Raw genomic sequence first — 115343 nt, forward strand, 5'->3', positions numbered from 1 at the left:
TGGTGTATATAACATAGCTAATATCTTAAATATAGTTAAATCGCTAATTATAGAGAACCTAGAATTATAATTCTAGGTTCTCTATTTGCCAATCAATTGGTTTTAAATTGTTTTCTTCTAAAAATTTATTTGTTCTTGAAAATGGTTTTGAACCAAAAAATCCTCTGTGTGCTGAAAAAGGTGATGGGTGAGGACTTTTTATTATTAAATGCATTGGATTTGTTAAATATACTTCTTTTGATTGAGCAAATTTACCCCATAAGATAAAAACCAATGGTTCATTTTTTTCATTTAATTTTTTTATTATATTATCAGTTAGTATAGACCATCCCAAATCCTTATGTGAATTAGCAAAACCAGCCCTAACAGTTAATACTGAATTTAATAATAAAACTCCTTGATCAGCCCACTTCTCTAAGTTTCCATGATTTGGTATATAAAGAGAAAGATCATCTGCTAACTCTTTATATATATTTAAAAGAGATGGTGGTATAGCTATACCTTTCCTAACAGAAAAAGAAAAACCATGAGCTTGACCTTTTCCATGATATGGGTCTTGACCTATTATAACAACTTTGCTATCCTCATATGATACCTTTTTTAAGGCATTAAATATATCATACATATTGGGATAAATGGTATAATTTTTGTATTCTTTTATAAGATTTTTTCTCAAATTTAAATAGTAATCCTTAGTCCATTCATCTTTCAATATTTCATCCCAATCATTTCCTAATACTACTGACATTTTTTTCACCATCCATTTCTCCAAAAATAATAAATACAATTAAAAGAAATGATCCCATTGTAACTAAAATATCAGCGATGTTAAATATTGGAAAATTAATAAATGAAAATTCAATAAAATCTACTACATATGAGTGTATCAATCTATCATAAAAATTTCCTATAGCTCCTGATATTATAAGTGATAAGGCAATATTTAATAATTTTGGATTTGTTTTTACATTTTTAATAAAATAATAAAGTAGATAAGTAACTACAACTAAGGTAAGAATTATAAAAAACATCCTCTTGTTTTGTAAAATACCAAAGGCAGCACCCTTATTTTCTAAATATATTAAATTTATAAGCTTAGTATAGACAGGATTTTCTATAAAAATATTTTTAGCATATACTTTAGTAATTCTGTCTAATAAAATTCCTAGTATTATAATTATTGTGTAAATCATTTGTACTTCCTATACTTTATTCGATAATTTCCCTTTTTACTTAATCCTTTAATTTCATCAAAGATAAATCTTCCATAAGACCTAATAGATATAAGACTACCCTCTTGAACTTCCTTTGATGGATTATCTATAGTTTGATAATCAATTTTAACTAACCTTCTGCTAATTATATTCTTAGCTTTAGCTCTTGAAAGATTAATTAGTTCGGAGATTATATTATCAAGTCTAAGCGAAGAAACAAATCCCATAAATTCATTATATTCAATATCTAAGTTTTGCATAGTATTATCTTCTTTAAATTTAAGATTTATACTTTCATCTTTTATTTTACTAAGATTAAATTTAACAAAATTTTTCTCTTTATTTAAAATTACAAATTCACAAATACCATATTCTATGAATATATCTCCTATATCATTTCTTTCAAGACCTAAATTCATAAGTGATCCTAAAACATCTGGATGTCTTATATCTTTGTGAGTAAATTCTAAGACACTGAAATAGTCCTTACTATTAAGATTTGAAGAGTAAGGATTTGCTATAAATATCTTTCTTTCACTTTTTATATTAGGAGAAAGAAATACTATATCAATACTATTTAATCGTGCTATATCTTTAATAATCTTAATTTCAAATGGATTCAAAAAAAAGCTAGAAACTTCTTTGTGTGTATAGAAAGATTTTTCTAAAACTGATATAGCTTTTTTTAAATTAGATTTAATATACTTATCTTCAACAAAATCTATATTATATTTTAATTTCATAATAAAAATTAAAGACCGACTTTAGCCGATCTATAATTGATTATAATTTCCTGTAGAAATTTGATCTTCAACATAATTATCTATATCAATCCCCTTAGGACATATTACAAATATACCTTTTGATACTTTTTCTACTTTACCATCTAGTGCATATACAGCCCCAGATACAAAGTCTAATATTTGTCTTTTTTTATCAACTTCTAGCATTTCTAAGTTAAGTACTACTACTTTTTTATCTAGTATATCATCAACTATTTTAGGACCATCTTCATCATAAGAAATTGGTTCTTGAATTGAAATTCTAAACCTAGAAGATGAACTTTGACTAAAGTTTTTATTAGAATCGTTCATACTAAGTATGTTATCTCCTCCCCTAGTTTTTCTTTGTTGATTATTTGAAGAGTAATTATTTGAATAAGAAGAATATACACTACTAGTATCACTTAGATTAGTACTTGTCTTATAGTCATATGTAGAACTAGGTGTATAAGTATTATCTATATTTTCTTCTTTTTTTTCTTCTTCTCTCATTTCATTATCATCTTCATAGTCATCGTATTCTTCATTAATACCTATAAAATCCTTAAATTTTTCAAACATTATTGTACATCCTTTTACCAAAAATTTTTGACCCTATTCTTACGATATTTGAACCTTCTTCAAGGGCTATCTTATAATCGTTAGTCATTCCCATTGAAAGATATATCATATCAATATTATTATAACTTAAATTGGATAATTTATCGAATGTTTTTTTAAGCTGTCTAAAACAGCTTCTAATTAGCTCTTTATTTTCTGTATCTGGAGCAATTGTCATTAAACCTTTTATATGAATAAAATCTAAATTTTTAGCCTCATTTATAAAGTTTTCAATTTCTTCTATATAAATACCAAACTTTGTCGCTTCTCTTGAAACATTTACTTGTATAAGGCAATCTTGGACTATGCCAAGATTTTTTGCTCTAGAATTAACCTTATCTAAAATTTTTAGTGAATCTATTGAGTGAATTAATTTAACCTTACCTACGATTTTATTTACTTTATTTGATTGTAGGTGACCGATTAAATGCCAATTTATATCCTTATTTAAAAGCTCTATTTTTCCAATAAGCTCTTGGACTTTATTTTCACCAAAATCTCTTAGACCACAGTCATAAGCTTCTTTGATTTTCTCTATGCCATGAGTTTTACTAACTGCTAAAAGCATAGCATCGTAATTTTTCAAATCATTTTCTATTGATTTTATATTATCCTTAATTGTCATAATACCACCTAATATTCACTTTTTTTATCCCTATTCATCAGATTTTTTACTGATATGCTAGGATCTTGACCTTCGTACAAAACTCTATAAATCTCAGTAGTTATTGGTAGATCCAAACCTTCCTTGTTTGATAGTTCATAAAGTGCCCTGGTAGTAGGTATTCCTTCTACAACCGTCTTTACTTCATTCATCGCTTCATCTAAGCTATAGCCTTTTCCGACTAAAATTCCACACCTATTATTTCTTGAATGATTACTTGTAGCAGTTACAATTAAATCACCAATACCACATAATCCATTAATAGTCTTACTAGAAGCTCCATGACTTATAGCGAATTTATTCATCTCAAAAATTCCTCTAGTCATTATAGCAGCCTTTGTATTATCGCCAAATTTTAATCCTGTTGCCATACCTATTCCAAAGGCTAAAACATTCTTAATAGCTCCACCAATTTCTACTCCTATCACATCATCCGAAGTATATACTCTTAAATAATCACAGGTAAATAAATCTTGTACATTTAAAGCGATTTTTTGATTTTTTGATGCACAAACCAAAGCTGTTGGCATTTTATCAATAACCTCTTCTGCATGAGATGGTCCACTTAATACCGCATACTGACACTTGCTATTTAATTCTTCAATAATTTCAGAAATTCTCTTATATGTTTTAATCTCTATCCCTTTAGAAAGATTTATTAATATTTTATTGCTTAGCTTTTCTTTAACCCCTTCTAAAACCTCTCTGATTGCTTGAGTTGGAATAGCATTAATTAAAATTTTATTTCTAAAAAGATCTTCAATATTATCAGTTGCCCTAATATTTTTGTTTAATAGTTTATTAGGAAAATATTTTTTATTAATATGCTTATTGTTTATATTGTTAACATCTTTTTCATTTCTAGCATACATTAAAACTTTGTTATTTTCAGCTAAAACACAAGCTATGGCACTAGCCCATGATCCTGCTCCTATTATTGAAATTTCCATATTTTTCCTCAAAACATTTTCTTTTCTTCATTATTTTTAATTCTTATTATATTACTCCTATGTTCTACTATTACAAATACTGCGACTATAAATATAACTATAGTAAAAGCGTGCATAGAATAGAAATAATAAGCTATAAAAGGTGCCAAAAATGCAGCTGTAAGAGATGCTTTTGATACTGTTCTTGTTATAAGAAAAACTACTACAAAAGCAAATAAAAGTATAAAAAATACTCTTAAATCATAAGCAAACAAAGCTCCTGCAGATGTTGCAACACCTTTTCCACCCTTAAATTTTAAAAATATTGAAAAAATATGACCAATTATAACAAATACTAGAGCAAGTAAAGCAAAACTATTCCCATAAAAGAACAAAGGAATGTACACAGCAACCAATCCCTTTGCTATATCTAAAAATAAGGTAAAGCATCCAGCCAAAGGACCAAAATTTCTAAATACATTTGTTGTTCCAGGATTTCCACTACCTAAGCTTCTTATATCTTTTTTAAAAAATATTTTTCCAATTATATATGAAAAAGGAATAGAGCCTATAAGATATGAAATTATAGCTATCAATATATATATCATTTTTCTTTCCTTTCTCTTACATCAAATATAAATGAAACTCCTTTTAGGCTATAATTTTGTCTAATTTGATTTTCCATATACCTAAGGTAAGAAAAATGCATAAGTTGCCTATCGTTAACATAAAGTAAGAATTTTGGTGGTGCCGTTTGAACTTGAGAGATGTAAAATATTTTCAACCTTTTTCCCTTATCTTGTGGTGTAGGATTCATCATAATTGCATCTTGTAATATTGTATTAAGTATTCCTGTTTTTATTCTTGTATGATAGTTATTGTCAACAATTTCAATCAAATTTAAAAGATCAGTGATCCTTTGTCCCTTTAATACCGATATAAATATTATAGGTGCATATAAAGCAAAAGATAATTTATTTCTTATATCCATTTCCATATTTTTCATGGTGTTAGTATCTTTTTTAACTATATCCCATTTATTTACAGCTATAATAATTGCCTTATTCCTATTGTGAGCATATCCCGCTATTTTAGCATCTTGTTCTGTAACACCTACTGTAGCATCTATCAAAAATAAACAAATTTCAGAACTATCAACAGCATCAAATGTTCTTTGGTTAGCATAATACTCTATATTATCGATTACCTTATTTTTCCTTCTAAGACCTGCGGTATCTATAAGGACATAATTTTTATTATTATATTGCCAATATGAATCAATAGCATCCCTAGTAGTTCCTGCAATATTTGTTACAATCATCCTGTCTTCATTAAGCAAATAGTTTACTAAAGATGATTTACCAGCATTAGGTTTACCTATAATAGCAATTCTTGTTGCGTCAAGATCTGTATCAAACTTTGAAAAATCTATAAAAGAAATTATCTTATCTAAAAGATCCCCTAAGTTTTTAGAACCTTCTGCAGAAATAGCTATAAGATCATCAAATCCAAATTTATAAAAATCATATAAGTGATCTGGAATTTTACCGCGATCTATTTTATTCGCAACAATTATTACCTTTTTATTATATTTTCTAATTTCATTTGCTATATCTGAATCATGAGGATTAATTCCTTCTCTTCCATCAACAACAAAAAGAATCAAATCTGATTCGAACAGAGCTTTTTCAACTTGTGATTTAACTTCTTGATTCATAATATCTTTATTTGATATATCAAGCCCACCTGTATCTGCAAGTATAAATTCATGACCAGTCCATTCTACTTTATCGTAGACCCTATCTCTTGTTACTCCGTTTACATCTTCAGTAATGGCCTTCCTTTTTCCAACTAATTTATTAAAAAGGGTAGATTTACCAACATTTGTTCTACCCACTAAGGTTACTATTGGTGCATTCATATTATCTCCATTTTATATCTAATTATATTTTTCTAATTTTAATTAAATTCTTATTCTTGTATCTTTTATCATAAACTCTTAAAATAATTAATGAAATTAGTAAGAATCCAACTATAAATAACAATGTTAGTAGATTTTCATCAAATCCTTTATTAGAAAATACAGTATTGGCTAAAATAGCTCCTATAGTCATCATTGAAACTGGAAACAAGTAAGTTAAATAACTTACTTTGTTTACAGTTTTTACATCACTATCAAGAAATACAAAATCTCCAGGATTTAGGTCATCATTAGTAAAAGTTGTGTAGTATGAAGGTTTAACTTCACAACCTCCACATGTCGAGCATGATCCACATCCTGAATCTCTTTGAATCATAACTTTAACATTACCATTATTATTTTCAACAACTATTCCTTTTTTACTAATAATTTCCATATAACCTCTTTCATTTTTTTATTTCTATATTTAATTCATTTAAGCTTTTATCATCTACAATACTTGGAGCATGTGTTAAAGGACATGTAGCAGACTGAGTTTTTGGAAATGCTATTATATCTTTAATATTATCTGTTTTTGCAAATAACATAACCATTCTATCAAGCCCATAAGCAAGTCCTGCATGTGGAGGTGTGCCATATTGTAGAGCTTCTATAAAAAATCCAAATTTTTCTTTAATGTCTTCATCTGACAACTTTAAAGCCTTAAATACTTTTTCTTGTAATTCTTGATTATTGATTCTAACAGAACCTCCACCCATTTCATCTCCATTAATTACTATATCATAAGCTTGGGTTCTTACTCTTTCAGGTTCTGTTAATAATAAATCTATATCTTCTTCATTAGGCATTGTAAAAGGATGATGTTGAGAAACATACCTATCTTCCTCTTCACTATATTCAAACATAGGAAAGTTTACTACCCAACAAAATGCATACTCTTTTTCGTATAAATTATTATCCTTTGCAACTTTTCTTCTTAAAGCACCGAGACCTTCAAGTACGTTTTTGTCTTTATCTGCAGCTATTAAAATTAAATCTCCATCTTTTATATCTAATTTCTCCTTCAGCTTTTTAACTATATCATTCGTTAAAAATTTCTTTATAGATGAATTAATATTATCGTCACTATTAAATTTAATATAACTTAATCCTTTTAGACCATAGTCTTTTACAAAGTCTGTTAGTTTATCTAGTTGTTTTCTAGAATAAGAATCAGATAAAGATGTAAAATTGATAGCTCTAACTGAATATCCTTCTTTTATATTATCTTTAAATACATTAAAATCGCTATCTTTAAATACTTCTGAAATATCATTAATTTTATAACCATATCTTAAATCAGGTTTATCTGAGCCATAAGAGTTCATCGCTTCACTATAATCCATTCTAGGAATAGGTAGCTGTAAGTTATAATCAGTAAATTGATCAAATAGTTTTTTGAGCAAGCCTTCATTTACACTTATTACATCATCTTGTGATGCAAAACTCATCTCTAAATCTAATTGTGTAAACTCTGGTTGCCTATTTGCTCTTAAATCTTCATCTCTAAAACATTTAACTATTTGGAAATATTTATCTAAAGAACCAATCATGAGCAATTGTTTCATTAATTGTGGAGATTGAGGCAGTGCATAAAATTTACCTTGATTAACTCTTGATGGTACTAAATAATCTCTTGCACCTTCTGGAGTAGGTTTAGTTAAAAATGGAGTTTCTACTTCTGTAAATCCCATATCATACATATATTCCCTCATACTTCTTACAATATCAGATCTTAGCTTAAGATTTCTTTGTACTGAAGGCTTTCTCATATCAAGATATCTATATTTTAATTTAAGATTCTCTGAAACATCATCATCATCTTTAATATAAATTGGAGGTGTTTTAGCCTTATCTAATATGTTTATTTTTTCTGCTACAATTTCTATATTTCCTGTTGGAATATCTGGATTTTTAGATTCTCTTTCACGAACTTTACCCTTAACTTCAAGGACATATTCTTGTGAAACATCTTTTAGAATTTGGTAATTATACTTATCTTCATCTCTAGTAACTATTTGTGTAATACCTGTCTTATCTCTAAGATCTATAAATACTAAAGAGCCAAGATTTCTTTTTTTGGCTACCCAACCCATTAAAACAACTTTTTCTCCAACATTTTCTATTCTTAATTGACCACACATATGGCTTCTTTTAAATTCCATATTACCTCCTAATTTAAAAATGGATTATTTCTTTTTTCATATCCGATTTTACTTTCTTCACCATGACCAGGATATATAATAACATCGTCATCATATATAAATAATTTATTAATAATAGATGAAATAAGATTATTGTAAGATCCACCTGGAAAATCACTTCTTCCTATTGATTGTTTAAAAAGAGTGTCTCCAGTGAAAATATTATTACCTAATTTATAAGACATGGAATCCAAGCTATGACCGGGTGTTTTTATTGCTCTAATATTATACTTTGAAAAAATCTCTCCGTCTTTAAGAAATCTATTTATTTCTATATCTAGGTCTCTAAATCCTCTTGACAGATTATAATCAGGGTCTTTAGCTATATCTTTACTATCCTCACTGGCATATACATCAACATTATACTTATTTTTGAAATATTTAAGACCTAATAAATGATCAAAATGAGTATGGGTTAATAAAATAAAGTCTATTTTTATATTATTAACTTCTATAAATTTTTCGATTTTACCTTTAGGGTATACTGGATCTATTAAAAAACCATTCTTCGACTCATCATATACAATATAGCAATTAGCCATCATTGGACCATCTTCAATTTTTTTGATATACATAAAATACCTTTCGCTAATATATTTTTTCACTATCTAATTGTATAGTTACGGGACCATCATTTATCAATGATACTTCCATATGTGATTGAAATCTACCAGTTTCAACCTTAAATCCGTCTATTTTTAATTCTTCTATTAGTATTTCATAATATTCTTTTGCCTTATCAGCACTAGACGAATTTATGAAAGAAGGTCTATTACCCTTACGAACATCTCCATATAATGTAAATTGACTAACTATTAAAATATCACCACCTACATCTTTAACAGATAGATTCATCTTACCTTCTTCATCTTCAAAAATCCTAAGTTTTTCTATTTTCTTTTTTATATAGTCTATGTCTTCTTTATTATCTCTATCAGTAACCGCAACAAAAACTAAAAAACCCTTGCTGATTTTTCCTACAAGTTCACCCGCTACTTCAACTTTTGCTTTTTTTACTTTCTGTACTATCGCTCTCATTAACTTTTCAACCTATAAATACTTTCTATTGTTTTAATTGTTTTAAGTTTCATAATCAATTCATTTAGTTTATCAGTGTTTGGAACTAAAACTGTTAGGTCAATTATTCCTTCATGTTTTTCATTACTTCTTACATTCATAGCTTCTATACTAACATTTTCAGTAGATATTAATTTTGTAATTTCAAAAATTATTCCAGTACCATCAATAGTAGTTATTTGGATCTTAACAGGAAATTCATCATCCTTTTTATTTTGCCAGTATACATCAATCAATCTCTCTGGAGTCTTAATATTTGTAATATTAGGACAAGTTCTTACATGCACACTTATGCCATTTCCTTTTGTTATAAAGCCAACTATCTTATCTCCTGGAACCGGATTGCAACATTTAGCAAACTTCACCTCAACTTCTTCATCTAAATCACTAACCCTAACTTCATTTGAAAAAGATTTTTTTGAAGAAGTCCTCTTAATATCTATTTTTGACTCGGTTTTAGGTATTTCATCTTTATGCTTTTTAATAAGTTTTTGTATTACTTGTTCAGTATTTGTCCTACCAAAGCCAATTGATGCATACATTTCGTCAGGAGTTGGAAAGCCTAAATCATTCGCAACTTCTTCAAGCCAAAAATCTTTGATATCTCTTTTGTAAATTTCGTTATTTTTTCTAAGCTCTCTAAATAAATTATCTTTACCTATTTCAATATTTTCTTCTTTACGATGTCTTTTAAAAAACTGTTTTATCTTACTTTTTGCTTGATTAGATTGGACTATGTTTAACCAGTCTCTAGAAGGTCCTTGAGAATTCTTACTAGTTAAAATCTCAACAACATCTCCAGTATTTAGTTTATGCGAAAAAGGAACAATTTTTCCATTAACTTTGGCTCCCACACACATATTTCCAACTTCTGTATGGATTCTATAAGCAAAATCAATAGCACAAGAGTTGACTGGTAATGAATAAATTTCTCCTTTTGGAGAGTAAATGTAGATTTCTTTCGAAAAAAAATCTCCCTTTAATGTATCTAAAAACTCCTTACTATCAACATCTTTACCACCTTCTTTTTGCCATTCCATAATTTGCCTTATGAATGTAAGCTTTTTATCAAATTCAGTTGATTTAGACTTATTTTCCTTATATTTCCAATGTGCAGCTATACCATACTCACATTCATAATGCATTTGTCTAGTTCTTATTTGAACTTCAAAAGGTTTCGAATCCTCACCAAAAACAGTTGTATGCAAAGACCTATAACCATTTGGCTTAGGTTGTCCTATATAATCTTTAATCCTATTTGGTATTGGACGCCAAATAGAGTGAACTTTTCCTAAAACTTCATAACATTCAGCAACAGTATCTACTAAGACTCTTACGGCAGTTAAATCATATATTTCATTAAATTCTATTTTATTACGAGTCATCTTTTTATATATAGAATAAAGTCCCTTGGGTCTTCCTGAAATTTCAAAATTTATATTTGATCCATCTAAAGATTTATCTAATGTCTGAATTATTTCATTAATATATTGTTCTCTCTCTCTTCTTTTAGTATGGACCATTTGAGCAAGCTCATAATATTCTTCTGGATTTTGATATCTAAAACATAAATCCTCAAGCTCCCATTTCATTGTATATATACCAAGCCTATGGGCCAGTGGAACATAAATTTCTAAAGTTTCCCTTGCAGTTTGTTTTTGCTTTTTCTCAGTCTTATATTCTAGTGTTCTCATATTATGTAGTCTATCAGCAAGTTTTATAAGGATAACCCTTATATCATTACTCATAGCTAGAACCATCTTTCTGATATTTTCTGCTTGTGTTTCTTCCTTAGTTTTATAGCTTAGATTTTTGAGCTTGGTTACTCCATCTACTAAAAATGTAATTTCTTCGCCAAACTTTTCTTTCATTTCATCTTCAGTTACTGTAGTATCTTCTAATACATCATGCATTAGTCCTGCACAAATAGTTTGATCATCAAGTTGCATATTTGAAATTGTTGTGGCAACAGCTATTGGATGGATAAAATAATCTTCTCCTGAATTTCTTTTTTGGCCCCTATGATAATATTCGGCAAAATCATATGCTCTTTTAATTAAATTTATATCTGCCTTTTTATTGTTTTTTAAAATAATCTCTTTAAATTTTATAAATTCTTTTTGAAAATCTTTTGCCATAGGTACCTACCTTATATCAATAAGCCTTAGTTGTAAGCTTTTTTTATTTCTAAATTCATTTATCTCTGGATAAAATACAGCGTCAATCTTTGAGCCAACTATATTTGAGCCAAATTTATCCACAAGATATTTATAATCTTCTACTGCACTAAATTTTATAGCATTTATATCTCTACCATTTTTACTTAGAATAAGCTTCAATATATCTTTATTTTTGCCAATTATATCTATTGATTTAATAGCTAAATCTTTGTCCGCAAATTTTGCTTTTGGATTATCTTTTCCATATGGTTCAAAATTATTTAAACTTTGGGCAAACTCCAATGATATTTTCTCTATAGGAATTCTAGCATCTATATTGATTATAGTTTCAAAATCGCATTCTTTTAATGGCGATTTATTATTAAGTTTTAACCTAAAATCATTTATTAAATCTTTCTTAATAGAAAGTCCACAAGCCATTGGATGACCTCCAAATGACTCTAACATACTACTTAAAACATATACTTGCTTATAAATATTATAAGCTTCAATACTTCTACCTGATCCCTTTAAAATTGACCTATCTTTACTTTCTGTAAAAACTATGGAAGGCTTGTTGTATTTTTCCTTAATCCTTCCAGCAATTATACCACAAATACTTTCTTCAATATTTGGAGTATGAACTATTATAATATCATCATTATATAATTTATAATCATTAATTATATCTAAAGTCTTTAGAAGACCTTCTTGTGTTAAATCTTTCCTCTCATTATTTAAGCTTACAAGTTTTCTAGCATATGTAATAATCTTTTCTGAATCTTGTTCTAACATTAAATCTACAGCAAGCTTTGCTGTAGAAAGTCTTCCACTTGCATTCATACATGGACCTATTACAAAACCTAGAGTATATGCAGTAACCTCTTTATTCCAAGAGTTTTCATCTAAAAGTGCTTTTATTGCTAATTTATCAGTATTATTAATCCTTTTTAAACCTTCTATAACAAAAATCCTATTTTCGTCTGTCAATGAAACTATATCACAAACTGTACCCATAGCTACATATTCCAACAAATCATATAGGTAATTTTCATCTGCATCAAGTCTCTTATATAGAGCCTGCATCAACTTAAAACTTATACCAGCCCCACATAAGTCATCAAAAGGATAAGTACTATCTAATCTTTTTGGATTAATTACTGCATTAGCGTCTGGCAAGATTTGTCTTAACCACTCACTATCACCTTCTTTTTTTACTTGATGATGGTCAGTTACAATAACATTTATGCCATTTTCTCTGAGTTTTTTTACTTGTTCTATTGCAGTAATACCATTATCGCAAGTAATAATTAGACTTACCCTTTCATCTATAGCCTCATCTATCATCCTGTCACTTATGCCATAACCATCCATTACCCTATCTGGTATATCATAGCTAATATCATCATAAAAATATAATAAACCATCTAGGAGGGTCATAACCGAACTAATTCCATCTTGATCATAATCACCAAATATTCTGATAGATTCACCCTTTTCCATAGTATCAACTATTAAATCAATTGCTTCTTTCATATCAGGTAATAAATAAGGGTCATGAAGTTTATCTAGGCTTGGATTTATAAAAGAATCCACAACTTTCGGATCTAAAATATCTCTATTGGCTAATATCAAAGCTTGAAGTTTACTTATATTTTTATTTTTTAGATTTTCTTTGTAATTGTTTTTTTTATTAAATATATACCACTTATTCATTATTACCTCTCTTGTTATTAAATTATACCATTTTTATAGTTAATATAAAGAAAGAGGCATTAAGCCTCAATTAAAGATTCTATGGAATTAAAATCTATAAGAATATATGAAATTTTATCGTCTTTTCCTGTTACTATCAAACACTCTGTGTTATCATATTCTATGACCTCACCAATAATCTTAGACTCTGTAATAACTCTTGAACCTATTTTTATATTTTTTTTGATAAACTTTTTATTTTCTTTACGCTTTTGATCTTCTCTAATGGTCGTGAAGTAAAATATCAAAGCTAAAATAATAAGTACTATATATTCTAATTTAGGAATCATAGCCGTATTTTGTATAAAACTCTTTTTTATATTCTAAGAACCTATCTTCCATAATTGCTTTCCTAATGTTTTCACACATTTTTAATAAAAAATATAGATTATGATAGGTTAGTAATCTTGCACCTAAAATTTCGTTTACATTAACTAAATGTCTAATATAAGCTCTTGAGTAATTCTTACATACATAACAATCACATTCATGGTCTAAAGGAGAAAAATCCTCTTTATATAATGCATTTCTTACAACAAGTCTTCCATGAGATGTTATAGCGGTTCCATTTCTTGCAATTCTAGTAGGTAGAACACAATCTGCCATATCTATACCGGTTTCAAATGACTCAAATAAAAAGTCTGGACTTCCAACACCCATATTATATCTAGGTTTATCTTCTGGTAAAAGTGGTGTAGTGTATCTAAGAAGTCTAATCATTTCTTCTTTTGGCTCTCCTACTGAAAGACCACCTATTGAATATCCATCAAAATCCATAGCACAGGTTTCTTCTACAGATATCTTTCTTAAATCTTCATACATACCACCTTGTATAATACCAAACAGAGACTGATCTTTGTGTGAATTAGACTTATGATAGTCTAAACCTCTTTTTGCCCACCTTATAGTTCTATATACAGATCTTTCTACATAATCATGATCAACTGGATATGGAATGCACTCATCAAAACTCATCATAATATCAGAATGAATATCATTTTGAATTTCTATTGATTTTTCTGGTGTAAATAAATGCTTAGATCCATCTATGTGAGACCTAAAAACAACTCCATCTTCAGATATATCTCTCATTTCTGATAAAGAAAAGACTTGAAATCCACCACTATCAGTAAGAATTGGACGATTCCAATTCATGAATTTATGAAGTCCACCAGCTTTTTTCATAATATCTATTCCTGGCTTTAGATAAAGATGGTATGTATTTCCTAAAATAATTTTAGCATCAATTTCCTTTAGTTCCTCTACAGTCATTGCCTTAACGCTTGCTTTGGTACCTACAGGCATAAAAATCGGCGTTGGAATATCTCCGTGTTCTGTGTGAATAATTCCTGTCCTTGCATTAGAGTACTTATCTTTTTTTATTAATTCATATTTTATCGGCATTTTTTCTCCTACTTTAAAAACATCGCATCTCCGAAACTGAAAAACCTATATTTTTTAGCTACAGCATCATTGTAAGCATCCAGTATTATATCTCTGCTTGCAAAAGCTGAAACTAGCATAATTAAAGTCGACTTAGGTAAATGAAAATTTGTTATCTGACAATCAATAACTTTAAAATCAAAACCTGGATAAATAAAAATATCTGTAAAATCAGAGTCTTCTTTTATACAATTGTTCTTTTTATATACTGATTCAAGTGTTCTTGTAGTTGTAGTTCCTGTTGATATTATCCTTTTATTGTTTTTTTTAGTTTTGTTAATCAAACAAGCTGTTTCTTTACTAATACTGTAATGTTCTGAATGCATTTTATGATTTTTTACATCATCTACTTTTACTGGCCTAAAAGTTCCAAGACCAACATTTAGGGTAATAAAGGCAATGTTAACACCCTTGTTCTTTATTTTTTCCAACAAATCTTTAGTAAAATGGAGTCCAGCTGTAGGAGCTGCTACAGAACCTGGTATTTTTGAATATACTGTTTGATATCTTTCTTTATCCTTTAATTTCTCTTTTATATATGGTGGTAAAGGCATATTTCCCAAACCATCTAGAATTTCTCTAAATATTCCACAATAATAAAATTCTACAATTCTATTACCGTCTTCTTTTATATCAATAACCTTTAATCTTAGTTTATCAGAGAAGATACACTCTGTTCCTATTTGCATTTTTTTACCAGGTCTTACTAAAACTTCCCAAAAATCATCTTTTATATTTTCTAGTAGAAAAACTTCAATCTTTTCTTCCTTATAAGGCCTATGCCCAAATAACCTTGCAGGAATAACTCTAGTATCATTCATTACAAGAAGGTCACCTTCATTTAGGTAATCTATAATATCATAAAAATGTTTATCTTCTCTTTTTCCTGTTTTTCTATCAACTACCATTAGTCTTGAATAATCTCTTTTTTCAGTTGGATGTTGAGCTATTAGTTCTTCAGGTAAATTGTAATCAAAATCATCTGTTTTCATTCTTATCCTCATATTTCAAATTATAGTGTCTATAAGCCTTTTTAGTAAGCATTCTACCCCTAGGAGTTCTTGTTAAAAATCCTATTTGAAGAAGATAAGGTTCATAAACATCTTCTATAGTGACATTTTCTATTCCTGTTGAAGCAGCTATTGTATCAATACCCACAGGTCCTCCAGAAAAATTTTCATACATTGTAAGTATAATTTTTTTATCCATACTATCAAGACCCATATTGTCAACTTCTAATAGCTCTAATCCTTCACAGGATGTCTCATAATCGATTATTTCATCTTTCTTGACTATTGCATAGTCTCTTACTCTTCTTAATAGTCTGTTGGCAATTCTAGGAGTTCCCCTACTCCTTCTTGCTATTTCATATGCTCCACTATCTTCTATAGATATATCTAATATACCAGCAGATCTTTTTACAATTCGAGTCAAATCTTCATTATTGTATAGATTTAACGATAAAAGAACACCAAACCTATCTCTTAAAGGCGCAGAAAGCATTCCTGCTCTTGTTGTCGCACCAACTAAAGTAAATTTCTCTAGATCAATCCTTATAGATTGGGCATTTGGTCCCTTACCTACTATAATATCCAAAGCAAAATCTTCCATAGCTGGATAAAGTATTTCTTCTACTGATCTATTTATCCTATGTATTTCATCAATAAATAAAACATCTCCCTTATCTAAATTTGTAAGAATACTTGCAAGATCCGATGGTCTTTCTATAGCAGGACCACTTGTAATTCTAATGTTTACACCTAATTCATTAGCTATTATATTAGAAAGAGTAGTTTTACCAAGTCCTGGGGGACCTTGTAACAAAACATGATCTAAAGATTCTCCTCTTTTCAGAGACGATTCTATAAATATTTTAAGTTTTTCCTTTGCTTTATCTTGTCCTATATAGTCTTTTAACCATTTAGGTCTAATAGATAGCTCCTTGTATGAATCATTCAACTGTTCATTACTGCCTACTATCCTATCATTATTATCATACATTAAATCACCCTAAATCATCTTTTTTAAGCTTTCCTTTATTATTTCTTCTAATGTAAGATCAGTATCCTTTAAGTCAAATAATACCTTATCTATACTATTTCTTTCATACCCAAGATTTAATAAAGCCTCTCTTGCTACATTAATCTCACTATTGGTTTTTGTAGTATTTATTTCATAATCATCAATATTGTTTATTGGCATCTTCTTAACCTTATCAACAAGCTCGAGTATAATTCTTGATGCTGTTTTTTTACCTATACCTTTAGCCTTAATTAGTGTATCTATATCGTTATTAATTATGGCAAATTTAATCTTATCTACATTTAAAGATGATAAAACTGCTATAGCATTTTTAGGTCCAATGGTTGATACACTAGTTAAAAGTTCAAACATTTCAAGCTCTTCTTTAGAAGAGAATCCAAATAAAGATATATCATCTTCTCTTACATTCATTTTAGTAAATATCTTATATTCACTGTTAATTTCAAGCTTACTAATAGTGTTTAATGAAGAATTTATCAAAAATCCAAGATTTTTATTTTCAATAATAAAACTATCTTCATTAATGTATTTTACCTCTCCAATTATATAACTTATCATTAATTCATCCTAAATTGTTCTTTAAATCTTTGACTAAATACTTGTGTTAGAGCAATTGCTAAAGCATCTGCAGCGTCATCTGGCTTTGGTATCTGACTCAAATTTAGCAAAGTAGTAACTGTCTTTTGCATCTGGGTTTTAGATGCTCTTCCAAATCCTGTAATAGCCTGTTTTATTTGAAGAGGAGTATATTCATAAATAGGCAAATTATAATTTTGTGCACATAAAATTTGAACTCCCCTAGCATGTCCAACAGTTATAGCAGTTTTTACATTTTGATTGAAAAATAACTCTTCAATTGCAAACTCATCTGGTTTAAATTCACAAATAATCTGCTCTAAATTATCATATAAATGTTTTAATCTTTCTGGTGTTTTACTTTTTGATGAAGTTGTAATAACTCCATTTTCTAAAACTCTTATTCTATTTCCTTTAGTTTCTAAAACACCATAACCCATGATTGCTATTCCTGGATCTATTCCTAATATAATCATTATCCACCTTCTTAACAATTAAAAAAGGGCTCCTGCCCTTTAATGATATCTATTTATTACTTCTTTGCAAAGCCCTTTCCAATAATACTCAGCATAAACTTCAACAGCTACATTGTATAAGTGATTTGTTAACTTATCATTAATTTCTTGTGCTTGTTTTAAAGTTATATCTTCAGTGTATATTAAATCCATATCAAATGCTAATTGCTTATTAGTGTTAACATCTATATTTAATACCTTAAATTTTAGATAAGTGTCAGAATATTTTTTCACATTTTTTCTAATATTTGCAATTAAATTCTTATCATTGAAAGTAATTTTTTTAAATTCATTTTTAATTAAAGAAATTTTTTCGTTTGTTTCAGTAAAAATCTCTTTTTCTTCAAATAAAAAAGATACCCCATAATATTCTATAGCAAGGTATTCTAACTTATCAATCAATTTCTTATTTTCAAAGGCCTTAAATTCACTTTTTAATGATAAAAGAAATTCAAACCTATTTAAATCATCACCTATTGTTTGATTTAAACTTCTTAAGACCTGATCAATATCTGATAAGTACCAAAAGTTTCTTTTAATATTTTTTAAAATGTATTTTCTTATTTGAAAATTAGACTTATCAAAATCAGAAAATTTGATATCATCGTATAAAGACATCAGTGTATTTAATGATGAGATGTCATCTTTTATTAAATAATTATATTCAAGTTTTTCAATTATTGGTTTTTTTTTCGCACTTGATGTCATTTGATATATCCCTCTTATTAGTCTGTAAATAAATTTTAACATAAAATCAAATAAAATTATTTATATATATTTGTTCATAAAATAAAATAGCTAAAAAATAAGTAAATATTATTCATAATGTAGTCATTATTGTATAATAAACTCAAAATTTAGCTAACAAAAAATTTGCAATTTAAAAATATTCATTTTTTATTTCAATTAAAATTTTTTAAATTCTACCATTAAATCTTTTAATGAGAATGTATAATTAACATCTTTTCTCTCAATATGGATTAAAGTTTTGTCTCTAATTTTATTTACCTCATTGAGATTGTGGATTAATTCATAACTTGGATTAATTGCATGAGCAAAGCCTACTTTTACAAACATTGAAAAATCACCATTTGTATCTCCATAAGCATGAGAATTATTAAGATCTATATCATACTTATCTTTTAAAAAATCTATTGATTTTTCCTTATTTTTTGAATCCCACATTGGATAAATTTCTCCTGTGAATTTTTTATCCTCATCAAAAATATATTTAGTTGCAATAGTATGATCAGCTCCATAAAGTTTTGCAAACTCTTTTACCAAAAAGTCAGGAGATCCTGATATAACAAAAACCTTATAGCCATTTTCTTTATGATATTTTATAGCATTTTTAGTAATTCTATAAATTTTACTTTTATTTATATCTATTGCTATCTTTGCATATTTGTCTATAGTTGATTTATCAAGACCTATTAAGTTTTTTTGATATAAAATTGATGCTTTATCTAGATAATCTTCATATGAGCCTTTCCTATCTTGATATTTTTGGTAAAGTGGTTTTATATATTCATACCAAGCCTTATTGTCTATGATATTGTTTTTTGTTAATAAGTAAAAATGCTCAATTAAAAGTGAATTTCTAAAAAGAGTACCATCGATATCAAAAAAAGCAGCTTTATTCTTTCCCATAACTTTTCCTTATTTATTATTATCTTTATATGTCAATTTTAGGCCATCAATTAAATTAATTATTACTGCTGTTATAATTCCAACTATAGAAGCTGTAGCTAATGATATAGATACAAAAGCAACATTAAGTCCTATATCCTTAGTAAAATTAATATATGAGAAAATAGCTAGCACTATAGAAACAATACCAAAAGCTATAGACGGATAAAATTTTGCACTTCTGCTTTCACTTGTTTTCGAAATAACAACTGTTATAGCTATAATTATCATTGTTAAAATTGGTAGAATTATTAAACTTGAAAAGTTATCTACCACTAAATTTATTAAACCTGTCATTTTATAAACCCTTAATTTATACAAATTTTCTTAATTTTAATATAATCATTTATCTCAATCATTGCCATACTCTTAATCATATCTCTAGGCAAGGATACTGAGCCTGGATTTAATAGAATTATATTAAAGTTTTCGTCATAATCTTCACAATAGGTGTGAGTATGGCCAAAAATCACCATCTCACACTCATTTTCTATCGCTTTATCTATTAATGAATTTTTAGAATAATACACATTTTCCTTATGTCCATGAACAAGTAATATCCTGTGATTATATATATTTATTATTCTTTGGTCAGGGCTAGTATTGTCCAAATAGTCGTTATTTCCCTTAACCCGAAGAGTTTTTATCCCTGATATACTTTTGATTTTCAATGCATCTTCACTAAAATCACCAGCATGTATTATGAGATTTACCTTGTTTGTATTTAAAAACTTAAGTACATCATCAACATATCCATGTGTATCACTAACTACTAATACTTTCATAATTATTTTTAATAAAATTTTTAAACTTATCCAAGGCTTTTGCCCTATGACTATATGAATTTTTTTCTTCTTCTTTCATTTCTCCAAAAGTTTTACTATTTACCCTAAATATTTGATCATAACCAAAATCCTTATCTCCATGTTCTCTATGACTTATTTCACCATTTATTCTTCCTTCAAAATAATAATCTTTGCCTCTAGAATCTATAAAACAAAGTACAGTCATAAAATATGCTTGTCTGTTGTCTTTATCTTTAAGTTCAGATAAAAGCTTATCTCTATTTTCTTTATAAGTTGGATTTTCATTTGCATACCTATGAGAATATACACCTGGTCTAAAATCAAGTGATTTTACAAATAGTCCTGTATCATCAGCGAGAGTTGGTAAATTTGTAATATCATATATAGCCTTCGCTTTTTTGTAGGCATTTTCTTTAAGTGTCTTTCCGTCTTCAACAACTTCAAAGCTATCAATATTTAAATCGCCAGGACTAAATATATTAATCTTGTCATCTAGAATTTTTTTTATTTCTCTTACCTTGTCTTTATTAGATGTTGCTAGAATAAGTTTCATATTTACCTCTTTATTAATATGTTATCAAATATCAATCTTTTAAGTCAATTAACTAATTAGTGTATTATAACATTGTTAGCATTGAATGAATCTTCCCATTTTTCAGCATATGATCCTAATCCTTGTTCAAACATTATTATTTGACTAGGATTTTGTAATTGAATAGAAAATTTGGGATTTGTGTCTATAAGACCATTTTTTATATGATAAAATAAAATCTCATCAGGACTTTGTACAACTACATATTGTCCGTTTACAAGTTCGAAATAGTCCTTGGCTTGGTAGTTTAAATTTTTGATTTGATCAACTGTTATTTCTTTATTATCTTGATCTATTAAATTCTCTCTTAAAGCAATATCAATAGGAAAAGATTTTTGTTCTATAGCTCCATCCCTTTCTAAATGATAAGATGACTGAAATTGCCATAAGCCAAGATTTCTTATCAAACCAAAATTAGTATAATCATAAGCCATTTTATCCTCATCTACAGAACCAAAATTACTATTAACTTGTTCATAAACAAGATTTTTAAACACCTGTTTGCTTTTTTCATCGCCAGCATACTCATTAATAGTCATAAATGTATTAGATTTTAATTCATCTGTCTTAACCATAGCATATTTATTAATTGGAGACTTATCTGAAACTAAATTATAATCAAATGATATATAATCTTCATTTACAAAATTAATCTTTAGGTCTAAATCTCTATTTATAAACTTGTATTTTTCTTGATTTTCTTTCTTACTTAATTCCTTTTCTAATTTTATAGGATAGGCTTTAAAGCTATCATATTTTTTACTTTGCGGATTCAACTCACATTTTAGTCTCCAAAATTCTTGTTTATTTGGAAAATAAATATGCTCTGCTTTTTCAACTCTAGCCATCCTGTTAGGGTCAATTCTTACGCAATAGGTATAGTAATAATAATTAGGAGATGATTCAGTATCTATTCTTTCTCTAACACCTATTAAAACACATATATCTCCTTCTACTTTTTTACCACTTTTTGTAGTGGTTCTTTCCTTAGATGCTCTTTTGGCATATTTTTCTACTATACTCCTGCTAACATTGTCATCAATTTTTTCAAAAACTATAATGGCATTATCTACTATCATAAAAATCTCTTGATTTGAAAGTTTTATAAAGTCCTTTGAATAAAGCTCACCTTGGCTTGCAGATAATACCTCTACATTATCTTTATCAAATATATTCTTATCTATACTTCTACTTTGTAAATATGAATTTAGGTCAACATATTTTGATGAAAACTTAGGAGGATATGCATAGTCATCATTTAATGCCACTAGGTCATTGTCAATATATAGAATATCTCCTTTTTTAATCTTATCCGAATTCTTGTTATTTGATGTACTCTTAATTTCCTTTACTTCCCAAGTTCCTTTAAGAATAGGATCTTCAATTTTAGGTGTTTCTATTAATTCAGTTACATCTTCTGGTCTTCCAAAGCTACAAGATGTTAATATAAAAATTAAAAACAATATAGAAATTTTCTTTATCTTATTCATATTAATCAATCCTTGGTAGTAATACTGTTACAGTAGTTCCTACAGTATATTTGCTCTTTATAATCAATTTTCCATCATGGGCTTTTATTATCTCTTCACATATTGAAAGTCCTAGTCCTGTTTGACTTTTTGAAGATGAGCCCTTATAAAATTTACTTGATACAAAAGCTATTTCATCTTCTTTTATACCTTCACCATTATCTTTAATATCAATACATACATTTGAATCTTCTTTTTTAATGATAACAGATATTTGTCCATCTTTTTCAGTAAATTTCATTGCATTATCAATAATATTTATAAAGACTTCTTTAAGCCTATTTTTATCTACGTGAGCAATTATTTCATCATACACAGATATAAAATCAAACTTAATTTTTTCATTTATAGACCTTGGATAAAGTTGAGTATATACCTCCTTGACAAGAGCCACTATATTTAAATCTTCTTTTTCATATTGGAAAGAACTTGATGATAGCCTTGAAAAATCCAGCAAATCTTCTACCATTAGTGATAGTCTTTCCCCTTCATTTTCTATAATAGTTAAGCCTTGATTAAGCATATCTTCATTACTTTGGATATCTTTAGATTGTAAAGTAATAGCCCAACCTTTTATTGATGTTAATGGTGTTCTGAGTTCATGTGATACTGAAGAAATAAATTCATTTTTCATATCTTCTCTTTTTATTATATTTTCACTCATAAAATTAAGAGTTTGACCTAATTCAGATATTTCATTTTTACCACTTTCATTGGCTTTCGCCTTAAAATCTCCTTGTGCTAATTTCTCTCCAACTACAGTTAATTTTTTTATTGGAACTGTCCATCTTTTAGATGCGTAATATGAAACTATAAGAGTTATTATTAAAGTTAATAGCCCAAAAAATAAATAAACTACCATTCGATTATTTACATTTTCTCTAACAATCTTAGTAGATGAAATTAATCTTAGTATACCTATTTGTTTTTCATTATCATTTAATGGATATGATAAGGCTATAACTTCTTCACCAGTTTTTGAATTTATAGTTTTTTGATATGAGTATTCTCCTTTATTCGCATTATTAACATCAGTCGAGTTGATTTTTTTCCCTATTTGACTTGACCCTAAAGAATCGAATAATACATTTGCTGAGTTATCTAATATTTGCACTTGACTTATATTATTTCTATAAAAAGAATTTTTATCTCCTATAATAATTTCAGATAAATCATATCTCGATAAATAATTTGAATAGAGAACTTGATTATATCTAGCTTGATTTAACATGGCTCCAACTAAGGCAGATTCATAATAGTTTTTTATAGATGAATATGAAAATATTTCAAAGCCTATAACAACAACTGTTACAAAAAGCATAATTATTTTCATAATACTAAAAATAATACTATTTAGATTTATATTAAAAATACCTAATTTTGATTTAGATTTCTTATTATCTAACTCCATCTATAACCCGTTCCCCATACAGTCTCAATATATTCTGGCTTGGCAGGATTTTCTTCAATCTTTGCCCTAATTCTTCTAATATTAACATCAACTATCTTAGTATCAGTGCTATAGTTATCTCCCCAAGTATCCTTCATAATCTCCATCCTACTCATAGCCTTACCCTTATTTAGAATGAAATTTTTAATTATTACAAACTCTGTAGGTGTAACATCAATCTCTTTATTGTTCTTATAAAAATTCCTAGAGTATAAATCTAGTTTAAATATCCCATCTACTAATATATCTTCATTTACTTTTTCTTTTTCATCATTTGTATAATTTACTCTTCTTACAAGTGACCTAACTCTTAAAATTAATTCCTGAGGATTGAAAGGCTTAATTATATAGTCATCACAACCTCTTTCAAGCCCTAGTATTTTATCTATATCTTGACTTTTTGCAGAAACCATTATTATTCCAGCTTTAGGATAATTCTTTCTTATACTTTCACATACTTCATAGCCACTTATACCTGGAAGCATTATATCTAAAATATAAACTTGAGGTTTTTCAATATCCGCAAGTTTAAGTGCCTCTTCTCCACTTCCAGCTTCAACTATATCAAATCCTGAATATTCAAGATTTATCTTCATAAACTGTCTTATATGATCTTCATCATCACAAATTAAGATTTTATCACTCATTTTCTAACCTTTCCATAGCAATTTTCCCAGCACCAATAATGCCAGCATCATTCAAAAACTTAGCAGGCTTTAGTTTTATTTTGCTAGCTAAATGGCAATGTTCATTAAATTTATAAATAAGCTTATCCCACCAAATTTTACTTGAATTAATAACTCCACCACCAATAATGATAATTTCTGGATCAAATATATTTCTAAGGCTAGTTAAATACCAAGATAAGTCATCAATAAATCTATTAACGACATTTTTTGCAATTTCGTCCTTTTCATATAGGTTGAAAATTTCTTCACCAGTTTTATCCTGTTGAGTTAATTGCTTATAATGTCTTCTAATTGCACTCCCAGAGCAATATGCCTCTGCACATCCACTTTGTCCACAAGTACAATACTCACCATTTGGATATAAAATTACATGACCTAATTCTGCACCTTGAAAATTTGCTCCTTCCAGAAGTCCCATCTTAGAGTTATAAACAGCTCCACCAAGTCCAGTTCCTAAAGTTATCATTACAACATCATCGTAGTTTTTAGCTGCTCCCAGCCATTTTTCACAAATCAAGGCAATATTTGCATCATTTTCTATAAAAGTTTTGATTCCAGATCTTTTTTCTATCTCTTTTTTTAAATTTAATCCAGTCCATCCATCAATATTTCCAGCAAAAGTTACAATTCCTTTTTCAGAATCTATGAAACCAGGAGTTCCAACTCCTATAGCTCTAATATCATCATCTTTTAACTCATTTATAATCTTTTCTATATTATATAATACTTTTTGAGCACCTTCTTTAGCACAGGTTTCTAATTTATATGTTTTAAGGATTTCTCCTCTTTCATTTATAACTGCACCATTTATCTTTGTGCCACCTATATCTAATCCAATTGTTTTAATCATTCTCATCTCCTATGAATTCTCTCAAAATTGAATCATCTGCAATAATCTTTGTATCTTCTATACTTTTGAAGTACGATAAGACCTTTCTAAGTTTTAGTGCCATATAATAATAATCACTGTCCTTTTTTATCTGATCAAGTGCATCTATTGCATAACTTTTTAGCGCATTAAACTCATATAACAATGATGAGTCAACATAAAAGTCTGCAGTATTTTGATATGGGAAAATATAGTTTTCTTCCCCTCTTCTTACATTAGACCAAACTTTAAGTGTTGCTTCAGTATCATAAGACCTAAATTTATTATCCCTTACTATTCTTCTTATTAGCCTATTTTCTGAGGATGAAATTCTAACATGAGGCTCAATATTTATTTGGCTAAGAACCGAAACATAGACTTTATATTTATTTTTTTCAGGTATTAATGATGTAAGACTTGGATTAAGGGCGTGAATTCCTTCAACTATTAAAACCGTCTTTTTGTCAAGTTTGATTTTTTTATCAGACATTTCCCTAATACCCTTAGTAAAATTATATGATGGCAGTTTCAATTCTTTACCTTCTATCAAATCTTGTAAGTCCCTATTAAAAGCCTTTAAATCAATTGCATTTAAACTCTCAAAATCCTTATTTCCATACTTATCCAAAGGTGTATTATCCCTGTCTAGAAAATAATCATCTGTAGAAATAACATAAGCATTTTTTCCATATACTGCCAATTGTATAGCTAGTTTTTTAGCAGTTGTAGTTTTTCCAGATGAAGAAGGACCTGCAAGCATTACTATGTTCATATCACTTCTAATTATATCATATGCACAATCTGCAAGTTGATTATTATAATAAGCTTCATTTACCTTTATCAAGGTAGATATTTTATTATCTATAACAAGTTTATTTAAATCGCTAGCATAATTAATATCAAGTAACTTTGTCCATTTTTTAGACTGTTCATAAACTCTTGTAAGTTTAACTTCTTCACTAAATTTATTTAAAATTCCATTAATCTTTTTAAAATTCAACATAATTCCTGGATAATATGATATAATTTCAAATTCTTCTATCCAAGATGTTTTAGCTAAAAGTAAGTTAGAAAAATTATAAAACCACCCATTGAATTCATATAAGTCTACTTTATTTTTATCAATAGATTTCATTAAATCTATTTTAGAATAATCTCCTTGCTTTCTAAAAATATCAATTGCTATTTCTTTTGTTACTGACTTTCTAACTATACTTATATCTTTATCAATATTATTTCTTATAATATTATATAATAATGAAATATATTCATGACTTATAGCTTTATCTTCTAACCTTACATAAAGACAATTACTCATAGAATATTCTACTACAACCGTTTGATTGTAAATACTTTTTAAAGCATCAATCAAAAGCATAGTTAATGTTGATTCATACACTGAATAAGCTAATGGCATATCCTTTTTTATTAATAAAATATCGTCATCTTGTCTTAACTTATAATTAAAATCAACAATTTTCTCATTTACTAAAGCTATAATATAATCTCTAAAACTTTTAGGAAATAACTCCTTAACTAATTCAAAAAGGTATATCTTGTTTGTATATATAGAATTATTATCTAGTATAACTTTCATTAAAAACTTTCTCCTTAAGTTTTAATAAATCCTTTGTTTGATTTGATTTAATCTCCTTATTGTTTAGATATGATAAAAACCCCTTGGTATTAAAGCTTAATTTATAAGCTAATAGAACTTGACTATCCAATCCATATTTCCTATAATCTATGCCTGATTTAAAGTACTTTCTATCACCTATTATAGGTGTATCATTTTTAAATAAAGAATATCTAATTTGATGAGTTCTACCTGTTATTAATTTACATTCAAGTAAGCTATATTTATCATTTATATCTAGAGGATGAAATTTAGTAATAATTCTCTTACCATCTTCATTTGACTTAACTATATTCTTATTTTCATTTTTTATAATATTTGTATCTATAGTAAAATCTTTGTCTACCTTTCCTTCAACAATAGTTAGGTAGTACTTATGTATTTGAGAATTTTTAATTGCTTTATTAAGCTCTCTTAAAGCCCTTGCATTTTTTGCACCTATTATAAGTCCTGCTGTATTTCTATCAAGCCTATTGACAATACTTGGTTTGAAGGTTAAATCTCTGCTGTCAACCTTATTTGTTTTATAAAGATATGAAGTCATTTGATCCACTATATTATTTCCATAGTCTTTTGGACTTGCAGCATGAGATAATACACCTTTTTTCTTATCTATAACAACAATATTGTCATCTTCATAAACTATATCTATATTAAAGTCACAATCCTTAAATTTTCTAGTATTTACCCACTTATTATAATCCTCATCCTTAATATACATCTTTACCAAATCACCCTCACAGATTAAATCATCTTTTTTTGCTCTTTTATCATTTATTTTAAAATTTTTTTTCCTTATATTTTTTTGGATTACCGATAAGGATGCATTCTTAAAATACTTTCTTAAAAATCTATCAAATCTTTGATTCGAATCATTTTTACCAATTTTAACTTCTATCATATCAATACGACTTATTAACATAGGAATCAATTTTAGACTCCTTAATTTCACTATCAAAACAGTTATTTTCAACTAATTTTCTAAGTAAACTTTTACTTTTTGAATGTAGAATAAGTTTATCATGATTTTTTAAAACTATTTCAAATATTTCACCCGTCAGTCTTTTTGACCTCAACTTAATATAATAGGCCTCTATACCACTATATTCTACAAGTTCAAGCAATCTTAAACTTGCTATATCTTTTAAATGGTAAAAGTTCTCTCTATTATTAATTAAATTTTTGTAATATTTTTTTTTCTTTGGATTGTTATGTATGTCAAAAGCCAAAGAATTAGATCTTTTTGCCATAATATTATAATATTGATAATTATAAATTGCCTCCATAACTGAAGAGATATTTGAAAATGGTTTTAAGTCAAGTTTCTTTAAATACTCATAATTTTTCTCTAAAAACTCATTTTTACCTATCCTTTTATTTGTTAGTAAGTCTATACTTTCCTTTCTCCAAGTGTTAAATGAAATTAATTTGTTTTTCTCTTCCATAATAATATCAAAAAACCGCCTCATTGAGACGGCTACTTAATTAATCTAGTAATTTAGTTTCGTGAACTTCTGCTTCGAGAGATTCAGGTATATCACTAGCCTTACAATCTAGTCCTAGATAAATATCGACGTTGCATTCATCTGATAACTTCTTTAAATCTTGTGAAATTTCTTCAATGTTATCTTTGTTAATATCTACAATATCATATATACCATCTATATATATCTTACCAATATCATAGTCTCTAGCTAAGATACCAGCAATAAAACCTCTAAATGATTCTATTGAATTAATAAAAAAGTCTGATGCATCAATAAGTCTTACAGAGTGATCTAATGAATAAATTTGATCATTATCACTATCTACAAAAACTATATTTTCATTTCCCTTTCCTTTTTCATCATTAGCTTGGTCTATTAACCATTTTGTTTTACCACTTCCTGATGGTCCTAATACTAAATAAATCATTTTTACTCTCCCTCTAATATATTATATTTCTTTTTTTGGCTCAAATCACCTTGTGAGAAACCATTTTCGTTCATATCAGCAATTATTTCATCTCTTATTACCCACCACGAACTATTCCAATTACAAAAAATTGTGTCTTCACTTGGTGCTCTTCCTACTAATCTTTGTATAGCAATATTTTTATTTAAATATCTTAAAAAGATAATAACATTATTCTTATAGTCTTCTTTTCTTGGCATTCTAAACTCATTGTTTTTATACATATTAGCTAATTTTGTATTCTTTACTATATATAAAGAATGTATTTTAACCTCATCAACAGCCAAAACATTTAATATACGTGCTGTTTCAATTATATCTATTTTCTCATCCCAAGGTAGGGATAATATTACATGAGTGCAAATATTAAAATTATATTTTTTTATTATATTGCAAGCTTTAATAAAATCAGCCAAATCTTCACACCTATTTAGGATTTTAAGACTTTTGTAATTTGCAGTTTGAAGACCAAGTTCTATTATTATATCTATTCCTGTATTTTTAGAAAAATCTTCTAAAAATTCTAGTTTTTTTTCTGTTATACAGTCACTTCTAGTAGAAATTGATATAGCTATAATATAATTCTTATTACAAGCACAAATAACTTCTTTAAATTTTTCATAGTCCATATATGTGTTTGAAAAATTTTGAAAATATGCAATGAACTTTTTTACTTTATATTTACTACCTATGTAATTCTTGTTGATTTCTAGCTGCTTTTCTACTGTAAAAAAGCTTGGTAAGTTTTCAAAACTTCCTCCAGACTCAGAACAGAATATACATCCTCCAAAACCAGCCTCTCCATCCCTGTTAGGACAGGTTAAAGACAACTTTATAGGTAGCTTATATACTTTTTGACCATATTTATTTTTATAATATTCTGAAATAGGATAATATGGTAGGATACTACTCATCCATATCCCTATCTTCTATATCTTCTATATACTCATTGATAATTCTATCTATCGAATCTTCATCCCAATAATGATTGAATAAATGATAAATTTCATCAAGCTTATCTTCATCTTCTAATGGATTTAATGTTATTTCACCACTTTCTTCATCTTCTAGTTTGTATTCTAATAAATACAATTCACTTGACTGACTATCAATCAAGGCTATATAATCTATTTCGTCAACAGAAAATATATCTAGAAGATAAGCTTCTATTGGATTATCATCAATATGAAGTTCTATAATAGCTTTTCCCTCATTTTTTTCAAATTCAACATTATGTCCATGAATTTCTAATTCTTTCGCCATATTTACTCCAAACTTTTTCTTAATTCTAACAATACTTCTTCAATTAAAGAATATGTTTTTAAAAGATCTTTATATTCAAATGTAGATTTTTCTATATCCACTTGTTTATATTTTACCCCAAGTGAAACCATATTAACATTAAATTTATGAAAAATTAAAATGCCATCTAAAGAATATTGTGTTTTAATTATCTTTAAACTTGTATTAAACAACTTCTCAAAGGCATTGGAAAATACATTTGTAAGCTTATTATTTTCATTTTGCCATGAAGGAATGGATAACCTTTCAACAATTTCTGCACCATTTATTTTTGCAGCTAATTTAATTTTTTCCATCATATCTTTTAAAGTATCTTCCGATAAAGACCTAAAGATTATAATAATATATAATTTATCATCAAAAGTCTTTGCTCTTGATAAAAGACAAGAAGATATTGCTAGTTTCGTATTACTATCTACTGAATAAATACCATTTATTGCAAGCTCTATAAAAGATGATATATGGTTATACGAATCTTCAGTCATTGGCGGATAAGAAATTTCTTCTATTTTTTCTATTTCAAATTTTAAATTTGGTTCTATCCTTAAATTTGCTCTTAAATATTCACTAGAATAAAGTTTAAATATATCTAAAAGATCATTTTCATATTTTTTATCAATAGCAATATCTACATAAGCATCTGTAGCAATTGAGTCATAAAGTCCCTTTCCATCAAAGCTAATCAAATCTATATCAACTTTGGATTTTAATTTTCTTAAGAAAGTATTAAGCATCTTAATTGTATTCTTTAGGATATTTTCTAGATTTAAAGTTGAGCTTTTTCCTAAAAGATTTTTTAAAGATATCCTATATACTAAATTATTATCCAAAAACTCTTTTTTATCAATATTTCTCCTAACAATAGGCAAATCTAAGGTAGAAAGGGTATAAGAAGCAAAACTTTCTGCAATGCAATCAGCTTCATTTAAGTTTAGATTTATTATATTGCTAGACCTAATATAAGACCTTAATGTCGTATAATCTCTATCATAATCATTAACATAATTATTTGTTAATAAAATATCAAAATTATTTATATCACTTTCTAGCAACATAATCAACAAAATCAATGATGACAGTTCAGCTACATCTAAATTAGTATTTACTACTATGTCATCATTTTCAACTACATCTATATATGAAAGTCTATTTATTTTATCACTGACATTTAAGTGAAGAACAGCCATTGCCTTGTCATTTTTGATGTAATAACAATCATTAATTAATAAAATTTTAAGACCCTTTTCCCTTGCTTTTGACAAGATGAACTTTATTAATGATTTCTCATCATCAATTACTTTTATATAATCGCCTAAGTCTTTGGCTATTGTTCTAAACTTATATTTATAATCTGAATTGTCCATAGCATTTGCTCTTAATAGTATTTTTTAACTTCTACTTTTTCTTTAATTTTCCCAACTTTTTCAAGATATTTTTCTTGTCTTTTAATCATTAGCAAAGTATCGTGTATTCTATCTTTAATCTCATCAAATTCTGGTAGAAATGATTCATGAACATGGTCTAGTTTAATAATGTGATAACCAAATTGGCTTTTTACAGGTTCAGATATTTCTCCTTCACTAAGTTTCTCTAAGGCATCTTCAAATTCTTTTACCATTGTTCCCTTTGGAAATTCACCCAAATCTCCACCCTTAGAACCCTTATCTATAGAATATTTATCTGCAGCATCTTCAAAAGATCTGCCTCCTTTAATTTCTTTTAAAATTTTATTAGCCATATTTTCATCTTCAACTAAAATATGACTAGCTTTATATGTCTTTGGTTTTTTTATTATTTCTTTATTGTTATCATAATATTCTCTTATTTCAACTTCATCAACTTTTATATCCTTAAATAGAAGATGCATAGCATAATTTTTAAGCATATTTGACTTTGTAATATCTAATTCTCTTAAAAACTCTTCATCTTCATCAAGTTTATTTTCTTTAGCATCAATATACATAAGTTCTTGATTAACCAATTCATCAGTAATTTGATTTATTCCTTGTGGATTTAGAAATTGATTTCCACCTTGCATTTTAGAAATAAAAGCTATTACGTCTTCTTGACTTATCTCTTTGTCATTTACACTTGCTAATATTTTTTTATTTTCTGTCATTTTATCTCCTCATTAACTCTATTTTATTAGAAAAAATTCTTATGTATTTTTCCTTATAAAGTCTACCTATAGCTCTTTTAAAGGAAGACTTTGAGAGTCCAAAAATCCTATATATTTTATCAGGGCTTGACTTATCTCCTAGATTTACTAAACCATCATTTTCATAAAGATAATCTAAAATTTTTTCACTATCTGAATCTATCTCTAGATAGGCTCTTTTTCTATTAGTAAGTTCTATTTTACCATCTTCTTTTACTTCTTTGACTCTTAGTTTTAGCAGTTCACCTTCTATATGAACTCCCTTAAGTTCATTTATTCTTAAAAGAGAATCATATTGATTATTTATAGCTACAAATGCTCCTATATGTTTATTAATAGAATATATCCTGCCTTCCACTATGTCATTTTCCTTAAAATTATGGTCAAGAGATAAAAACTCCCTAATCTTAGTAGTTAATATAAGCATATTATCCTTATCTAACATAACTCCAACTGGATAAGTCATATCTTTAAAAAGCTTGTAAGATTTTTGGTCCTTTGGCATTAATAATTTTATATTATTTCCAAACAAAAAATAGGCACCTTTTTTATCTATATCTATACATTTTAAACTATAGACTTTATGTTCTATGATACTTAAATTACAACTTGCCCTCAAAACATTATTAATGTCATAATATATATAAGCCTTTACTTTATCCCCTTTTTTATTATTGTACACTTGCTTGCTATCTATTAAAGCATCTCCAAAGCAAGTCTTAAGATATGCTTTATTTTTAGCAAATCTTTTTATAATTAAATTTTTAATTTTTTCACTCCTATCATTCAAATACATTGTATGTAAATCCTTCACCATAAACTTCTGATATAGTATGTGTAAATACAAATGCATTTTTATCAATATCTAATATATCATCTCTTATAGATGGAAATCTTCTAAATGGGACAACCGTAAGAATAATATCCCTTTTTTTATGAGAATAACCACCTTCAGATTTATATAAGGTAACACCTCTATCATATTTACTTAATAGCATCTTATTAATTTCTTCACTATAATCACTAATTACTGTGATAGCAATTTTTCTGCCTAAACCTTGAATGAAATAGTTAAATCCAACTGATTGTATTATAACTGTCATAACAGCATATAAAGCTTTTTCTATGCCAAATTCAGTAACTGCCATCATAACAACTAAAAAATCTATAGCAAACAAACATTTAGCTAAGGTTATTGAAAAATATTTATTTAAAACGGCAGCAATTATATCGGTTCCACCAGAAGAAGCATCATTGAAGAATATTCTACTTAAAGAATATGAAACTATTCCTGCACCGAAAAGCACATTTATAATAACATCATTGGTCAAAATAGTATCTGGAAATACTCTTTCAAAAAACATAATCCCTAATGAAACAATCGTTGCTGAAAGAATAGATTTTTTTCCAAAACTTTCCCCCATAAATACAAATGCTACAATAAATAAAATAATATTTAAAATTAAAGACCATTGTCCAACTGTTAAAAAACTAAACCATTTAGAAATTATTATAGAAATTCCAGTAACTCCACCAGAGGCTATACTATGTTGCACAAGAAAAAAATACATTCCAAATGAAAGCAATAATGAATTAAATATTATACTTATAATTTTATTAACTTTGTAATTCATTTTTCCCATCCTTATGTAAAATATCAATTAAATATTATCATATTATATATTATATTACAAAATAAACAATAATGAAAAAGGACTCTTGCTTTAAATATAGCAAAAATCCTTTAAATTTACACCCATGATGGTATTATAGTTGAAAAATTATCATACATTAAAATAATCTTCTCTATTTCCTCTTCGTTTAAGTAAGATTCTTTATTTTCTCTTATATTAACTAAGGATTCTAGTAAGTAATAAGCTTGGTATAGGCTTAATAGCCTAAAAAATTTCCTAGATACTTGTTCACCCTCATGGTAAGATTCTAAAACTCCTTTAGCAAAATCAGGACTCGTAATGGAAATCTTATTTATATTAACAAAATCCGATATTCCATCACCAACTTTCAAATCTTTAAGACCTCTTATGTCTATTTTATCATTATCATATATTCTTATATTTTTGTCATTTAAACCCTCATACAAAATATTTGATGAGGTATTTTTACATATATAAGAATTATTTTGTAGATAATCTATCAATATATAATCATTAACACCATTATTTTTGTTAAGTCCTTGCCTATATAAGAGCAAGTTTATCTTTGTTTCAATTTTTTTATGCCAATCGTAATCTAAATTGGAGTCAATTTTTTTCATATGGATTTTTTTTAAAATCTCTCCAAATTTAAGTCCAATATTATATACCTCTTTACTAGAATATTTACTTATATATTCTTTTAAAGATATTTCATTTCTAAATTCAAATACCTTGTATGACTTATCTAAGTCAGGCATAATTCCGATTTCATATAAGTCTAAAGGATTGACATCTATACTTCTAAGGTAATTATTAATTTCATTTTCTTTTTTTAAATTATCAAAATCTTCTATAGGATACAATCCAACCACATAGGTAATACCATTAAAATCAAATTTTAATTTATTTGATGAAATTTTGCTAAGCTTTTTTATATTATTTATGTCATTTTTAAAAATGTTAGTTCTTTTAATTATATCAAAAGCATTTTTATCCATATTATTACCATCAATTATGATTATCTACTGCCTCTTCTACTTTATTTACATCTTCTAAATCAAGTATTTTTTCAGCAAATTTCTTTTCTTCCTCATAAGAAGAATTTAAAATAATATCTTTGACTTGTGGCAACTTTGATGCTGAACCAGAAAATTCATCCAATCCTAGACCTAATAATAATTTAGTAGCTCTTGTATCTGAAGCAAATTGTCCACACATGCCTGTCCATTTACCTTCCTTATGACTTTCATCAATTACATGCTTAATTGACCTAATTACAGCAGGATTAAAGTTGTTGTACAAATCAGAAATATTTTCATTACCTCTATCACAGGCTAATGTATATTGTGTAAGATCGTTAGTTCCTATTGAAAAAAAGTCTGAATATTTAATAAGTTTATCTGCCATAATTACAGATGCAGAAGTTTCAACCATTATACCTAAATCTACATCCTTATTATAAGCAATACCTTCATTGTCTAAGTCTTTTTTAATATCTTCTAGTATATTACGAGTTTTCTTTATTTCATCAACAGATATTACATATGGAAGCATTATCTTTAAATTACCAAAAGCAGAAGCCCTTAATAATGCTCTTAATTGATCTCTAAATATATCTTCGTGATCTAAACAAAATCTTATTGCTCTATAACCTAAAAATGGGTTTTCTTCTTTAGGAAAATCATAATAATCAAGTCCCTTATCACCACCAATATCGAGCGTTCTTACAACTAAAGGTTTTTCACCAAGCATTTGTGTAGCCTCTTTATATACTTCAAATTGTTCTTCTTCAGTTGGAAAATGATCATTCTCCATATATAAAAACTCTGTTCTAAATAAACCTACACCATCACATCCATAGTCAATCGCAACTTTTAAATCTTCAATATTACCAATATTTGCTGAAACTTCACATGTTCTACCATCCTTAGTTTTTGCTTCTAAGTTTTTGACTTTTTCAAGTCTTTGTCTTTCAACTCTTTGCTCTTCAATAATTTTTGAATATTCTTCAATCTCAGCTTTACTTGGATTTATAATAAGCTCTCCATTATTACCATCAATTATAGCCATTTCTCCACCCTTAACTTTTGAAGAAATTCCTGTCATTCCAACTATAGCAGGAATATCTAAGTTTTGAGCTATAATTGAAACGTGAGATGTTTTACCACCTAAATCAGTAGCAAAACCCAAAACTTTGGCTTTGTTCATATTTGATGTATCTGATGGTGTTAGTTCCTTTGATATAATTATGAAATCCTCATCTAGTTTGGATAAATCTTTTGGTACAACACCCTTTATTTTACATAAAACTTGGAAACCGATGTCTTTATAATCGTCAGCTCTCTCTTTAAGGTATTCATCATCTAAAGAACTCATAACTTCAATCATTTGATCAACTGTTTCACTTGTAGCAAGTTCGGCATTCTTGTTATCATTAGAAATACTTTCTTTTATAGAGTCTAGAAAATAAGGATCTTGCAATAATTCCTTATGTGCTCTAACAATATTTAGCATTTCTTCATTCTCTTCACTAATTTCTTTTTTTTCAAGATTTTTAAAATATGAGCTTATAGCATCTTCAACCCTTTTTATTTCTTTATCTTTTTCTTTGTCTTCAATTAAAGATTTGTCAATGATTAATTCTTCCTTTGTAAAAAGAAATAGTTTTCCTATTGCGACACCGTTAGATGCTATAATGCCTTTATATCTTTCACTCATACACTAATATCCTTTCTGAAATTGTAAAAATATAGAGGTACTATTAAGTACCCCTAATATTAATTACTCTGATAAATTATCTATAAAATCAGTTAATTTGTCTGCAAATTCTTCTTCGTCTTCACCTTCAACAATGATACCAATTTCTGTACCTTTTGAAATTCCTAGACTCATAACATTAAATATACTCTTAGCATTTGCTTCTTTTCCATCTTTTACTAACTTAACATCTCCTGGATAATTTTTTACAAATTGCACCAAAGAAGCTGCTGGTCTTGCATGTAGACCTGTTTCATTAGTAACAACAATTTTTCTTTCTGCCATAATTGCCTCCTAAAATTTTATAATATTATTTTAACATTTAAATAAGTTACTTTCAACTATCGACTTTTTGTACTATCGCGAGATATAAGTTGTGCATCAAGAATCCAATTATTTTCTAGAATATCTTCCTCTCCCCTAATTCTTTTAATTAGAGCCCTTATACAAATGGCTCCAATATCATAATTAGGAATAGATACAGTTGTAAGTTTTGGTCTGTAGACTCTAGAAATTTCTGAATCACCAAATCCAACTACAGAAAAATCATCTGGCACTTTGATGCCATTATCATAGCAATAAGCTATAAATCCAACTGCAACTTGATCGTTTATAAAGCTTATAGCACTTAAATTTTTGCTTTTAACTTGTGAAATAACCTCTTCACCTATATTATACCCATCATCACTTGAATTTCCACGAGCTTCTATAATTATAGGTTCGAGATTTTTCTTCTCCATAAACTTTTTATAGCCTTCTATTTTTATATCAGAAAGATAGTCATGATCTTTCTTGGTTACATATGCAATATTTTCATGTCCTAATGAATTTAAATATTCAATTAACTTATACTGTTCATTGAGATAATCTATTTTTACAGTATTTAATTTCTTAAAGTCATGGAACTTATCAAGTAAAATGAAAGGAGTTTTATTATCTCTTAATTTTACTAGAACTTCTGCTGAAATATTTTCACTTATTACTACAATTCCTTCAACTTGTTTTGTAGACAAGAATTCTATAGCATTTTCAAGTGCGTTATCATCACCATATGTAGATGATAATATAATATCATACTTATACAAGTGACCTATTTCCTCAACACCTCTAATCAATTGAGCCATATATTCGATACCAATATCCTCTACAATTACTCCAATTAAATTAGACTTTTTCATTACTAGACTTCTTGCAAGTTCATTAGGTTTAAAATCTAGCTTGTTTATTGCATCTAGTACTTTTCTTCTTGCTTCAGGGCTTACTGGCTTTGAATCATTCATTACCCTAGAAACAGTAGAAATTGACACTCCAGCAAGTTTTGCAACATCTTTAATAGTAGGTTGTGCCATATAATCTCCCTTCATTTTTAATATAATAAAAGGTCATCTATTGATGACCTATCTTCCTGCTATAACATTTCTAACTATATCAACTACATCCATAATTAATGAGGCATAGTCATTTATTGACGCTATTCCTTCTCCAAAGGTATCTGTAGTATCGACCACACTTTCTCCAAAATAATTAACTGTATCTTTAACATCAACAGTTATATCGCTTACATTAGAGATAGCTAAATTAGCGTTAGAGATAGCCATCTTTAGATTAGGATCAGATACTAGTCCATTTACATTATCTACTAAAGTATTAGCTTGATCAACTAAAGTTGGTAATTTATCTATAACGTTGTCTAGGTTATCTTTATTTTTATCTACTATTTTTTGTATAGACTTTACTAAATTAATTGCATTTTTCAAAAATAAAGCAAGAAATATAATAGCAATAATGCCTACTAGTAATAAGATAATATCAGCCATTAATCTTATATTTATTGTAACCATTAATTACTCCTTACTTATTTCTTTTTTTATCTTCAGCTCTTCTTACTTCCCCAGCTTTTTTTTCTGTTTCTTTAACTACATCTTTGCTTTCTTCTATACCTTCTTTAACTTCTTCAGATGCTTCCTTTGCCCCTTTTTTGGCAGCATCCTTAACATTTTTCGCATCTTCCTTAATTACCTTAACTTCGTCTTTTACATCTTTGGTATTTTCTTTAACAATTTCTTTAAAATTTTCAGTAGTCTTTTTAACTGTATCAATACCTTCTTCTATACCTTCTTGTATAGGTTGTAATTCAGTATATGCCCTATCTTTAAAATCTATATAAGATTCTTTAGCATTTTCTACCATATCACTTGTGGAATCTTTTACAGTATTTACAGTAGAATCTATTGAATTTTTGATATCTTCTCTTAGTTTTTTACCTGATTTTGGAGCAAGTAATAATCCAGCTGCAACTCCTGCTAATGCACCAACTATTGCACCTTGAGTTCTCATTCTGCTATCATGGTTTCTTACTTTCCATATCTCATATTTAAGTTCTCTTTGTTTTTTTTGTGCTTTACTTTCAATATAATCAGCTATACTCATAGTATACTCTCCTTTAAATTATTTATTGTCTTATTTAAGTTAATACCCAACTTTAAGAAAAAAATAACATAAAATAAAAAATCCAAGGTGGTCCTTATATTTAATACCTTCGCGTATGTGAAGGTGGGTTTGCTATTTGAAATCTCTGACTTCCACTCAAAGGAGGCTTGCCATCAAAGTCAAAACTCCGCAATCCCTTATAAATGTTGTAGGTTTAAATTTGGACCTTGCTCCTTGGAATATATTTATTATATATCATGAAAAGCATAATTGCAAATATGTTTTTAAAGTACTAAATCCCTAAATTTAAGTATTTATCGAATTGTGGTCTTGATAGTATCGTTATCTTTTTATTATCTCTAAAACATGAAAATTCAAGTTTATAACTATGTAAAAGAAATCTATCTAGCTTATATTTGCTTCCATATAACTTATCTCCTAAAATAGGGTGACCTATACTTGATAAAGATAACCTTATTTGGTGAGTTTTACCAGTTAATAATTTAGATTCTACAAGTGAAAAATTGTTATATATTTTCATGCTCTTAAAATAAGTTCTTATCTCTTTTCCCTCAGGGTATAATTCCATTTTTTTTAAATTACTATTGTAATTTATATTTAATTTCAACTCTCTATCTATATTAAGTTTTCCATCAACCAATGAAATATAAAATTTATTAACATTGTTTTTTTCAATCTCACCTTGATAAAATGCTTGAGCATATTTATTTTTTGCAATTAGCATTATCCCCGAAGTATTCATATCTAGTCTGTTTATAAGTCTTATCTTTGACCTTATATTATTTTCTTTAAAATAATAAGCTATATAATTAGATAAACTTTCTTGATTTTTAGAATTTACAGTTAGGTTAGCCTCTTTATTTACAGCAATTATATCCTTATCTTCATATAATATATCTAATTTTTTGTAAATTGTTTTATAATCTAAATTTTCATCTTCAATTGAAATCTTAACAAGATTACCTTTATTTAGATTAATATTTCTTTCGGTTTTATTTCCATCTATAGTCAATAATCCATTATTTATTAATTTCTTATATGATCTTTTTGAAATAGACTTTTCTAATAAAAATTTTTTTAAGGAAATTTCCTTATCCACTTTAAATTTAATAGATTCCACAATGTGTCCTTTCATTAGTGTGTTATAATAATTATATATTAAGAAAGGTAAGTTACAATGACTAAAATTATTAACATTTTTAAAAATAAATCTAGATATAGTAAAAGTATATATAATAAAACTAAAGAAATATTAAAAGATTATGGTTATGAAGTATCGAATTCTTATAATTCTGATGCTTGTCTAAATTTAGTAATAGGTGGAGATGGCACATTTTTAAATGCTGTTAAAAACTCAAAATTTTCTACTATTCCTTTTATTGGTATAAATACTGGACATTTAGGATTTTACCAAGAAGTAGCAGCTGAAAATATCGAAGACTTTGTTAAAAGCTTTCACGAGAATAATTACAAAATAGAAAATTTGCCAATATTGGAATCAAGAGTAGGTAAGTCTGTATATTATTCTGTTAATGAAGTGGTAGTTAAAAGCAACAAAAATCAATTAATAAGATTAAGACTATTTATTGATGGTAATTTTATTGAAAATTTCTCAGGAGATGGCTTAATTATATCAACCCCACACGGTTCGACTGCTTATAACTTATCTGCAAATGGTGCTATATTACATCAATCTTTAGACGGTTTTCAACTTACTCCAATAGCTCCTGTTTTTTCATCTTTAAATAGGTCCTTAAAGGCTCCTATAGTATTACCTAAAAATGCAGAAGTTGAGATTAATGTAAGCAAAAGGGATAGTCACCATACTGTTTTCATATTTGATGGAAAAGAATTTAAAAGCAAAAGTTTTAAAATCAGAACAAAAATTGCTGATAAACAACTAAAAAAGCTTATTTTAAATAAAAATCACTATTGGACTAATATTAAAAATAAGCTATTATAATTAATCTAAATTTACATTATTTACTATAGAATTTACTAATTGCCCTGCTAAAGGAGCAGCTATTTCTCCACCTGTTGAACTTGTATTTTCTAATACAACTGCAAAGGCGATTTTTGGATCATAGGCTGGTGCAAAACCTACAAACCATGCATCAGTCGCTCCATCATCTCTATCTGCGGTTCCTGTTTTTCCAGCTATTTGTACAGATTGTATATAAGCTCCGGTACCTGTTCCTCTGTTTACAACATCTACCATATAGTCTCTTATAGTATTTGCGTTCTCCTCGCTAGTTGCTTGTGATAAAACTTCACTTTCACTTTTCTTTATTTCTTTACCATCCTTATCAACCACATTGTTAACAAGTCTAGGCTGCATCATCTTTCCATTATTTGCTATAGCAGATGCTATCATAGCCATATGCAAAGGTGTTACTTGAGTTTTTCCATATCCAAATCCTGTCATAGCTAAATCAACTTGGTTTAGTTCTTCATAAGGAATCTTTGAATTGATTTTTTCAAGATCAAACTTATAATCCCTATTAAACATATATCTTTCAGTAACTTCCTTATAAAAGTTTTTACCAAGCTCATCTGTCTTTGATGCAAAATAAGTATTTACAGAGTTTAAAAATGCACTTCTTAAGTTTATACTTCCATAGGAATATCCACCATAGTTTTTAATATCATAGCCTTGTATAGTTACCTTACCTGTATCATTAAAACTCGTGTCAATCTGACTATCCAAAATAGCATCAGCAGTTACTATCTTCATAGTTGAGCCTGGTCGATATATCCCTTGACTTGTTCTATTTAATAAAGGAGCGTTATTCGATTGTACTAGGTTTTCCCAGTCACCTTCTATAGTATTTGGATTATAAGATGGTTTTGATACCAAAGCTAAAACTTCTCCATTTCTTGGATCCATAACAACTATAGAACCAATATTATTTCCTAAAACTTCATAAGATATTTCTTGTATTCTTTGATCAATAGTTAAGTTTAAATTATTTCCAATACCAGATTGTTCGACCATGTCCCTAATTTTAGATGTAGCCTGATCAGATATATTTAATAATTCTTTGTTATAGGTTTTTTCAAGACCGCTTTTGCCATACTTTACAGAATTATAACCTGTAAATGTAGAATTTACAAATGGATTTGTATATATTCTCTGACTATTACCTTTTTCATCCCTTTCACTATAAACTAAAAGCTCACCATTTCTATCATAAATATTTCCTCTTTTAATCACATTTTCATTAATCCAAAGTCTTTTATTATGACTGTTATCAGCTACTGTTTGTGATCTAAATAGTTGAAAATAAACAAGATAAAGTACTATGGTTAAGAATAAGAATATAAATAAAATCATAACATATATTAATCTTTTATTCATAGTAGATTTTTCTAAAAAGTGATTTTCACTGTCTTCTTTTAGTCTTTGAGATTTTTCCATTTCCAAAATTTTTTTAAATAGGGATTTTTCTCTATCTTTGCTTTTTTTGTTTTTGTTTTTCTTTTTCATCATTATCACCATTTTCCATTTTTTGACCAGAAAATTGCAAACAAGCTAGAAGTATAAATCCTGCAATCATAGATGAGCCACCAGCAGATATAAATGGAAGTGTAACCCCTGTTAAAGGTATTAACTTTAATACTCCTCCCAATATTATGAAGGTCTGAAGAGCAAATAAACTTCCTATGCAAAAGGCAAGTATAGAAAAAAATTTATCTTCTTGTTGTAAGGATATTTTTATAGCCCTATATACTAAGATTAAAAATAATAATACCACAGCAATTCCCATAAATATTCCATACTCTTCACAAATTGCAGGAAATATAAAATCACTTTCTGCAACTGGTATATAATCCGGCCTACCAAGTCCAATTCCTGTACCAAATAGTCCACCGCTTGCAAGAGCAAATAGAGATTGGGTTATCTGATATCCCTTATCATCAATCACAGACCATGGATCTATCCATGTTTCTACCCTCACTTTTATATGTGAGAATAGAAAATATGCAAGAATTGAGCCAAGAACTATAAATATTATATTAAGAAGTATAAGTTTTCTATCCCTTTCATAAACAAATTGGGCTAAAATCATAGTTGCAAAAAATATTATTGCTGTTCCTAACTCTCTTTGTATAAAAAACATTAGAATAAATACATATATCCCTATATTTAAGTAATACTTTCCAAAAGCCATCTTCCTAAATTTATTATAGTTGGTATAGTAACTTGCAACAAAAAATACAAATGGAATCTTTATAAATTCTGAAGGTTGTAAGGAAAAGGGTCCTATATTAATCCAATTTTTTGCTCCACCAGAAGCAAAACCAAATATTAAAGTTGCAATAAATAAGAATATAGATATTAAAAAGTAAAATAGTATATGCTTATCCCAATTTCTCTTACTTTTTAATATAAAATAAGTAATAAAGAAAACAAATATGCCTATTATATAAAAAATCAGCTGTCTTTGCCCTATAGCAGGATTTAACCTATATATTATTGCAACTCCAATTGCAAAAAGCATATTTACAATTAATAGTAAAATATTATCAGTCTTAGTAATTTTTTTTACTAGAACTGATGAAGCCATAGTCAATATTAAAATAGACAGATAGGCATAAAAATCCTTATTGCTTATATTTTCTATATTATAGATCATAGAAAGACTAAGGGCTAAAAACTCAAATATAAATAAAAGAACTAAAGCATTCGTCTTATATTTTTTTTGTAGGATAATATTTTTATTTTCCTCAATCATTCTCATCACCATTAATAAATAAAAATTTCAATTCTCCAAATTTAATAATATCTTTACTTTTTAGCTCAATTGCATCAAAAATTCTTTCATCATTTAAATATGTTCCATTTGATGAGTTTAGATCCTCTAAAAAGTAAATTCCCTTATCTAATATAATCCTAGCATGAAAATTTGATAAAAATTGGTCTTTAATACATATAGTATTTCTATCATCTCTACCAATACTATTATCTTCACCTATGTAGTAGTATTCTTGTATTTTAAACTTATATTCATCATTTTTGCTAATTAGTTTAAGATAGGTATCAGATATTTTCTCTTTTCTAATAACGTATCTTACGTCATAATATATTATCTTTATTATGGAGTATATAAAATACAATACTATTACAACAAAAACATATTTTAAAATTGTTGACAATAGTTGATAAAGTGTCATATTTCCAAAAACATGGATCGAAAATACTCTATCTATAAAGTTAAAAAATAGATCCATAAAATCCTCCTTGAATTTCACTTTATTCATTTTATCAGATATTTCAAATACTTTAAAATAAACTTGTGAAAAACATATAAGTTAAAAAGGGCTAGTAACCTAGCCCTAGTCTTATTCTACTTTGTTAATTATTTTGTTAACCTCATCTTTTATCTTATCTTTTTTGCTTATTGCCTTATCTTTTGTTTCATCTATTACGTTTAAATATAATTTGATTTTTGGCTCAGTTCCTGAAGGTCTTAGAACAAACCAAGAGTCATCTTCAAGATAATATTTTAATACATTTGATTTTGATAAACCAGTTTTGTCATTTTGATAGTCTATAATGTTTTTAACTTTTAAATTACAAACTTCCTTAATAGGATTAGTTCTAATACTTTCCATTATTCTTTTTATCTTATTTGCTCCATCAAGTCCCTCAAGAACAATTGATTGAACTTCATTTGCATAGAAACCAAATTTTTCATATATTTCTTCTAATACATCTAGTAAGGATTTGCCTTTTTTCTTATAGTAGGCTGTCATTTCACTTATAAGCATAGCTGAATTTACAGCATCCTTATCTCTTACAAAATCTTTGTAGTTATAACCTATACTTTCTTCAAATCCGAATATAAAGGTTCCCTTACCGTTTCTTTCAAACTCATTTGCTATTTCATATATATTTTTAAATCCAGTTAAAACTTCATACACATCTACACCAAAGCTATTAGCTATAGGATTAACTAAATCTGTTGATACTATTGTTTTCACTATAGCTCCATCACTAGGTAATTCACTATTTTCTTTAAGTGCTGTAAGGATATAATTTGCTAAAAGAGAACCTATTTTATTACCTGTTAGAAATTCATACTCTCCCTTATTATTTCTTACTTCAACGGCACATCTATCTGAATCAGGATCTGTTGCTAAAAGTAATTCTGCTTCTTTTTTCTTACCCAACTCTTCAGAAAGTCTAAAAGCTTTAGGATCTTCTGGATTTGGATATCCAACTGTTGTAAAGTCAGGATCAGGATTTTCTTGTTCTTCTACTATATAAATATTTTTAAATCCTCTTTTTTCTAAAATTTTTCTAACTAATTTGTTTCCACATCCATTTAGTGGCGTATAAACTATTTTAACATTTTTATCTATATCTTCATTTATTGTACAATCTAGAACTTCTTTTATATAATCTTCAATAACCTTAGGGTCGACATACTTTATTATACCTTTTTCTACTCCATCATTAAATTCGATTCTTTTAATCTTAGAATAGTCATCATATTCTTTCATGTAATCTTGAATTTTTACAGCTGTAGCTTCTAATATTTGACTTCCATCAGAACCATAAGCCTTATATCCATTATACTCTCTTGGATTATGACTTGCTGTAATCATTACACCAGCATAAGAATTTAACTTTCTAATTGTATAAGAGCATACTGGAGTTGGTTGAATTTCATCATATATATATACTTTTATTCCATTAGCAGCAAAAACTCCAGCTGCAATTTTTGCAAAGTCCTCTGATTTATGTCTTACATCATAGCAGATTGTTACTCCCCTATCTCTTGCTTCATCTCCTCCTTCATTGATGGTATCAGCAAAAGCTTGACTTGCTTTAGCAACAGTATAATCATTCATCCTATTTGTGCCTACACCTAGTTTTCCTCTAAGACCTGCTGTACCAAAGGCTAATTCTTGATAAAACCTATCTTCGATTTCTTCTTCGTTATCTCTAATTAATCTAAGCTCTTCTCTTGTAGCTTCATCAAAAAAATCATTGTTTAGCCATTTTTCATAAGTTTCTTTATAGTTCATTTCCTTCTCCTCCAATATAAACATTTACTGATATTTTTTCAAAATTCTCAATATTTGATACATTAATCTTATTATTAATTTTACCCATTTTTGAAAAAACTTTTCTCACAATATCGTCTTTAGAAAAAATATTATCTCTTAAAGTTTTATTAAGTTTTACTTCACTGCTTGAAGCATTGAATACAACATAAATTCTTTTATTCTTATCTTCAATAGTATATGAAATTAAATTATCATCAAGTCCTTCTATAAATTTAAGTTTACTTTTTATTAATGAGCTTTTATAAATATTAAACACATTTAGTTCTTTTCTTAATTCTATCAATGATTTCACATAAGTATAAGTTGATAAATTATGTATCTTATCTTTCCAATCTATTCCGTTTATACTTAATCCTGCATTATAAGAATTTCTATTATTTTGTTTTGAATTATTAAATTCATTTCCTTCATATATAAATGGTGTTCCAAAAGATAGAAATATAAGCGCAAATCCGAGCCTAGATATTTCTTCTATATTTTTCTCACTTGTTAAAGATATTCTTAATTTATCATAGTATATAAGATTATCATGACAATTAAAGTAATTTATTACCTCTCTTGCATCATCTGCAAAACCCATTCTTTTACAATCATAATCAATGCTTCCAGCAATACCTATTTCTATTTGTGTTTTTAAAGAAAAATCTCCCTGTATATATCCTTTGGAATAACCATCATTATTACCTTTTATAGCATCTCTAAATCTATTGTTAAATACTGCAAATCCATTTGACCTTTGCCTACCTATCAAAATTTGCTTGTCTAATGCTAGGGATGAAGTACCTCCCATCCAAGGCTCACCATATATAATTATATTGGGATTGATTTCCTTAAGTTCTTTCAAGGCAATTTTAATGGTATCTATATCAATTAAAGCCATTAAGTCGAATCTAAATCCATCAATTTTATATTCTTTAGCCCAAAATTTTAAACAGTCAATTATAAGCTTTCTAACAAAAGGTTTTTCACTTGCAAGCTCATTACCAACACCTGAACCATTAGAATAAGTCCCATCTGGATTTTTCCTATAATAATATCCTGGAGCCAAGATTTCAAAATTGGAATCTTTAGTTTTGAAAGTATGATTAAAGACAACATCCATAACAACCCTAATTTTTTCTTTATGAATTGAGTCAACCATAGTTTTAAATTCCTCTATTCTAGCTTTAGGATTATATGGATTTGTAGAGTATGAACCCTCTATATTAAAATATAGCTCTGGATCATATCCCCAATTATAATTATCTTCATCAAAAAATTTATAATCCTCTTCAAATGTTGATATAAAATCATATACCGGTAAAAGCTGAACATGACTTATTCCTAATTCCTTAATATGGCCAAGTCCTGTTTTTACCCCTTCATAATATGAATTACTTTGACTTAAACCTAAAAACTTCCCTCTATATTCTACTGAAGAATTCTTATTAGCGGTAAAATCTTTAACATTAAGTTCATAAATAATAATATCATTTAGGTCAGATAGGCCATAATTAGATTTATACCTAGAATTAATCTCTTCCATATCAACAACTGCAGACATTATACTATTTATGGAAGAAGCTTTTGAATAAGGGTCAGTGACTTCATATTTATTTTCAACCAAGTATGAATAAAAATATCCATCCAAATCTCCATAATACCTATACTCAAAAACTCCATTTTTATTTTTCTTCATTGGATAAGAATTTTTTCTTACTTTCCTATAATCATCACATAAAAGTAAATTTATTTTATCTCTATTAGGTGAAAAAACCCTAAAGTCTGTATATTCTTTTTTATATATTGCTCCTAATTCTATATCCTTTATCTCTTCGTAACTAATACTCATAATCTCCTATTTCCCTGATTTCAGAATTTTTTATCCAGACTAAAATTATTTGCCCATATAATATTTCTTATTTCATTATTTATCCAAAGTTCTTTATCCAAGTAATCCTTAGACATCTTAAATCTTAATTTAGTGAGTTTATCTAAATCTTTAAATATAAAAAATGAGTCATTATATTTTATTAAATAATCATATATTATCTTAAAATTATATGGTAGTCTATAATAATCTTCATTAATTAGATTATCAACAATATATCTGATTATATCATCTTTATAGTAAAAGTCACGCGCATTATAATTTTTTTTCACATCATTAATTTCTATAAATTCATTACCAAACTTATAGATAGAGTTTTCTTTGGTAATGTTTTCTAATATCCCACCTTTAGTTGAACAAATATTGGAAAAATTGTGGGCTGAATTTAACATATTGAAACTTTCATTATCAAAATTTACCAAAGTTAAATTACTATATATATCACATGCAGGGTAAAGAATTTTCGATTTCTCAACATTTATATCCTCTATAAATATTATTTTTAGTTTATTTTTTATAAGAACATCAGAATCAATCATATGTTTTAAGGCAAGAATAAACTTAATAACTTCTTTCGCCATAAAATAGCCATCATTAGCAAAACCTGAAAAAATATAGCTTGTTGGAGAAAAGTTTATATTTGAATTATCTTTAAGTTTATAATAAATTGAAGCTATACTTAAGGCATTTAGAAGTTGTCTTTTTGCTTCATGAAAAACACTCAATTGCATATCAAATATAGAGTACGGGTTTATCCTATCATTTTCCAACCCCAATTTTTTAATTAAATTTTTTTTGTTTAATAGTTTACTCTCATCTAAATCATCAAATATTGTCTTATCCTCAAAATCATCTAATGCAAAACTTTCAATGTTATAAATATTATGATTAGATAAAACTTTATTAAAATATTCATTATTCGTATATGAATATAACTCCTTATCTATACCAAAATTTATATATGAAGAATTCTTACTACTATCTTCACTATTTTCTTGATATACCTTAGATAAATAGTAAAAATTTTTAGTAAAATACATATTAATCTTTTTATAGGATAAACTATTGTTTTCGAAAATTGAATCATTGTATTTATTTTTACAATATTCATTTAAAATATATAGAAACTCATAAAAATTACTATCTATTTTTTTTACCATATCCATTGAATAATATTCTTTTGACTCTGGAGTAAGTAATATAGCTATATGAGTAAATACTTTTCTTGCTAAATTTACGCTTTCTTCAAGTTCTATTCCATAACCTTGATAAAGGCTTCTAATAAACTCTATTATAGCTTGAGTAGGATGAATATCAGCAAGTATAATATTAACTTTTTCCCCTATAAACTTAATATCAGCTTCTTTTTTAAAATATCTCCTAAATATATCTTGTATACAACTAACACAATAAAAATATTCTTGTCTTAGCCTATAAAATTTTCCTTCATAATTAGAATTATCCAAATATAAAAATTGGGTTAGGGAGTTATCCTTTGCATAATCGCTATATACACTTTCTAAATCTCCGCTAGATAAGTTCATGTAATTAATTTTATTGATTGACTCAGATTTCCATAATCTCAAAGTATTAATAAATTTATTATTTCTATTTATTACTGGCATATCATAGGCTACAGATTTAAGATCTCTGTTTTCTATATTTAATATATAGGAGAAAGATTTTTTGTGTTCCCATTTGTTGCCCCTATATAGCCAATTATTAGGATTTACAAATTGTTTTCCTTCTCTAATTTCTTGTTTCATGCTGCCACTCTCATATCTAAGAGCATAAGCCATGGCCTTAATCTTCTTTTTTGAGAATTCTTTAATTAAATACCAAGCTGCTGTTCCAATATCTCCATTACCAAGACTGGGCTCTTTCTCATAATTTATTAAATCTTCGTATGAGAAATCAATATCTTTAATGAAATCATCTAATTGGTCTTTCAAATCCAATGATAAAACAACTTCTTCAAGAAATTTGCTAGGATTATATTCGAAAGACAAAAGATAGGTATCAATATCATTATTAATTTTATTAGACTCTACCCACCTAATCCCCAAATCTTGCATTAGGGCATTAACTAAAGCATCATAAACTTCTCCAATCCTTGCCTCTTTTAAATCTTTAGCATAAAAAGAATACAAAAAACTTTGTATTCTTTTTAATATGATATTATCTTTCATTTTAAGCCTTTATTTTTTTATATAATTCTATATATTTTTTAGATGATTCTTCCCAATCATTTTTTTCAGCCATGGCATTACTTATTAATTTATTAAAAGCTTTTTTATCATTTTTATATAAATCTAAAGCAGCCTTTGTTGCAAATAATAGCTCATGAGCATTTATATTTTCAAATGAAAATCCTGTTCCTTCCCCTGTATATTTATTATAAGGAGTAACTGTATCTTTCAATCCACCTGCTTCTCTTACTATAGGTAATGATCCATATCTCATTGCTATCAATTGGCTTATACCACAAGGTTCAGATATTGATGGCATCATATACAAATCACTTGCCGCATATAATTTATGACTTTCCTTGCTGTCATAGTAAATTCTTGCAGCAACCTTTTTTGGATATTTCCATTCAAAATACTTAAACATTTCTTCATACGTATAATCCCCTGTACCTAGAACAACAAGTTGGATGTCTTCTTGTAAAAGTTCATCTAAAATATACCTAATCAAATCAAAACCCTTCATAGATGTAAGTCTTGAACAAATTCCAATCATAGGTATATCTTTATTGACAGGAAGTCCATATTCTTTCTGAAGTTTTGTTTTATTAATTGTTTTTTTATCTATAGATTTAATATCATAGTTTTGATCTATATTATTATCTGTTTTTGGATTCCATATATCATAATCTATACCATTAACTATGCCAGAAAGTTTGTCTTGGTATTCCCTTATTACACCATCCAAACCTTCTCCATAAAATGGATATTTTATTTCTTCTGCATAATTTTCGCTTACTGTATTAAAAGCTGTAGAATGAACTATTCCACCTTTCATTAGATTTATAGCATCAAAATATTTTAAATCATGCTCATTGAAATAATAGCCATCTAGACCTGTTAATGTTAAATATCCAGAATCAAATACGCCTTGGTATTTTAGATTATGAATTGTAAATAGACATCTTATATCTTTATAAAATTCATCACCCTTCTTAAAATCATTTACATAAATATTTACAAGAGCTGTATGCCAATCGTTAGCATGAATTATGTCTGGCTTAAAATCAATTATTTTTGGAAGCTGAGTAAGAGCTTTAGAAAGATAAATAAATCTTTCAGCATCATCATCGTAGCCATAAGGATTTGGTCTATCGAAATACTCTAAATTGTCAATAAAGTAAAAAATAACACCATTCCATTTCAAGCTATATACACCTGCATATTGATGTTTCCAGTCTAGATCAACATAGAATTCTTTAATTTTTTTCATTTTTTTTCTATACACTTGACTTATTGTTGAATATAGCGGCATAGCCACTCTAATATCAATACCTTTTTTTGCTAATTCTTTAGGAAGTGAACCAGCTACATCAGCAAGCCCACCTGTCTTTATAAAAGGATCAGCTTCACTGGTCAAAAACAATACTTTCATATTAAACTCCTTAATTTACATGCTCCCCTTTTTCAGTAAGGAAAGGATGAGTCCTATTTCCAAATAGTTTTATATCGTTATGAATTTTTGTATCCTTATCAGTTATAACATGGTTTAGTATAACTCCTTCACCAATTTCAGAATTTTGGAAAATAATGGAATTTTTAATTACCGCACCTTTTTTTACAGTAACTCCTCTAAAAATTATAGAATTTTCAATCTCTCCTTCTATGAGTGCACCGTTAGCTACCAAAGAATTTCTTACTTTAGAACCTTTTAAGTATTCGGTTGATGGCTCATCTTTACTTTTTGTATACACCATTCCTTGCTTATAGAAAACTTCATCAAAGTAATCTCTATCAAGTAAAGCTAAACTAGTTTCAAAATAGGTTAAGGTATCCATTATTACCTTAAGGCTTTCTTTAGATTTATAAAGACCTATGGATTTATCTTTTGGATACTTAAATAAGGCATCTAAAATTGTAGTTGCATTGTTCTTCTCGATTGAATATCTTAATAAATCAATAAATAAATCTTTTTTGATTAGTAAAGAACCAGTAAATAGATTTATTTCTTCTTCAAGACCTAAATTTATACCAACACTTTTAGGTTTTTCTCCTTCAGTATTTATAATTCTTCTATTTAGATAATAACCATACTCATCATTCTTCTTTTGTGTGAAAATAAGAGCATCTCTACTTTCCTCAAGCATTTGCTGATACGCATCTGATATATCTACCTTGGTAATATACATTGGATTTGTGATATAAATATATTCTCTCTTTGTATCTATAAAATGCTTCATTGTATTATAATAAGTTTCTATTTCATTGCTTGCTCTTGACTTATTATAGATAGGTGGTGATATTGTAAGACCACCGCTTCTTCTATTTAATTCCCAATTTCTACCATCCCCTACATGATCAAGAGTTGATCTTAAAGGCTCTCCTCCATACAAAATTACACTTGATATATTATGATTAGTGATATTAGATAGGGTAAAATCAATCACTCTATACCTACATCCAAAAGGCAACATATAATCAGGTCTGTACTTACACAATGTATCGTAATTCTTCTCATCAAATTCTGAGCTATAAATTAAAGCAAGTATATTTTGCATTCTATTCCTCCTCTATACCATCTTTACTAACTAGGTAAACTGAAGTAGTATTTTTATCACCTATATTTTCAGTAATTTCCATATTTTCTGTTATTACAGCATTGTAAACTTTAATTCCTTCTTTTATAGTTGCTCCTGATAAGATTACAGAATTATTAACACTTGCATTTTCCTCTATTCTTACATTAGAAAATAATACTGAATTATTTACTTCACCATCTATAATACATCCCTCATTAATTAAAGCATCATTTAAAACACCATTTCTACCTATTCTATGAGGAGGAAGATTTAATGCAGTTGTATATATCTTCCAAGAATTATCTTGTATATTAAGTGGGTTTTTTGGATCTATCAAATCAAGATTTGCTTGCCAATATGATTTAACAGTTCCAACGTCTTTCCAATAACCATCAAATTTATAAACAAATAAATTCCTATGATTACTCAATAAATATGGAATTATATCTTTACCGAAGTCATTTGAAGATTCCTTATTTTTATGATCTTCGACTAGAGCTTGTCTTAAAATTTTCCAATTGAATATATATATACCCATAGACGCAAGGTTAGACTTTGGATTTTCAGGTTTTTCTTCAAATTCAATTATCCTTCCTTCATCATCTGTATTCATAATTCCAAATCTAGATGCCTCATCCCAATCTACTTCCATTACTGCTATTGTTGCATCTGCTCCCTTTTCTAGATGCTTATCTAATAGCTTAGTATAATCCATTTTATATATATGATCTCCTGAAAGAATTAGTACATATTCTGGATTTATACTATCTAAGTAATTAATATTTACAAAAATTGCTCCAGCTGTTCCTTCAAACCACTTTCCACCTTCTTCAGTGTAATATGGTGTAAGAATCCTTAGTCCTCCAAAGTTTCTATCATAATCCCATGCAGCACCTATACCCAAATGCTTGTTTAATAATTGAGGTTTATATTGGGTAAGAACACCAATATCTCTAATTTCTGAATTTGTAGCATTTGATAAAGCGAAATCTATAATTTTATATTTTCCACCAAAGGGTACGACTGGCTTTGCCATATCTTTTGTTAAAGCTTTTAACCTGGTACCTTGACCTCCTGCAAGAAGCATAGCAGCTATTTTATTTGAGTTTCTCATATTTCCTCCTATCTATAATAGAATAATAAATTTTATTACTTAATAATATGATACCCAAATTTATAAAAAATAATTAATAATATAAAACCTTTTCTCAAATGTTTTTTTGACAATTATTTCTATATTGGTATAATAATCATTACATTATATAAGGGGATGTTTTGGTTTCGACGTGCTTGTTAAGACTTAAGTTGCAGGTCGTTTATCAATTCGTAAAATTGAAAATTAAATATAAATGCAAACAACAATAGCGAAAGACAATTCGCACTAGCTGCCTAGTTTTAGGCAAGCAGCAAATAAATAGCTTGGTCACAGGAGCTTTTATTTGTTTCATACTTTATGTGGCAACTAATATACAAAGCTTTGAGTATATTAGTATTTATGAAGCTAGTCTAGTAAGTTATTTGTAAGTATATGAGTACTAGATGAAAAATAAATACTTACTAAACTTGTAGATACTTTTGTTAAAGCTTGTACGGACACGAGTTCGAATCTCGTCATCTCCACCAAACTTATTTTAGACCTTGATTTTTCAAGGTTTTATTTTTATAAGTGGCAACATTTTGGCAACAAAAATCAAAAAAATAAAAAAACACTATAAAAAACTGTAATTTGATAAAAATCTGTTTTATAGTGCCTAATTAGAGTATATAAGAAAACTATATTGATAATAAAATAAAATCGCTTAAAGCTCAATATAGAACCTTAAAAAATCTTATATTTTTATAATTTTAATTAAATACAGATATTTTTATAATAATCTTTGAAATAATTTGATAGAGTCCGTATAATTGTGTAAAAAGAAAAAGGTCATTTTGATATGTACCCTCTTTACTGGACAAACCAATAAGGAGGGTATTTTTATGAAATATAGCTATGAGTTTAAAAAGAACTGTATAGAATTATACAAACAAGGTAAATGGGCTGATACACCTAGAGGTATCAACAAATATTACTTCCGTAACTACATAAGAAGATGGAATAATTTAGTAGAAACACATGGAATTGAGATATTAAAGCATAAATCTCATAACAATAGTTTTTCAGTAGAGGATAAATATAATAGTGTATTAGAAGTTGTTAAAGGAAAATCTACTTATCAAGTTTCTATTGAATTAGGAATCAGTGAAGGTAATATTCAAAACTGGATTAACAATTACAAAATTTACGGATATAATGGTCTTGTAAATAAAAAGAAAGGTCGTAAATCTAAAAATACAACTATGAAAAAAACAAATATCCATAAACCAAAAAAACTTAATGAATCTGAACGAGAAGAGCTAATAAGACTTAGAGCTGAAAATGAATATATAAAGGCTGAAAACGAAATAATAAAAAAAGAAATCGCCTTGAGAGAAAAGAATTACGCTGCACAACTCAAGGCGAAAAAGCAGCGATTGTCAAAAAACTCAAAGAAAAAGGCTACAGACTAAAATATCTTTTAATAGCTATCGATTTGCCGAAGTCAACATACTACTTTGAAATTAATAAAGTTGATGTGGTTAAGATTAGAAATAAAAATATAGAAAATAAAATATCTGAGATATTCAACAATCATAAAGGAAGATATGGTGTAAGAAGAGTATATAGAGAATTATTGAATCAAGGATATAAAATAAATCATAAAAAAGTTCAGAGAATAATGCATGAATTAAAACTATTTGGTAAAAGGCCTAGAGAAAAATATCATTCATACAAATGGAAAGTAGGAAAGATTGCTGACAATATAATAGACAGAAATTTTAAAGCTGATAAGCCATTACAAAAATGGAGTACTGATATATCTCAATTTAACTTTTCATGGGGTAAATGCTACATCTCTCCGATACTTGACATGTATACAAATGAAATAATTTCTTATGACTTATCATTAAGTCCTAATTTAAAGCAAATATCTAATATGTTAATGAAAGCATTTAACAAATTTCCAAAACTAAACAGCTTAATATTACATTCAGATCAAGGTTGGCAATACCAACATAAATATTATATAAATGAACTTAAGAAACATGGTATAGTTCAATCAATGTCAAGAAAAGGTAATTGTTATGATAACTCAATTATGGAAACATTTTTTAGAAGATTAAAGAATGAAGTTTATTATGGTTACGAAAAGAGCTATAGCTCTTTTGAAGAATTTTCGAAAGCAATAGAAAAATATATTTATTATTACAATAACGAGAGAATTCAGGAGAAAACAAAATGGATGCCACCTACAAGATATAGGTTAGCATCCACTACAACTAATTAATTAAATATTATGTCCAGTTTTATGGGTACACTTCAAAAAAGGTAATGGTTGATACACAAAACTATTTACAGACCTTTCTATTTTACTAATAAAACCAAATCTTATGATTAACTTTCGTCTTCTTCATATTTTAATATCTCACCTACAAGATAAAGGGATCCGCACCATAGAACTAAGTCATTTTCTCTAGCAATTTTTTTAGAATAATCATAAGCCTTTTTTCTATCTTCTATAGGCTTTATATCATTAAATTTTTTTCTAATTTCATTTTCTAGATCTTCTATAGAAAATGCCCTAGGATTATCTATTTTAGTTATAATAATTTTTGAAGCTAATTTACTTAATTTATCAATAATATATGAATAGTCTTTATCTTTTAAAACGGAGAATCCAATTATTAATCTTTCATATTTAAAGAGCTTTAAAGATTTTATCAAGTAATCTATTGATTCTTTATTGTGACTTCCATCTATGAGAACTCTTGGATTTTTACAAATCATTTCTAATCGTCCAGGGTTTGCACTTAAATATATTCCTTTTTTAATAAGTTCATTATCTAAGCTAAAATCTTCTTTAAAATAATCTAATAAATTAATAGCATTCGTTGCATTATATACTTGATGTTCGCCTATTAGTTTAGTTTTAATATTTTTATACTCTCTGTAGTCAAATAAATTATATCTATTATTCATATCCTTTATTTTTATATCATCAAAATTAAAAGTAATTATCTGTGAATTTTTTTCCAAAACCTTATCCCTTATAACTTCAAAAGCTCTCCTTTTTTGTGGATATAAAAATAATGGAGTTTTTTCTTTTATAATTCCTGCTTTATTTATTGATATCTCTTCTATTGTGTTTCCTAAAATATTAGTATGATCCATTGATATAGTTGTAATAAGGGTAGCAATAGGTTTTTTTACAATATTTGTAGAATCTAATAATCCACCCAAGCCTGCTTCAACTACAGCCACATCAACTTTTTTATCATAAAAATACTTATACATTATAGTAGTTAATGTTTCAAAGTATGTATTTTTATATCCTTTTACATCAAGGTTTTCACATATTGGTTTAACCATATCTATATATTTAAAAAAATCATCATCACTAATAGCTTTACCATTAATTGTGATTTCTTCATTTATTTCCTTCATATAAGGAGATGTAAATAATCCACACTTTACTTTCAATGAAAGGGTGCTAGCAATAAAGTTTGCAGTCGAACCTTTCCCATTTGTTCCTGCTATATGAATTACTTTTATTTTATCTTGAGGATCCCCTAGTTTTTTTAATAATTCTTTTATAGCATCTAGGTTTCTTTTTTTACCAGCTGAATTTCCCCTATTATATATCCAATCTAAATAATAATCTTTATCCTTTTTCACTTTTTATCCCTCTCTAATCTGATATAAGTATTATATAATAAAGAAAAAAAATTTTAAATGCTATCATTTTGGGTAATTATTTAAAGTAAGTAACTTAATGGAAAGGAAAAGACCAAATGAAAAAAATTGGAGTTTTAATAGAAAATTATTTTGATGAAAAGGAATTAATATATCCTTATTTTAGATTACAAGAAGACTTTAAGGTAGACTTAATAGGAACTGAAAAGAATGTTGAGTATACTGGTAAATCAGGAAGTTTTAAAATGAAATCAAACATTAGCTCAAAAGAAGCTAATCCTGATGATTATGAAGCTATATATATACCAGGTGGTTTTTCACCAGATGGTATGAGAGGATGTGAAGATACTATTGAATTTATAAATAAAATTCACGAACAAAATAAACCTATAGCAGCAATATGCCACGGGCCATGGGCTTTAGCTGATGCTATTGACTTAAAGGGTATAAAAATGACCTCTGTTCCAAAGATAAAAAATGACTTTATTCATGCAGGATGTGAATGGATTGATGAAGCAGTAGTAATTGATAAAAATATAATCACTTCAAGAACACCTTCCGATATTTCAAAACAAGTTCCTAAATTTGTTGAAATGATTAAAAATAAGTGAAAAGAATATATAACTTAGATAAATTTAGAGGATTTACTATTATATCTATGGTCTTATTTCATTTATGCTATGACATAAATTTATATATAGACCTTGGATATTATAATAATATCCTAATTAATAAGATATGGCAGTTATCTATTGCTGTATCTTTTTTCCTTGTTTCAGGTATCAGTTCTAATTTTTTATCTAGTTGTGATAATATTGTTAGAGGTATAAAAACTTCTATACTTGGTTTTTTAGTAACTACTATAACTTATATTTTTGTAAAAGACCAATTAATTATATTTGGTGTTCTAAATGGTCTTGGAATTTCTATGATTATAACAGGAATTATTAAAAAATATATAAATTTAGATAAAAAATTTTGGTGGGTTTTTATAATATTATTTATATTAACCTATTCTGTACCACATAAAAGAATTTTAAGCCTTACTCTGCCTAGTTCAATTTATGAAATGAATTTATTTTTTTTGGGTTTTCCATCTAATTCATTTTATTCAACAGATTATTTTCCTATAATTCCATGGGTTTTTATCTTTATTAGTGGATATTTAATGGGGAAAATTTTAATTCAAAAAAACTTTTATAACTTATATGGGAAAGACAATCTATTAGCTAAAATAGGTCAACATTCCATACAAATATATTTATTCCATCAACCAATTTTATATATTTTAGTTTACTTATTCTTTAAATTAAAAAAATAAAAGCAGTTGCAAAAATTATGCAACTGCTTATTATTTGTCCTTTTTAGATAAACATGTGGGACATTCCCCACGAATTGTTATATCCACACTATTAATTGAGTAACCTTCCAGCTCGTCTAATTTTAGATTGTCGATACCAACATTCAAATCAAGAATGTCACCACAGTCTACACAAATAAAGTGTGAATGATGTTTATTATAAAAATCATATCTTTTTCTAGATTCGTTAAAATCTAATTCACTTACAATATTATTTTCTACAAATAAGTTTAATGTATTGTAAACTGTAGCTTGAGAAAGTATAGGGTCTTTAGATTTTAGATCTTTATAAATATCATCTGCTGTAGGATGTTTCATATTATTTACCAAATAGTCTAAAACCATTAGTCTTTGATGACTAACTCTAATGCCATGTTCCTTTAAGATACCTTTTTCTCTTATATATCTTTCTTCAGCTTCAACATTGACAAGAGAATCTATAATTTCCTTCATATTATCCTCTTTCCAAAATTAGAACCCTTCAATTTTAATATACATTATATTGAGCAATGTGTCAATAGCAATAAATACACAATAAAAAGGCCCGAAAGGGCCTTTAATGAATTGTACTAAAAACTATGCTAATTCTACTTCTGCGCCAGCTTCTTCTAGCTTAGATTTGATTTCTTCAGCTTCATCTTTAGCTACACCTTCTTTAACAGGCTTTGGAGCTCCATCAACTAAAGCTTTAGCTTCTTTAAGTCCGAGACCTGTAATTTCTTTAACTACTTTGATTACATTAATCTTTGAAGATCCTGCTGAATTTAACATTACATCAAATTCAGTTTTTTCAGCTGCACCAGCATCTGCTGCACCAGCTGCTACTGGAGCTGCTGCTACTGTAGCTTGAGCTGTTACATCAAATTCTTCTTCTAATGCTTTTACTAATTCTGATAGTTCTAATACTGTAAGTTCTTTAATTTCTTCTAATAAGTTTGTTACTTTTTCTGACATTTTAAATCCTCCGATATTTATTTTAATATACTTTTAAATTAAGCTGCTTCGTTTTCTTTTTTATCTCTAATTGCATCAAGTGCATAAACAAGTTTAGCATTGATTTGTGATAAGTCACCTGCAAGTTTTCTAATAGGTGCTTGAAGTGTGTTAACAAGCATGGATGCAAGTTCTTGTTGTCCAGGTAATTTAGCGATAGCTAACATTTCTTCTGGATTTTGGTAGTTTCCGTCAACTACACCTGATTTTATAACAAGCTTTTCTTTGTTTGCATCATCTTGATCAATAAATTTACTTGCAACCTTAGGTCCATCTATAATTTCATCATTTGAGAAAATTAAAGCATTAGAACCTGTTAGCTCATCTTTGAATTGTTCAAAACCAAGTTTTTCAAACGCAAATCTCATCATAGTATTTTTATATACTTTATATTCTGTATTTGCATCTCTGAAGTTATTACGTAATTCTGTTACTTCTTTTACGTCCATACCATTAAACTCTACAAGAGTTACTGATTTAGCGTCTTCAATTTTTTTAACTATTTCATTAACAACTTCTTGTTTCTTTTGAATTGCTTTTTCAGACATATTTCACCTCCTATGGCTTTCCAAGTAGGTATATAAAAATCCCCACAACTAGACGTAATTAACGTCTACATCGGTGGGGATGTAGCTTCTTATTCTCCCACCTATACGGAATAATTAAACTAAGAGTCTCCGTAGTCTTTGGTAGCCTATTTATTTGACTATGATATTATATCACCATAGTTTTAGCTTGTCAATTTTTTTATTTTTCAACCAAGTCCATAGCTCTAGCTGGTGATAGCTTAATTCCAGGACCCATTGTTGATGTTATAGTAATAGATCTTAAATATTTTCCTTTAGCTGAAGCAGGTTTTGCTTTTACTATAGCTGTAAGTAAAGCTCTTAAGTTATCTTCTAATTTTTCTTTTCCAAACGATACTTTTCCACTTGGTACATGAACAAGGTTGTTTTTATCTGTCCTATATTCTACTTTACCTGCTTTTACTTCTTTGATAGCATTTGCTATATCATTAGTTACAGTACCTGATTTTGGGTTAGGCATTAAACCTTGAGGTCCTAATACCCTACCTAATCTACCTACTTGACCCATCATATCAGGGCTTGTTACTATAACATCGAAGTCTAACCAATTTTCTTTTTGAATCTTATCAGTGTATTCGTCACTACCTGCATAGTCTGCACCTGCATTTAAAGCTTCTTCAACTCTATCTTCTTTAACAATAGCAAGTACTTTAACATCCTTACCTGTTCCATGTGGTAAAATTACTGTTCCTCTAACTTGTTGGTCAGCATGTCTTGAATCTACACCCAATCTTACATGTAATTCAACTGTTTCATCAAACTTAGCCTTTGCTGTTTGTTCTACTAAATCTAACGCTTCACTTAGCTCATATTCTTTTTGAGCATCAACTAATTTCTTTGATTCTATATATCTTTTTCCTCTTTTAGCCATTGTTGCCTCCTTGTGGTATAGCGAGTTTCCTCTTCCACTAATCCTCTACGGTAATACCCATGCTTCTGCATGTACCTTTGATCATACTCATTGCAGCTTCTAGACTTGCAGCATTTAAATCTTGCATTTTTGTTTCTGCTATTTCTTTAATTTGGTCAAGCTTAATTGAACCTACTTTCTTTTTGTTTGGTTCTCCACTAGCTTTATCAAGTCCAATAGCTTTTTTAATTAATACTGGTGCTGGTGGTGTTTTTGTGATAAATTCAAAAGATCTATCCGTATAAATTGTCATTTCAACCGGTATTATCATTCCAGCTTGATCAGCTGTTTTTGCATTAAATGCTTGTACGAAATCCATTATATTGATTCCGTGAGGTCCAAGTGCTGTACCTACTGGAGGTGCTGGAGTAGCCTTTCCTGCTGGCACTTGTAATTTTACTTTTGCTTGTACTTCTTTTCCTTTTGCTGGCATATTAAAATCCTCCTTTGTGGTTTATGGCGGGTTTTCCCCTCCCACTTACTTTACGTAAGCCAGTTAAATTTTCTCAATATCTTCAAAACCTAAGTCTATTATAGTATCTCTTCCAAACATTTCTATAAACGCTTTTATAGTTTGCTTTTCTAAATCTACTTCCTTAACTTCTGCTACTGAATCCTCAAAAGGTCCTTGAATAATATTAACATTATCTCCAACCTTTATATCAATATTTACTACAGGCTTATCTTCTTTTATTCCAAATTTCATAACCTCTCTTTTGGTTAGAGGAACTGGTTTTGAATCTGGTCCAACAAATCCTGTTACCCCTTGGGTATTTCTGATTATATACCAAGACCTATTTGTAATGTTCATTTTTACCATTACATATCCGGGGAATAATTTTCTAGTCTTAAGTTTTTTTGATTCATTTTTTACTTCAACATACTCTTCTTCCGGCACTGTTACATCGATGATATCAGGATTTTGTTCATTATCAATCATCATTTGGATTTTATCTTTAACCCTATTTTCGTATCCGGTATATGTGTGAACTACATACCATTTAGGTTGTTTTTCTGAATCTTTAGAATCAATTTTTTCGGTATTGTCTATTTCATTTGAATTATTAATTGAAGTATCTGTCATAGTATACCTACATCATTAATCCAAGTATGTTTCCAAAGACTATGTCTAATAACCAAATGAGAAGTCCTGTAATCACACTGACTATAATAACAAGTAATGAGTAATTTAAAGTTTCATTTTTTGTTGGCCATGTGATTTTTTTAAATTCTCTCTTTGTTGATTTAAGAAATCCATCGTTTTTCTTAGCCATTTAAAAACTCCTTACTATTTTGTTTCTTTATGAACAGTGTGTTTTTTACAGAAAGGACAATACTTTTTAAGCTCAAGTCTTTCTTGAGTGTTCTTTTTGTTTTTAGTAGTATCGTAATTTCTGTTCTTGCATTCTGTGCATTCTAGTTTTACTTTATCTGCCATTAAAACACCTCCTAATTTATATGGATAGTTCCATACAAGCATATATATTACCATGAATTCAGCCATGTGTCAATATTATTTTGATTTTTTTCAAAGCTTTTGTAAAAATCTTCTCTTCTTTTTATAAGAAATTTTCTTAAATCATCTAAATCATGATTTGAAAAACATGTATCTTCATATGATAGTAAAATATCTTCTATATCATCTAATTCAAAAATACCTTTTTCATACATTTTTCCTAAAAGATTGTGATGCTTGTCATAATAAACTTTTGGTGGAAACCCCTCGAGTTTTCTTGTGTCCACTGCTATATAAGACTCACTAGCATAAAATCTATCATGGACAACTAAGACTTTCTCCTTTATATTTATATCTCTTTTAGTAAGGTAATCTTTCATATTATAGTCCAGATTCTTTTATAACTTTTACTACCCTGTCAACTGATTGCTCTGCAATCTCTTTTGTTTCTGCTTCAGCCATTACTCTAATCAATGGTTCAGTACCACTTTCTCTAACTAGGATTCTTCCTGAATCTTTTAAATTTTCGCTCTCTTTTTCTATAATATTTTTTATTTTTGAGTTACTTAATACAGATTTTTTGTCTTTAACCCTTATATTTTTAAGCATTTGTGGGTATATTTTTAAATCTCTTCTTAACTTTGAGAATGTAGACTTACTATCTATCATAACCTCCATTAATCTTAAGCTTGTTAGTATACCATCTCCAGTGTTTGCATATTTTGAAAAAATGATATGGCCAGATTGTTCTCCACCCAATTCATATCCATGCTCACTCATTTCAAGATGAACATACTTATCACCAACTGCTGTTTTACTATAGTTTATGCCTATTTTATCAAAAGCCTTATATAAGCCAATATTTGACATAATTGTAGTTACAACGGTGTTTGATTCTAGGGCTCCTTCGTCTTTCATATATTTTCCACATATATAGAGAATGACATCTCCATCCATTACATCTCCATTTTCATCAATAGCTATACACCTATCGGCATCTCCATCAAAGGCAAAACCACAGTCAAGTTTATTTTCTTTTACAAATTTTTGCAAAACTTCTATATGTGTTGAACCACAGTCTACATTTATATTAAAGCCGTTTGGTTTATTGTTTATTACATAAGTTTCAGCACCCAAAGCATCATAAACCGATTTCACTATTGATGATGCTGCTCCATTTGCACAATCAAGACCAACTTTTTTGCCCTTAAATGACTTGATTACAGTTTGAATAAGATAAGCAATATATCTATTTCTTCCTCCTATATAATCTTGAGTCCTTCCTATATCTTCTCCAGTTTTTAAATCAATATCTTTTATATCAGAGTCAATGTAGGCTTCAAGCTTTTCTAGAAACTCATCATCAATCTTCTCTCCATTTGAGTTTATAATCTTTATACCATTATCATTATAAGGATTATGACTTGCAGTAATCATGACACCACAGTCAAAATCTTCACTTCTTACTATATATGAAACGGAAGGGGTTGTTGTTACATGTAAAAGATAAGCATCAGAGCCAGATGATGTAATACCACAAGATAAAGCATCTTCAAACATATATGATGACCTTCTAGTATCCTTACCTATTACAATTTTCCCCTTACCATTATTATTCTTATTAAAATAATCTCCTAAAAATCTTCCTATTTTTATAGCATGATATAGGGATAAATCCTTGTTTGCATTTCCCCTAAAACCATCTGTTCCAAAATATTTCATAAATACCTCCTACTCGTATATTATATATTATAAATTACTATATTATAACAATCAAGTAAGTTTAATTAAAGACATATTAGGGTAGAAAAATCATGAGGTGATAAGATGAAAAACGAATTATTATATATAAATGGAGAATATATAAAATCATCAAGTCATGATTTTATAGATGTTTTAAATCCTGCAACTGAAGAAGTTATATCTAAAGTTGCCATGGCAAATGAATATGATATTAATCAGGCAGTAAAAGCTGCAAGTAAATCTTTCAAGGCTTGGTCGAAGACAAGTCTTTCTAAAAGAATAGAATATATAGAAAAATTTAAAGAATGGGCTTTAAGTAACGAAGAACGTTTTATTAATACAATGACTGCTGAACTTGGTGTACCTTATAATTTTTCTAAGGAAACTCAATTTATGAAACAAATAAAGAGAATAGAAAATTTTATTAAACAAGTTCAAAGTATAAAATTTAAAATAAAAATGAAAAATGGTTTTGTAAGATATGAACCAATCGGGGTTATCGCAGCGATTACACCTTGGAACTATCCTTTAGGTCAAATTGTTCAAAAAGTAATACCTGCTCTTCTTACAGGAAATACTGTAGTATTAAAACCAGCAAGCATCACTCCACTTACAGCCCATCTATTTGTTGAAGGTTTTGATGAAATAAATCTTCCAAAAGGTGTTTTAAACTTAATTACAGGAGATGGCAGTGAAGTAGGAAATATTTTAAACAAGCATAAGGATATCAGTAAGGTGTCATTTACAGGATCTACCAAAGCAGGAAAAATAGTCGCAAAAGATGCACTAGACTCTGTGAAAAATATTACCTTAGAACTTGGAGGAAAATCTCCTGCAATATTTATTGATGAAAGTCATATTAAAAATGGAGTCAAAACTGTATTAGACAGTATTTTCTTAAATACTGGACAAACTTGTTCAGCCCTGTCAAGAGTAGTTGTACTAAAAAATATTAAGAAAAATTTGATAAAGGAGATATTAAAAGAGGCTAAAAATTATAAGGTTGGAGATCCTAAACTTAAGGAAACAGATATAGGACCTATGTCTTCAAAAGAACAGTATGATAAGGTAATCTCTTATATAAATAAAGGTGTTGAAGAGGGAGCCAAAATAATATTTGGTGAACTCAAAAAAAAATATTCTAAAGGATACTTTATTAATCCTTTAATCTTTGATAATGTAACAAAAGATATGGCAATTCACAAAGACGAAATATTTGGTCCAGTCCTTGTGATAGAGGAAGCAAATAATATTGAAGAAGCAATTGAAATTGCAAATGATGTAGAATATGGACTATCAGCAGCAGTTTTTGGAGAAGAGAATAAGGCACTTGATATAGCCGATGAAATTAAATCAGGACAAGTTATAATAAATTCATCAAATGGTGATATTAATTTACCTTTTGGAGGCTATAAGCAATCTGGACTAGGTAGAGAGGGAGGAATTTTTGGTTTGATGGAATATTTAGAAGTTAAATCAATTCACCTAGAATAAGTATTTTAAGTTAAGAGTTATTGCGTTGTGTAATAACTCTTTTTTGATTAATTTACATATTATTATATAATCAAACTATGGATAAATTAGATTATATACCAAGAACAAAATTAAAGATGAAACATGTGGATAAATCTTATTCGTTTGGAATAGATTCTATAATCTTATCAGATTTTTCTAAAATGAAAAAAGATAAGACTTTAATTGATATTGGCTCAGGAAGTGGGATTTTATCTCTAGCATGTCTATATTACTATAAGCTTAAGAAAGTTTATTCAATAGAAATACAAGATGAAAAAGCTAATCTTTTGAAGTATAACTTAGAAATTAATAAAATAGATAGAATAAAAGTTATCAATGAAGACTTAAATATGCTAGATTTTAAAGAAAATTATGTAGATTATATAATAACAAATCCTCCTTATTACAAAATTGACGCTAATATAAATAACAAAAAAGATGAATTTTTAATATCAAGGCAAGAAATTAAAATGAACCTTGATGATATTTTTTACTTTTCTAATAAAGTTTTGAAAGACAGGGGGAAACTTTTCATGATACACAAACCAGAAAGGCTTGTCGATATTATAAAAAAAAGTAGAAACCTTAAGCTAAAAAGAATTAAATTTGTCCAATCCAAAGCTGAATTAAAGCCTGTTTTTGTCTTATTAGAATTTGTAAAAAATGCTAATGATGGACTTTTATTTGAAGACCCTCTTATCATTTATGATGCAGATGGTAATTACACTGAAAACATGAGGAAAATAAATGGATTATAGTATATATTTTGTACCAACACCTATAGGGAATTTAGAAGATATAACAATTAGAGCTATAAATGTCTTAAAAGGGGTTGATATTATAGCTTGTGAAGACACAAGAGAAAGTAAAAAACTTTTAAATCATTATGATATAAATAAAAAGCTAACTTCATATCATAAGTTTAACGAGAAACAAAAATCCGAAGAAATAATAACAAATGCTAAAGCTGGAATAAAATATGCCATAATAACAGATCAGGGTATGCCCGGGATTTCTGACCCTGGTCATATCCTAATTAAAGAATGTATAAGAAAAAATGTACCTTATACTATACTTCCAGGTGCAAGTTCTATACTTACAGGTCTTATTGCAAGTGGATTTGATAACGAAAGATTTTCTTACTATGGATTTATACCTAAAAAAAAGCAAGATAAAAATAAACTTTACGAAAATTTAAGCAAGGAAAATAAAACATCAATACTTTTAGACACTCCACACAATATTTTAGAAACTATAGAGGACTTTAAGAATATATTCCCAGAAAGAAGGCTTGCCATAACTAGAGAACTTACTAAAAAGTTTGAAGAATATAAGATTTATAGGATTTCTGAAATCAAAGACTCAGACTTAACTTTAAAAGGTGAATTTGTTTTAATACTTGAAAAATCACTTGATAAAAAATCAGATTCCATTAAAAATTATAAGAATGAAATATTTGACATGAAAAAATCCGGTAAATCAACTAAGGATATAGTAAAATCTCTTAGAAAATCTACAGGATTTTCCAAAAATGAAATATATGATTATATCATAAGTTTAGACTAAATTTTACTTTTTGGATAAGACTCAAGATAAGATTTAATTTCTTCTAAAGTTTGCCCAGCTGATGCATTAACTGCAACTTGAACACTTGTTTCAACCAGTGGTGTACCAGCAAGGTAAACTTTTTCTTTTTTAGCTTCATCAAGCATATCTAATGCCATTTGACAATTAAGCATAGAAGAGCCTAAATCAAAAAATACAACTAGTCCATCATCATGTATATTTTCATTCATGAGCTTATAAATCTCATCGAAATTCGATCCAATATTTCCCTCCTTATCTCCTCCACTTATTACTATATTAACATCTGATGTCATTTGCTTTAATATATCTTTTAGTCCCTCAACTAATTTTCTACTATGACTTGTAAGCAATATATTAACCATCTAAGTCTCCCATCAAAGTTTCAATCATTAAGTAAGATGAACATGCTCCTGGATCTATATGGCCTATAGACCTATCTCCAAGATAAGATGCTCTGCCCTTTCGTGCTTTCATCTCCTTTGTATCTTCCATTTTCTCCTTAGCTAATTTTACTATTTCGCTATATGGCTTATCTTCACATAAAGCTTTTGAAACAGGCTCTAGTACATCAACCATAGTTTTATCATTAATTTGTGCTTTTCCCCTCATGATAACTCCGTCTAGTCCTTTGCTAAAAGCATCTGCAAATTGTTTTTTATTAATGTTGTCACTATCATCTAATCCTTGGGCAAATTTCATAAAAAAACTTCCATATAGAGGACCACTTGCACCACCTACATTTGATATAAGAGTCATAGCAATTTTGTTTATTAACTCTTTCACACTTTCAAAGTCATCCTCTAAGATGATTTTTACAGCTGTAAACCCCTTTGCCATGTTATAACCATGATCTGCATCCCCTATTTGTCTATCAAGCTCTGTTAAATATTCTTTATTTTCAATTATAGTATCTGACATATCAGATATTTTCTTCTTTATATTTTCTATATCCATATTAACTCCTAACTACATCAACATCTTCATCTAGTAGACTTAAAATTTCGTCATCAACTTTAAATAGACTGATAGAAAATCCTGCCATATCCATACTAGTCATATAGTTTCCTACATAAGTTCTTAATACTTTGATATTTTTTTCTTTCAAATAATCTGACAAGTAATTATTTACTATAAATAGTTCCATTTCAGTAGTTTGTCCCATACCATTAACCATTACTACAAAATCACCATCTATATTGTCATAATCCCTTAATATGGTATCAATCAATTCTTTAGTAATTTCATCAGCACTTTTAATCTTTTCTTTTCTGATGCCAGGCTCACCATGGATTCCTATTCCTATCTCCATTTCTTCGTCAGAAAGATTAAAACTCTCATTTCCAGACATTGGATTTATACAAGCTTTTATGGCCATACCCATAGATTTTATATTATTTACTATTTTATTTGCCATAGATTTTATATCTTTAAGATTTTTACCATTTTTAGCCATAGCACCTAGTACCTTATGAACAAAAATTGTACCTGCTATACCTCTTCTACCAGTAGTAAAACTAGAATCTTCTACAGCAACATCATCATCTACAATTATATAATCAACATCTATCCCTTCCATCTCTGCCATATCTTTTGCCATCTCAAAATTCATTACATCACCAGTATAATTTTTTACAACCATAAAAACTCCTTCTCCAGAGTCGGCTTTCTTAATAGCCTTTAATATTTGGTCTGGTGTTGGTGAAGTAAAAATATCTCCACAGACGGCACAATCAAGCATCCCATCTCCTACATATCCAGCATGAGCTGGTTCATGACCACTTCCACCTCCTGAGATGAGTCCTACTTTTCCTTTTATAGGCAAGTCTTTTCTACATATAACATGACTATCTTCAATTAACTCAACCTTATTTGGATTAGCCTTTACTAAACCTTGTAACATTTGATCAATAATTAAATTTGGGTTATTAATAATTTTTTTCATATCTAATCCTTTCTATTACTTCTATACCCAAAAAAAGATTAGATAAAAGGTGTATAATAAATAAGAGTGATATTATGAAGATAAAATTTGATGAAAAATCTAAAAAATATATTAAGAAAAATAAAATAAAAAATATTGTAATTCAAGTTGATAGAAATTCTAAACAAGCATGTTGTGGACTTGGATCCATTGATTTTGAAGTTTTTATAAATTCTAAGCATAAGGTTAAAAATTTTAAGCATATTAATAAAAATGATTTGGAAATTTATTATGAACCAAGCCTTGAGTTTTACTTTAAAGATGATGACGAAATTCTAATAAAAATTATAGGATTCTTAAATTTTAAAAAATTATATGTGGCAAACGAAATAAACGTTCTTAAATAATTTAATATTCTAAGACTTTAGATATAATTTTATATATATTTTTTTATTTAAGTGCCTATTTCTAATATTTTTATACGATAATTATCAGTAAATTTTATATATTTTATTATAATATTTAAAAAACTTCTTGACAAATATAAAATTGACGTGTATTATAGAGCTAGATATTGATATAGGTTATCAATATCAAATAATTAATAACACTCAAGGAGTACACAATGAAAAAAGTTGCAGTAGTTTATTGGTCAGGAACTGGTAATACAGAAGCTATGGCCGAAGAAATATCAAATGAATTAAAATCAAAAGATATTGAAGTAGAATTACTTGGACCAAGTTCATTTACTAAAGATGATATTGAAAAGTACAATGGAATTGCTTTCGGATGCCCTGCTATGGGAAGTGAAGAATTAGAAGAAACTGAATTTGAACCAATGTTTGCTGATATTGAAAGTTCACTTTCAAATAAGCCTGTGCTTTTATTTGGTTCATATCAATGGGCTGATGGTGAATGGATGCAAACATGGCAAGAAAGATGTGAAGCTTTAAATGTAAATCTTGTAAGAGACGGACTTATTGCTTATGATTATCCAGATGATGATGCATTAGAAGAATGTAGGCAAGCTGCTGATAAATTAGCGGAGTCTATCTAGGGGCTATAAATGAATGAAGAATTGTTAATTAATTATGCATCACCTACTCTTGCTAATAAGAAAATAGCAAACTTGTTCACCTTTAAGAATACCAAAAACTTAGATATAGAAGAAATGGTAGCTGAATGGAACAAGGTACTTAATGAAAAGAACGTGTATGTGGAAATACTTAAAAAATCTAGTTCTTCTGCTCAAATCTATACATATAGACCTTCAAAGCTTAAATACGTATTAAATGAATCAAAAACAAGAACTCTCCTTAATCGCTTGGGATACAATACAAGTGATATGAACTTATGTATAGAATACCTAAAAGTTAGAATTAAGAAAATTGATTTTCCACATGAAATTGGTATCTTTTTAGGATATCCTTATGAAGATGTAACAGGCTTTATCAACAATAAAGGTAGTAAATTTTTAGCTAATGGCTATTGGAAAGTTTACGAAAAGAAAGAGCAAAAACTTAAAATCTTTAATAATTACAACAAAATCAAAAAATCTTATAAAATTCTTTTTAATCGATATAAGGATATAAGAACTTTATGCATATCTTAACAATTCTTACTAAAAATTATAAGTCTTGCAACAATTTATTCCCCAAAGTCAAAAGTCCTAAGCTATAAGCTAAGGACTTTTATTTTTAATATATCTTCAATTTTTTCTATTTTATAATCTGAAAGCTCTCCTTCATTTTCTTTGGAATAGCCGTAATTTGCAAAAATGGATATTTGATTGTTTTTAAAGCCAGCCATTATATCTGATAGCCTGTCTCCTATCATAATAAAATCATCATTAATACTTTCATATAAAATTTGGTACTTTTCCTTATAAGAGAAATCTTCTCCTACTAGATAGCTTTCAATGTATCTATCCAAATTATAGATCTCCCTGGCAATATTGATATAAGCTTTAGTACAAGAAGAACATATAAAGATACTATATTTTTTGTTTAGGATTTTTAAAACATCTTCTGTATTTTCAAAAAGCTTACCATACTTAGGCATTAAGCTGATCATATTATTTCCAGTTTCTTTCATAAGCTTTTCTTTATCATAAGAATTATCTAAAAATTCATCCCATATTTTTCGTGGAGGATCACCTAAATATAATAACGGATTTAAAGAAGGACTTTTTATATTGTTATCATTTAAAGTCTTATAAAAAGCTCTTTTGTAAATCTCATCACTTTGATGAAGGGTTTCATCAAAGTCAAATACTAAAATCATATAAGACTTACTAAATTTGCCATCTCTATTGCAGATATTGCAGCTTCACTTCCCTTGTTTCCAGCCTTAACTCCTGCTCTTTGAATAGCTTGCTCTATAGTATCTGCAGTAACTATACCAAATATAACTGGCTTACTAGATTCTAAGGATACATTTGCAATTCCCTTAGAAACTTCACTACATACATAATCAAAGTGTGGTGTTTCTCCTCTTATCACTGCTGCTAAACATATGATAGCATCATAATCTTTTTTTGTCAGAAGTTTTGCAACAAGAGGAATTTCAAATGCGCCTGGAACCTTTATAAGTTCAACTTCCTCATCTTTTACATCATGTCTTTTAAGACTATCAACGCATCCTTCTACAAGCCTATCAGTAATAAAGTGATTAAATCTTGCTACTATAATTGCATATTTTTTTCCACTTGATATTAAATTTGCACTAAACTCTTTCATTTACTTCTCCTTTAAATTCTAATAATTCATGCCCCATTCTTACAACTTTTGTTTTTAAATATGCTCTATCTACATGATTTGAAAGAATTTCGATAGGAATTCTTTTATTAACTCTTATTCCGTACTTTTCAACTTGCTTAATCTTATCTGGATTATTAGTCAATAAGTTTATAGATTTTACACCCAACTCATTTAAAATTCGACTTGCTATTTTATAGTCTCTTAAATCTGGCGAAAAACCTAACTCTACATTAGCATCTACTGTATCAAATCCATTTTCTTGCAAATGGTAAGCCTTAATTTTGTTAAATAAACCAATACCTCTGCCTTCTTGTCTAAGATATATGATTATTCCGCTCTTATTTTTATCTATCATTTCCATAGCCTTATGAAGTTGTTTTCCACAATCACATCTATTTGAAGCAAAAACATCTCCTGTAAGACATTCTGAATGGATTCTAGTTAGGACATTATTTGTACTTATGTCTCCTTTAATTAAGGCTAAATGTTCTTTATTCTCACCTTTATCTATAAAAGATATAGCCTTAAAATCTCCATATTCTGTTGGAAGACTTATAATCTTAGTTTTTTCTAAAGGAAATTCTTCTTTTTTCCTTAAATCAATCTCATTTTCTTTTATATAATTTTTTATAGCTTCAACACTTGTCATCCTAATATTTAATTTTTCGGCAAGCTTTACTACATCCTTACCCTTTAACATATTCCCATCCTCTGCCATTATTTCACAACATAAACCAATTTCTCTAAGATTTGCAATCTTCATTAAGTCTACTGTAGCTTCTGTATGGCCATCCCTAACTAAGACTCCACCATCTCTTGCAATTAGCGGAAATACATGGCCTGGTCTTCTAAAATCACCTGTTTTTGACTCTCTATCTGCCAAGGCTCTAATTGTATACGCTCTTTCAAAAGCTGATATACCTGTAGTAGTATCTACATGATCAACTGATACTGTAAAGGCAGTTTCATGATTATCAGTATTATTTTCTACCATCACATTTAAGTTTAGTTTTTTAGCAATTGATGATGATATGGGAGTACAAATTAATCCTCTTGCATACTTTGCCATAATATTTACCATCTCTCCTGTGACATTTTCGCCTGCACAAATCATATCAGCTTCATTTTCCCTGTCTTCATCATCCGTTACTATTATTATTTCATTATTTTTTAATGCTTTAATTATTTCTTCCATCTTCTTTAAAAACCATTTTCTAATAAAAAGTTTTTATCCAACCTTTCTTTTTTTGTAATAGATTTTTGTATAAATCTTTGAATTATGTCAGTTTCTATATTAATTTTGTCTCCAACTTTCTTATATTTAAAATTGGTCTTATAAAAAGTTTCAGGTATTAATGATACTGAAAAATTATTGAAATTATCGCCAGATACTGTTAAGGATATTCCATCAAGAGAAATCGAACCTTTTTTTACTACAAGATTTTGGATATAATCATTACATTCTATAGTAAATACATTCTCTACAATTTTTTTGATTTTTCCTACTCCATCTACATGACCTTGGACTATATGGCCATCCAGCCTATCTGAAAGTCTCATAGCTCTTTCTAAATTAACTTTTTTGTTTAGAATTGAGATATCAAACTTTGTCATTTTTAAACTTTCTTCCATTATGTCAGCTTTATAGGAGTTATCGTTAATTTCTTTAACTGTAAGACACACACCATCAGTCATTATAGAATCACCAATTTTTGTATTCTCTAAAACTTTTTCACATTCTATTTCGATTTCAACATGTCTTCCCATGTTTTTAAAAGATATTACCTTACCTAATTCTTCAGATATTCCAGTAAACATTTTTTGCCCCAATCATTATATCCGTATCAAATCTTTTAATATCTTCAATCTCAAACTTATATCCATACTTAATATTATCTACTCCCCTACCACTAAAAGCAGATTTAGATCTGTCTCCTGCAATAATTATTGGAGAAATAAATTCATAAATCCTATCTACAAGATTTTCTTTTAAGAAACTATAATTTATAGTAGAACCTCCCTCTACCAAAATTGATCCTAAATTCATCGCATATAATTTATTAACAAGATCATTTAAATCTATCCTATTATTTTTTGATTCACACCTAATAATATTTAAATTCTTATTTGTTGAATATTTACAAGTTGCTATAAATGTTTTTTTATCACTTTCTAAATCAAATATTTTAAAATCTTTGATTTTTTTTTCAATACTTAAATTAGAATCAAGAATAACTCTTACAGGATCAATTCCTCCGTCAATTCTTGAATTAAGCGAAGGATTATCTTTTAAAATAGTTTCCTTACCTACAATAATTGCATCATAATCATTTCTAAGTTTGTGGACATATTCTCTTGAAAACTTATTGCTAATCCATTTAGAATCTCCTGTGTTTGATGAGATCTTTCCATCAAGAGTTTGAGCATATTTTAAAGCTATAAGAGGTCTATTATATTTAATATTAAAGAAAAACTTTTCATTTAATTTAAGACCCTCATCTTCTAAAATTCCAGTTACAACATCTATACCATTATCTAGAAGTTCTTTTATTCCTGAAACCTTAGGATTTGTATCAAGGTTTGAAATAACAACTTTTTTTATACCTCTTTTTATAATCTCTTTTGTACATGGTCCTTGCTTTCCATAGTGAGAACATGGTTCAAGATTTACATAAAGACTTGCACCTTTAGGATCTTCTTTTAGATTATTAAAACAATCTACCTCAGCATGTATCATACCGTAGCCATGATGGTAGCCTTCTGATATGATTTTTCCATCTTTAATTAAAACCGCTCCTACTAATGGATTTCTCAATACTCTTCCTTTTGCTTTTAAAGCTAAATCAAAACATTTTTTCATATAATATTTATCATTCATTTTGCCTCCTCCACAATTCTAGGCAATAAAAAAGATCCCTTTTCAGGGACCTTAAAATTAGATTTCAAAATAAAAACATATTGTAATCTTCTACCATCCAGACTATAACTGTCGGTATAGGAATTTCACCTATTCAGCAAAAAGCTCGCGGACTTTACCGCCGGTGGGGACTTACACCCCGCCCTGAAGAATTGTGTTATTTTATTTACACCTCTATTATAATACATTTTTATAACTTGTCAACGTTATCATAAAAACTATAAAGTTTTGATTCTGAGCATATATATGATATAGTATATTTTTTCATATCCATAGAACAAAATTGAAATTTAATTGAACATTTGATATGATATTAAAGAATATAATTAATCGGAGGACTTATGAAGCTCGATTTAAACAATGATAAACAAGTAAAAAAATATAAAAAATTTCTATATAAACATCCTAGAACCAGCATCTTCCAAGACTTTGCTTGGGCTGATGTTAAAGATTCTTGGGATAGCAATTGTTTCTATATAGAAAAAAACGGTGAAATCAAAGCTGCAGCTCAAGTATTATCTATTTATAATAATAAAGCAGATAAGAAATTGTTTTACTGTCCTAGAGGTCCTGTTTGTGACCTAAATGATATTAATACAACAAAAGAAATTATTGATGAAATAAGAGATTTTGCAAGTAATAATGATGGTTTTTTAGTAAAGTTTGATCCTAACTATGAATTTAGTAAGGAACTTGTTGAAAAATATGAAGACAATGGAATAAAATTTTCTTATGAAATGTATACTTATATACAATTTCCTTATTCTATGATGCTTGATATAGATGGAAGAAACTTTGAAGATGTTATTCAATCTTATTCAAAAAACGGAAGAAAGCAAGTTAGAAAATCTTATAGACAAGGCTTTGAACTTTATATTGGAAATAGAGAAGATATAGAAATATTTTATAATATTACAAAGGAAATGAGTGAAAGAAAGGGAATAAATCATAGACCAAAAGATTATTATTATAAGCTCTATGATGCATTTAAAGATAATTCTAGAATAAGTTTCGTAAAATATAAAGGTGAATTCTTATCATGTTCTTTCCTTATTACTTTTAGAAATTATTCTATAGCACTATATGGAGCTGATAATTTAAAAGAAGATCTTGGTCAATCATATTTTCTAGATGCTGAAGAAATTAGATACTGCTGTGAAAATAATATAAGATATTATGATTTAGGTGGAGTAAAATCTCTAGATATAAGTGATGGTTTATATAACTTCAAAAGAAAACTAACTAACAATAATATAGTAAAATGGATTGGCAATATTGACTGTATTATAGACAAGAATTGTTATAACAAATTTATAGAAGGCAAAGAAAAAACTAATTTCGATCCAAGACTTAATAACTAAAAATATGGGGCTATTGCAGAATGAATTATTCGTTCCAAAATCATTACAAGCTCCTCCTCGACAATTTGGCCTCCCTGAAATGCAGGTTATTCTCAAATTGTCTATGAATTACTTGTAATGATTCAACGTTAGAAATTCATAATTTTCTGTAATAGCTCCATTTTTTATATTTCTTAATTAATAATAAAAAAAGACCCATATGGGTCTTAAATTACTATTTTTTTCTTTTTTTTCTTTTTGCAGCCTCAGATTTCTTTTTTCTCTTGAGGCTTGGCTTTTCGTAGTGTTCTCTTTTTCTATATTCTGTAAGAACACCGGATCTTGCGCATTGTCTTTTGAATCTTTTAATTGCACTGTCAATTGATTCATTTTCTCCAACTCTGATCTCTGTCATCTCTATCCCCCCTCTCGTAGAACACATTTTAATTATCAGCCTGGTGGCCATTGTAGGGATCTTTGAGCTAGTACATGAAAATGCATGTGTTTAACTGTTTGTCCCCCATCAACTCCTGTGTTATTGACTATTCTATAGCCATCTTCTGCTAAGTTTAAATCTTCAGTTATTTTTTTTATAACCATGAAGATATATGATATCAAATCTTTATCTTCGTCTTCAAGCTTAGCCAAACTTTCAATGTGTTTTTTTGGTATAACAAGAAAATGGATAGGTGCCTGTGGATCTTGATCATTAAATGCAATTACTTTTTCATCCTCGTAGATTATATCTGATGGAATTTGACCATCAGCAATCTTACAAAATACACAGTCCATACTTCACCCCCATTAATAAATATAATATCATATTTTTATTAAAAGGTAAAATTTTTTTATAATTTCTACATATTATTACTTCTAATATTTTCTCTATTTAATCTTAGTAAAATAATTCCTACAATAAATCCAATAATAGCAGGTACTAGCCAACCAAATCCTATACTAAATCCAGGTAAGATTCCATCAATAAAAGATAAAATGTTTCTAACTATATTTGAACCTGATATTGGCTTTGGAAGAGCCTTTAAAAAGTCAAATATAGAAAAAACAGCCGTAAAAAGTATTGTAGTTTTAAATATTTTTTTATTTTTACCTATGATTGGAGTCATCAACGATAATACAATAAGTACTATAGCCAAAGGATATAGGTACATTAAAACTGGTATGGATAAGCTAATTATATTTGCAAGTCCTAGATTTGCTATTAAAAATGATACTACTGTAAATAATATTGCATAAGTTTTATAAGACAGAGAATTTGGATACATTTCTACAAACATCTCAGAACATGATATTATTAAACCTATAGCAGTTTTTATACAAGCTATAATTACCATGGCTGCTAGCAGATACTTTCCAAGATCTCCTAAATAATGTTTTGAAATTTTCGATAAAATTCTTCCACCATTATTTCCTAAATCCATTATGGCAACTGATGAAGATGCCATAAATGAAAGTGATACATAGACCAAGCTCATGGCTATCAAGCAAATCACACCACTTTTAAGAGTTTCAATAGCAATTCTATTAGGATTATTAACTCCCAATTTTCTAATACTAGATATAATTATTATGGCAAAAGCTAATGATGCTAATGCATCCATTGTATTATATCCATCTAATATTCCTTTTAATAAAGGATTATCTTGATATGTATCAATTGGCTTATTTGTTCCTAATTCACCCATAGGCTTAACTATAGCAAATATAACCAATATAGAAAGTAATACCAAAAAAGCTGGTGTTAATATTTTTCCTATATTATCCATAACCTTTCCAGGTTTTAAAGAAAAAATAAGTACTATTGCAAAAAATATTAATGAAAATATGAGTAAATACATTCTTATTTTTTCTTCAGCTACAGATGATGCTATACCAACTTCAAAAGCTACTGTTGAAGTTCTAGGAATTGCAAAAAATGGACCTATTGTTAAATAAAGAGCTGATGTAAAAACATAGGCAAATTTATTACCCGCAGTTTGCCCCATTTCAAATAAAGAATCACTTTTTGATATGGCACTAGCAACAACTCCTAACAAAGGAATTCCTACACCGCTTATTATAAATCCAAGTGTAACTAAATATAAGTTAGAACCCGAATTTTGTCCTATCTCGATAGGAAATATAAGATTTCCTGCTCCAAAATATAGACCAAAAAGTAAAGATCCAATCAAGAGAGTTTGGCTAAAATTTAATTTCTTTTTCATTATACTCCTCTAAATATTTATATTTATATAATTATTATGAAAATTATACATATATATTTAATATTAAAATTATAACATATTATAAAGTTTTATTAAAGGTGAATTTAGTAAATAGCTTTTATAAGAACTTATAATTATTTTGCATATTTTTATAGATATAAAAAGGTAGTTTAGCTATCAATAAATTTTAATTTTACTTAATAAAAGACAAACTTAAATATTATTGTTGATTTAAACTTAAATTTTGATATATCATTATATGTCATTCAAATAGAAAAGATGCCTAATAATTTCAACTAAGCATCTTTCTTTTTATTATTATATCTAATAGTGATTCATATATAGGTTCATTTTTTGTAAGTTCTGAAACTATATATGCCATAAGGGTAACTATAACTATAGGTAATAGAAAATCTATCTTACCACCCGTCATCTCCAATATGAGAAAGATTCCTGTTAAAGGTGCCCTAACAATAGAGCCAAAGTGTGCAGCCATAGAGAGCATTGAAAATATAATTATTTCATTTTCTCCTACAAACCCCATTTTAAAAAGTATAGAACCATAAATATTTCCAACTAAAGCTCCCAATGCTAAGAGTGGAAAAAAAATCCCTCCTGGTATACCAGAACAAAAAGCTACAAATAATAATAAAAGCTTACCTACATAAAAATATATCAGTACTTTTATATCTTCATTTCCATTTTGAGCAAGTCCAATAAAATTTTCTCCTGAGCCTAGCATTCTCTTATCTAAAAGTAAGACTATAGATGTAATAAAAAAAGGAATTATATATTTTATTTTTTGACTAATGGCTAATTTATTATATAGATATTTTCCATATAATATTCCCTTATTAAATATCAAAGATGATAAGCCTACAAGAATAGCTAAAAATAAAAGATATGACCAATACTTACTTGATAAATCCAATGAATTATTTATTTTTATTACTGGACTATTGCCAATAAGAAAACTAGTAACAAGACTTGCTGAAATCACAGTCAAAGTAATATATATAAAGCCTATTCTTTTACTTTTTTTCATAAGTTCTTCTATGGAAAAAGCAATGGCTGATATGGGTGCAGTAAATGCAGATGTAATTCCTGAAGACGATGATGCTACAATCATTATATCCTTATCATTTTGAGAAAGTTTAAATATATCGGAAATTATTTCACCGATAGAACCTGCTATTTGAACAGATGGACCTTCTCTTCCAAGACTTAAACCTGAACCAATTGATAATGTTCCACCAATTAATTTATATATTAAACAAGTTAGTGGATTATAAGATAATTTCTTATTAAGCTTTCCAGATATTTGTGGAATACCAGAGCCTCCTATCATAGGTTCCTTATCAACACATATTGCCACTATATAGCCAATTAACAAAAACATAGCTATAAAGATTAAAGATTCTAATAAACCTTTTTGTCCAAATTCTATAAGTATGGCAATCAAATAAATTAGTTTTGGGATAACTATTCTAAATAAAGACACTACTAGACCTGAAATAAACCCTATAATAATTGATATAAATATTAATTTGTACGATATTTTTTCTTCCATCATTTCTCCTAATATAATAGCCATATATTTGCAATTTCATCTTTTAACTGATTAAAAGTCCAAGTTTTTTCAGAATTTTTTATGGAATTTGGATCATTTACTATAAACTTACCATTTTTATAAGAATCAATGACTAATATATGACCACTTAAAGTAAAATAACCCTTATTTACTGATATTAAAAGTGGATATTGCTTTAATATTTCAATCATCTTATCTTCATCAAGATCTATAGTTTTTATATTAAAACCATATTTATTAGCGGCAAAAGTAAAAAATGACCAGTCTATACCATTATCTGTCATATAATTTTCTGCATCTGAAGATAATATGGCTGGATTTAAATCTAAATTCGGATTTAGCCTATTCAAAATCATGGATATAGATGTTGGACCACAACCAGCATAACCTATTACACTAGAACCTAGCCTATTATATGCCCATCTATTGTCCCACTGTATATAATATGGGGTTAACCTATTAAATGATACAGATTCACCATCATAATTTTCAAAATCATATATTCCGTTGTTATAATTATACACAAATTCACTTAAGTCCAAGTCATTCCCAACTAGATTTATATCTGTTTCACTAAGATTATCAAAGTTATTATAAATCCAGTTTATTTTATCATTCTTATCTTTGTTTTTCTCTATATTTTTATATAAGATATCTCTATCATCAGTCTTCTTTTTCCTAAAGATAGATTCCATATCTTCAAAAAAATAAGTAACTTTTTCAAAGATGCTTATATTTGAATCATCACTTTTAAATGAACAGGATGAAAAGATAAATAAAAATATTATTATCAATAAATTAAATTTTGTTTTCATATAATCACCAAAACTATTATATCATAGAAAAAAGATATAAAAAGGGTTATTGCAAAATGAATTAATTGTTCCAAAATCATTACAAGTTCCTCCACAACAATTTGGCTTCCATAAGTCAGCAGGATATTCTCAAATTATCTATGAGTAACTTGTAATGATAAAACATTAGAAATTCATAATTTTGCAACAACCCCTTTAAAACATTAAAAATCTTTTAACTCTTCTATTGAATCTATATCAATATAAGCTGGTACTACAAAACCAATCCTAGCATTCACTAAATTTGATCCTAAATCATCTATCAAATCTCCATACTTATCCATATAATTTTTATGTGTTTGTGGAAGCCAAGCTGAAGGTGTAACATCTGCAGACCCATAAGCAATCGCCGCAAATAAAGGTCCTATCTCAACAGCCATCATTCTTACCTCAAAACCATAATCTTCAAGTATATACTTTAATACATTTGCAGACGCAAGTTCACTATCCCATGTTGCATGAGCAAGATTTATAAGCTCTCCATTAGATACCTTTACTCCTTCATACATCTTTTGGACCCTATCATGGTTATTATTTACCCATTTTCTAGATGCCTCTTTTATATCCATGCCATCATTTAAATCTATTAAAACTTCTTGCATATCATCTACAGTCCATTCAAAATTATCAAGAAGTTTATAGGCATTTGGCTTATCTTTTTTTAAATCTTTTCTTGCAAGTGTATGAATTTCTTCTGGCTTGCCAAATGATTCCTTTGGATCATTAAGAAATTTTAGGTCATATTTTGCAAATTTCCAGTGAGGAGTCCATCCGGTAACTACAATAGGAGCTTTTTTTCTTATGGCATCTCCTAACATTTGAGTCATTACAGCAGATGAACCTGTAGTAAGTGTTTGATGGAGTCCATAATCATCCATGGCTCTTTTTGCTGCTTGCATAGTACCTGAACCAGCTTCTATGCCGATAATATATTCATTAGGTGCATAATCAAAATTTACTTTTTCACCATCTTTATTAGTATCACTGCATCCTGTAAGAATAATTATAATAGCTAAGGTTGAAAATATTTTTTTAATGTGCATATTATAACCTACTTTAACCTATTATTCTTTTTACTAAAAGCTTGAGTAAGTCTATCAAGTATTACAGCAAGTATTACTACAGCTATACCTGATGCGAAACCTACACCAACATCATTTCTTGAAACCGAAGTATAAATTACATTTCCAAGTCCTGGTGCACCTATCATTGATGCAACTACTACCATAGATAAGGTTAGCATAAGTGTTTGATTAATTCCAGCCATAATTGATGGCTTTGCCATTGGTAATTCTAACTCAAATAATTTTTGCCTAGGAGTTGATCCAAAAGAATCAGCTGCCTCTACCAAATCATTTGGCACTTCTCTAATACCTAAATTAGTCATCCTAACAGCTGGAGGCATAGCAAAAATTACTGAAGATATAACTCCAGGAGCCATGCCTATACCAAAAAATGATACAGCTGGTATAAGGTATACAAAAGCTGGCATTGTCTGCATAAAATCAAGAAGTGGCATAATAATTTTTTCTGCAACTTTTGACTTTGATACAAGAATACCTAAAGGTATACCTATTATTATTGCAATTAAGGCTGATGTTATTACAATAGATAATGTAATTATCATATCTTCCCAATATCCCAAATTCCATATTAGGGTAAGTGAAATAGGTGCAAAGATAGTAACTCCTTTAACCTTCTTAGTTAAAAAAAGGCTAATACAATAATTAATAAAATAAATACTAGTGGTGGAAATATGTTAAATACCCTAATAAAAAGTTCGACAATAAAATTTATAAAATCTCTAATTGGATTGAAAACAAAAGAAACATTAATTCTTAACCAATTAACAAGCTTATCTATCCAATCAACTAAGGGTAATGTTGGTATATTATTCATCATTTCTCACCTCATCTTTTGATAAAGCCGCAAGTACTGTCCCTTTAATTATAATTCCTTTAAGAACTTTCCCATCTATAACAGATATTGGTATCTTAGCATCTTGGATATCTGCTACTATATCTTCTAATGGGTAATCCATGTCAATAGTCATCATGTCTTTTTTTATTATACAATCAAGACTTTTTTGACCATTTGCATAAGCATTTGATGCATCTTCTGCAAGTACATAACCTAGAAGTTCTCTTTTATTATTTACAACAAAAATACTTGAATTTCCACTTCTTAGCATTTTTGAAAGAGCTGCTTTTGGCCCATGTCTATTAATATTAATAGTATCTGGTCTAATCATAATATTTGATGCAGTAAGAACTTTTGTTCTATCAACATCTTGAACAAACTCTCTAATAAAATCATTTTTAGGATTTGATAGAAGTTGTTCAGGACTATCGATTTGAAGTATTGAACCATCCTTCATTACAGCAATTTTATCGCCTATTTTTAAAGCCTCATTTAAGTCATGAGTTATAAATAAGACTGTTTTTTTCATCTCACTTTGTAGATAAACAAGTTCATCTTGCATTTCTTTTCTTATAAGAGGGTCAAGTGCTGAGAAAGCTTCATCCATAATAAGAATATCTGTATCTGTTGCTAGTGCCCTTGCAAGTCCAACTCTTTGTTGCATACCCCCTGATAATTGGTCAGGATATTGGTTTTCATATCCTTCAAGACCAACAAGCTTTAACGCTTCCTTGGCCTTTTTATTAACATTCTTGTTTTTTCCATTTTTTATAGAAAGACCATATGCTGCATTTTCTAAGATTGTATAGTGAGGAAATAGGGCAAAGTTTTGAAAAACCATGCTCATTTTTTCACGCCTTGCTTTTCTTAAGCCAACTTCATCAAGTTCTGATATATTTTCATTATCTATAAATATATCACCATAAGTAGGTTCAATCATTCTATTTATCAGTCTAATAAGTGTTGACTTTCCAGAACCTGAAAGACCCATTATTACAAATAGTTCCCCATCTTCTACATCAAAAGAACACCTATTTACACCTACAGTAAGTCCTGTCTTATCTAACATTTCTTTTTTAGACAAACCATCTTTTAGCAAAGGAATTGCTTTTTTGGGATTTTGTCCAAAAATTTTTGTTAATTCTCTAACTCTTATTTTTTCTGACAAATTACCTCCTAACATTTTTAATTTGCTCAAATTTAAAGTACAAAATTTGTTATACTTGATATAATTAAATATTTCAAGATATATATCTTATATTAATATTATTGAATACTTGTATTTGGCAGATATATTTCTATATGTTTTTCTAAAATTTCAATATCACATGGAAGTTTACCATTTATATCTCCATCCATATCAAGTTCAACTTCTTTGCCGTCAAGTTCTTTAATTGATAATTTTTTACAAGTAAAAGATTCTATATTATCATTTTCATCTAACTTTCCAAATAACATATCCTTTGCAGCATCAATTTTTGATAATAATCCTTCTTCAGTCATTATAAAAACTATAAGAAGTCCATCGTTTATGTCACTGTTTTCTTTAGAAAATTCTAAGTTTACAATTTTATTAATTGTCATAACATAAAGTAAAGATGCCTTTGTTTTAAAAGTTTTAAAATCTGATTTTATTTCAATATTTACACTTTCATCATTTGGTATGGTTTTTAATACATTTTTAACGTAAGCAAAACTTCCTAATTTTTCTTTTTCTTCAGAACTTGTTGAGGTAGTGGCATCTATAAGTTTTCCAAAGCAAACATAATATGAAAAATACTTATCATTACACTTTCCAATATCAACTTTTTTAGTTTTTTCGAAAGAAACTTGTTCAATTGCTTTATCTAGCTCATTTGAACCTCCAATTAATTGCATATAGGTATTGTTAGTTCCTCCTGGAAGAAGTCCTAATTTTGGTCTGTATTCCATCATAGATATACCATTAACGGCCTCATTAAATGTACCATCACCACCAACAACAAATATAGAATCATATTTATTTTCACATGCTTTAATGGCAAATTTTTTAGCATCATCTTCTTTTTCTGTCCTTTTATGGATAACTTCATCAAATCCTTCTTCTAATTTTTCTATTATCCTATCAATATATTGATTATTATTTTGCTTACCAGAATTAGGATTTTCAATTAATAAGCATTTTTTCATATTCTTCTCCTTGAATTTAAAAAAGGAGCTGTTGCAGAATGAATTAATCGTTCAAAAATCATTACAAGCTCCTCAAGACAATTTATCCTTCATAAGCCAGCAGGCTGTTTTCAAATTGTCTATGAGTAAATTGTAATGATTGAACTTTGGAAATTCATAATTTTGCAACAGCGCCCTTTTATAATTAATATCTTAAACCATGTCCTAGTTTATATATATTTCCATCGCTATCTTCATAAGCATAAGTTAGCCCATCAGGCATATACTTGTCCTTGTCATAACCTGGTACATCATTTGGTGATATGCATCTTCCATTTTCATCAACAGCTATAACATCTTCTGACTTAGGAAATGTAAATGGAAGTTTTCCACAAGGTTCTACCCTTCCTACTAAAACATCTAATTGTGCTTTTATAAAAGTTTCAAAATGTGATAATAATGCATCAGATAAAGGCTCTACAGAATCAAGCAACCATGGCATAGTTGAATTAACACTAACTATCAATTTCTTATTATTCTTATCCATTATATCTCTAAGCTCTTTTACTCTCTTGATGTTTGCTACTGTAGTTTCCTTATATTCAGTATTATCCATAGACTTATTTATTTTGTCTTCACATAAAGAAAGTTCTAGAAGCCCTGGAGTTGCAGAAAAATAATTACCTGATTTAGGAGTTATAAAACAAATTGCATAATCTGCTTCATTAGGATTATCTACTATGCTAATTTCTTCAAATCCTTTTGCATCTTCTATAGCCTCTTTTTTGTATTCCTCTGCCTTATCAAGCTCCTTGTGTAGGTATTCTATATAAACTTTTGAACCACTCTTAATAGGAAGTGTTTTTTCAGAATTCTTAAGTAATACCAAAGATTTTTGATGAGCTCTATAGGCCTTTTTCTTGTTTTCTTCGTTTTCTACAATTTCTTTTGCCTTATTTTCATCTACATATGTTTTATCATCAAATAAGCCCAGTTTAAACATTTCTGTAAGTAGTCTTTCATTAGCCTCGTTGATTCTTTCTTCTTTTATTAATCCTTCTTCACAAGCTTTTATTATCCATTTAACTTCGTTAGTATCAGAGATTAAATCTACTCCGTTATTTATGGCAAAGGCCGCTCTTTCTTCTTTTGGAAGATGAAGAACTCCCCAAGCCATATTGTCTAAAATACCAGAATCAGAATTTATATATCCCTTGAATCCTAACTTATCTCTTAAGATATTTTGAATAAAATATTCGTTAAAAGCAAATCCGACAGGTTCAAAAGGTATTCTTTTTCCTTCAAAATATTGAACTGCACTTTTTTCGTGACTAGGTATAGAATAATAAGGCATTATTGATGATGCTTTTTCTTCACATGCAACCTTAAATGGTGGAAGATGATATTTTTCTAAAGAACCCTTTGTTTTATAAACATTGAATTTACCCTCTTCATAGTGAGGATCAAAACCGTTTTCTCTTGCCCCACCTCCTGGGAAATGTTTCATGGTTAAAGCTACGCTATCTTTTCCTAAATCTTCACCTTGGAATGAATTTAAAAGTCTCTTGCAAGCATTTGATATAAGGTCTGTATCTTCTCCAAATGTACCATAAAATCTTTGCCATCTTGGATCAGTTGCAGTATCAATCATATACATATAACCTTTTCTAAGACCAGAGTATCTCCATTCATCCCTAGCAATTTCTCCAAATTCAGAAAATATAGAATAATCTCCTCCGTTTGCCCTATCTCCTAAAGCAATAGCAGCAAGACCCAGAGTTGAAGGATATGTCGTAAATACACCTACTGCATCATTCATACCAAATGTTCTCTCAGCATTTTCATTTCTTGAGTTTGATGCTATTATTGCAGGAATACCTAATCTTGTTGATTCACATACTTCATTAATTGTATTGACCCATTTAGCTATTTCAACTTCATTGAAATTATCTCTAAGTATAAAATGTCTTAGATGAAGGTCTTTAATGTGTCCTGTTGTACCATAGTTTTTTTGACCTATAAATATAGTTTGGTCATAAAAAACCTCTTCATCTAAGATACCATCATGACTTGTTTTTGATTTATCTTCTTGACTTAGGCCCATTTTTTGAGATTTAATCATCATATTTCCACACTTCTCTTCAAGTGTCATTCTCTTAACTAAATCTTTTGCTCTTTCTTCTGGACTTAGTCTCCAATCTTCATAGGGATCAAGTCTACCATTGTCATTTAGGTCCTTAAACTCTAGACCTTCTTCTTTGATAATATTTTTGACTTTTGTTATTAGTTTTGGTTGGCTCATATAATCCTCCTTCTTTGTAATTAAATATACCCAAATATAGATTTTTAAATAAAAAAACTGTTAAAGAAAATATTTCCTTTAACAGTTTATCCTAAATATTATTTTTTAATTCCTCTATTGTACACCTTAACTCTTCTAATTTATCTATAGAAGATTTAATCTTGTTCTGGATATATATATCAGAGAAAATATTATCAAAACCTATATCCAAAAATTTATCCAAGTTTGAAATTTCATCTAACTTAAAATCCTCTAGATATTTTATTTCACTTTTTAAGAGCTTCAAATCTTCATTTAGTTTAGAAAACATACTATTAGCCTTATTAATTTTATTGTGCTTAACTAAAGATGCAATAAGTCCTCCTCCGATCATATCAAAAATACCCCAGTTTTTAGAAGATTTATATTCTTTAAGCATAAAATCAATGTTCTCTATAATCTTATCGCATAAATTTTTTAATTCAAACTTTTCCATTTTTTGTGTCTAAAATAAGGTATATAGGTGTATGATCTTGCCTATCTCCAGAATCTATCATATCCGACTCTACTACCAAATCTTTTATCCTTTCTGAAACTAAGAAATAATCTATTCTCCAACCTGAATTATTTATTTTACTTGTCTTAACTCTTTGAGCCCACCATGTATATTTCCCCTCTACATCTCCATGTATATACCTAAATGTATCTACAAACCCTTTATTTAATATATTTGTAAAACCATTTCTTTCTTCATCTGTAAAACCTGCAGACTTATGATTATTTTCAGGATGTTTTAGGTCTATTTCTTTATGAGCTACATTAAAATCTCCACAAGCTATGACAGGTTTTTCTTTATCTAAACGCTCTAAATAATTTGCATATTTTATATCCCAAACTTCTCTTAGATCAAGTCTATTTAGGTTATTTCCAGCATTTGGAGTATAAACTTGTGTTATATAAAAGTCTTCAAATTCTAATGTAATAATTCTAGCTTCAAAATCCATAGTATCTGGTGCTTCCAGTTTAGGATATGAAACTATAGGTTCATAATTATTTTTATAAAAAGTTAAGACGCCAGCATATGATTTTCTTGCTGGTTCTTGGCTTGTAATATATGCATATTTATAATCCGGAAAATATTTTTCTAATAATTCTTTATGTTTTTTACTTGGACCTGTTCTGGGTAACTTAGTTTCTTGAATAGCAATTATATCTGCTTCTTCATTTGCAATTTTTTTTAAAACATCCCTACTCAAGATAGCCCTATTTGAATCACTTATTAAGGCTGCATTAAGTGAATCTATATTCCACGAAATAAATTTCATTAAATCTCCTTTTTAATCTTATTTTACTTAGATTTTATCAAATATTAGGAATAAATTCCACTTTTAATATTCTTTAAGTAAAAATATATAAATTTAGGAAAATTTTTCTAAAATCTTATATGAAATAATATAAATCTTTTTTATGATGATTATTTATCTTAATTTTAATAATTATATTACTCTCTTTTTAAGACTCTTGCTAATTGATGGTATAAAAACAAATTAAAGACAAGATGATATTAGACATAAAAATAATACCTATAATAGGATATGAAGAATAAAAATTTTAATTAAGCAAAATTTGATTATGCTTCAATATTTTTCGAAAAACAAAATCAACTTATAATAGTTCAATAAAAATATTTTTTATAATAAAATTTTGTTATTTTATCACAAAGCTAGAGTCCAGAACAAGAATTTTTAAAATATTATTTTAATTACAATCATATCTAGGTAAAGCTGTATTATGATTATTTTGTTTAAACCCATACCTAATTCTAAAAATAATTTCTTGTTGTTAAGTAAGGAAAAATATCCTATTTGATTGGACTAAATATTAAGTATAAAACATTTCTCAATATCTTTGATAATTTTAAATATAGATATTAAACCTTAGTTAAAAATAAGGTTCTCACTTATTCAGTTTTATAAATTTATAGCATTTTTAGTTGTTTCTAGCAGAAATTTACTTAATTTATTATCCTTAGCCTTATAAAACATCTCCTTACCCATTCTTTTAGACTCAATAAGATTTGCAAGTTTTAAAATTCTTAAATGATGACTTACAGCAGGAGATGACATATCCATAATAGCTGCAATATTTAATACACATTCCTCTCTATGACATAAAAACCAAAATATTTGAAGTCTTTTGGGATCTCCTAACTGCTTCATAGCTTTGGATATTTTTTCTGCTTGATTTTCATCCAATAAGTCAACTTTATTTTTATATGATCCATGTTCATGTGGTAATTTCATTTAATATCTCCTTTTTTATTAATTTTACCTTAATTTTTAAAAAACAATTAAACATATGTTTAATTGTTGACAAAGTAAAATAAATAGTGTACTATAAACCTATAAAGACAAAATAAATATTATTTAACAAGTTTAAAGGAGAAAATTATGAAAAAAACATATAAAATTAAAGTAGACTGTGCTGCATGTGCAAATAAAATGGAAGAAGCTTGTAAAAAAACAGAAGGTGTAAAAGACTGCAATATTAACTTTATGATGCTTAAAATGAAAATTGAATTTGAAGATGGAGTTGATAAGGATGAAGTCATGAAAGAAGTCCTTAAAAATTGCAAAAAGGTAGAAAATGATTGTGAGATATACATATAATAAGAGGCAATTATGAATAATAAACAAAGAAAAATTTTGACAAGAATAATAATATCTGCCCTACTTCTTATTATTCTTCATTTTATACCTGTGGAAGGAATTTTGAAGTTTACTCTCTATATGATAATTTATCTTATAGTCGGATATGATATATTAATCAAAGCCTTTAATGGAATTAAAAATAAACAAGCCTTTGACGAATCATTACTCATGACAATAGCTACAATAGGAGCAATAATTCTTGCCATATATAGCGGCTCTTACGATTATATTGAAGCCATTGCTGTTATGCTATTTTATCAGATAGGTGAATTTTTCCAATCATATGCAGTTGATAAAAGTAGAAAATCAATTGCTGAGTTAATGGATATAGCACCAGAATATGCAAATATTGAAGATGAAAATGGAAATCTTATAAAAGTTGATCCGGATGATGTTGAAATAGGTAAAACTATTATAGTAAAAGCAGGAGAGAAAATCCCTATAGATGGAGTGGTTATTGAAGGAAACTCATCATTAGATACTAAGGCTTTAACAGGGGAATCTCTGCCAATAGATATAGGTGTAAATAGTAAGGTATTTTCAGGTTCTATTAATCTTCAAGGTCTTATAAAAGTAAAAACTAAAAAGGAGTTTGGAGAATCTACTGCAACTAAGGTCTTAGAACTTATTGAGGAAGCTTCAAGTAGAAAGTCTAAGTCAGAAAACTTTATTTCAAAATTTGCAAGGGTTTATACACCTATAGTAGTTTATCTTGCTCTAGCCTTAGCAATCATACCACCTATTTTTTCAATTATAATAGGTAATAATCCCTTATGGTCACAGTGGATATATAGATCACTAACTTTTCTTATAATATCCTGCCCTTGCGCTTTAGTTATTTCAATTCCTCTATCTTTTTTTGCAGGAATTGGTGGTGCTAGTAAAGAGGGTATACTTATCAAAGGTTCAAACTTTATGGAAGTTTTATCTAAAACAGACCAAGTAGTATTTGATAAAACTGGAACCCTAACACAAGGATCTTTTGATGTAAGTTGTGTCCATCCTGAATATAAAAGTGAAACAGAACTTCTTCATATAGCAAGTCATGTTGAAAGATATTCAAATCACCCTATAGCAGATTCATTGAGAAAGGCTTATCCTGATGAAAATGATGGCTGTGAAGTGAAAGATATTACAGAAATTCCAGGCTGTGGAATAAAGGCCTTAGTTAATGGTAACTTAGTATATGTTGGAAATACCAAAATGATGGATAAGTTCAATATAAAATGGAAGGAATGTGAAAAAGTGGGGACAACTGTTCACATAGCTATTAACGGAGTTTATGAGGGACATATTGTAATAAGCGATAGTTTAAAGGAAAATTCTAAAGCGAGCATAAAATCACTTAAAAAAAATAAGATAAGTAAGACAATAATGCTTACAGGTGATAGCAAAGAAGTTGCTCAAGATGTAGCTAGAAAACTTAACTTAGATGAATATTACGCAGAACTTTTACCACAAGATAAGGTAAGTAAACTTGAAGAGATTTTAAATAATAATAAAAATGAAAATAAAAAAATTGCTTTTGTAGGAGATGGCATAAATGATGCACCAGTTCTTACTCGTTCTGATATTGGAATAGCTATGGGTGCTATGGGATCAGATGCAGCCATAGAAGCAGCAGATGTAATATTAATGGATGACGATCCATTCAAGATATCAACTGCTATTAGCTTATCAAAAAAATGTTTAAGAATAGTAAAAGAAAATATATATTTCTCGATTGGTGTTAAAGTTCTAGTCTTAATTCTTGGTGTTTTTGGTTTTGCATCAATGTGGGCCGCAATATTTGCTGATGTAGGTGTTACAATTATAGCGATATTAAATGCTATAAGATGTATGTATATGAAACATGAAAATCCAAAAGATTATATATAAAGTAGTTGTTTAGAATTAATTAGGCATTGTATCATTTCAAGTTATTTAAAAATAATTTGAAATGATACAATGCTAAAACACATATATAATACTTTTTTCTTAATTTCTCAATACTATAATAAGTTTCATATGTAATAAAATCTATTGTTTCTAATTTTTACACTCAATTTATCTATATATTATTCTTTTTGAAAAGTAACTACAAAATGATTAATTAATAATTTAAAAGTTTTATTTTTATATTTATAATAAAGTTTTGTTTTTCTTATACTAAACTTACTTCTTGTATAATCTTAAATTTCTAAAGAAATACATACTATTTGACAGTATTTGTTAAAGTTCTTATAATTTATATTAAATAGAAAGGTAATATATGAAAATGGTAATACTAATTGATATAGATGATACTATTTTTGATTTTTCAAGATGCTCATTTGAAGCATTTTCTAATTCTTTAATTGACTTAAATGTAAAGTTTGAAAAATCTCTTTATGAGTATTTTATATATAGATAATAAATTGCGGAAACTTCAAAAAGAAGGGCTTTTAGATGTAGAAAGTGTTTTATATAAAAGATCTGAACTTATTACAAAACACTTAAATTTAAATCAATCTCCAGAAATTTTTATGAATTATTTCTCGAATAATTTTGGAAAAACTGCTATAGAAATTAATGGAGCTAGAAATCTTATAAAATATTTAAGTCAAAAATATTTACTTTGTGCTACAAGTAATGGAATCTTTTCTATACAAAAAATAGACTTAAAATTGCAAAACTAGATGAATTTTTTTTTCGTTTCTACATATCAGATAAAATAGGTTATGAAAAGCCTAATCAGAGATTTTTTACCTACATCTTAAATGATTTAAATCTTAATAAACAAGATATAATTATGCTAGGAGACAGCCTACAATCTGAGATAAAAGGTGCTTTTAATTTTGGAATTGATTCAATTTACTTTAACAAAAACAATCTAAAGACAAACAAAAAATTTTTCACTTTTGAAGTTAATAAACTAAATGATATTTTTAATATATTATAATTACAAGGAGGATAAATGAAAAAATTTATTAATGCAAACATCTATAAAAGTAATGCAAAAGAAATAATTGTTGCTGATGGAAAATTTCTAGAAATAGGAAACAATCTAAGAGTTTGTGATAATACTATAGACTTGAAAAACAAATTAGTACTTCCACCATATGTAGATCCTCATCTTCATCTTGACTATGTCTATTCCCTATCAGAAGGATTGGGAGCAAAAAGTGGAACATTGTTTGAAGCCATAGCTCTTTGGCCAAAGTTTAAGAAGAATCTAAAAGCTAGCGAAGTAAGAGAAAGAGCTATAAAAGGTATTTATGATGAAGTAAGTCAAGGTGTTCAATATATTAGAACTCACATTGATGTGACAGACCCAAACTTTACTGCTCTTAAGGTTATGCTCGACTTAAAAGAAGAGTTAAAGGATAAACTTGATATTCAAATAATAGCCTTTCCTCAAGAAGGAATGTATACATATAAGGGTGGACGCGATTTAGTAGAAGAAGCATTAAAAATGGGTGCTGATGTAGTTGGAGGTATTCCTCATTTTGAACTAGCAAGAGAATTTGGAGAAAAATCTATACACGATATAGTAAATCTTTCCATTAAATATAATAAGCTCATTGATGTACACTGTGACGAGACAGATGATCCCAATTCAAGATTTTTAGAACTTCTAAATGCTCTTGTTCTTATGGAAGGTATAGGAGAGATGACTACTGCTTCTCACACCTGCTCTTTTGGTTCAGCTGATAATTCTTATGCTTATAGGATGTTCGATTTATTTAAAAGATCTAAAATGAATTTTATATCATGCCCTACTGAAAATATATATCTTCAAGGAAGACAAGATTCATATCCTAAAAGACGTGGACTTACTAGGGTTAAAGAATTTTTAGAAGAAGGCATAAATATTGCCTTTGCTCAAGACTCAATAAATGATCCATGGTATCCTTTAGGTAATGGGAATATGATGAATATTTTGGACAATGGAATACACCTTGCACAAATAATGAGTCCTAATGAAATTGAAAATGACTTTGATTTAATAACTTATAATGGAGCAAAATGCATGATGCTAGACCAATATGGATTTAAGATTGGTAACCCTGCAAACTTTATAGTATTAGATGAGAATAATGTTTTTGATGCAATAAGAAAAAGAGTAAATGTAATTGCTTCAATTAGAAATGGTGAATATCTATTTAAAAGAGAAACAAAATATGATATAAAACTTGATTTATAAAAATGATTTTAGTTAATATCATTATTTTAAAGCTAAATATTTTGTATATCAGCTCTACTGAATTAGGTTGAGCTGATATTTTTATTATTGAAATTATTGTTTATTTATATGTAAATCCTTGTAATATATCACTATATTTCTTGTAATTTAAATACTTCCATCTATCTCTTCTTACATTAATTTTTACTTTTTCATAAAAAGAACTTGCTGTTCTTCTCTAATTATATTTCTTTATATTGTAATCTAATTTTACTTTAATATTTCTTTTAAAATATCAGTTATAGAACAAAAACTTACTAGATAAAAATTATAGATATGAGAAATATCATTTACTTTATTTTAGATTTTTATAGAATTTATATTTACAATAAGAAATATAGCTTCCTAATAAAAAAGCATCGACAATACCAATAATTGGTGATTAGTCGACGCTAAAAAGCACTATATATATTCTAATTCCAATAGTCTAAATTTTCTGTCATCCCTATATTTTTAGATTTAAACTTAGGATCTTTTCCTTCCGTTTTTTGTTTTTCATAGTCTTTTAAGCAAGCTATGGCTTTCTTTGATAAAAATAATATAGAAGGCAAGTTTATAAGAGCCATTATTCCCATAAGTAAATCTGATATATCCCATGCAAGTTTTACCTCACTCATAGCTCCAAGTAATATTACAAAAACTGCAAAAATCCTAAAAATTAACATAAATTTATCTGATGGTTTCTTTTTATTATTTATATAGAAAAGATTACTATCTACATAAAATAAGTTACCTATAAGTGTAGTAAAAGTAAATAAAACCAAGGAAAGTGAAATAAAATAATTTCCAAAAGAACCAAAAAATGTAGATAAAGATTCTTGGACATAAGGTGCACCACTTAAAGCTTCTGTAGGTTCTATTCCTGATGAAAGACACATAAAGGCAGTTGCAGTACAAATGATGAGAGTATCAATAAATACTGAAAGCATTTGAACTAAACCTTGTTTAACAGGATGAGAAATATTAGCACTTGCTGCAGCATTTGGTGCAGATCCGATACCTGCTTCATTTGAATAAAGTCCCCTTTTTATTCCATACATCATTGATGATGATGCTAAAGCTCCAAATATTGCTCTAAAATTAAATGCATCTTCAAAAATGTTTTTAAATACAGTTGGTATATAAGAAATATTTACAACCATCATTATTAAGGCTACTATTATATAAATTACCCCCATAAAAGGTACAAGAGTTGATGTAAACTTTATTATTCTTTTACCACCACCAAATATACAAATAGAAGTAACTAAAGCTAAAGTTAATCCAATAATAAATGGTGTTTTTTTTGGGTTATAGAAATCATAAGTCATAAAGCTTGTTTGGAGGTTGAAAGATGCAAGCATATTAAAACCTATAGCATAAGTTAAAATTAAGCTAACAGCAAAGATTACACCAAGCTTTCTAGACTTTAAACCTTCTTCAATGTAGTAAGCGGGACCACCATAGGAAGTTCCATCTTTATCTTTTTTCTTATATATTTGAGCTAAAGTTGACTCAATAAATGCAGATGCTCCGCCTATAATAGCTACAATCCACATCCAAAAAACTGCACCATAACCTCCAAGACATATAGCCGTAGAAATACCAACTATATTACCAGAGCCTACTCTTGAAGCAGTTGAAACCATTAATGCTTCAAATGATGAAACTGCACCTTCTTCTTGAGGTTTTTCTAAAACTACTGATATAGATTCTTTAAGAAATCTTATTTGTATAAATTTAGTCTTAAATGTAAAATATAAGCCTATACATAATAATAAAATTATTAGCAAGGGATAATATAATACAGTATTAATAGACTCTAAAAATTCTGTTAATTTTTCAAACATATTTACTCCTTCTAATTCATCACTTTAATACTAAACCATGATAATGTTTAGCTATACATTAAAATTATATCATAAAGATTATATACAATAAAACTTAATCGTTAATTAAGTGTATGAATTCTAGTATGTAAATATATATTAATAAATATTTTTGCCACTTTAAAACACCATACTATATTTAGTTAACATTTTTATTTTAATCATGATTTTTATAACAAAGCTTCTGACTATTGAATATAAACTTTATCTACAATCAATATTATATAATAATTTATAAATTTTCTATGTTATCCTTTAAATTTTTTATTTGGACTTTTACAGCCTTTTTAGCTGGTCCTCCATATACATCTCTCTTATTAAGAGAATTTTCGAGGTCTATAAAGTCATATAGGCTATCATCAAAAATATCAGAAAACTTCTTATAGATTTCTAAGTCTATCTCATCTAAAGCTTCATCCACTTTTATTGCGTAATTTACAACATCTCCTACTATCTTATAAGCTTCCCTAAAAGGAATATTTTTATTGACAAGGTAATCTGCAAGATCTGTTGCGTTCAAATATCCCTTATGGGCAGATTTCAACATATTTTTTTTATTGATTTTTAAACTTAATAACATTGGTTTCATAATCTTCAAACAATTATATACTGTATTAATAGAATCAAATAATGGCTCTTTGTCTTCTTGAAAGTCCTTATTATATGAAAGTGGCGATGCTTTCATAATTACGAGTAAGGTGTTTAAATCTCCATAAACCCTACCAGTTTTTCCTCTTATTAGCTCTGCCATATCCGGATTTTTCTTTTGTGGCATTATACTTGAACCAGTTGAGAATTTGTCAGAAAACTTCACATAAGAGTATTCACTACTTGAATAATAAATAAGCTCCTCACAAAGTCTTGACAAATGCATCATAATTAAAGAATTATTAAATAATATTTCTAATACATAATCTCTATCTGATACTGAATCCATAGAATTTTCTGTAGGCTTTGAAAATCCTAATTCTTGACTTGTCATGAATCTATCAATATTAAAACTTGTTGTAGCAAGTGCACAAGAACCTAGTGGATTTTCATTAAGTCTTTCAAAAGTAGATTCCAATCTTAATAAGTCCCTATAAAACATTTGACCATATGCCATTATATAGTGAGAAAAAGTAGTAACTTGGGCATGTTGCATATGGGTAAAGCCAGGCATTAATACATCTAGATTATCTTCAGAAATTTCTATTATAGCTTTAATTAAATCTAATAATTTATCTTTTATTAGATTTAAGGATTTTTTAGAATAAAGCCTTAAATCTAGAGCACACTGGTCATTTCTTGACCTTGCTGTATGAAGTTTTTTTCCAAGTTTTCCTATCCTTTTTGTAAGTTCATTTTCTATAAAAGAATGGATGTCTTCTTCATTTAAATCTATATCTAATTTTTTATCCTTTATATCTAAAAGTATTTGTCTAAGGTTCTCTCTTATAATCTTTCCTTCCTCTTCACTTAAGATATTGACCTTGGCCAACATATTAACATGTGCTATAGAACCTCTTATATCTTCTTGAAAAAGAACCTTATCAAAGTCTATTGACTTATTAAACTCATGTGTAAATTCAGATAATCCTCCTAAGTGACCTCCCCATAAATACATATTAATCTCCTTTTTTTACTTTTGCTTCTACAAGGGTTGATAAGGAATATAACTTAATAAAACCTTCTGCATCTTTATGTGAATATAGGTCTTTTCCTTCATCACCAAATGAAGCAAGTTTTTTACTATATAAAGAATTATTTGAACTTACACCTGCTGGAATTATATTTCCCTTATAAAGCACTAATTTAACCTTACCACTTACATTTTCTGTAATCTTATCCATAAATTTAAGAAGGGCTTGTAGAGAATTTGAATACCACTTGCCATCATAAACTAACTCACCAAATTTTATTGCCAAATGTTCTTTTAGATGTGATGAGTCCTTATCCATAGTAATTGACTCTAGGATTTCTAAAGCCTTATATAAAATTGCTCCACCTGCATTTTCATAAACTCCACGACTTTTCATCCCAACTAGACGATTTTCGACTATATCATCAATCCCTATTCCTGCTTGTCCACCAATCTTATTAAGGTATGAAAGAATCTCACTTGCCTTCATTTTTTTACCATTAATAGCAATTGCTTTAGCTTTTTCAAAATCTATTTCTATCTCGATTTTTTCATCTTTTGCCTTAAAAGGTGAAACAGATAGTTCTAAAATTTTATCATAGTCTGGCATATTTTGAGGATCTTCTAAGTCAAGTCCTTCATGCGATAAATGCATGATATTTAAGTCTTTTGAGTAATTTGTTTCCCTACTTATTTTTAGTGGAATATTATGACTTTCTGCATAATCTATTTCTTCTTCCCTAGACTCAATATCCCATATCCTCCAAGGTGCTATAATTGGCATATATGGTGCAAAATGTTTAATGGCCATTTCAAATCTTATTTGATCATTGCCCTTACCAGTGCAACCATGACAAATTGCATCACAATTTTCTTTTATTGCAATATCAACCAAAGCTTTAGCAATTAAAGGTCTAGCAGTAGCAGTACCTAGAAGATAATTTTTTTCATATTTTGCACCAGCTTTAAGAGTTGGAAATACGAAATCTTCCACATATTCATCTACTAAATCCTCGATATATATCTTAGATGCTCCTGTCTTTATTGCTTTTTCCTTTAAACCTTCAAGTTCTTTAGTTTGTCCAACATTTCCAACAACCGCTATAACTTCACAGCCATAATTTTCCTTAAGCCAAGGAATAATTATAGATGTATCTAAACCACCTGAATAAGCAAGAGCTACTTTCTTAAATTTATTATTTTTCATCTTTATCTCCTTTTTAAATATATTACTAAGGTTTAAAAATAAATAAAAAATTCGTCCCTAAAAGGGACGAAAGCCGTGGTACCACCCAAATTCATATATTTCTATACCTCTTACTATAACGCATAACCGTACAAATCTAAATATCGAAATGTAAGCTCCAAGTTCCTTTTCTACCTATCCTCCCTATCTTCTTACACCACACGAAGACTCTCTTAAAGTATCAGATAAGTATACTCACTTTTCATAGCCTTTATTTGAATGTATTCTACCAAGTATGAAAATTTTTGTCAAGATAAAATTAATTGATTTTTTTATATATAATGTTTTTATCATATATTTCAATACTTTAATAAAATTTATATTAGTAAATCCACTCTATTTCGTATATTGTTTTTTTCTGATAAAATTAATATTGAAAGGATGGACTATGTATATTTTAAGAAATATAAAAATTCCCTATGATGGCAATGAATTAGATTTGAAAAATGCTATAGAAAATAAGATTGATAGAAAAATTAATTCTTATAAAATATATAAAAAATCTATTGATGCTAGACGTGGTATTTTTTATGTGTATCAAGTTTTAATTGATACAGTAATAGATAAAAAAACTATAAAAAGATTAAGAAATGATATTGCAGAATTTAGTGAGGAAGAACTTAATATAGAAAATAAAAATAAAGTTAAGAATGCTGTAGTTGTCGGGTCGGGACCTGCAGGCTTATTTTGTTCCTATACTTTAGCCAAACATGGAGTAAAGGTTAATTTAATTGAAAGAGGAGAAAAAATAGAAGATAGGGTTAAATCAATAGATAAGTTTATAAAAACACAAACTCTTAATCCAGAATCAAATATTCAATTTGGAGAAGGTGGAGCCGGAACTTTTTCTGATGGTAAACTTACATCAAGGTCTAAAGATAAGAGATCTGTTGAAATTTTTAGAATTTTGGTAGAAAATGGAGCACCCGAAGATATCATCTATACACAAATGCCCCATATTGGAACAGATCTTTTAAGGAAAGTTATAATTAATATTAGAAAAAAAATAATAGAAATGGGTGGAGAGTTTCATTTTAATGAAAAATTCGTTGACTTAAATATTCATAATAAAAAAATAAAATCTTTACTTACTGATAAAAATGAATATAAGGCAGATGAATATATACTTGCTTTAGGAAACTCATCAAGAGATACTTTCATAATGCTGGATAAGTATATAGATATAAGTCAAAAAAACTTTGCTGTAGGTTTCAGAATAGAGCACTTACAAGAGGATATAAATCTTAGTCAATATAAAATTAAGGACGAAAGACTTCCTCAAGCATCCTATGCACTAAAATTTTTCGATAAAAAAAATGATATATCTGTCTATACATTTTGTATGTGCCCAGGAGGTTTCGTAGTAGCCGCATCTAGTGAGGAAAATAAACTTTGTGTAAATGGAATGAGCTATCATGATAGAAGTAATTCAAATGCAAATTCTGCCATAGTTTGTACTATAGGAGAAGATATTTTGGGTAATGGTAATCTTTCTGGAATTAAATTTCAAAGAGAAATTGAAGAGAAAGCATATAGACTTGGTGGAGGAAATTATTCTGCTCCAGTTCAAAGAGTAGATGATTATCTTAATGGAAAAGTTACTAGTAAAATAGGAAAAATCAAACCATCTTATAGTCCAAGTTTCAAGTTTTCTGACCTAAATAAAATCTACCCTAAAAAAATAAATGATTCTATAAAACTTGCCTTAAAAAACTTTTCTAAAAAGATTGATGCCTTTTCCCAAGCTGATGCAATTCTTACTGGGGTTGAAACAAGAACTTCATCTCCTATAAGAATAGAAAGAAAAAACGACTACAGAACTTTAAAATATAATAATTTAAGACCAATTGGAGAAGGAGCAGGATATGCTGGTGGGATAATATCATCTGCTCTTGATGGACTTAAGTGTGCTATAGCAATACTTGAGGATTGATTTAAAGGTACTGTTGCAAATGGATTAATAATTGAAAAATAATTACAAGTTCCTCCACGACAATTTGACATCCCAAAGCAGCAGGCTATTCTCAAATTGTAAATAAGTAACTTGTAACTATAGAGCATTAGAAATTCACAATTTTGTAACATTACCTTTTTTAATTGACCAAATACAATTAAATTGATATTATTATAATTAACAACCAATGAAAGGAGAAAAAAATGAATTATTATAATACACACAGATTGAGGTTTGCTACTAAAAAAATGTAAGTAAGGAAAATCTCCTTGACTTACTAATACAAGGAGGATGCCAGTTATTGGCTTTATATGAAAGAGATTAAGTATTTATTTAAGAAAATGGCCCAGTTTGAGCCATCTATGTTTGTTTTAACATTACTTTATGCCATATTTATAGGTCTAAAACCTTTCTTATGGATTATTTCACCTGCCTATATAATAAAAAATTACAAGTCTAATCCAAAGTTTTTAGTAATTTTCTTTATAGGTTTAATTTTTATTTCAACTTTAGTTTCATTTTTTGATTCATTTGTTATGGGTAACTACCGTATGAAAATGAATAATGTTCGCTATAAGTTAATGAACATGGTTACTGAATATTCCCTATACCTGCCTTATGCTTTAAAAAAAGATAAAGAAGAATCTGAAAAAATAAATAACGCTACAAAGGCTGTAGAAAGTCCATTCAATGGTGCTGGTGGCCTTATGATGACCCTTCCTGAATTCTTAGCTCAAATGATTTCTTTGACAGGTTTTATATGGATATTTCTAAGAATGGATTTTTTAGTTGTAATGACAACTTTAATCTTGACCATTATTACAAGTTTTATCCTAAGTAAGGTTCCAAAAATATATGGCTCATATTGGACTTCTAATTCAGCAAATTGGAATAGATTCGCAAAAGTTAATAATGAGATGAGATCTCCCCTATCTAAACAGGATATATTAATTTTTGATATTACAAAATTATTTAGCTCATATTATATGAATACACACTATAATAGGATAGATGATTATGCACGAACCAATAAAAAGGCTACAACAGTTTTTTCTTTAGCTAAATTTATAAACCTTATTAGAGATGCAATTATCATATATTGGCTTTCTACAAGTTTAATTAGGGGAACAATTGATATAGGTGATTTTTATGTATATTTTACAGCAGTATTTGCCTTTATAAATTTTAACACAATGTCTATGTGGATTTTCTCAGATCTTTCTTATAGCTATAGTATCTTTAAACCATTCTTTGAAATAATAAAGGTTGAGAAGGAAAAGGGAGAAGAATTTTACCCAGAAAAGCTAGAGATAAGATTTGATAGTGTATATTTTAAGTATCCCGAATCTGATGATTACATACTTAAAAATTTAAATCTTACAATAAAAAACAATGAATCCATAGCTCTTGTAGGAGAAAATGGCGCTGGAAAATCAACTCTTGCTATGCTTTTGGCAGGATTTTATAAACCAAGTAAAGGTAGAATTTTATTTAATGGTAAAAATTTGCAAGATCTTGATATTAACTATAACAAACTAATATCATCAGTTTTTCAAGACTCTAGTCTTTTTCCTTTTTCCATAAGAGAAAATATTTTACTCAAAGATTCAAATAAAAATCTAGATGCAATTTATAAAATGACTCATCTAGATGAAATCATTGATACTTATAAGCAAGGAGAAAATCAAACACTTTTAAGAATACTAGATGACAATGGAGTAGATTTATCTGGTGGTCAAAAGCAAAGATTGTTTCTGGCAAGAGCTATAGCAAAGGAGAAAACAAAAATCTTAATATTAGATGAACCTACAGCCCAACTTGATGCCTTAAATGAAAGAGAATTGTATCAGCTCTACCATACTTTAGTAAAAAATAAATCTTCTATTTTTATATCTCATAGACTAGCTTCTACAAAGTTTTGTAACAGAATAATCTATATGAAAGATGGAGAAATACTTGCAAGTGGAAGTCATGAAGAACTTATGCAAAAAAATGACGAATATAGAGATTTATATAATCTTCAAGCAAAAAATTATAAGGAGGTCTTATAATGAAAAATATTATAAAATTATTTAAAGAAATAGATAAGATATATCCTCATTTTAGCTTAAGGATTATGTTACTGAATATAATTTTGGGTTTAATCCCACTCTTATATATTATCGCACCAAAACTTATTATAGAAGAATTAATGGGAAATAAAAGATTATCCTATATACTCTTTATAGGTGGACTAGTCTTAGTATCTGACTTTTTTAAACAAATTATATCAAGAATATTAACAAATACAGTCTCATTAATTTTTGAAGGTACTATTGATGTATTGCTATTTAAGTTAAGTGAAAAGTCACTTAGACTACCTATAGAAAAGTCCGATTCTAAAAATGTTCAAGACATGATGGAGAAGGCTCACTATGCTATATTTGAGATGTATGAATTTTATGACTTTTTAGTAATAATCTTATCTGCTACTATAACTGGTATATTTTCTTTATTTGTTTTGCTAAGCCTAAATCCATTTGTAGCTTTAATAATTGTATTTTTGTATTTTATTAATAAAAATATAGTAGAAAAAATAAAGGCAAATGAATTGAAATATCAAGAAAATAATGCTCCTCAAATAAGAGCATATAGATTTTTTCTAAATTTTTCATCTGATCATAGGTATTTTAAAGATGTAGAAACATACGAAGCACAAGAATTAGTTTTGAAAAAAGCAGGTAAATTCCAAGATGGAATGGTAAGAACATCAACTGAATACTTTAATAAAAATGGTATATATACAGGGATTATGAATATCTTCTCTAACCTTTCTATAGTATCTACTTTAATTTATATGACTTATAAATTAGTATCAGATGCTATTAGTCTTGCTAATTTCACTCTTTATTTCAACTCTCTTGTTCAAATGATAAATGCAGTCAACTTAATATTACAAAAATATGCTAAAATTATATCTTTAAATAGCCAACTTAAAACTTACTTTGATTTTTTAGACTTAGAAGAAGGACTCCTTGATAAGGGAGATGTTAAAGATATAGACTTATCTCAAGTCAAAATAAGCTTTGATGATGTTTCTTTCAAATATCCAAAAAGTGAAAATTATGTTCTAAGACATACATCGTTTGAAATTGATAATGGTGAGACTGTTGCCTTAGTTGGAAAAAATGGAGCAGGTAAGTCTACCATTGTAAAACTTCTATGTAAGTTTTATGAACCCACAGATGGTGCTATATACCTAAATGATATCAATATTAAGGATATAGATACACAAACCTACTATAAGATATTATCCCCTACATTTCAAGATTTTAGGCTATTTCCTTTTAGGATTAGTGAAAATATAAACTCTAAACTCTTAGATAATATTGACAAAAACGAAAGAGCTAAGATGGATAAATCTTTTAAATTAATAAATATTGATAAGTGGATAGATAAACAAGTTGAAGGTTCAGACACCTACCTTACCTACCTTTTTTCAGATAAGTCAGTGGAACCATCTGGAGGTATAGGACAAAAACTTGCTTTATCTAGGTCAATGGTTCATGAAGGAAAATTTTTTATAATGGATGAGCCAACGAGTGCCTTAGATCCAAGAAGCGAAGAGGAAATTTTTAAAAAAATGCTTCAAATATCAAAGGGTCAAACTTCACTTTTTATATCTCATAGGCTATCTTCAACCAAGTATGCTGATAGAATAATAGTATGTGATGATAAAAAAATAGTTGAAAGTGGAAGCCATAAAGATCTTATTAATAACAAGGGTCTTTATGAAAAAATGTTTAAAACTCAAGCTGATTTATATAAATAGAAAAAGCTGTCAAATTTTTAATGGACAATAATAGCAGACTTAGTTTATTACTATCTTTGCTACTATTGTCCGTTTTGCTTATAGTAAAAATAATCCTAGGATATACTCTCTTTTTTAAATTTACTACTCTTTTTAAATATTAAAAAACTGACCTTATTAGTTTGATTTTTAAGTCCAACTTCTATGGTCAGTTCGTTTATAATCTAGTATTCTTTTTATATCTTTTTTAAGATATTTGTGGCACCTTGCCTTCACTTCTTTGTTTATTTAATTGACTTATTGCATATTCTTCTACTTCTTTTGGAGCTTGTGCCTTCTTTTTCATCTTAGTCTTTCCAAATATATTAGTATAAGATCCATCAGCCCAAAATATATTTCTTTTAAAATAAGCTGTTAATAATGCATATATTGGTGATAGAAGATTTACAAAGGCAAATGGGAAAAAGTATATTGGATTAATTCCTAGTGTTTTCATTTGATAAGCTCCACATGCAGTCCAAGGAAACATTACAGCCCATAAGGTACCAGCATCTTCAAGAGTTCTAGACATCATATTCCTTCCTAGTCCTAGCTCGTCATATTTGTCTTCATAAAGTGGTGCAGGTATTCCTATTCCTAAAAATTGATCACACATTGTAGCATCACAAAATATTGATGTTGCCATAGTAGTAAATACAAGACCTGCTACAGAATTTATCTTCTCTTTTAAGTGAGCAAATAATTTTTCAATTATTCCTGCCTTTTCTAAAGCTCCACCAAATGATACTGCTAGTAAAATTAAGTTTATAGTCCACATTTGATTATCCATTCCACCTTTTGAAAGAGCTGCATCAACATATTCATTACCTGTAGCAATATCAGGACCATAGTGGAGTATAGCAAATATTTCTGCTAAAGATCTTTGTTGTTGAAAAATCTGAGCAAATACAAGTCCCACAAAAACTGTAATCATAACCCCTGCAAGTCCTTCTATTCTTAACACACATACTAAAATAATTATAAGAATCGGTAATAAAACTAAAGGATTTAAATTAAAATTATTTTGAAGTGATATCTTTATACCATCAGCTATGCTAGGATCATAATTTTCTAAATTAGCGTTAAATCCTAAGAAAGTATAAAGAATAAGGGATATAACGAATACAGGACCTGTTGTTGACACCATTGCACTAACATGATCAAACAAGCCTGTCTTACTTACTCCAGCAGCAAGATTTGTAGTATCTGATAAAGGAGAGAATTTATCTCCGATATAAGCACCTGATATAACCATTCCAGCTGTTATAGCAGGATTTATTCCAAGTCCCCTTCCTATAGTCATAAAGGCTATACCAATAGTTGCTGTAGCTGTCCATGAAGATCCACAACATAAACTTACAATAGCTGTAATAATACAACCTATAGGTAAAAACAATACAGGATTTAAAAGCTCAAGTCCATAATAAATAAGGGCTGGTATAGTTCCTGATATCATAAATGATGAAATCAATAAACCTACTGTAAGTAAAATCAATATAGCATCAAGAGTAGTGTTAATTCTTGCAATCATTCCTGAAAGCATATCTTTAAATGAATTACCACAAAATATGCCCACAAAACAAGCAACTATAATTCCACATATTAGAGGCATATGAGCACCATCATAAATTTGCTTTAAATCTCCATCTACATTCTCTTTAGCAAAAACAAAGACATAAATCATAAGTCCTACCATTGTTATGATAGGTAATAGTGCTTCAAAAAAATTTGGTAATCTTTTTTCATTCGTTTTAATATTTTCCATTTATTTCTCCTTTTATCTTAATAAAGTAATAAATTAATATGATGTTTTTAATTTTAGCTTATTATTTTATCTTTGTCAAATATATTTTTATTTATTTTATTATATTATCTAGATAAATCAATATATCAATTTAAAACTCAACTAAGACTAGCTTAATTGAGTTTTATAAATTAATTATTCTCATTTAAAAATTCGATAGCATATTGAGCATACATTCCTGCTCCATTAGCTAGAACATTTTCATCTACATTAAATCTCTCATTATGGTGTGGATAATCTGCTCCTATTTCAGGATTTCTACATCCTATAAATCCAAAACAACCTGGTTTATCTTGGAGGTAAAAACAAAAATCTTCTCCACCTGTTGTCTTTTGCATTTTTTGATTTGCCTCTTCTCCTACCACTTTCTTTAACGCCCTTTCAGCAATCCTTGAAGATATTTCATCATTTATTGTAGGACCTAGGATATAATCATATTTAAGCTCATAATCTGCACCATAAGCATCACAAATTCCTTTTATTACCCTGTTCATATCATTTTCAATATTTTTCCCAATTTCTTTAGAAAAATACCTATTTGTCCCTTCCATTTCTGCTTCGCCTGCAATAATATTGAATCTATTACCGCTATGAAATGAGCCTATTGTTACCGTTACAGAATCAAGAGGTGAATAATTCCTTGATACAAGTTGTTGAAGGTTTTGTACTACAGCTGAACCAACTAATACAGCATCTACTGTTTCATTAGGTAATGAGCCATGACCTGACTTACCTTTGATTTTGATTTTGAATTTATCAGCAGCTGCCATCCTATCTCCAGCTTCTACTGAAATCTTCCCAGCATCAAGTCCAACCCATATATGTGATCCATAAATAGAATCAATTTCGTCAAACCATGTTCCTTGCCTTATCATGTATTTTGCACCAAGTCCAAGTTCTTCTGCTGGTTGAAATATCAAATATACTCTACCACAAATTTCATCTTTTATTTCACTTAATATTTTTGCAGCACCTAAAAGCATAGAAATATGTGTATCATGACCACAAGCATGCATTTTACCTTCATTTTGAGACTTATAATCTATTTCATTTTTTTCACAAACATTTAATGCGTCTATATCTGCCCTTAAAGCTACTGTCTTACCAGGTTTACCACCTTCTATTAATCCAATAACCCCAGTTTTCGGTTCTTCATTAGGTATTTCATAAGAAATCCCCATTTTTTCAAGTTCATTAGCTATTTTTTTTGTAGTCTCATGCTCTTCAAATGACAACTCTGGATTTTTATGAAAATACCTTCTCATCTCTACTATATAATCTTTGTTTTTATTTATTAATTTTCTTATATCCATTTTATTCTCCTTATTATGCTGATGTAAGCATTGGTCCTAATATGCCTGCAAGTATTACTGAACCTATAGATACAGTTATAAAACCAGCTACTAACATCTTTGGTAACACTTGATTAAGTATAAACTCTTTTTCTTCTTTTGTATTTGACATAGCTTCCGCAACTTCGTTTGAAACAATAAACGTTCCAGGAAATCCAAATAAAGCTGTAGAACCTATAGCAAATGCCATCCAAGGTCCAACTTTTAAAACTTTTGCTATAACTACTGACATTATACCTATTCCTATTGTTCCTATAAATAAACATATTGCTATAGGTATAAGTATATTTATAATATCTTGAGGTTTTGCTCCAGCAAGACCTCCGTAAATTACAGCCATAAGAGCTGCCATAACAAGCCCAGATGCATTAGCTTTATCTAAAGGTTCTCTTTCTAAGAATCCAGTCTCCGCTGTTATAATTCCAAATAGAAGTGCCATAACATTCTTATCTATTCTTAAAAGAGCATCTAATATAAAAATACCTGTATTTATATTTTTTAATAAATTTGAGAGAAGTGTTGCTATAAAAGCTACAAATACTGTTTTTGCTAAGTAGTAGTTAGCAGATCTATACTTATCATCTAATTTAAATATAGAAGGTTTTTCTGATATTTCTTTTTCCTTTTCTTCTTCTACAAAAACTACACCCTCTGATTTTTTCTTTAAAATTGACTTTGCTTCTTTTCTTAAACAAAATGATGCTAAAGGATATCCAATGAAACCTTGCAATACTACTAGTAAGGTAGCCATTAACTTAAGGTCCATCCTTCCTATTGCTTCAGCTTTTTCGCCCATTTGTAAACCTGCAATTAAACCTCCAGAAATTGGTGGTGCTGCTACAATAGCTGTTTCTTTTCCAACAATCGGTGAAGCTATTATAAGCAAAAGAACAACTATACCTATTATTGCTCCAACTGATATTAGAACAGTCTTCCACTGTGCCTTTAGCTGATTTATATTTAACATTGAGCCCATATGTACAAGAAGTGATGTAATTAAAAATGAACCTAATGAATATAGTAAGGAATCTTGAAATAACGTTTCAGGGACTCCTATCCAAAATCCTACCAAAAATATAACCGAACATACAAATAGCGACGGAACTATACTGATAGTTTTAACAGCCACTATATCTCCTATTGTATATACTATAAGTATAAACAATAATGCATATAAAGCATCCATAACTTATCCTCCAATATGTAAAATTAAATATTATAAAATATTTATTCAAAATTATATCACTCCAAAATTCGCTTGTCAATTATTTTTCTTTATTTATTTATTTTTATGTAATAATATAAATTAGATACTTATTGTATAGGTATATTAAGGTTTAGAATTAATATTAATTAATATAAAGTCATAAATCAAATTCATATTGATAAATGTATAATTATTTGTAAGTGCATAAATATGTTATAAAATAATCAAAATTTTTAATATAAATAATTAATTTAAAAATGGGATGTTGCAGAATGAATTATCGTTCCAAACTCATTACAAGCTCCTTCACGACAATTTGAACTCCTTAATTGGAAGCTTATTCAACTTGTCTATGAAGAACTTATAATAATACAACGTTAGAAATTCATAATTTTGAAACACCCCATAAAAATATAGTCCCAATATTGATTGTTTTAAGTTGAAAATTTTACATATTATCCTTAACTTTTACAGCAATAATCTTAGCTTTTGCTCTTATCTCATCCTTTGCTTTAAGTTCCATACTTACTATTGCCTTTCTATCGCCTAATTCTTCAAGCCTTGATATAACTTCTATTTCTTCATTCATTGGTGTTGGTTTTTTATAATCTATTTCAAGTCTTGCAGTAATGTATCTTTCTATTACTGTATCTTTAGTTAAGCTTAATCCCTTGTTCTTATGGTTAAAAAAAGCTGCTGAGGCAGTTCCATGACAGTCAAAAATCATAGCAATCATTCCACCAAATAAATTTTGTGGAACTCCTCCTGTATATTTTTCATCAGGTTTTATCCTAGTATAGCAAATATTTCCCTCATCTTTAGGATAAGATTTTATATGCAATCCTTTTTCATTTTTACTACCACATCCCCAACAATATTGAAATCGTTCCCCATAAGTATCTTGTATAGCAACTAATTCACCACTCATAATATTTCTCCTTTTGATTTCTATTTTTTATATTATTACCCAAAAAATTAGGGATGACAAACTACTTATCAACCCTAAAATATTCTTTATAATGTTTTATGCTAGCATATTTTTTTCTCAGATAAATAAGCTTTCTTTTAATTGAAAAATCATATTTATTATCTAAAGTAAATTCATAACCATTTTTTAGTAGCTTATTTATTGTTTTTCTATATTTCTTGTCAGTATATTTCTTAAGTAAACTAGGATGAGCATTTAACCAAATTTTATTTGTATCTTTGTGATAGTAAACATCTTCCTCAAATCCTAAATCAAGTAAATCTCTTATGTAGAAATCAAGAACATTTACACCACCTGCTTCCATAAAGTAATGACTTTGTGGTAATCTTAAATTCATTTCGAAAGCTTTATATAAATTATCCCTACTATCATACTTAAGATCAATATTTACAAATCCAGTATAAGAAAGTTCTTCTAATATTTTCTTATAAAATTTATATAATTCATTAGATTCTTTAGTATATATAGCATCATTATTACCAATTCTTAATGGCAAAGGATCTGATATTAAAATTTGACCATAAACCATCACTCTGACCTTTCCATTTTTGTCGCAATACGCATTTAAGGATGCCTGTTGTGAATTATCTCCTGGAATATACTCTTGAACTATCATGTCGTTGTCATAACCATTATCATAGATTATCTTTACTGTCTCTTTTAAATCACTTAAATTATTTATAGTATATACCTTATATTTGTTTGGAAAAGATAATTTGACATAAGATATGGAATTATTAGGCTTTAAAATAAGTGGAAACTTCATATCAAGCTTATCTAAATTATTACTAGCATTGATTATCTTATAATTTGGATATGGTATTCCCATTTTTTCACAAGTTTTATAAAAATCCAACTTATTTTCAAGTTTTTCATTTAAATATGTTGATGGGGTATTAAATTTATAATATTTAATTAGGACATTTTTATTATTTGATAATAACTTAGAATACTCATCTCCACATGCTATAAGAAAAAGACTCTTATCTTTATTCTTTTTTGCATATTCTATTAAAGATTTGACAAATATATCTTCATTAGAAAAATCATTAATTATCTTTCTATCTAAAATCTTAGAATTATTCGTCGCTTCTAAAGGCTCTTGACAAAATAAAGTTGATATCAACCCATAATTATCATTGAGAATACGAGCAATACCATAGGCATTTTCATCTGAACCTAGTATCACAAAACTAACTTTAAACTTTTGTATTATTTCTCTACTTATATTTTTCAAAAATCCTCCCTTTATATTATTTGTTTATAAATTTCTTAATCTTATTTAAAGCTTTTTCAAGTATTTTCTTATTAAATTTATATTGTTTTATCCATATTAGATGAGAATAATAGCAAATATTGGTAGCTAATTCTAACTTAATACTTCATATATTTATCATAATATACTTTTATTATATTGATTTTTTATAGCTCTATATTTTTGGTATTAATTAAACACTATCCTGATAATATATATTTGCCTAATCTTTATAAATATCAATGATTTTTCATTACATAAAGTTATCCAAAAACTAAGATAAAAATTTTAATTTTATAAAATTTTCAATAATCAAACAAAACTTATTATATACTATTAAAATTAATATATATAAATAAAAGGAGCTGTTACAAAATTATGAATTTCAATCGTTTCATCATTACAAGTTACTCATAGACATTTGAGAATAGCCTACCACTTGAGGAGGCCAACTTGTCATGAAAGATCTTGTAATGATTTTGAACGATTAATTCATTCTGCGACAGTCCCCTTATAATAATACTATTTATTATCTTTTTTATTCATAGAACAACAATCTAGCCTTTCATTTCCAAAAGACTTTTTGTTCTCCTTTGCTAATTTTTTTAAATAATTTTCCCATTTCTTCCTTAAGTTATTAAATAATTTCATTATTCATTACCTCCTTAGTAAAGATAAATAATTACCTTATATTATAATATATACTTGAAGTTTCAATTAATTCAATTAGAAGAAGATATTTATGAAAATACTTAAAATTTACCTGATATATTGTCTCAATTCTTTATAATGCTTAATTAACTTTAAAAGGTATAAATAATTTTTTATTAAAGTGAAATCATGTCTTATCAAATTTCATCTTCTTACCTATACATGCAAAGATTTCAATAATATACTCTCACATCTTTGTTTAATTTTAATAAATTTTATTTACTAATATTATCCAACCTTTATTAAGGTAATTTCGATATTACTGGAATATTAACTACAATCAATATTAACAAATCTCCTTAAATGCTTTGCTGTATAAGACTTATTACAATTTATAAAATCAAGAGGATATCCTTGAAATATTAGCTTTCCTCCTAGTTTTCCACCCTTAGGTCCAAGATCAATAATCCAATCAGCGAGACTTATTACAGATAAGTTATGTTCTATGATTATTAATGTATTTCCTTCTTTTACCAATTCATGGATAAGTTTCATTAAATTATTTATGTCTGATTCATGAAGTCCTGTGGTAGGTTCGTCCAAGATTATAATTTCCGATGTCTTATTTAGCAACATTTGAGCTATTTTCAATCGTTGAAGTTCTCCTCCCGAGTAGGTATCTAATGTCTGACCGAGTTTAATATATGATAAGTTTGCTTTTATTAATGATTCTATGGTTCGGTTTATCTTAGGGTTGTCATAAAAAATTTTCCCTGCCTCTATAACAGTTAAATTAAAAATTTCACTAATATTTTTGTTTCTATACAAATATGAGAGAGCCTTATCATTAAATCTTTTGCCCTGACATTTTTCACAAGTGTATTCCGTATCTCCTAAATATGCTAAGTCAAGTTTTATAGTTCCTTTCCCCTTGCATTCAGGGCAAGCTCCTTTTCCTGTGACGGAAAAGAAAGTTTTATCTACGCCGTTTTCTTTACTGAAGATTTTTCTGATCTCATCATATATTCCCAAGTAGGTTACAATACTCGAACGACAGCTTGCTTGCGGTAACCTTTGATCCAATATTGTAGATTCTGGATATTTGCTTTTAAAAATTCCTCTTACTAATGTGCTTTTGCCCGATCCTGCTACTCCTGTTATGAGAGTGATGGCATTCTTAGGAATTTTTATCGACAGATTTTTTATATTATGCTTTGAAACATTATTTAATTCGTAATAACTTGAAAATTCTTTTTTATTTTCATTTATATAATGTTCTTTTAATAAAGCCTTGGCTGTTATAGTATTTGATTTTAATAACTCCGGGTAGCTTCCTTGGAAAGTTATATTGCCACCACAAGTACCTGCACCTTCTCCAAAATTTATAATCTGATCGCATTCTTTCATCATGTCCGGATCATGATCTACAAATAGTACAGAGTTCCCCTTATTTTTAAGTCCTTTAAAAATATTTGTTATTCCTCTAATATCCTGTGGGTGTAATCCTACACTAGGCTCATCAAAGATATAAAGAATGTCTGACAAAGAGCTGTTTAAATATTTAACCATCTTAATTCTTTGGGATTCTCCCCCTGACAAAGTGTTGGTTCCTTGATTCAGTTTCAAATAGTCCAATCCGACAAGAAAAAGACTTTTTAATTTCATTTTTATTTCATGAGTAATGGCTTGAACAGACTCATCTTTAATCGCATCTATAAAATCATATAAATCATTTACCTCCATATCTGTCAAATCTGCTATCGACTTGTTTTTTATTTTTGCACTTAAAACTTCTTCATTAAGCCTTGTTCCATGACAAGATGGGCAAGTTTCTGTTATTAAGATTTTATCTAAGTCCTTTTTGTATTGAGGGTTCTCTACATTAACAAAACTTTCCATAATTCGTGGAATTACGCCAAAATATTTGGCCGTCTTATGCCACTTTGAGCTTGGATTGATTGGTTTGATTTTAGGTGAGTACAAGAGTAAATCGAACTCATCCTTACTATAACCAGATATTTTTTTGTCATTATCAAAATATCCGGATTCCGTGTATCGGCTAAGTCTCCATCCTCCGTTTTGAAATGTTGGAAAATTGATTGCATTATCATTTAAAGATTTATCAAAATCAATTAATTTATCAATATCAATTAATTTAATTTCTCCTAACCCTTGACACCTTTTACACATTCCTTCCGGATTATTAAAAGAATATTTCATAGAATAACCAATAAATGGTTTAGCTATTCTTGAATATAATAGTCTTAGATCCGAATATATATCTGTAATTGTACTAACCGTTGATCTGGAATTTCCATGAATTCTTTTTTGATTTATCACCAAAGAAACCAAGAGATTTGAAATAGAATCTACTAATGATTTCTTATATTTAGGAAGCAGGTTTTGGATGTATGAAGAGTAAGTTTCCTTTAATAGCCTTTGAGATTCACTTGCAATCGTATCAAAGACAAAGGATGATTTCCCGGAGCCAGAAACTCCTGTCACCGCAATAATCTTATGTTTTGGAATTTTTACTGATATATTTTTTAAATTATTCGTTCTAGCATTTTTTACAACTATATCATCATTCATCCTTATCTATCCTTTCCT

121 protein-coding genes, 2 other RNA genes, 1 riboswitch and 1 other annotated feature (2 of these 125 only partly in view) are annotated in these 115343 nt (G+C 28.1%); of the genes, 23 read left to right on the forward strand and 100 right to left on the reverse strand.

Annotated features, from left to right (window positions below):
• Window positions 1-70: the 3' end of a ribonuclease H-like domain-containing protein gene (locus HV819_RS01145; RefSeq protein WP_154538746.1), read on the forward strand. It extends 848 nt beyond the left edge of the window; only the last 70 of its 918 coding nucleotides appear in the window; its start codon lies off the left edge, out of view; the stop codon is at window positions 68-70.
• Here HV819_RS01145 and HV819_RS01150 read toward each other — a convergent pair.
• The 47 genes from HV819_RS01150 to HV819_RS01380 all read right to left on the reverse strand — a co-directional run bounded on the left by HV819_RS01150 (window position 65) and on the right by HV819_RS01380 (window position 40576).
• On the reverse strand, window positions 65-748 hold the full coding sequence (locus HV819_RS01150) for a uracil-DNA glycosylase (protein WP_154538965.1): 684 nt from the start codon (window positions 746-748) through the stop codon (window positions 65-67). The two genes, HV819_RS01145 and HV819_RS01150, sit on opposite strands and share 6 nt — an antisense overlap.
• Entirely contained in the window at window positions 726-1193 is a 468-nt protein-coding gene (gene lspA, locus HV819_RS01155) for a signal peptidase II (protein WP_154538745.1), read from the reverse strand. Before lspA ends, HV819_RS01150 begins: the two co-directional genes overlap by 23 nt.
• Window positions 1190-1957: a YlmH/Sll1252 family protein gene (locus tag HV819_RS01160; protein WP_154538744.1), complete on the reverse strand. Its 768-nt coding sequence runs from the start codon at window positions 1955-1957 to the stop codon at window positions 1190-1192. Before HV819_RS01160 ends, lspA begins: the two co-directional genes overlap by 4 nt.
• A 30-nt stretch (window positions 1958-1987) precedes the next feature.
• Entirely contained in the window at window positions 1988-2557 is a 570-nt protein-coding gene (locus tag HV819_RS01165; RefSeq protein ID WP_154538743.1) for a cell division protein SepF, read from the reverse strand.
• Window positions 2550-3221: a YggS family pyridoxal phosphate-dependent enzyme gene (locus HV819_RS01170; RefSeq protein ID WP_154538742.1), complete on the reverse strand. Its 672-nt coding sequence runs from the start codon at window positions 3219-3221 to the stop codon at window positions 2550-2552. Before HV819_RS01170 ends, HV819_RS01165 begins: the two co-directional genes overlap by 8 nt.
• A gap of 8 nt (window positions 3222-3229) precedes the next feature.
• Window positions 3230-4210 carry an NAD(P)H-dependent glycerol-3-phosphate dehydrogenase gene (locus HV819_RS01175; RefSeq protein WP_154538741.1) on the reverse strand — a complete coding sequence of 327 codons (981 nt, stop codon included), beginning with the start codon at window positions 4208-4210 and terminating at the stop codon, window positions 3230-3232.
• Window positions 4211-4218: 8 nt separating this feature from the next.
• Window positions 4219-4797, reverse strand: a complete 579-nt coding sequence (gene plsY / locus HV819_RS01180) for a glycerol-3-phosphate 1-O-acyltransferase PlsY (protein WP_154538740.1) — start codon at window positions 4795-4797, stop codon at window positions 4219-4221.
• Entirely contained in the window at window positions 4794-6110 is a 1317-nt protein-coding gene (gene der, locus HV819_RS01185) for a ribosome biogenesis GTPase Der (RefSeq protein WP_154538739.1), read from the reverse strand. The genes plsY and der overlap by 4 nt, the downstream gene beginning before the upstream one ends.
• 22 nt (window positions 6111-6132) lie before the next feature.
• Entirely contained in the window at window positions 6133-6546 is a 414-nt protein-coding gene (locus tag HV819_RS01190) for a SoxR reducing system RseC family protein (protein ID WP_154538738.1), read from the reverse strand.
• 10 nt (window positions 6547-6556) lie between these two features.
• On the reverse strand, window positions 6557-8314 hold the full coding sequence (aspS, locus tag HV819_RS01195) for an aspartate--tRNA ligase (RefSeq protein WP_154538737.1): 1758 nt from the start codon (window positions 8312-8314) through the stop codon (window positions 6557-6559).
• 8 nt (window positions 8315-8322) lie between these two features.
• Window positions 8323-8928, reverse strand: coding sequence for an MBL fold metallo-hydrolase (locus HV819_RS01200; RefSeq protein ID WP_154538736.1), 606 nt, complete (start codon window positions 8926-8928; stop codon window positions 8323-8325).
• 13 nt (window positions 8929-8941) lie between these two features.
• Window positions 8942-9391: a D-aminoacyl-tRNA deacylase gene (gene dtd / locus HV819_RS01205; RefSeq protein ID WP_154538735.1), complete on the reverse strand. Its 450-nt coding sequence runs from the start codon at window positions 9389-9391 to the stop codon at window positions 8942-8944.
• Window positions 9391-11568: a RelA/SpoT family protein gene (locus HV819_RS01210; protein WP_176269331.1), complete on the reverse strand. Its 2178-nt coding sequence runs from the start codon at window positions 11566-11568 to the stop codon at window positions 9391-9393. Before HV819_RS01210 ends, dtd begins: the two co-directional genes overlap by 1 nt.
• A 6-nt stretch (window positions 11569-11574) precedes the next feature.
• Complete coding sequence (gene recJ, locus HV819_RS01215; protein ID WP_176269332.1) at window positions 11575-13305, reverse strand: single-stranded-DNA-specific exonuclease RecJ; 1731 nt, start codon at window positions 13303-13305, stop codon at window positions 11575-11577.
• Between the two features lie 59 nt (window positions 13306-13364).
• A complete protein-coding gene (gene yajC / locus HV819_RS01220; protein ID WP_154538732.1) occupies window positions 13365-13634 on the reverse strand; it encodes a preprotein translocase subunit YajC in 270 nt (89 codons plus the stop codon).
• Window positions 13624-14748: a tRNA guanosine(34) transglycosylase Tgt gene (tgt, locus tag HV819_RS01225; protein WP_176269333.1), complete on the reverse strand. Its 1125-nt coding sequence runs from the start codon at window positions 14746-14748 to the stop codon at window positions 13624-13626. The genes yajC and tgt overlap by 11 nt, the downstream gene beginning before the upstream one ends.
• Before the next feature lie 8 nt (window positions 14749-14756).
• On the reverse strand, window positions 14757-15779 hold the full coding sequence (gene queA, locus HV819_RS01230) for a tRNA preQ1(34) S-adenosylmethionine ribosyltransferase-isomerase QueA (RefSeq protein ID WP_154538730.1): 1023 nt from the start codon (window positions 15777-15779) through the stop codon (window positions 14757-14759).
• Entirely contained in the window at window positions 15766-16788 is a 1023-nt protein-coding gene (ruvB, locus tag HV819_RS01235) for a Holliday junction branch migration DNA helicase RuvB (protein WP_154538729.1), read from the reverse strand. Before ruvB ends, queA begins: the two co-directional genes overlap by 14 nt.
• Before the next feature lie 9 nt (window positions 16789-16797).
• The gene (gene ruvA, locus HV819_RS01240; protein ID WP_154538728.1) at window positions 16798-17388 is read right to left on the reverse strand and encodes a Holliday junction branch migration protein RuvA; all 591 of its coding nucleotides are present in this window, start codon (window positions 17386-17388) and stop codon (window positions 16798-16800) included.
• The gene (ruvC, locus tag HV819_RS01245; RefSeq protein ID WP_154538727.1) at window positions 17388-17882 is read right to left on the reverse strand and encodes a crossover junction endodeoxyribonuclease RuvC; all 495 of its coding nucleotides are present in this window, start codon (window positions 17880-17882) and stop codon (window positions 17388-17390) included. The genes ruvA and ruvC overlap by 1 nt, the downstream gene beginning before the upstream one ends.
• A 39-nt stretch (window positions 17883-17921) precedes the next feature.
• On the reverse strand, window positions 17922-18629 hold the full coding sequence (locus HV819_RS01250; protein WP_154538726.1) for a hypothetical protein: 708 nt from the start codon (window positions 18627-18629) through the stop codon (window positions 17922-17924).
• A 198-nt stretch (window positions 18630-18827) separates the two neighbouring features.
• The gene (locus HV819_RS01255) at window positions 18828-19571 is read right to left on the reverse strand and encodes an HAD family hydrolase (RefSeq protein ID WP_154538725.1); all 744 of its coding nucleotides are present in this window, start codon (window positions 19569-19571) and stop codon (window positions 18828-18830) included.
• A gap of 9 nt (window positions 19572-19580) precedes the next feature.
• Window positions 19581-19907 (reverse strand): hypothetical protein, encoded by a 327-nt coding sequence (locus tag HV819_RS01260; RefSeq protein WP_154538724.1) that lies wholly within the window; start codon window positions 19905-19907, stop codon window positions 19581-19583.
• A gap of 11 nt (window positions 19908-19918) precedes the next feature.
• Window positions 19919-20395 carry a YfcE family phosphodiesterase gene (locus tag HV819_RS01265; protein ID WP_154538723.1) on the reverse strand — a complete coding sequence of 159 codons (477 nt, stop codon included), beginning with the start codon at window positions 20393-20395 and terminating at the stop codon, window positions 19919-19921.
• Window positions 20376-20969, reverse strand: a complete 594-nt coding sequence (gene rdgB / locus HV819_RS01270; protein WP_154538722.1) for an RdgB/HAM1 family non-canonical purine NTP pyrophosphatase — start codon at window positions 20967-20969, stop codon at window positions 20376-20378. Before rdgB ends, HV819_RS01265 begins: the two co-directional genes overlap by 20 nt.
• Before the next feature lie 56 nt (window positions 20970-21025).
• The gene (locus HV819_RS01275; protein WP_154538721.1) at window positions 21026-22498 is read right to left on the reverse strand and encodes a hypothetical protein; all 1473 of its coding nucleotides are present in this window, start codon (window positions 22496-22498) and stop codon (window positions 21026-21028) included.
• A gap of 1 nt (window position 22499) precedes the next feature.
• Window positions 22500-23948, reverse strand: coding sequence for a sensor histidine kinase (locus tag HV819_RS01280; protein ID WP_154538720.1), 1449 nt, complete (start codon window positions 23946-23948; stop codon window positions 22500-22502).
• Window positions 23939-24634, reverse strand: coding sequence for a response regulator (locus tag HV819_RS01285; RefSeq protein WP_154538719.1), 696 nt, complete (start codon window positions 24632-24634; stop codon window positions 23939-23941). Before HV819_RS01285 ends, HV819_RS01280 begins: the two co-directional genes overlap by 10 nt.
• A complete protein-coding gene (locus HV819_RS01290; protein ID WP_154538718.1) occupies window positions 24627-25526 on the reverse strand; it encodes an ROK family protein in 900 nt (299 codons plus the stop codon). Before HV819_RS01290 ends, HV819_RS01285 begins: the two co-directional genes overlap by 8 nt.
• Complete coding sequence (locus HV819_RS01295) at window positions 25519-27141, reverse strand: nucleoside kinase (protein WP_154538717.1); 1623 nt, start codon at window positions 27139-27141, stop codon at window positions 25519-25521. Before HV819_RS01295 ends, HV819_RS01290 begins: the two co-directional genes overlap by 8 nt.
• Entirely contained in the window at window positions 27122-28102 is a 981-nt protein-coding gene (locus HV819_RS01300; protein WP_154538964.1) for an RluA family pseudouridine synthase, read from the reverse strand. The genes HV819_RS01295 and HV819_RS01300 overlap by 20 nt, the downstream gene beginning before the upstream one ends.
• On the reverse strand, window positions 28083-28649 hold the full coding sequence (locus HV819_RS01305; protein WP_154538716.1) for a DUF6648 family protein: 567 nt from the start codon (window positions 28647-28649) through the stop codon (window positions 28083-28085). Before HV819_RS01305 ends, HV819_RS01300 begins: the two co-directional genes overlap by 20 nt.
• Before the next feature lie 16 nt (window positions 28650-28665).
• Window positions 28666-29094, reverse strand: a complete 429-nt coding sequence (locus HV819_RS01310; RefSeq protein ID WP_154538715.1) for a hypothetical protein — start codon at window positions 29092-29094, stop codon at window positions 28666-28668.
• Window positions 29095-29096: 2 nt separating this feature from the next.
• Window positions 29097-30047, reverse strand: coding sequence for a TIGR01212 family radical SAM protein (locus HV819_RS01315; protein ID WP_154538714.1), 951 nt, complete (start codon window positions 30045-30047; stop codon window positions 29097-29099).
• Window positions 30040-30396 (reverse strand): DUF1292 domain-containing protein, encoded by a 357-nt coding sequence (locus HV819_RS01320; protein ID WP_154538713.1) that lies wholly within the window; start codon window positions 30394-30396, stop codon window positions 30040-30042. The genes HV819_RS01315 and HV819_RS01320 overlap by 8 nt, the downstream gene beginning before the upstream one ends.
• Before the next feature lie 2 nt (window positions 30397-30398).
• Window positions 30399-31799 (reverse strand): zinc-binding metallopeptidase family protein, encoded by a 1401-nt coding sequence (locus tag HV819_RS01325; RefSeq protein WP_176269334.1) that lies wholly within the window; start codon window positions 31797-31799, stop codon window positions 30399-30401.
• Between the two features lie 11 nt (window positions 31800-31810).
• A complete protein-coding gene (locus HV819_RS01330) occupies window positions 31811-32554 on the reverse strand; it encodes a peptidylprolyl isomerase (RefSeq protein WP_154538711.1) in 744 nt (247 codons plus the stop codon).
• A gap of 1 nt (window position 32555) precedes the next feature.
• Window positions 32556-33389, reverse strand: a complete 834-nt coding sequence (locus HV819_RS01335) for a S1 RNA-binding domain-containing protein (protein WP_229771179.1) — start codon at window positions 33387-33389, stop codon at window positions 32556-32558.
• Window positions 33376-34227 carry a YitT family protein gene (locus HV819_RS01340; RefSeq protein WP_154538710.1) on the reverse strand — a complete coding sequence of 284 codons (852 nt, stop codon included), beginning with the start codon at window positions 34225-34227 and terminating at the stop codon, window positions 33376-33378. Before HV819_RS01340 ends, HV819_RS01335 begins: the two co-directional genes overlap by 14 nt.
• A 116-nt stretch (window positions 34228-34343) precedes the next feature.
• Window positions 34344-35246, reverse strand: coding sequence for a kanamycin kinase (locus HV819_RS01345; RefSeq protein WP_154538709.1), 903 nt, complete (start codon window positions 35244-35246; stop codon window positions 34344-34346).
• A 10-nt stretch (window positions 35247-35256) separates the two neighbouring features.
• Window positions 35257-36966, reverse strand: a complete 1710-nt coding sequence (ptsP, locus tag HV819_RS01350; RefSeq protein WP_176269335.1) for a phosphoenolpyruvate--protein phosphotransferase — start codon at window positions 36964-36966, stop codon at window positions 35257-35259.
• Between the two features lie 63 nt (window positions 36967-37029).
• The gene (locus HV819_RS01355) at window positions 37030-37290 is read right to left on the reverse strand and encodes an HPr family phosphocarrier protein (RefSeq protein WP_154538707.1); all 261 of its coding nucleotides are present in this window, start codon (window positions 37288-37290) and stop codon (window positions 37030-37032) included.
• Window positions 37291-37346: 56 nt separating this feature from the next.
• Window positions 37347-38354 carry a LacI family DNA-binding transcriptional regulator gene (locus tag HV819_RS01360; RefSeq protein ID WP_176269336.1) on the reverse strand — a complete coding sequence of 336 codons (1008 nt, stop codon included), beginning with the start codon at window positions 38352-38354 and terminating at the stop codon, window positions 37347-37349.
• 48 nt (window positions 38355-38402) lie between these two features.
• Window positions 38403-38846 carry a hypothetical protein gene (locus HV819_RS01365; protein WP_154538705.1) on the reverse strand — a complete coding sequence of 148 codons (444 nt, stop codon included), beginning with the start codon at window positions 38844-38846 and terminating at the stop codon, window positions 38403-38405.
• Between the two features lie 10 nt (window positions 38847-38856).
• On the reverse strand, window positions 38857-39435 hold the full coding sequence (locus tag HV819_RS01370) for a YtxH domain-containing protein (protein WP_154538704.1): 579 nt from the start codon (window positions 39433-39435) through the stop codon (window positions 38857-38859).
• 75 nt (window positions 39436-39510) lie between these two features.
• Window positions 39511-39679: non-coding RNA, 6S RNA (gene ssrS, locus HV819_RS01375), on the reverse strand.
• Between the two features lie 48 nt (window positions 39680-39727).
• The gene (locus tag HV819_RS01380) at window positions 39728-40576 is read right to left on the reverse strand and encodes an RluA family pseudouridine synthase (RefSeq protein ID WP_176269337.1); all 849 of its coding nucleotides are present in this window, start codon (window positions 40574-40576) and stop codon (window positions 39728-39730) included.
• Window positions 40577-40633: 57 nt separating this feature from the next.
• Between HV819_RS01380 and HV819_RS01385 the strand changes: the two genes are divergently transcribed.
• Window positions 40634-41419, forward strand: a complete 786-nt coding sequence (locus HV819_RS01385; RefSeq protein ID WP_154538702.1) for an NAD(+)/NADH kinase — start codon at window positions 40634-40636, stop codon at window positions 41417-41419.
• Here HV819_RS01385 and HV819_RS01390 read toward each other — a convergent pair whose 3' ends face one another.
• The 9 genes from HV819_RS01390 to HV819_RS01430 all read right to left on the reverse strand — a co-directional run bounded on the left by HV819_RS01390 (window position 41420) and on the right by HV819_RS01430 (window position 54282).
• Window positions 41420-42943, reverse strand: a complete 1524-nt coding sequence (locus HV819_RS01390) for a peptidoglycan D,D-transpeptidase FtsI family protein (protein WP_229771178.1) — start codon at window positions 42941-42943, stop codon at window positions 41420-41422.
• Window positions 42906-44198: an FtsW/RodA/SpoVE family cell cycle protein gene (locus HV819_RS01395; protein WP_154538700.1), complete on the reverse strand. Its 1293-nt coding sequence runs from the start codon at window positions 44196-44198 to the stop codon at window positions 42906-42908. The genes HV819_RS01390 and HV819_RS01395 overlap by 38 nt, the downstream gene beginning before the upstream one ends.
• A complete protein-coding gene (locus tag HV819_RS01400) occupies window positions 44185-44688 on the reverse strand; it encodes an FHA domain-containing protein (protein WP_154538699.1) in 504 nt (167 codons plus the stop codon). The genes HV819_RS01395 and HV819_RS01400 overlap by 14 nt, the downstream gene beginning before the upstream one ends.
• 111 nt (window positions 44689-44799) lie before the next feature.
• Window positions 44800-46491 carry a phospho-sugar mutase gene (locus HV819_RS01405; RefSeq protein WP_154538698.1) on the reverse strand — a complete coding sequence of 564 codons (1692 nt, stop codon included), beginning with the start codon at window positions 46489-46491 and terminating at the stop codon, window positions 44800-44802.
• On the reverse strand, window positions 46481-48364 hold the full coding sequence (pulA, locus tag HV819_RS01410; RefSeq protein WP_154538697.1) for a type I pullulanase: 1884 nt from the start codon (window positions 48362-48364) through the stop codon (window positions 46481-46483). The genes HV819_RS01405 and pulA overlap by 11 nt, the downstream gene beginning before the upstream one ends.
• Window positions 48365-48384: 20 nt before the next feature.
• The gene (locus tag HV819_RS01415) at window positions 48385-50592 is read right to left on the reverse strand and encodes a glycogen/starch/alpha-glucan phosphorylase (protein ID WP_154538696.1); all 2208 of its coding nucleotides are present in this window, start codon (window positions 50590-50592) and stop codon (window positions 48385-48387) included.
• 1 nt (window position 50593) lies between these two features.
• A complete protein-coding gene (glgA, locus tag HV819_RS01420) occupies window positions 50594-52024 on the reverse strand; it encodes a glycogen synthase GlgA (RefSeq protein WP_154538695.1) in 1431 nt (476 codons plus the stop codon).
• Window positions 52025-52034: 10 nt separating this feature from the next.
• Complete coding sequence (gene glgD / locus HV819_RS01425; RefSeq protein ID WP_154538694.1) at window positions 52035-53147, reverse strand: glucose-1-phosphate adenylyltransferase subunit GlgD; 1113 nt, start codon at window positions 53145-53147, stop codon at window positions 52035-52037.
• Between the two features lies 1 nt (window position 53148).
• Entirely contained in the window at window positions 53149-54282 is a 1134-nt protein-coding gene (locus HV819_RS01430; RefSeq protein WP_154538693.1) for a glucose-1-phosphate adenylyltransferase, read from the reverse strand.
• 152 nt (window positions 54283-54434) lie between these two features.
• Between HV819_RS01430 and ssrA the strand changes: the two genes are divergently transcribed.
• The 3 genes from ssrA to HV819_RS01445 all read left to right on the forward strand — a co-directional run bounded on the left by ssrA (window position 54435) and on the right by HV819_RS01445 (window position 56533).
• Window positions 54435-54791, forward strand: a transfer-messenger RNA (tmRNA) gene (gene ssrA, locus HV819_RS01435).
• 354 nt (window positions 54792-55145) lie between these two features.
• Complete coding sequence (locus HV819_RS01440) at window positions 55146-55715, forward strand: helix-turn-helix domain-containing protein (protein WP_176269338.1); 570 nt, start codon at window positions 55146-55148, stop codon at window positions 55713-55715.
• Window positions 55679-56533, forward strand: a complete 855-nt coding sequence (locus HV819_RS01445; RefSeq protein WP_328700321.1) for an IS3 family transposase — start codon at window positions 55679-55681, stop codon at window positions 56531-56533. The genes HV819_RS01440 and HV819_RS01445 overlap by 37 nt, the downstream gene beginning before the upstream one ends.
• A gap of 107 nt (window positions 56534-56640) precedes the next feature.
• Here the strand turns inward: HV819_RS01445 and HV819_RS01450 are convergent, their stop codons facing one another.
• A complete protein-coding gene (locus HV819_RS01450) occupies window positions 56641-57921 on the reverse strand; it encodes a bifunctional folylpolyglutamate synthase/dihydrofolate synthase (RefSeq protein WP_176269339.1) in 1281 nt (426 codons plus the stop codon).
• A gap of 116 nt (window positions 57922-58037) precedes the next feature.
• On the opposite strand from HV819_RS01450, the gene HV819_RS01455 reads away from it, so the two are divergent.
• A complete protein-coding gene (locus tag HV819_RS01455; RefSeq protein ID WP_176269340.1) occupies window positions 58038-58550 on the forward strand; it encodes a type 1 glutamine amidotransferase domain-containing protein in 513 nt (170 codons plus the stop codon).
• Window positions 58547-59260: a heparan-alpha-glucosaminide N-acetyltransferase domain-containing protein gene (locus HV819_RS01460; protein WP_176269341.1), complete on the forward strand. Its 714-nt coding sequence runs from the start codon at window positions 58547-58549 to the stop codon at window positions 59258-59260. The genes HV819_RS01455 and HV819_RS01460 overlap by 4 nt, the downstream gene beginning before the upstream one ends.
• A 30-nt stretch (window positions 59261-59290) precedes the next feature.
• On the opposite strand, the gene HV819_RS01465 is transcribed toward HV819_RS01460, so the two are convergent.
• From HV819_RS01465 to glmM, 10 genes are all read right to left on the reverse strand, one after another.
• The gene (locus tag HV819_RS01465) at window positions 59291-59752 is read right to left on the reverse strand and encodes a Fur family transcriptional regulator (protein ID WP_176269342.1); all 462 of its coding nucleotides are present in this window, start codon (window positions 59750-59752) and stop codon (window positions 59291-59293) included.
• 123 nt (window positions 59753-59875) lie between these two features.
• Window positions 59876-60253, reverse strand: coding sequence for a 50S ribosomal protein L7/L12 (gene rplL, locus HV819_RS01470; RefSeq protein ID WP_154541456.1), 378 nt, complete (start codon window positions 60251-60253; stop codon window positions 59876-59878).
• Window positions 60254-60291: 38 nt separating this feature from the next.
• Complete coding sequence (rplJ, locus tag HV819_RS01475; RefSeq protein WP_154541454.1) at window positions 60292-60840, reverse strand: 50S ribosomal protein L10; 549 nt, start codon at window positions 60838-60840, stop codon at window positions 60292-60294.
• A 199-nt stretch (window positions 60841-61039) separates the two neighbouring features.
• Window positions 61040-61750 (reverse strand): 50S ribosomal protein L1, encoded by a 711-nt coding sequence (rplA, locus tag HV819_RS01480; protein WP_176269343.1) that lies wholly within the window; start codon window positions 61748-61750, stop codon window positions 61040-61042.
• Between the two features lie 37 nt (window positions 61751-61787).
• Window positions 61788-62222, reverse strand: a complete 435-nt coding sequence (gene rplK / locus HV819_RS01485; RefSeq protein ID WP_154541452.1) for a 50S ribosomal protein L11 — start codon at window positions 62220-62222, stop codon at window positions 61788-61790.
• Window positions 62223-62285: 63 nt separating this feature from the next.
• Complete coding sequence (nusG, locus tag HV819_RS01490) at window positions 62286-62873, reverse strand: transcription termination/antitermination protein NusG (protein WP_154541451.1); 588 nt, start codon at window positions 62871-62873, stop codon at window positions 62286-62288.
• A 7-nt stretch (window positions 62874-62880) separates the two neighbouring features.
• Window positions 62881-63063, reverse strand: a complete 183-nt coding sequence (secE, locus tag HV819_RS01495; protein WP_154541450.1) for a preprotein translocase subunit SecE — start codon at window positions 63061-63063, stop codon at window positions 62881-62883.
• A gap of 14 nt (window positions 63064-63077) precedes the next feature.
• Entirely contained in the window at window positions 63078-63227 is a 150-nt protein-coding gene (gene rpmG, locus HV819_RS01500) for a 50S ribosomal protein L33 (protein WP_154541449.1), read from the reverse strand.
• A gap of 47 nt (window positions 63228-63274) precedes the next feature.
• A complete protein-coding gene (locus HV819_RS01505) occupies window positions 63275-63625 on the reverse strand; it encodes an aspartate 1-decarboxylase (aspartate alpha-decarboxylase) (protein WP_176269344.1) in 351 nt (116 codons plus the stop codon).
• Window position 63626: 1 nt separating this feature from the next.
• The gene (gene glmM, locus HV819_RS01510; RefSeq protein ID WP_176269345.1) at window positions 63627-64967 is read right to left on the reverse strand and encodes a phosphoglucosamine mutase; all 1341 of its coding nucleotides are present in this window, start codon (window positions 64965-64967) and stop codon (window positions 63627-63629) included.
• 105 nt (window positions 64968-65072) lie between these two features.
• Here glmM and HV819_RS01515 point away from each other — a divergent pair, with 105 nt between their 5' ends.
• From HV819_RS01515 to rsmI, 3 genes are all read left to right on the forward strand, one after another.
• Window positions 65073-66482: an aldehyde dehydrogenase family protein gene (locus HV819_RS01515; protein ID WP_176269346.1), complete on the forward strand. Its 1410-nt coding sequence runs from the start codon at window positions 65073-65075 to the stop codon at window positions 66480-66482.
• Window positions 66483-66559: 77 nt separating this feature from the next.
• Window positions 66560-67261 (forward strand): tRNA1(Val) (adenine(37)-N6)-methyltransferase, encoded by a 702-nt coding sequence (locus tag HV819_RS01520; protein WP_176269347.1) that lies wholly within the window; start codon window positions 66560-66562, stop codon window positions 67259-67261.
• The gene (rsmI, locus tag HV819_RS01525; protein WP_176269348.1) at window positions 67251-68069 is read left to right on the forward strand and encodes a 16S rRNA (cytidine(1402)-2'-O)-methyltransferase; all 819 of its coding nucleotides are present in this window, start codon (window positions 67251-67253) and stop codon (window positions 68067-68069) included. The genes HV819_RS01520 and rsmI overlap by 11 nt, the downstream gene beginning before the upstream one ends.
• On the opposite strand, the gene dhaM is transcribed toward rsmI, so the two are convergent.
• Genes dhaM through dhaK form a run of 3 tightly spaced genes read right to left on the reverse strand, consistent with a single transcriptional unit; the run spans window position 68066 to window position 70032 of the window.
• Entirely contained in the window at window positions 68066-68452 is a 387-nt protein-coding gene (gene dhaM, locus HV819_RS01530) for a dihydroxyacetone kinase phosphoryl donor subunit DhaM (protein WP_154541440.1), read from the reverse strand. The two genes, rsmI and dhaM, sit on opposite strands and share 4 nt — an antisense overlap.
• Window positions 68445-69044, reverse strand: a complete 600-nt coding sequence (gene dhaL, locus HV819_RS01535; protein WP_176269349.1) for a dihydroxyacetone kinase subunit DhaL — start codon at window positions 69042-69044, stop codon at window positions 68445-68447. The genes dhaM and dhaL overlap by 8 nt, the downstream gene beginning before the upstream one ends.
• Window position 69045: 1 nt before the next feature.
• Complete coding sequence (gene dhaK, locus HV819_RS01540) at window positions 69046-70032, reverse strand: dihydroxyacetone kinase subunit DhaK (RefSeq protein WP_176269350.1); 987 nt, start codon at window positions 70030-70032, stop codon at window positions 69046-69048.
• 74 nt (window positions 70033-70106) lie between these two features.
• Here dhaK and HV819_RS01545 point away from each other — a divergent pair, with 74 nt between their 5' ends.
• From HV819_RS01545 to HV819_RS01555, 3 genes are all read left to right on the forward strand, one after another.
• A complete protein-coding gene (locus HV819_RS01545; RefSeq protein ID WP_176269351.1) occupies window positions 70107-70418 on the forward strand; it encodes a hypothetical protein in 312 nt (103 codons plus the stop codon).
• A 218-nt stretch (window positions 70419-70636) separates the two neighbouring features.
• The gene (locus HV819_RS01550) at window positions 70637-71068 is read left to right on the forward strand and encodes a flavodoxin (protein WP_154541432.1); all 432 of its coding nucleotides are present in this window, start codon (window positions 70637-70639) and stop codon (window positions 71066-71068) included.
• Between the two features lie 9 nt (window positions 71069-71077).
• Window positions 71078-71623 (forward strand): DUF3793 family protein, encoded by a 546-nt coding sequence (locus HV819_RS01555; protein ID WP_176269352.1) that lies wholly within the window; start codon window positions 71078-71080, stop codon window positions 71621-71623.
• 62 nt (window positions 71624-71685) lie between these two features.
• Here the strand turns inward: HV819_RS01555 and HV819_RS01560 are convergent, their stop codons facing one another.
• From HV819_RS01560 to ribD, 5 genes are read right to left on the reverse strand one after another with little or no spacing between them, the layout of a single operon-like run.
• Window positions 71686-72294: an HAD family hydrolase gene (locus HV819_RS01560; protein WP_176269353.1), complete on the reverse strand. Its 609-nt coding sequence runs from the start codon at window positions 72292-72294 to the stop codon at window positions 71686-71688.
• Window positions 72291-72749 carry a 6,7-dimethyl-8-ribityllumazine synthase gene (ribH, locus tag HV819_RS01565; protein ID WP_154541428.1) on the reverse strand — a complete coding sequence of 153 codons (459 nt, stop codon included), beginning with the start codon at window positions 72747-72749 and terminating at the stop codon, window positions 72291-72293. The genes HV819_RS01560 and ribH overlap by 4 nt, the downstream gene beginning before the upstream one ends.
• Entirely contained in the window at window positions 72736-73965 is a 1230-nt protein-coding gene (gene ribA / locus HV819_RS01570) for a GTP cyclohydrolase II (protein WP_176269354.1), read from the reverse strand. Before ribA ends, ribH begins: the two co-directional genes overlap by 14 nt.
• Window positions 73966-73970: 5 nt before the next feature.
• A complete protein-coding gene (locus HV819_RS01575; RefSeq protein WP_154541424.1) occupies window positions 73971-74588 on the reverse strand; it encodes a riboflavin synthase in 618 nt (205 codons plus the stop codon).
• Window positions 74569-75648 carry a bifunctional diaminohydroxyphosphoribosylaminopyrimidine deaminase/5-amino-6-(5-phosphoribosylamino)uracil reductase RibD gene (gene ribD / locus HV819_RS01580; protein ID WP_176269355.1) on the reverse strand — a complete coding sequence of 360 codons (1080 nt, stop codon included), beginning with the start codon at window positions 75646-75648 and terminating at the stop codon, window positions 74569-74571. The genes HV819_RS01575 and ribD overlap by 20 nt, the downstream gene beginning before the upstream one ends.
• A gap of 81 nt (window positions 75649-75729) precedes the next feature.
• A riboswitch (FMN riboswitch) is annotated at window positions 75730-75843 on the reverse strand.
• Window positions 75844-76028: 185 nt separating this feature from the next.
• Here ribD and HV819_RS01585 point away from each other — a divergent pair.
• Window positions 76029-77048 carry a lipid II:glycine glycyltransferase FemX gene (locus HV819_RS01585; RefSeq protein WP_176269356.1) on the forward strand — a complete coding sequence of 340 codons (1020 nt, stop codon included), beginning with the start codon at window positions 76029-76031 and terminating at the stop codon, window positions 77046-77048.
• Window positions 77049-77262: 214 nt separating this feature from the next.
• Here the strand turns inward: HV819_RS01585 and rpsU are convergent, their stop codons facing one another.
• The 14 genes from rpsU to HV819_RS01650 all read right to left on the reverse strand — a co-directional run bounded on the left by rpsU (window position 77263) and on the right by HV819_RS01650 (window position 90346).
• Window positions 77263-77442 carry a 30S ribosomal protein S21 gene (rpsU, locus tag HV819_RS01590; RefSeq protein ID WP_154541418.1) on the reverse strand — a complete coding sequence of 60 codons (180 nt, stop codon included), beginning with the start codon at window positions 77440-77442 and terminating at the stop codon, window positions 77263-77265.
• A 35-nt stretch (window positions 77443-77477) separates the two neighbouring features.
• Window positions 77478-77819 (reverse strand): histidine triad nucleotide-binding protein, encoded by a 342-nt coding sequence (locus tag HV819_RS01595; RefSeq protein ID WP_176269357.1) that lies wholly within the window; start codon window positions 77817-77819, stop codon window positions 77478-77480.
• A gap of 65 nt (window positions 77820-77884) precedes the next feature.
• Window positions 77885-79249, reverse strand: a complete 1365-nt coding sequence (gene brnQ / locus HV819_RS01600) for a branched-chain amino acid transport system II carrier protein (RefSeq protein ID WP_176269358.1) — start codon at window positions 79247-79249, stop codon at window positions 77885-77887.
• Window positions 79250-79541: 292 nt separating this feature from the next.
• Window positions 79542-80819 carry a ClC family H(+)/Cl(-) exchange transporter gene (locus HV819_RS01605; protein ID WP_154541412.1) on the reverse strand — a complete coding sequence of 426 codons (1278 nt, stop codon included), beginning with the start codon at window positions 80817-80819 and terminating at the stop codon, window positions 79542-79544.
• 8 nt (window positions 80820-80827) lie between these two features.
• Complete coding sequence (locus HV819_RS01610; protein ID WP_176269359.1) at window positions 80828-81655, reverse strand: C39 family peptidase; 828 nt, start codon at window positions 81653-81655, stop codon at window positions 80828-80830.
• Between the two features lie 203 nt (window positions 81656-81858).
• Window positions 81859-82737: a glycine betaine ABC transporter substrate-binding protein gene (locus tag HV819_RS01615; protein ID WP_176269360.1), complete on the reverse strand. Its 879-nt coding sequence runs from the start codon at window positions 82735-82737 to the stop codon at window positions 81859-81861.
• 8 nt (window positions 82738-82745) lie between these two features.
• Window positions 82746-83321 carry an ABC transporter permease gene (locus tag HV819_RS01620; RefSeq protein ID WP_235942749.1) on the reverse strand — a complete coding sequence of 192 codons (576 nt, stop codon included), beginning with the start codon at window positions 83319-83321 and terminating at the stop codon, window positions 82746-82748.
• 77 nt (window positions 83322-83398) lie between these two features.
• Window positions 83399-83593 (reverse strand): hypothetical protein, encoded by a 195-nt coding sequence (locus HV819_RS11505; protein WP_235942750.1) that lies wholly within the window; start codon window positions 83591-83593, stop codon window positions 83399-83401.
• Window positions 83586-84782: a quaternary amine ABC transporter ATP-binding protein gene (locus HV819_RS01625; RefSeq protein ID WP_235942751.1), complete on the reverse strand. Its 1197-nt coding sequence runs from the start codon at window positions 84780-84782 to the stop codon at window positions 83586-83588. The genes HV819_RS11505 and HV819_RS01625 overlap by 8 nt, the downstream gene beginning before the upstream one ends.
• Window positions 84783-84880: 98 nt before the next feature.
• On the reverse strand, window positions 84881-85783 hold the full coding sequence (locus tag HV819_RS01630; RefSeq protein ID WP_176269362.1) for a diacylglycerol/lipid kinase family protein: 903 nt from the start codon (window positions 85781-85783) through the stop codon (window positions 84881-84883).
• 184 nt (window positions 85784-85967) lie between these two features.
• A complete protein-coding gene (locus tag HV819_RS01635) occupies window positions 85968-88064 on the reverse strand; it encodes a glycoside hydrolase family 3 protein (RefSeq protein ID WP_176269363.1) in 2097 nt (698 codons plus the stop codon).
• A 91-nt stretch (window positions 88065-88155) separates the two neighbouring features.
• Window positions 88156-88539, reverse strand: coding sequence for a hypothetical protein (locus tag HV819_RS01640; RefSeq protein WP_154541398.1), 384 nt, complete (start codon window positions 88537-88539; stop codon window positions 88156-88158).
• Complete coding sequence (locus HV819_RS01645; RefSeq protein ID WP_176269364.1) at window positions 88526-89368, reverse strand: exodeoxyribonuclease III; 843 nt, start codon at window positions 89366-89368, stop codon at window positions 88526-88528. The genes HV819_RS01640 and HV819_RS01645 overlap by 14 nt, the downstream gene beginning before the upstream one ends.
• Window positions 89369-90013: 645 nt before the next feature.
• The gene (locus HV819_RS01650) at window positions 90014-90346 is read right to left on the reverse strand and encodes an ArsR/SmtB family transcription factor (RefSeq protein ID WP_154541394.1); all 333 of its coding nucleotides are present in this window, start codon (window positions 90344-90346) and stop codon (window positions 90014-90016) included.
• Between the two features lie 147 nt (window positions 90347-90493).
• Between HV819_RS01650 and HV819_RS01655 the strand changes: the two genes are divergently transcribed.
• The 6 genes from HV819_RS01655 (at window position 90494) to HV819_RS01680 (ending at window position 94919) form a co-directional block, all read left to right on the forward strand.
• Window positions 90494-90712, forward strand: a complete 219-nt coding sequence (locus HV819_RS01655; protein WP_154541392.1) for a cation transporter — start codon at window positions 90494-90496, stop codon at window positions 90710-90712.
• Window positions 90713-90724: 12 nt separating this feature from the next.
• On the forward strand, window positions 90725-92632 hold the full coding sequence (locus HV819_RS01660) for a heavy metal translocating P-type ATPase (RefSeq protein ID WP_176269365.1): 1908 nt from the start codon (window positions 90725-90727) through the stop codon (window positions 92630-92632).
• A 373-nt stretch (window positions 92633-93005) separates the two neighbouring features.
• Window positions 93006-93146, forward strand: a complete 141-nt coding sequence (locus tag HV819_RS01665; RefSeq protein ID WP_176269366.1) for a hypothetical protein — start codon at window positions 93006-93008, stop codon at window positions 93144-93146.
• A complete protein-coding gene (locus HV819_RS01670) occupies window positions 93124-93411 on the forward strand; it encodes a hypothetical protein (protein ID WP_176269367.1) in 288 nt (95 codons plus the stop codon). The genes HV819_RS01665 and HV819_RS01670 overlap by 23 nt, the downstream gene beginning before the upstream one ends.
• 23 nt (window positions 93412-93434) lie before the next feature.
• Window positions 93435-93674, forward strand: coding sequence for an HAD-IA family hydrolase (locus HV819_RS11825; RefSeq protein WP_407926326.1), 240 nt, complete (start codon window positions 93435-93437; stop codon window positions 93672-93674).
• Window positions 93675-93689: 15 nt separating this feature from the next.
• The gene (locus HV819_RS01680; protein WP_176269368.1) at window positions 93690-94919 is read left to right on the forward strand and encodes an amidohydrolase family protein; all 1230 of its coding nucleotides are present in this window, start codon (window positions 93690-93692) and stop codon (window positions 94917-94919) included.
• Between the two features lie 452 nt (window positions 94920-95371).
• Here the strand turns inward: HV819_RS01680 and HV819_RS01685 are convergent, their stop codons facing one another.
• From HV819_RS01685 to HV819_RS01695, 3 genes are all read right to left on the reverse strand, one after another.
• Window positions 95372-96787, reverse strand: coding sequence for an alanine/glycine:cation symporter family protein (locus HV819_RS01685; protein WP_176269369.1), 1416 nt, complete (start codon window positions 96785-96787; stop codon window positions 95372-95374).
• Between the two features lie 271 nt (window positions 96788-97058).
• Window positions 97059-98432 carry an argininosuccinate lyase gene (gene argH, locus HV819_RS01690; protein WP_176269370.1) on the reverse strand — a complete coding sequence of 458 codons (1374 nt, stop codon included), beginning with the start codon at window positions 98430-98432 and terminating at the stop codon, window positions 97059-97061.
• A 1-nt stretch (window position 98433) separates the two neighbouring features.
• The gene (locus HV819_RS01695; RefSeq protein WP_176269371.1) at window positions 98434-99654 is read right to left on the reverse strand and encodes an argininosuccinate synthase; all 1221 of its coding nucleotides are present in this window, start codon (window positions 99652-99654) and stop codon (window positions 98434-98436) included.
• Between the two features lie 59 nt (window positions 99655-99713).
• Window positions 99714-99908 (reverse strand) — a binding site (T-box leader).
• A 173-nt stretch (window positions 99909-100081) separates the two neighbouring features.
• Here HV819_RS01695 and HV819_RS01700 point away from each other — a divergent pair.
• The 3 genes from HV819_RS01700 (at window position 100082) to HV819_RS01710 (ending at window position 105458) form a co-directional block, all read left to right on the forward strand.
• Window positions 100082-101626: an NAD(P)/FAD-dependent oxidoreductase gene (locus tag HV819_RS01700; protein WP_176269372.1), complete on the forward strand. Its 1545-nt coding sequence runs from the start codon at window positions 100082-100084 to the stop codon at window positions 101624-101626.
• A 383-nt stretch (window positions 101627-102009) separates the two neighbouring features.
• Window positions 102010-103698: an ABC transporter ATP-binding protein gene (locus HV819_RS01705; RefSeq protein ID WP_328700317.1), complete on the forward strand. Its 1689-nt coding sequence runs from the start codon at window positions 102010-102012 to the stop codon at window positions 103696-103698.
• Entirely contained in the window at window positions 103698-105458 is a 1761-nt protein-coding gene (locus HV819_RS01710; protein WP_176269374.1) for an ABC transporter ATP-binding protein, read from the forward strand. The genes HV819_RS01705 and HV819_RS01710 overlap by 1 nt, the downstream gene beginning before the upstream one ends.
• A gap of 226 nt (window positions 105459-105684) precedes the next feature.
• Here HV819_RS01710 and nhaC read toward each other — a convergent pair whose 3' ends face one another.
• From nhaC to HV819_RS01745, 8 genes are all read right to left on the reverse strand, one after another.
• The gene (nhaC, locus tag HV819_RS01715; protein ID WP_154541370.1) at window positions 105685-107241 is read right to left on the reverse strand and encodes a Na+/H+ antiporter NhaC; all 1557 of its coding nucleotides are present in this window, start codon (window positions 107239-107241) and stop codon (window positions 105685-105687) included.
• A gap of 170 nt (window positions 107242-107411) precedes the next feature.
• Window positions 107412-108593 carry a M20 metallopeptidase family protein gene (locus tag HV819_RS01720; RefSeq protein ID WP_154541368.1) on the reverse strand — a complete coding sequence of 394 codons (1182 nt, stop codon included), beginning with the start codon at window positions 108591-108593 and terminating at the stop codon, window positions 107412-107414.
• Between the two features lie 13 nt (window positions 108594-108606).
• Window positions 108607-109818 carry a hypothetical protein gene (locus tag HV819_RS01725; protein ID WP_176269375.1) on the reverse strand — a complete coding sequence of 404 codons (1212 nt, stop codon included), beginning with the start codon at window positions 109816-109818 and terminating at the stop codon, window positions 108607-108609.
• 469 nt (window positions 109819-110287) lie between these two features.
• Complete coding sequence (locus HV819_RS01730; protein WP_154541365.1) at window positions 110288-110767, reverse strand: hotdog domain-containing protein; 480 nt, start codon at window positions 110765-110767, stop codon at window positions 110288-110290.
• A gap of 61 nt (window positions 110768-110828) precedes the next feature.
• On the reverse strand, window positions 110829-112064 hold the full coding sequence (locus HV819_RS01735; RefSeq protein ID WP_154541363.1) for a carboxylate--amine ligase: 1236 nt from the start codon (window positions 112062-112064) through the stop codon (window positions 110829-110831).
• Window positions 112065-112604: 540 nt separating this feature from the next.
• A complete protein-coding gene (locus tag HV819_RS11680) occupies window positions 112605-112733 on the reverse strand; it encodes an LDCC motif putative metal-binding protein (protein ID WP_268234523.1) in 129 nt (42 codons plus the stop codon).
• A 330-nt stretch (window positions 112734-113063) separates the two neighbouring features.
• Window positions 113064-115325 carry an ATP-binding cassette domain-containing protein gene (locus HV819_RS11765; RefSeq protein ID WP_176269376.1) on the reverse strand — a complete coding sequence of 754 codons (2262 nt, stop codon included), beginning with the start codon at window positions 115323-115325 and terminating at the stop codon, window positions 113064-113066.
• Window positions 115318-115343, reverse strand: partial view of a MarR family winged helix-turn-helix transcriptional regulator gene (locus tag HV819_RS01745; RefSeq protein ID WP_154541359.1) — the end only. Its footprint extends 403 nt past the window's final position; 26 of the gene's 429 nt are visible here — the last part of the coding sequence; its start codon lies beyond the right edge, outside the window — the gene reads right to left on this strand; it ends in the stop codon at window positions 115318-115320. Before HV819_RS01745 ends, HV819_RS11765 begins: the two co-directional genes overlap by 8 nt.

Source organism: Anaerococcus faecalis, from assembly GCF_013371425.1.
GTDB lineage: Bacteria > Bacillota > Clostridia > Tissierellales > Peptoniphilaceae > Anaerococcus > Anaerococcus porci.

Excerpts from the sequence above, each read along its gene's own strand:
- HV819_RS01150 (WP_154538965.1), bottom strand. The coding sequence starts at position 748 with ATGTCAGTAGTATTAGGAAATGATTGGGATGAAATATTGAAAGATGAA.
- lspA (WP_154538745.1), bottom strand. The coding sequence starts at position 1,193 with ATGATTTACACAATAATTATAATACTAGGAATTTTATTAGACAGAATT.
- HV819_RS01160 (WP_154538744.1), bottom strand. The coding sequence starts at position 1,957 with ATGAAATTAAAATATAATATAGATTTTGTTGAAGATAAGTATATTAAA.
- HV819_RS01165 (WP_154538743.1), bottom strand. The coding sequence starts at position 2,557 with ATGTTTGAAAAATTTAAGGATTTTATAGGTATTAATGAAGAATACGAT.
- HV819_RS01170 (WP_154538742.1), bottom strand. The coding sequence starts at position 3,221 with ATGACAATTAAGGATAATATAAAATCAATAGAAAATGATTTGAAAAAT.
- HV819_RS01175 (WP_154538741.1), bottom strand. The coding sequence starts at position 4,210 with ATGGAAATTTCAATAATAGGAGCAGGATCATGGGCTAGTGCCATAGCT.
- plsY (WP_154538740.1), bottom strand. The coding sequence starts at position 4,797 with ATGATATATATATTGATAGCTATAATTTCATATCTTATAGGCTCTATT.
- der (WP_154538739.1), bottom strand. The coding sequence starts at position 6,110 with ATGAATGCACCAATAGTAACCTTAGTGGGTAGAACAAATGTTGGTAAA.
- HV819_RS01190 (WP_154538738.1), bottom strand. The coding sequence starts at position 6,546 with ATGGAAATTATTAGTAAAAAAGGAATAGTTGTTGAAAATAATAATGGT.
- aspS (WP_154538737.1), bottom strand. The coding sequence starts at position 8,314 with ATGGAATTTAAAAGAAGCCATATGTGTGGTCAATTAAGAATAGAAAAT.
- HV819_RS01200 (WP_154538736.1), bottom strand. The coding sequence starts at position 8,928 with ATGTATATCAAAAAAATTGAAGATGGTCCAATGATGGCTAATTGCTAT.
- dtd (WP_154538735.1), bottom strand. The coding sequence starts at position 9,391 with ATGAGAGCGATAGTACAGAAAGTAAAAAAAGCAAAAGTTGAAGTAGCG.
- HV819_RS01210 (WP_176269331.1), bottom strand. The coding sequence starts at position 11,568 with ATGGCAAAAGATTTTCAAAAAGAATTTATAAAATTTAAAGAGATTATT.
- recJ (WP_176269332.1), bottom strand. The coding sequence starts at position 13,305 with ATGAATAAGTGGTATATATTTAATAAAAAAAACAATTACAAAGAAAAT.
- yajC (WP_154538732.1), bottom strand. The coding sequence starts at position 13,634 with ATGATTCCTAAATTAGAATATATAGTACTTATTATTTTAGCTTTGATA.
- tgt (WP_176269333.1), bottom strand. The coding sequence starts at position 14,748 with ATGCCGATAAAATATGAATTAATAAAAAAAGATAAGTACTCTAATGCA.
- queA (WP_154538730.1), bottom strand. The coding sequence starts at position 15,779 with ATGAAAACAGATGATTTTGATTACAATTTACCTGAAGAACTAATAGCT.
- ruvB (WP_154538729.1), bottom strand. The coding sequence starts at position 16,788 with ATGTATGATAATAATGATAGGATAGTAGGCAGTAATGAACAGTTGAAT.
- ruvA (WP_154538728.1), bottom strand. The coding sequence starts at position 17,388 with ATGATAAGTTATATAATTGGAGAGGTAAAATACATTAATGAAGATAGT.
- ruvC (WP_154538727.1), bottom strand. The coding sequence starts at position 17,882 with ATGATTATATTAGGAATAGATCCAGGAATAGCAATCATGGGTTATGGT.
- HV819_RS01250 (WP_154538726.1), bottom strand. The coding sequence starts at position 18,629 with ATGACATCAAGTGCGAAAAAAAAACCAATAATTGAAAAACTTGAATAT.
- HV819_RS01255 (WP_154538725.1), bottom strand. The coding sequence starts at position 19,571 with ATGGGAAAGAATAAAGCTGCTTTTTTTGATATCGATGGTACTCTTTTT.
- HV819_RS01260 (WP_154538724.1), bottom strand. The coding sequence starts at position 19,907 with ATGACAGGTTTAATAAATTTAGTGGTAGATAACTTTTCAAGTTTAATA.
- HV819_RS01265 (WP_154538723.1), bottom strand. The coding sequence starts at position 20,395 with ATGAAAGTATTAGTAGTTAGTGATACACATGGATATGTTGATGATGTA.
- rdgB (WP_154538722.1), bottom strand. The coding sequence starts at position 20,969 with ATGAAACTTATTCTAGCAACATCTAATAAAGACAAGGTAAGAGAAATA.
- HV819_RS01275 (WP_154538721.1), bottom strand. The coding sequence starts at position 22,498 with ATGAATAAGATAAAGAAAATTTCTATATTGTTTTTAATTTTTATATTA.
- HV819_RS01280 (WP_154538720.1), bottom strand. The coding sequence starts at position 23,948 with ATGGAGTTAGATAATAAGAAATCTAAATCAAAATTAGGTATTTTTAAT.
- HV819_RS01285 (WP_154538719.1), bottom strand. The coding sequence starts at position 24,634 with ATGAGTGATAAAATCTTAATTTGTGATGATGAAGATCATATAAGACAG.
- HV819_RS01290 (WP_154538718.1), bottom strand. The coding sequence starts at position 25,526 with ATGATTAAAACAATTGGATTAGATATAGGTGGCACAAAGATAAATGGT.
- HV819_RS01295 (WP_154538717.1), bottom strand. The coding sequence starts at position 27,141 with ATGAAAGTTATACTAGATAATAATTCTATATATACAAACAAGATATAC.
- HV819_RS01300 (WP_154538964.1), bottom strand. The coding sequence starts at position 28,102 with ATGTTAATAAGTCGTATTGATATGATAGAAGTTAAAATTGGTAAAAAT.
- HV819_RS01305 (WP_154538716.1), bottom strand. The coding sequence starts at position 28,649 with ATGAGGCGGTTTTTTGATATTATTATGGAAGAGAAAAACAAATTAATT.
- HV819_RS01310 (WP_154538715.1), bottom strand. The coding sequence starts at position 29,094 with ATGATTTATTTAGTATTAGGACCATCAGGAAGTGGTAAAACAAAATGG.
- HV819_RS01315 (WP_154538714.1), bottom strand. The coding sequence starts at position 30,047 with ATGAGTAGTATCCTACCATATTATCCTATTTCAGAATATTATAAAAAT.
- HV819_RS01320 (WP_154538713.1), bottom strand. The coding sequence starts at position 30,396 with ATGGCGAAAGAATTAGAAATTCATGGACATAATGTTGAATTTGAAAAA.
- HV819_RS01325 (WP_176269334.1), bottom strand. The coding sequence starts at position 31,799 with ATGGACAATTCAGATTATAAATATAAGTTTAGAACAATAGCCAAAGAC.
- HV819_RS01330 (WP_154538711.1), bottom strand. The coding sequence starts at position 32,554 with ATGACAGAAAATAAAAAAATATTAGCAAGTGTAAATGACAAAGAGATA.
- HV819_RS01335 (WP_229771179.1), bottom strand. The coding sequence starts at position 33,389 with ATGTATTTGAATGATAGGAGTGAAAAAATTAAAAATTTAATTATAAAA.
- HV819_RS01340 (WP_154538710.1), bottom strand. The coding sequence starts at position 34,227 with ATGAATTACAAAGTTAATAAAATTATAAGTATAATATTTAATTCATTA.
- HV819_RS01345 (WP_154538709.1), bottom strand. The coding sequence starts at position 35,246 with ATGGATAAAAATGCTTTTGATATAATTAAAAGAACTAACATTTTTAAA.
- ptsP (WP_176269335.1), bottom strand. The coding sequence starts at position 36,966 with ATGAGTGAAAGATATAAAGGCATTATAGCATCTAACGGTGTCGCAATA.
- HV819_RS01355 (WP_154538707.1), bottom strand. The coding sequence starts at position 37,290 with ATGGCAGAAAGAAAAATTGTTGTTACTAATGAAACAGGTCTACATGCA.
- HV819_RS01360 (WP_176269336.1), bottom strand. The coding sequence starts at position 38,354 with ATGGCACAACCTACTATTAAAGATGTTGCAAAACTTGCTGGAGTGTCA.
- HV819_RS01365 (WP_154538705.1), bottom strand. The coding sequence starts at position 38,846 with ATGGTTACAATAAATATAAGATTAATGGCTGATATTATCTTATTACTA.
- HV819_RS01370 (WP_154538704.1), bottom strand. The coding sequence starts at position 39,435 with ATGAGTATAGCTGATTATATTGAAAGTAAAGCACAAAAAAAACAAAGA.
- HV819_RS01385 (WP_154538702.1), top strand. The coding sequence starts at position 40,634 with ATGACTAAAATTATTAACATTTTTAAAAATAAATCTAGATATAGTAAA.
- HV819_RS01390 (WP_229771178.1), bottom strand. The coding sequence starts at position 42,943 with ATGAAAAAGAAAAACAAAAACAAAAAAAGCAAAGATAGAGAAAAATCC.
- HV819_RS01395 (WP_154538700.1), bottom strand. The coding sequence starts at position 44,198 with ATGAGAATGATTGAGGAAAATAAAAATATTATCCTACAAAAAAAATAT.
- HV819_RS01400 (WP_154538699.1), bottom strand. The coding sequence starts at position 44,688 with ATGGATCTATTTTTTAACTTTATAGATAGAGTATTTTCGATCCATGTT.
- HV819_RS01405 (WP_154538698.1), bottom strand. The coding sequence starts at position 46,491 with ATGAACTATAAAGAAACTTATGAAAAATGGCTAAACAATGATTTTTTT.
- pulA (WP_154538697.1), bottom strand. The coding sequence starts at position 48,364 with ATGAGTATTAGTTACGAAGAGATAAAGGATATAGAATTAGGAGCAATA.
- HV819_RS01415 (WP_154538696.1), bottom strand. The coding sequence starts at position 50,592 with ATGAAAGATAATATCATATTAAAAAGAATACAAAGTTTTTTGTATTCT.
- glgA (WP_154538695.1), bottom strand. The coding sequence starts at position 52,024 with ATGAAAGTATTGTTTTTGACCAGTGAAGCTGATCCTTTTATAAAGACA.
- glgD (WP_154538694.1), bottom strand. The coding sequence starts at position 53,147 with ATGCAAAATATACTTGCTTTAATTTATAGCTCAGAATTTGATGAGAAG.
- HV819_RS01430 (WP_154538693.1), bottom strand. The coding sequence starts at position 54,282 with ATGAGAAACTCAAATAAAATAGCTGCTATGCTTCTTGCAGGAGGTCAA.
- HV819_RS01440 (WP_176269338.1), top strand. The coding sequence starts at position 55,146 with ATGAAATATAGCTATGAGTTTAAAAAGAACTGTATAGAATTATACAAA.
- HV819_RS01455 (WP_176269340.1), top strand. The coding sequence starts at position 58,038 with ATGAAAAAAATTGGAGTTTTAATAGAAAATTATTTTGATGAAAAGGAA.
- HV819_RS01465 (WP_176269342.1), bottom strand. The coding sequence starts at position 59,752 with ATGAAGGAAATTATAGATTCTCTTGTCAATGTTGAAGCTGAAGAAAGA.
- rplL (WP_154541456.1), bottom strand. The coding sequence starts at position 60,253 with ATGTCAGAAAAAGTAACAAACTTATTAGAAGAAATTAAAGAACTTACA.
- rplJ (WP_154541454.1), bottom strand. The coding sequence starts at position 60,840 with ATGTCTGAAAAAGCAATTCAAAAGAAACAAGAAGTTGTTAATGAAATA.
- rplA (WP_176269343.1), bottom strand. The coding sequence starts at position 61,750 with ATGGCTAAAAGAGGAAAAAGATATATAGAATCAAAGAAATTAGTTGAT.
- rplK (WP_154541452.1), bottom strand. The coding sequence starts at position 62,222 with ATGCCAGCAAAAGGAAAAGAAGTACAAGCAAAAGTAAAATTACAAGTG.
- nusG (WP_154541451.1), bottom strand. The coding sequence starts at position 62,873 with ATGACAGATACTTCAATTAATAATTCAAATGAAATAGACAATACCGAA.
- secE (WP_154541450.1), bottom strand. The coding sequence starts at position 63,063 with ATGGCTAAGAAAAACGATGGATTTCTTAAATCAACAAAGAGAGAATTT.
- rpmG (WP_154541449.1), bottom strand. The coding sequence starts at position 63,227 with ATGGCAGATAAAGTAAAACTAGAATGCACAGAATGCAAGAACAGAAAT.
- HV819_RS01505 (WP_176269344.1), bottom strand. The coding sequence starts at position 63,625 with ATGAAAGATTACCTTACTAAAAGAGATATAAATATAAAGGAGAAAGTC.
- glmM (WP_176269345.1), bottom strand. The coding sequence starts at position 64,967 with ATGAAATATTTTGGAACAGATGGTTTTAGGGGAAATGCAAACAAGGAT.
- HV819_RS01515 (WP_176269346.1), top strand. The coding sequence starts at position 65,073 with ATGAAAAACGAATTATTATATATAAATGGAGAATATATAAAATCATCA.
- HV819_RS01520 (WP_176269347.1), top strand. The coding sequence starts at position 66,560 with ATGGATAAATTAGATTATATACCAAGAACAAAATTAAAGATGAAACAT.
- rsmI (WP_176269348.1), top strand. The coding sequence starts at position 67,251 with ATGGATTATAGTATATATTTTGTACCAACACCTATAGGGAATTTAGAA.
- dhaM (WP_154541440.1), bottom strand. The coding sequence starts at position 68,452 with ATGGTTAATATATTGCTTACAAGTCATAGTAGAAAATTAGTTGAGGGA.
- dhaL (WP_176269349.1), bottom strand. The coding sequence starts at position 69,044 with ATGGATATAGAAAATATAAAGAAGAAAATATCTGATATGTCAGATACT.
- dhaK (WP_176269350.1), bottom strand. The coding sequence starts at position 70,032 with ATGAAAAAAATTATTAATAACCCAAATTTAATTATTGATCAAATGTTA.
- HV819_RS01545 (WP_176269351.1), top strand. The coding sequence starts at position 70,107 with ATGAAGATAAAATTTGATGAAAAATCTAAAAAATATATTAAGAAAAAT.
- HV819_RS01550 (WP_154541432.1), top strand. The coding sequence starts at position 70,637 with ATGAAAAAAGTTGCAGTAGTTTATTGGTCAGGAACTGGTAATACAGAA.
- HV819_RS01555 (WP_176269352.1), top strand. The coding sequence starts at position 71,078 with ATGAATGAAGAATTGTTAATTAATTATGCATCACCTACTCTTGCTAAT.
- HV819_RS01560 (WP_176269353.1), bottom strand. The coding sequence starts at position 72,294 with ATGATTTTAGTATTTGACTTTGATGAAACCCTTCATCAAAGTGATGAG.
- ribH (WP_154541428.1), bottom strand. The coding sequence starts at position 72,749 with ATGAAAGAGTTTAGTGCAAATTTAATATCAAGTGGAAAAAAATATGCA.
- ribA (WP_176269354.1), bottom strand. The coding sequence starts at position 73,965 with ATGGAAGAAATAATTAAAGCATTAAAAAATAATGAAATAATAATAGTA.
- HV819_RS01575 (WP_154541424.1), bottom strand. The coding sequence starts at position 74,588 with ATGTTTACTGGAATATCTGAAGAATTAGGTAAGGTAATATCTTTTAAA.
- ribD (WP_176269355.1), bottom strand. The coding sequence starts at position 75,648 with ATGAATGATAAATATTATATGAAAAAATGTTTTGATTTAGCTTTAAAA.
- HV819_RS01585 (WP_176269356.1), top strand. The coding sequence starts at position 76,029 with ATGAAGCTCGATTTAAACAATGATAAACAAGTAAAAAAATATAAAAAA.
- rpsU (WP_154541418.1), bottom strand. The coding sequence starts at position 77,442 with ATGACAGAGATCAGAGTTGGAGAAAATGAATCAATTGACAGTGCAATT.
- HV819_RS01595 (WP_176269357.1), bottom strand. The coding sequence starts at position 77,819 with ATGGACTGTGTATTTTGTAAGATTGCTGATGGTCAAATTCCATCAGAT.
- brnQ (WP_176269358.1), bottom strand. The coding sequence starts at position 79,249 with ATGAAAAAGAAATTAAATTTTAGCCAAACTCTCTTGATTGGATCTTTA.
- HV819_RS01605 (WP_154541412.1), bottom strand. The coding sequence starts at position 80,819 with ATGGAAGAAAAAATATCGTACAAATTAATATTTATATCAATTATTATA.
- HV819_RS01610 (WP_176269359.1), bottom strand. The coding sequence starts at position 81,655 with ATGAAAACAAAATTTAATTTATTGATAATAATATTTTTATTTATCTTT.
- HV819_RS01615 (WP_176269360.1), bottom strand. The coding sequence starts at position 82,737 with ATGCACATTAAAAAAATATTTTCAACCTTAGCTATTATAATTATTCTT.
- HV819_RS01620 (WP_235942749.1), bottom strand. The coding sequence starts at position 83,321 with ATGATAATTACATTATCTATTGTAATAACATCAGCCTTAATTGCAATA.
- HV819_RS11505 (WP_235942750.1), bottom strand. The coding sequence starts at position 83,593 with ATGAATAATATACCAACATTACCCTTAGTTGATTGGATAGATAAGCTT.
- HV819_RS01630 (WP_176269362.1), bottom strand. The coding sequence starts at position 85,783 with ATGAAAAAATGCTTATTAATTGAAAATCCTAATTCTGGTAAGCAAAAT.
- HV819_RS01635 (WP_176269363.1), bottom strand. The coding sequence starts at position 88,064 with ATGAGCCAACCAAAACTAATAACAAAAGTCAAAAATATTATCAAAGAA.
- HV819_RS01640 (WP_154541398.1), bottom strand. The coding sequence starts at position 88,539 with ATGGAAAAGTTTGAATTAAAAAATTTATGCGATAAGATTATAGAGAAC.
- HV819_RS01645 (WP_176269364.1), bottom strand. The coding sequence starts at position 89,368 with ATGAAATTTATTTCGTGGAATATAGATTCACTTAATGCAGCCTTAATA.
- HV819_RS01650 (WP_154541394.1), bottom strand. The coding sequence starts at position 90,346 with ATGAAATTACCACATGAACATGGATCATATAAAAATAAAGTTGACTTA.
- HV819_RS01655 (WP_154541392.1), top strand. The coding sequence starts at position 90,494 with ATGAAAAAAACATATAAAATTAAAGTAGACTGTGCTGCATGTGCAAAT.
- HV819_RS01660 (WP_176269365.1), top strand. The coding sequence starts at position 90,725 with ATGAATAATAAACAAAGAAAAATTTTGACAAGAATAATAATATCTGCC.
- HV819_RS01665 (WP_176269366.1), top strand. The coding sequence starts at position 93,006 with ATGAAAATGGTAATACTAATTGATATAGATGATACTATTTTTGATTTT.
- HV819_RS01670 (WP_176269367.1), top strand. The coding sequence starts at position 93,124 with ATGAGTATTTTATATATAGATAATAAATTGCGGAAACTTCAAAAAGAA.
- HV819_RS01680 (WP_176269368.1), top strand. The coding sequence starts at position 93,690 with ATGAAAAAATTTATTAATGCAAACATCTATAAAAGTAATGCAAAAGAA.
- HV819_RS01685 (WP_176269369.1), bottom strand. The coding sequence starts at position 96,787 with ATGTTTGAAAAATTAACAGAATTTTTAGAGTCTATTAATACTGTATTA.
- argH (WP_176269370.1), bottom strand. The coding sequence starts at position 98,432 with ATGTATTTATGGGGAGGTCACTTAGGAGGATTATCTGAATTTACACAT.
- HV819_RS01695 (WP_176269371.1), bottom strand. The coding sequence starts at position 99,654 with ATGAAAAATAATAAATTTAAGAAAGTAGCTCTTGCTTATTCAGGTGGT.
- HV819_RS01700 (WP_176269372.1), top strand. The coding sequence starts at position 100,082 with ATGTATATTTTAAGAAATATAAAAATTCCCTATGATGGCAATGAATTA.
- HV819_RS01705 (WP_328700317.1), top strand. The coding sequence starts at position 102,010 with ATGTTTGTTTTAACATTACTTTATGCCATATTTATAGGTCTAAAACCT.
- HV819_RS01710 (WP_176269374.1), top strand. The coding sequence starts at position 103,698 with ATGAAAAATATTATAAAATTATTTAAAGAAATAGATAAGATATATCCT.
- nhaC (WP_154541370.1), bottom strand. The coding sequence starts at position 107,241 with ATGGAAAATATTAAAACGAATGAAAAAAGATTACCAAATTTTTTTGAA.
- HV819_RS01720 (WP_154541368.1), bottom strand. The coding sequence starts at position 108,593 with ATGGATATAAGAAAATTAATAAATAAAAACAAAGATTATATAGTAGAG.
- HV819_RS01725 (WP_176269375.1), bottom strand. The coding sequence starts at position 109,818 with ATGGATGCTTTATATGCATTATTGTTTATACTTATAGTATATACAATA.
- HV819_RS01730 (WP_154541365.1), bottom strand. The coding sequence starts at position 110,767 with ATGAGTGGTGAATTAGTTGCTATACAAGATACTTATGGGGAACGATTT.
- HV819_RS11680 (WP_268234523.1), bottom strand. The coding sequence starts at position 112,733 with ATGAAATTATTTAATAACTTAAGGAAGAAATGGGAAAATTATTTAAAA.
- HV819_RS11765 (WP_176269376.1), bottom strand. The coding sequence starts at position 115,325 with ATGAATGATGATATAGTTGTAAAAAATGCTAGAACGAATAATTTAAAA.